This is a genomic window from Bradyrhizobium sp. CSS354 (assembly GCF_029051725.1).
GTDB lineage: Bacteria > Pseudomonadota > Alphaproteobacteria > Rhizobiales > Xanthobacteraceae > Bradyrhizobium.
In genome coordinates, this window is sequence record NZ_JAACFU010000004.1 from 169,026 (window position 1) to 281,576 (window position 112,551).

The 112,551-nt window shown below is 63.5% G+C and carries 112 protein-coding genes and 2 pseudogenes (2 of these 114 running past the window's edge); 29 read left to right on the top strand and 85 right to left on the bottom strand.

Features of this window, described 5'->3' with window-relative positions; all coding sequences use genetic code 11:
• On the top strand, positions 1-769 hold the 3' portion of the coding sequence (locus GWG67_RS10770; RefSeq protein WP_275169333.1) for a DUF6602 domain-containing protein. Its footprint begins 35 nt before the window's first position; 769 of the gene's 804 nt are visible here — the last part of the coding sequence; its start codon lies beyond the left edge, outside the window; its stop codon occupies positions 767-769.
• A 24-nt stretch (positions 770-793) separates the two neighbouring features.
• The gene (locus GWG67_RS10775) at positions 794-1,534 is read left to right on the top strand and encodes a hypothetical protein (RefSeq protein WP_275169334.1); all 741 of its coding nucleotides are present in this window, start codon (positions 794-796) and stop codon (positions 1,532-1,534) included.
• A 91-nt stretch (positions 1,535-1,625) separates the two neighbouring features.
• Here GWG67_RS10775 and GWG67_RS10780 read toward each other — a convergent pair whose 3' ends face one another.
• The 10 genes from GWG67_RS10780 to GWG67_RS10825 form a co-directional block, all read right to left on the bottom strand.
• On the bottom strand, positions 1,626-2,198 hold the full coding sequence (locus GWG67_RS10780) for a hypothetical protein (RefSeq protein ID WP_275169335.1): 573 nt from the start codon (positions 2,196-2,198) through the stop codon (positions 1,626-1,628).
• Between the two features lie 147 nt (positions 2,199-2,345).
• Positions 2,346-3,089: an aspartate/glutamate racemase family protein gene (locus GWG67_RS10785; RefSeq protein WP_275169336.1), complete on the bottom strand. Its 744-nt coding sequence runs from the start codon at positions 3,087-3,089 to the stop codon at positions 2,346-2,348.
• A 9-nt stretch (positions 3,090-3,098) separates the two neighbouring features.
• Entirely contained in the window at positions 3,099-4,364 is a 1,266-nt protein-coding gene (locus GWG67_RS10790) for an FAD-binding oxidoreductase (protein WP_275169337.1), read from the bottom strand.
• Between the two features lie 3 nt (positions 4,365-4,367).
• Positions 4,368-6,029: a thiamine pyrophosphate-binding protein gene (locus GWG67_RS10795; protein WP_275169338.1), complete on the bottom strand. Its 1,662-nt coding sequence runs from the start codon at positions 6,027-6,029 to the stop codon at positions 4,368-4,370.
• Positions 6,030-6,228: 199 nt separating this feature from the next.
• Positions 6,229-7,014 carry an ABC transporter permease gene (locus GWG67_RS10800; RefSeq protein WP_275169339.1) on the bottom strand — a complete coding sequence of 262 codons (786 nt, stop codon included), beginning with the start codon at positions 7,012-7,014 and terminating at the stop codon, positions 6,229-6,231.
• Complete coding sequence (locus tag GWG67_RS10805) at positions 7,011-7,823, bottom strand: ABC transporter permease (RefSeq protein WP_275169340.1); 813 nt, start codon at positions 7,821-7,823, stop codon at positions 7,011-7,013. The genes GWG67_RS10800 and GWG67_RS10805 overlap by 4 nt, the downstream gene beginning before the upstream one ends.
• 73 nt (positions 7,824-7,896) lie before the next feature.
• Positions 7,897-8,952, bottom strand: a complete 1,056-nt coding sequence (locus GWG67_RS10810; protein ID WP_275169341.1) for an ABC transporter substrate-binding protein — start codon at positions 8,950-8,952, stop codon at positions 7,897-7,899.
• A gap of 27 nt (positions 8,953-8,979) precedes the next feature.
• Positions 8,980-10,287: an FAD-binding oxidoreductase gene (locus GWG67_RS10815; protein WP_275169342.1), complete on the bottom strand. Its 1,308-nt coding sequence runs from the start codon at positions 10,285-10,287 to the stop codon at positions 8,980-8,982.
• A gap of 15 nt (positions 10,288-10,302) precedes the next feature.
• Positions 10,303-11,019 carry an HAD family hydrolase gene (locus GWG67_RS10820; RefSeq protein WP_018454007.1) on the bottom strand — a complete coding sequence of 239 codons (717 nt, stop codon included), beginning with the start codon at positions 11,017-11,019 and terminating at the stop codon, positions 10,303-10,305.
• A 36-nt stretch (positions 11,020-11,055) separates the two neighbouring features.
• Positions 11,056-12,138 carry an ABC transporter ATP-binding protein gene (locus GWG67_RS10825; RefSeq protein WP_275169343.1) on the bottom strand — a complete coding sequence of 361 codons (1,083 nt, stop codon included), beginning with the start codon at positions 12,136-12,138 and terminating at the stop codon, positions 11,056-11,058.
• Positions 12,139-12,349: 211 nt separating this feature from the next.
• Here GWG67_RS10825 and GWG67_RS10830 point away from each other — a divergent pair, with 211 nt between their 5' ends.
• Entirely contained in the window at positions 12,350-13,288 is a 939-nt protein-coding gene (locus GWG67_RS10830) for a LysR family transcriptional regulator (protein ID WP_275169344.1), read from the top strand.
• Here the strand turns inward: GWG67_RS10830 and uxuA are convergent.
• The 6 genes from uxuA to GWG67_RS10860 all read right to left on the bottom strand — a co-directional run bounded on the left by uxuA (position 13,282) and on the right by GWG67_RS10860 (position 19,496).
• The gene (uxuA, locus tag GWG67_RS10835; RefSeq protein ID WP_275169345.1) at positions 13,282-14,472 is read right to left on the bottom strand and encodes a mannonate dehydratase; all 1,191 of its coding nucleotides are present in this window, start codon (positions 14,470-14,472) and stop codon (positions 13,282-13,284) included. The two genes, GWG67_RS10830 and uxuA, sit on opposite strands and share 7 nt — an antisense overlap.
• 15 nt (positions 14,473-14,487) lie before the next feature.
• Positions 14,488-15,537 carry an L-idonate 5-dehydrogenase gene (locus GWG67_RS10840; protein WP_275169346.1) on the bottom strand — a complete coding sequence of 350 codons (1,050 nt, stop codon included), beginning with the start codon at positions 15,535-15,537 and terminating at the stop codon, positions 14,488-14,490.
• Positions 15,534-16,940 carry a TRAP transporter large permease gene (locus tag GWG67_RS10845; protein WP_275169347.1) on the bottom strand — a complete coding sequence of 469 codons (1,407 nt, stop codon included), beginning with the start codon at positions 16,938-16,940 and terminating at the stop codon, positions 15,534-15,536. The genes GWG67_RS10840 and GWG67_RS10845 overlap by 4 nt, the downstream gene beginning before the upstream one ends.
• 4 nt (positions 16,941-16,944) lie before the next feature.
• Complete coding sequence (locus GWG67_RS10850) at positions 16,945-17,523, bottom strand: TRAP transporter small permease (protein WP_275169348.1); 579 nt, start codon at positions 17,521-17,523, stop codon at positions 16,945-16,947.
• Positions 17,524-17,636: 113 nt separating this feature from the next.
• Positions 17,637-18,596, bottom strand: a complete 960-nt coding sequence (locus tag GWG67_RS10855; RefSeq protein ID WP_275169689.1) for a sialic acid TRAP transporter substrate-binding protein SiaP — start codon at positions 18,594-18,596, stop codon at positions 17,637-17,639.
• A gap of 87 nt (positions 18,597-18,683) precedes the next feature.
• Complete coding sequence (locus GWG67_RS10860) at positions 18,684-19,496, bottom strand: FadR/GntR family transcriptional regulator (RefSeq protein ID WP_275169690.1); 813 nt, start codon at positions 19,494-19,496, stop codon at positions 18,684-18,686.
• A gap of 146 nt (positions 19,497-19,642) precedes the next feature.
• On the opposite strand from GWG67_RS10860, the gene GWG67_RS10865 reads away from it, so the two are divergent.
• Together GWG67_RS10865 and GWG67_RS10870 are read left to right on the top strand one after the other, a co-directional pair.
• A complete protein-coding gene (locus GWG67_RS10865) occupies positions 19,643-21,127 on the top strand; it encodes a mannitol dehydrogenase family protein (RefSeq protein WP_275169349.1) in 1,485 nt (494 codons plus the stop codon).
• Between the two features lie 100 nt (positions 21,128-21,227).
• Positions 21,228-21,635, top strand: a complete 408-nt coding sequence (locus GWG67_RS10870) for a nuclear transport factor 2 family protein (protein ID WP_275169691.1) — start codon at positions 21,228-21,230, stop codon at positions 21,633-21,635.
• 67 nt (positions 21,636-21,702) lie between these two features.
• On the opposite strand, the gene GWG67_RS10875 is transcribed toward GWG67_RS10870, so the two are convergent.
• On the bottom strand, positions 21,703-22,419 hold the full coding sequence (locus GWG67_RS10875; RefSeq protein ID WP_275169350.1) for an HAD family hydrolase: 717 nt from the start codon (positions 22,417-22,419) through the stop codon (positions 21,703-21,705).
• Between the two features lie 145 nt (positions 22,420-22,564).
• Here GWG67_RS10875 and GWG67_RS10880 point away from each other — a divergent pair, with 145 nt between their 5' ends.
• Positions 22,565-23,416 carry an SDR family oxidoreductase gene (locus GWG67_RS10880; RefSeq protein WP_275169351.1) on the top strand — a complete coding sequence of 284 codons (852 nt, stop codon included), beginning with the start codon at positions 22,565-22,567 and terminating at the stop codon, positions 23,414-23,416.
• Positions 23,417-23,536: 120 nt separating this feature from the next.
• A complete protein-coding gene (locus GWG67_RS10885; RefSeq protein ID WP_275169352.1) occupies positions 23,537-24,799 on the top strand; it encodes a serine hydrolase in 1,263 nt (420 codons plus the stop codon).
• Positions 24,800-24,856: 57 nt separating this feature from the next.
• Here GWG67_RS10885 and GWG67_RS10890 read toward each other — a convergent pair whose 3' ends face one another.
• Both GWG67_RS10890 and GWG67_RS10895 read right to left on the bottom strand, forming a co-directional pair.
• A complete protein-coding gene (locus GWG67_RS10890; protein ID WP_275169353.1) occupies positions 24,857-25,744 on the bottom strand; it encodes a dienelactone hydrolase family protein in 888 nt (295 codons plus the stop codon).
• A 139-nt stretch (positions 25,745-25,883) separates the two neighbouring features.
• Positions 25,884-26,256, bottom strand: a pseudogene (locus GWG67_RS10895) (MFS transporter); the annotation flags it as partial.
• Positions 26,257-26,679: 423 nt separating this feature from the next.
• Between GWG67_RS10895 and GWG67_RS10900 the strand changes: the two are divergent.
• Positions 26,680-27,258, top strand: coding sequence for a MarR family winged helix-turn-helix transcriptional regulator (locus tag GWG67_RS10900; protein WP_275169354.1), 579 nt, complete (start codon positions 26,680-26,682; stop codon positions 27,256-27,258).
• A 14-nt stretch (positions 27,259-27,272) separates the two neighbouring features.
• On the opposite strand, the gene GWG67_RS10905 is transcribed toward GWG67_RS10900, so the two are convergent.
• Entirely contained in the window at positions 27,273-28,271 is a 999-nt protein-coding gene (locus GWG67_RS10905; RefSeq protein ID WP_275169355.1) for a hypothetical protein, read from the bottom strand.
• An 819-nt stretch (positions 28,272-29,090) separates the two neighbouring features.
• Here GWG67_RS10905 and GWG67_RS10910 point away from each other — a divergent pair.
• A complete protein-coding gene (locus GWG67_RS10910; RefSeq protein ID WP_275169356.1) occupies positions 29,091-29,861 on the top strand; it encodes a response regulator transcription factor in 771 nt (256 codons plus the stop codon).
• 175 nt (positions 29,862-30,036) lie between these two features.
• Here GWG67_RS10910 and GWG67_RS10915 read toward each other — a convergent pair whose 3' ends face one another.
• The 37 genes from GWG67_RS10915 to motA all read right to left on the bottom strand — a co-directional run bounded on the left by GWG67_RS10915 (position 30,037) and on the right by motA (position 60,809).
• Positions 30,037-30,495 carry a hypothetical protein gene (locus GWG67_RS10915; protein WP_007613914.1) on the bottom strand — a complete coding sequence of 153 codons (459 nt, stop codon included), beginning with the start codon at positions 30,493-30,495 and terminating at the stop codon, positions 30,037-30,039.
• The gene (locus tag GWG67_RS10920; protein WP_275169357.1) at positions 30,492-31,004 is read right to left on the bottom strand and encodes a flagellar biosynthesis protein FlgN; all 513 of its coding nucleotides are present in this window, start codon (positions 31,002-31,004) and stop codon (positions 30,492-30,494) included. The genes GWG67_RS10915 and GWG67_RS10920 overlap by 4 nt, the downstream gene beginning before the upstream one ends.
• A gap of 42 nt (positions 31,005-31,046) precedes the next feature.
• On the bottom strand, positions 31,047-31,532 hold the full coding sequence (locus GWG67_RS10925; protein ID WP_275169358.1) for a rod-binding protein: 486 nt from the start codon (positions 31,530-31,532) through the stop codon (positions 31,047-31,049).
• Positions 31,529-31,948: a hypothetical protein gene (locus tag GWG67_RS10930; protein WP_275169359.1), complete on the bottom strand. Its 420-nt coding sequence runs from the start codon at positions 31,946-31,948 to the stop codon at positions 31,529-31,531. The genes GWG67_RS10925 and GWG67_RS10930 overlap by 4 nt, the downstream gene beginning before the upstream one ends.
• A gap of 6 nt (positions 31,949-31,954) precedes the next feature.
• Positions 31,955-32,707 carry a flagellar biosynthesis protein FliR gene (gene fliR / locus GWG67_RS10935; protein WP_275169360.1) on the bottom strand — a complete coding sequence of 251 codons (753 nt, stop codon included), beginning with the start codon at positions 32,705-32,707 and terminating at the stop codon, positions 31,955-31,957.
• Positions 32,704-34,785 carry a flagellar biosynthesis protein FlhA gene (gene flhA / locus GWG67_RS10940; RefSeq protein ID WP_275169361.1) on the bottom strand — a complete coding sequence of 694 codons (2,082 nt, stop codon included), beginning with the start codon at positions 34,783-34,785 and terminating at the stop codon, positions 32,704-32,706. The genes fliR and flhA overlap by 4 nt, the downstream gene beginning before the upstream one ends.
• Before the next feature lie 92 nt (positions 34,786-34,877).
• Positions 34,878-35,144: a flagellar biosynthesis protein FliQ gene (gene fliQ, locus GWG67_RS10945; protein ID WP_018453982.1), complete on the bottom strand. Its 267-nt coding sequence runs from the start codon at positions 35,142-35,144 to the stop codon at positions 34,878-34,880.
• Entirely contained in the window at positions 35,141-35,554 is a 414-nt protein-coding gene (gene flgD / locus GWG67_RS10950) for a flagellar hook assembly protein FlgD (protein ID WP_275169362.1), read from the bottom strand. Before flgD ends, fliQ begins: the two co-directional genes overlap by 4 nt.
• Positions 35,555-35,568: 14 nt before the next feature.
• Complete coding sequence (gene flbT, locus GWG67_RS10955) at positions 35,569-35,979, bottom strand: flagellar biosynthesis repressor FlbT (protein WP_275169363.1); 411 nt, start codon at positions 35,977-35,979, stop codon at positions 35,569-35,571.
• On the bottom strand, positions 35,979-36,323 hold the full coding sequence (flaF, locus tag GWG67_RS10960; RefSeq protein WP_275169364.1) for a flagellar biosynthesis regulator FlaF: 345 nt from the start codon (positions 36,321-36,323) through the stop codon (positions 35,979-35,981). Before flaF ends, flbT begins: the two co-directional genes overlap by 1 nt.
• A gap of 67 nt (positions 36,324-36,390) precedes the next feature.
• Positions 36,391-37,437: a flagellar hook-associated family protein gene (locus GWG67_RS10965; protein ID WP_275169365.1), complete on the bottom strand. Its 1,047-nt coding sequence runs from the start codon at positions 37,435-37,437 to the stop codon at positions 36,391-36,393.
• Positions 37,438-37,440: 3 nt separating this feature from the next.
• Positions 37,441-38,916 carry a flagellar hook-associated protein FlgK gene (flgK, locus tag GWG67_RS10970; protein WP_275169366.1) on the bottom strand — a complete coding sequence of 492 codons (1,476 nt, stop codon included), beginning with the start codon at positions 38,914-38,916 and terminating at the stop codon, positions 37,441-37,443.
• 34 nt (positions 38,917-38,950) lie between these two features.
• Positions 38,951-40,177 carry a flagellar hook protein FlgE gene (locus tag GWG67_RS10975; RefSeq protein ID WP_275169367.1) on the bottom strand — a complete coding sequence of 409 codons (1,227 nt, stop codon included), beginning with the start codon at positions 40,175-40,177 and terminating at the stop codon, positions 38,951-38,953.
• A gap of 95 nt (positions 40,178-40,272) precedes the next feature.
• A complete protein-coding gene (locus GWG67_RS10980) occupies positions 40,273-40,854 on the bottom strand; it encodes a transglycosylase SLT domain-containing protein (protein ID WP_275169368.1) in 582 nt (193 codons plus the stop codon).
• Positions 40,805-42,169 carry a flagellar hook-length control protein FliK gene (locus GWG67_RS10985; protein WP_275169369.1) on the bottom strand — a complete coding sequence of 455 codons (1,365 nt, stop codon included), beginning with the start codon at positions 42,167-42,169 and terminating at the stop codon, positions 40,805-40,807. Before GWG67_RS10985 ends, GWG67_RS10980 begins: the two co-directional genes overlap by 50 nt.
• Positions 42,166-43,347: a chemotaxis protein gene (locus tag GWG67_RS10990; RefSeq protein ID WP_275169370.1), complete on the bottom strand. Its 1,182-nt coding sequence runs from the start codon at positions 43,345-43,347 to the stop codon at positions 42,166-42,168. Before GWG67_RS10990 ends, GWG67_RS10985 begins: the two co-directional genes overlap by 4 nt.
• Positions 43,344-44,678 (bottom strand): MotB family protein, encoded by a 1,335-nt coding sequence (locus tag GWG67_RS10995; protein ID WP_275169371.1) that lies wholly within the window; start codon positions 44,676-44,678, stop codon positions 43,344-43,346. Before GWG67_RS10995 ends, GWG67_RS10990 begins: the two co-directional genes overlap by 4 nt.
• A gap of 6 nt (positions 44,679-44,684) precedes the next feature.
• Complete coding sequence (locus tag GWG67_RS11000) at positions 44,685-45,404, bottom strand: hypothetical protein (RefSeq protein ID WP_275169372.1); 720 nt, start codon at positions 45,402-45,404, stop codon at positions 44,685-44,687.
• The gene (fliF, locus tag GWG67_RS11005) at positions 45,401-47,032 is read right to left on the bottom strand and encodes a flagellar basal-body MS-ring/collar protein FliF (protein WP_275169373.1); all 1,632 of its coding nucleotides are present in this window, start codon (positions 47,030-47,032) and stop codon (positions 45,401-45,403) included. The genes GWG67_RS11000 and fliF overlap by 4 nt, the downstream gene beginning before the upstream one ends.
• Positions 47,033-47,336: 304 nt before the next feature.
• Positions 47,337-48,248: a flagellin gene (locus GWG67_RS11010; protein ID WP_275169374.1), complete on the bottom strand. Its 912-nt coding sequence runs from the start codon at positions 48,246-48,248 to the stop codon at positions 47,337-47,339.
• Positions 48,249-48,517: 269 nt separating this feature from the next.
• Positions 48,518-49,426 (bottom strand): flagellin, encoded by a 909-nt coding sequence (locus GWG67_RS11015; protein ID WP_275169375.1) that lies wholly within the window; start codon positions 49,424-49,426, stop codon positions 48,518-48,520.
• 265 nt (positions 49,427-49,691) lie between these two features.
• Positions 49,692-50,432, bottom strand: a complete 741-nt coding sequence (gene fliP, locus GWG67_RS11020) for a flagellar type III secretion system pore protein FliP (RefSeq protein WP_007595877.1) — start codon at positions 50,430-50,432, stop codon at positions 49,692-49,694.
• On the bottom strand, positions 50,429-50,872 hold the full coding sequence (locus GWG67_RS11025; RefSeq protein WP_275169376.1) for a flagellar basal body-associated FliL family protein: 444 nt from the start codon (positions 50,870-50,872) through the stop codon (positions 50,429-50,431). Before GWG67_RS11025 ends, fliP begins: the two co-directional genes overlap by 4 nt.
• Positions 50,873-50,914: 42 nt before the next feature.
• The gene (gene flgH, locus GWG67_RS11030) at positions 50,915-51,610 is read right to left on the bottom strand and encodes a flagellar basal body L-ring protein FlgH (RefSeq protein WP_275169377.1); all 696 of its coding nucleotides are present in this window, start codon (positions 51,608-51,610) and stop codon (positions 50,915-50,917) included.
• Positions 51,611-52,369, bottom strand: coding sequence for a MotE family protein (locus GWG67_RS11035; protein ID WP_275169378.1), 759 nt, complete (start codon positions 52,367-52,369; stop codon positions 51,611-51,613).
• A 64-nt stretch (positions 52,370-52,433) separates the two neighbouring features.
• Positions 52,434-53,564, bottom strand: a complete 1,131-nt coding sequence (gene flgI, locus GWG67_RS11040) for a flagellar basal body P-ring protein FlgI (RefSeq protein WP_275169379.1) — start codon at positions 53,562-53,564, stop codon at positions 52,434-52,436.
• On the bottom strand, positions 53,561-54,037 hold the full coding sequence (gene flgA, locus GWG67_RS11045) for a flagellar basal body P-ring formation chaperone FlgA (protein ID WP_275169380.1): 477 nt from the start codon (positions 54,035-54,037) through the stop codon (positions 53,561-53,563). The genes flgI and flgA overlap by 4 nt, the downstream gene beginning before the upstream one ends.
• 13 nt (positions 54,038-54,050) lie before the next feature.
• A complete protein-coding gene (gene flgG, locus GWG67_RS11050) occupies positions 54,051-54,839 on the bottom strand; it encodes a flagellar basal-body rod protein FlgG (protein WP_007613959.1) in 789 nt (262 codons plus the stop codon).
• A gap of 15 nt (positions 54,840-54,854) precedes the next feature.
• Positions 54,855-55,184, bottom strand: a complete 330-nt coding sequence (locus tag GWG67_RS11055) for a flagellar hook-basal body complex protein FliE (RefSeq protein WP_219681287.1) — start codon at positions 55,182-55,184, stop codon at positions 54,855-54,857.
• A gap of 2 nt (positions 55,185-55,186) precedes the next feature.
• On the bottom strand, positions 55,187-55,603 hold the full coding sequence (flgC, locus tag GWG67_RS11060) for a flagellar basal body rod protein FlgC (protein ID WP_063995056.1): 417 nt from the start codon (positions 55,601-55,603) through the stop codon (positions 55,187-55,189).
• 11 nt (positions 55,604-55,614) lie between these two features.
• The gene (gene flgB, locus GWG67_RS11065) at positions 55,615-55,995 is read right to left on the bottom strand and encodes a flagellar basal body rod protein FlgB (protein ID WP_275169381.1); all 381 of its coding nucleotides are present in this window, start codon (positions 55,993-55,995) and stop codon (positions 55,615-55,617) included.
• A gap of 85 nt (positions 55,996-56,080) precedes the next feature.
• Positions 56,081-57,166, bottom strand: coding sequence for a flagellar biosynthesis protein FlhB (flhB, locus tag GWG67_RS11070; RefSeq protein ID WP_275169382.1), 1,086 nt, complete (start codon positions 57,164-57,166; stop codon positions 56,081-56,083).
• Positions 57,167-57,179: 13 nt separating this feature from the next.
• Positions 57,180-58,220 (bottom strand): flagellar motor switch protein FliG, encoded by a 1,041-nt coding sequence (locus GWG67_RS11075; protein ID WP_007595897.1) that lies wholly within the window; start codon positions 58,218-58,220, stop codon positions 57,180-57,182.
• A 2-nt stretch (positions 58,221-58,222) separates the two neighbouring features.
• Positions 58,223-58,603, bottom strand: a complete 381-nt coding sequence (gene fliN / locus GWG67_RS11080) for a flagellar motor switch protein FliN (RefSeq protein ID WP_007595899.1) — start codon at positions 58,601-58,603, stop codon at positions 58,223-58,225.
• Between the two features lie 76 nt (positions 58,604-58,679).
• Positions 58,680-58,994, bottom strand: a complete 315-nt coding sequence (locus GWG67_RS11085) for a hypothetical protein (RefSeq protein ID WP_275169383.1) — start codon at positions 58,992-58,994, stop codon at positions 58,680-58,682.
• Complete coding sequence (locus GWG67_RS11090) at positions 58,975-59,913, bottom strand: flagellar motor switch protein FliM (RefSeq protein ID WP_245446762.1); 939 nt, start codon at positions 59,911-59,913, stop codon at positions 58,975-58,977. Before GWG67_RS11090 ends, GWG67_RS11085 begins: the two co-directional genes overlap by 20 nt.
• Positions 59,910-60,809 (bottom strand): flagellar motor stator protein MotA, encoded by a 900-nt coding sequence (gene motA / locus GWG67_RS11095; RefSeq protein ID WP_007613972.1) that lies wholly within the window; start codon positions 60,807-60,809, stop codon positions 59,910-59,912. The genes GWG67_RS11090 and motA overlap by 4 nt, the downstream gene beginning before the upstream one ends.
• 142 nt (positions 60,810-60,951) lie before the next feature.
• Here motA and GWG67_RS11100 point away from each other — a divergent pair, with 142 nt between their 5' ends.
• From GWG67_RS11100 to GWG67_RS11115, 4 genes are all read left to right on the top strand, one after another.
• Entirely contained in the window at positions 60,952-61,740 is a 789-nt protein-coding gene (locus GWG67_RS11100) for a DUF1217 domain-containing protein (RefSeq protein ID WP_275169384.1), read from the top strand.
• Between the two features lie 3 nt (positions 61,741-61,743).
• On the top strand, positions 61,744-62,472 hold the full coding sequence (flgF, locus tag GWG67_RS11105; protein WP_275169385.1) for a flagellar basal-body rod protein FlgF: 729 nt from the start codon (positions 61,744-61,746) through the stop codon (positions 62,470-62,472).
• A gap of 36 nt (positions 62,473-62,508) precedes the next feature.
• On the top strand, positions 62,509-63,834 hold the full coding sequence (gene fliI / locus GWG67_RS11110) for a flagellar protein export ATPase FliI (protein WP_275169386.1): 1,326 nt from the start codon (positions 62,509-62,511) through the stop codon (positions 63,832-63,834).
• A gap of 851 nt (positions 63,835-64,685) precedes the next feature.
• A complete protein-coding gene (locus GWG67_RS11115) occupies positions 64,686-65,321 on the top strand; it encodes a MarR family winged helix-turn-helix transcriptional regulator (RefSeq protein WP_275169387.1) in 636 nt (211 codons plus the stop codon).
• Between the two features lie 1,216 nt (positions 65,322-66,537).
• On the opposite strand, the gene GWG67_RS11120 is transcribed toward GWG67_RS11115, so the two are convergent.
• Positions 66,538-68,130 carry a porin gene (locus tag GWG67_RS11120; RefSeq protein ID WP_275169388.1) on the bottom strand — a complete coding sequence of 531 codons (1,593 nt, stop codon included), beginning with the start codon at positions 68,128-68,130 and terminating at the stop codon, positions 66,538-66,540.
• 501 nt (positions 68,131-68,631) lie between these two features.
• Here GWG67_RS11120 and GWG67_RS11125 point away from each other — a divergent pair.
• The gene (locus GWG67_RS11125) at positions 68,632-69,111 is read left to right on the top strand and encodes a MarR family winged helix-turn-helix transcriptional regulator (RefSeq protein WP_275169389.1); all 480 of its coding nucleotides are present in this window, start codon (positions 68,632-68,634) and stop codon (positions 69,109-69,111) included.
• A gap of 38 nt (positions 69,112-69,149) precedes the next feature.
• Here the strand turns inward: GWG67_RS11125 and GWG67_RS11130 are convergent, their stop codons facing one another.
• Entirely contained in the window at positions 69,150-69,890 is a 741-nt protein-coding gene (locus GWG67_RS11130) for an alpha/beta hydrolase (protein ID WP_275169390.1), read from the bottom strand.
• Between the two features lie 1,330 nt (positions 69,891-71,220).
• On the opposite strand from GWG67_RS11130, the gene GWG67_RS11135 reads away from it, so the two are divergent.
• From GWG67_RS11135 to GWG67_RS11145, 3 genes are all read left to right on the top strand, one after another.
• Positions 71,221-72,285 (top strand): ketopantoate reductase family protein, encoded by a 1,065-nt coding sequence (locus tag GWG67_RS11135; RefSeq protein ID WP_275169391.1) that lies wholly within the window; start codon positions 71,221-71,223, stop codon positions 72,283-72,285.
• A 520-nt stretch (positions 72,286-72,805) separates the two neighbouring features.
• Positions 72,806-73,624 (top strand): YkgJ family cysteine cluster protein, encoded by an 819-nt coding sequence (locus GWG67_RS11140; protein WP_275169392.1) that lies wholly within the window; start codon positions 72,806-72,808, stop codon positions 73,622-73,624.
• A 102-nt stretch (positions 73,625-73,726) separates the two neighbouring features.
• The gene (locus GWG67_RS11145; RefSeq protein WP_275169393.1) at positions 73,727-75,238 is read left to right on the top strand and encodes an ATP-binding protein; all 1,512 of its coding nucleotides are present in this window, start codon (positions 73,727-73,729) and stop codon (positions 75,236-75,238) included.
• Positions 75,239-75,254: 16 nt separating this feature from the next.
• Here GWG67_RS11145 and GWG67_RS11150 read toward each other — a convergent pair whose 3' ends face one another.
• The 9 genes from GWG67_RS11150 to GWG67_RS11190 all read right to left on the bottom strand — a co-directional run bounded on the left by GWG67_RS11150 (position 75,255) and on the right by GWG67_RS11190 (position 84,359).
• Positions 75,255-76,331, bottom strand: coding sequence for a HoxN/HupN/NixA family nickel/cobalt transporter (locus tag GWG67_RS11150; protein WP_275169394.1), 1,077 nt, complete (start codon positions 76,329-76,331; stop codon positions 75,255-75,257).
• A gap of 166 nt (positions 76,332-76,497) precedes the next feature.
• A complete protein-coding gene (locus GWG67_RS11155; protein WP_275169395.1) occupies positions 76,498-77,238 on the bottom strand; it encodes an ABC transporter ATP-binding protein in 741 nt (246 codons plus the stop codon).
• Complete coding sequence (locus GWG67_RS11160) at positions 77,235-78,068, bottom strand: ABC transporter ATP-binding protein (protein ID WP_275169396.1); 834 nt, start codon at positions 78,066-78,068, stop codon at positions 77,235-77,237. The genes GWG67_RS11155 and GWG67_RS11160 overlap by 4 nt, the downstream gene beginning before the upstream one ends.
• Entirely contained in the window at positions 78,068-79,891 is a 1,824-nt protein-coding gene (locus GWG67_RS11165; protein WP_275169397.1) for an ABC transporter permease, read from the bottom strand. Before GWG67_RS11165 ends, GWG67_RS11160 begins: the two co-directional genes overlap by 1 nt.
• A 13-nt stretch (positions 79,892-79,904) precedes the next feature.
• The gene (locus tag GWG67_RS11170) at positions 79,905-81,062 is read right to left on the bottom strand and encodes an ABC transporter substrate-binding protein (RefSeq protein ID WP_275169398.1); all 1,158 of its coding nucleotides are present in this window, start codon (positions 81,060-81,062) and stop codon (positions 79,905-79,907) included.
• Positions 81,063-81,122: 60 nt separating this feature from the next.
• A complete protein-coding gene (locus GWG67_RS11175) occupies positions 81,123-81,707 on the bottom strand; it encodes an alkylhydroperoxidase domain protein (RefSeq protein ID WP_275169399.1) in 585 nt (194 codons plus the stop codon).
• Positions 81,708-81,719: 12 nt separating this feature from the next.
• Positions 81,720-82,346: a CMD domain protein gene (locus GWG67_RS11180; protein WP_275169692.1), complete on the bottom strand. Its 627-nt coding sequence runs from the start codon at positions 82,344-82,346 to the stop codon at positions 81,720-81,722.
• A gap of 47 nt (positions 82,347-82,393) precedes the next feature.
• The gene (locus GWG67_RS11185) at positions 82,394-83,428 is read right to left on the bottom strand and encodes a putative FMN-dependent luciferase-like monooxygenase (RefSeq protein WP_275169400.1); all 1,035 of its coding nucleotides are present in this window, start codon (positions 83,426-83,428) and stop codon (positions 82,394-82,396) included.
• A gap of 136 nt (positions 83,429-83,564) precedes the next feature.
• On the bottom strand, positions 83,565-84,359 hold the full coding sequence (locus GWG67_RS11190; RefSeq protein ID WP_275169401.1) for a MetQ/NlpA family ABC transporter substrate-binding protein: 795 nt from the start codon (positions 84,357-84,359) through the stop codon (positions 83,565-83,567).
• A 392-nt stretch (positions 84,360-84,751) separates the two neighbouring features.
• On the opposite strand from GWG67_RS11190, the gene GWG67_RS11195 reads away from it, so the two are divergent.
• The gene (locus GWG67_RS11195) at positions 84,752-86,539 is read left to right on the top strand and encodes a peptide ABC transporter substrate-binding protein (RefSeq protein WP_275169402.1); all 1,788 of its coding nucleotides are present in this window, start codon (positions 84,752-84,754) and stop codon (positions 86,537-86,539) included.
• Positions 86,540-86,586: 47 nt separating this feature from the next.
• On the opposite strand, the gene GWG67_RS11200 is transcribed toward GWG67_RS11195, so the two are convergent.
• The 3 genes from GWG67_RS11200 to GWG67_RS11210 form a co-directional block, all read right to left on the bottom strand.
• Positions 86,587-86,772, bottom strand: a complete 186-nt coding sequence (locus GWG67_RS11200) for a hypothetical protein (protein WP_275169403.1) — start codon at positions 86,770-86,772, stop codon at positions 86,587-86,589.
• Between the two features lie 336 nt (positions 86,773-87,108).
• Positions 87,109-87,366, bottom strand: a complete 258-nt coding sequence (locus GWG67_RS11205) for a hypothetical protein (protein ID WP_275169404.1) — start codon at positions 87,364-87,366, stop codon at positions 87,109-87,111.
• A 46-nt stretch (positions 87,367-87,412) separates the two neighbouring features.
• Positions 87,413-87,607, bottom strand: coding sequence for a hypothetical protein (locus GWG67_RS11210; protein ID WP_275169405.1), 195 nt, complete (start codon positions 87,605-87,607; stop codon positions 87,413-87,415).
• 85 nt (positions 87,608-87,692) lie between these two features.
• On the opposite strand from GWG67_RS11210, the gene GWG67_RS11215 reads away from it, so the two are divergent.
• The gene (locus GWG67_RS11215; RefSeq protein ID WP_275169406.1) at positions 87,693-88,208 is read left to right on the top strand and encodes a ferritin-like domain-containing protein; all 516 of its coding nucleotides are present in this window, start codon (positions 87,693-87,695) and stop codon (positions 88,206-88,208) included.
• A 63-nt stretch (positions 88,209-88,271) separates the two neighbouring features.
• On the opposite strand, the gene GWG67_RS11220 is transcribed toward GWG67_RS11215, so the two are convergent.
• Entirely contained in the window at positions 88,272-89,129 is an 858-nt protein-coding gene (locus GWG67_RS11220) for an SDR family oxidoreductase (RefSeq protein ID WP_275169407.1), read from the bottom strand.
• Positions 89,130-89,192: 63 nt separating this feature from the next.
• The gene (gene treZ / locus GWG67_RS11225) at positions 89,193-91,004 is read right to left on the bottom strand and encodes a malto-oligosyltrehalose trehalohydrolase (RefSeq protein WP_275169408.1); all 1,812 of its coding nucleotides are present in this window, start codon (positions 91,002-91,004) and stop codon (positions 89,193-89,195) included.
• A gap of 334 nt (positions 91,005-91,338) precedes the next feature.
• On the opposite strand from treZ, the pseudogene glgA reads away from it, so the two are divergent.
• From glgA to GWG67_RS11250, 5 genes and pseudogenes are all read left to right on the top strand, one after another.
• A pseudogene (gene glgA, locus GWG67_RS11230) lies at positions 91,339-92,748 on the top strand (glycogen synthase GlgA).
• Between the two features lie 74 nt (positions 92,749-92,822).
• Positions 92,823-93,080, top strand: a complete 258-nt coding sequence (locus GWG67_RS11235) for a DUF3606 domain-containing protein (RefSeq protein WP_275169409.1) — start codon at positions 92,823-92,825, stop codon at positions 93,078-93,080.
• 43 nt (positions 93,081-93,123) lie between these two features.
• Complete coding sequence (glgX, locus tag GWG67_RS11240; protein WP_275169410.1) at positions 93,124-95,361, top strand: glycogen debranching protein GlgX; 2,238 nt, start codon at positions 93,124-93,126, stop codon at positions 95,359-95,361.
• A gap of 103 nt (positions 95,362-95,464) precedes the next feature.
• Positions 95,465-95,758, top strand: coding sequence for a hypothetical protein (locus GWG67_RS11245; protein WP_275169411.1), 294 nt, complete (start codon positions 95,465-95,467; stop codon positions 95,756-95,758).
• Between the two features lie 147 nt (positions 95,759-95,905).
• Positions 95,906-97,177: a DUF892 family protein gene (locus GWG67_RS11250; RefSeq protein ID WP_275169412.1), complete on the top strand. Its 1,272-nt coding sequence runs from the start codon at positions 95,906-95,908 to the stop codon at positions 97,175-97,177.
• 3 nt (positions 97,178-97,180) lie between these two features.
• On the opposite strand, the gene GWG67_RS11255 is transcribed toward GWG67_RS11250, so the two are convergent.
• Positions 97,181-100,297: a DEAD/DEAH box helicase gene (locus GWG67_RS11255; RefSeq protein ID WP_342761029.1), complete on the bottom strand. Its 3,117-nt coding sequence runs from the start codon at positions 100,295-100,297 to the stop codon at positions 97,181-97,183.
• Between GWG67_RS11255 and GWG67_RS38935 the strand changes: the two genes are divergently transcribed.
• Entirely contained in the window at positions 100,296-100,526 is a 231-nt protein-coding gene (locus GWG67_RS38935; protein WP_342761030.1) for a hypothetical protein, read from the top strand. The two genes, GWG67_RS11255 and GWG67_RS38935, sit on opposite strands and share 2 nt — an antisense overlap.
• 163 nt (positions 100,527-100,689) lie before the next feature.
• Here the strand turns inward: GWG67_RS38935 and GWG67_RS11260 are convergent, their stop codons facing one another.
• Positions 100,690-100,950 (bottom strand): hypothetical protein, encoded by a 261-nt coding sequence (locus tag GWG67_RS11260; RefSeq protein WP_007614033.1) that lies wholly within the window; start codon positions 100,948-100,950, stop codon positions 100,690-100,692.
• A gap of 121 nt (positions 100,951-101,071) precedes the next feature.
• Here GWG67_RS11260 and GWG67_RS11265 point away from each other — a divergent pair, with 121 nt between their 5' ends.
• A complete protein-coding gene (locus GWG67_RS11265) occupies positions 101,072-101,803 on the top strand; it encodes a DUF3750 domain-containing protein (RefSeq protein ID WP_275169414.1) in 732 nt (243 codons plus the stop codon).
• A 247-nt stretch (positions 101,804-102,050) separates the two neighbouring features.
• On the opposite strand, the gene GWG67_RS11270 is transcribed toward GWG67_RS11265, so the two are convergent.
• From GWG67_RS11270 to GWG67_RS11310, 9 genes are all read right to left on the bottom strand, one after another.
• On the bottom strand, positions 102,051-102,359 hold the full coding sequence (locus GWG67_RS11270; protein ID WP_275169415.1) for a DUF2934 domain-containing protein: 309 nt from the start codon (positions 102,357-102,359) through the stop codon (positions 102,051-102,053).
• Between the two features lie 260 nt (positions 102,360-102,619).
• Positions 102,620-102,781, bottom strand: coding sequence for a DUF2934 domain-containing protein (locus GWG67_RS11275; RefSeq protein WP_081747976.1), 162 nt, complete (start codon positions 102,779-102,781; stop codon positions 102,620-102,622).
• 157 nt (positions 102,782-102,938) lie between these two features.
• Positions 102,939-104,660 carry an FAD-dependent oxidoreductase gene (locus tag GWG67_RS11280; protein WP_275169416.1) on the bottom strand — a complete coding sequence of 574 codons (1,722 nt, stop codon included), beginning with the start codon at positions 104,658-104,660 and terminating at the stop codon, positions 102,939-102,941.
• 27 nt (positions 104,661-104,687) lie between these two features.
• Positions 104,688-105,503, bottom strand: a complete 816-nt coding sequence (locus GWG67_RS11285; RefSeq protein WP_275169417.1) for a sugar phosphate isomerase/epimerase — start codon at positions 105,501-105,503, stop codon at positions 104,688-104,690.
• A complete protein-coding gene (locus tag GWG67_RS11290; RefSeq protein WP_275169418.1) occupies positions 105,503-106,159 on the bottom strand; it encodes a hypothetical protein in 657 nt (218 codons plus the stop codon). Before GWG67_RS11290 ends, GWG67_RS11285 begins: the two co-directional genes overlap by 1 nt.
• A gap of 14 nt (positions 106,160-106,173) precedes the next feature.
• On the bottom strand, positions 106,174-106,668 hold the full coding sequence (locus tag GWG67_RS11295) for a type II 3-dehydroquinate dehydratase (RefSeq protein WP_275169419.1): 495 nt from the start codon (positions 106,666-106,668) through the stop codon (positions 106,174-106,176).
• 32 nt (positions 106,669-106,700) lie between these two features.
• Positions 106,701-107,981, bottom strand: a complete 1,281-nt coding sequence (locus GWG67_RS11300; RefSeq protein WP_275169420.1) for a TRAP transporter large permease subunit — start codon at positions 107,979-107,981, stop codon at positions 106,701-106,703.
• Positions 107,982-108,042: 61 nt separating this feature from the next.
• Positions 108,043-108,552, bottom strand: coding sequence for a TRAP transporter small permease (locus GWG67_RS11305; protein WP_275169421.1), 510 nt, complete (start codon positions 108,550-108,552; stop codon positions 108,043-108,045).
• Positions 108,553-108,628: 76 nt separating this feature from the next.
• On the bottom strand, positions 108,629-109,645 hold the full coding sequence (locus GWG67_RS11310) for a TRAP transporter substrate-binding protein (RefSeq protein WP_275169422.1): 1,017 nt from the start codon (positions 109,643-109,645) through the stop codon (positions 108,629-108,631).
• 229 nt (positions 109,646-109,874) lie between these two features.
• Here GWG67_RS11310 and GWG67_RS11315 point away from each other — a divergent pair, with 229 nt between their 5' ends.
• Both GWG67_RS11315 and GWG67_RS11320 read left to right on the top strand, forming a co-directional pair.
• A complete protein-coding gene (locus GWG67_RS11315; protein WP_275169423.1) occupies positions 109,875-110,534 on the top strand; it encodes a GntR family transcriptional regulator in 660 nt (219 codons plus the stop codon).
• Between the two features lie 34 nt (positions 110,535-110,568).
• Positions 110,569-111,417, top strand: coding sequence for an SMP-30/gluconolactonase/LRE family protein (locus GWG67_RS11320; RefSeq protein WP_275169424.1), 849 nt, complete (start codon positions 110,569-110,571; stop codon positions 111,415-111,417).
• Positions 111,418-111,514: 97 nt separating this feature from the next.
• On the opposite strand, the gene GWG67_RS11325 is transcribed toward GWG67_RS11320, so the two are convergent.
• Positions 111,515-112,252: an SDR family oxidoreductase gene (locus tag GWG67_RS11325; protein ID WP_007614048.1), complete on the bottom strand. Its 738-nt coding sequence runs from the start codon at positions 112,250-112,252 to the stop codon at positions 111,515-111,517.
• Positions 112,253-112,475: 223 nt separating this feature from the next.
• On the opposite strand from GWG67_RS11325, the gene GWG67_RS11330 reads away from it, so the two are divergent.
• Positions 112,476-112,551: the start of a helix-turn-helix domain-containing protein gene (locus GWG67_RS11330; RefSeq protein WP_275169693.1), read on the top strand. 452 nt of this gene lie beyond the right edge of the window; 76 of the gene's 528 nt are visible here — the first part of the coding sequence; its start codon is at positions 112,476-112,478; its stop codon lies beyond the right edge, outside the window.

The window sequence follows — 112,551 nt, forward strand, 5'->3', positions numbered from 1 at the left end:
CGGGTCTCTGGTTGCGCAGTACAACACTGTATTCGAGCATCACGGAAACTCGGGCGACTCACGAGAAAGCGCCGTCCGCGAATATCTTCGCAAGGTCATGCCATCTAACTTTGGTTTTTCGAAAGGTGAAATGTTCGACTCCGCTGGCAACAATTCTGGCGAGGTCGATTTGATAATTTATGACTCAGTGTTTTCACCTATATTCAGCGATGGATCGGGTAAGATTCTAGCGCCATTCGCGTCGTGCTTCGGTGCCATCGAGTGTAAATCGACCTTGACGACTGCCGAACTGAGGGACTGTGCGCGAAAGATAGAAAAATATCGCTCGATGAAGCGTAGTTCTAAAATCACTAATGCAGCGCAGTTGCTCCCCTACGTGCGCATTGACGCGAGCCCACCGATGACAATCAGCGAGTCTTACAACGTCCCACTATTTGGCATTTTCGCATTCGATAACAAGATCGCGTTTGATACGCTCTTGAACACGTTAAGGCTCGATGTAGCCATTGACTACATCGTGGTGCCCGGAAAATTCTTTTATCTCGCTAGGACGACCCCGTGGCTCCAGCAGCTTGGTACCAGTCACGTAATTGCAGAAACGGAAAACGCTGTCGCCGTCTGGATCATGTATCTGCAGGCAATGCTTAGTCGGATCAAGCTGATTGGCATTGATACCACCAATTTGCTGGAGCGGCTGACCACCGGCATTCCCACGCATCGATTGCAGTTTGGACCAGCGGATCGCAATGGGCAGACGTCCTCAGACTAATTTTACTCCGATCTTTTGGATTCAATGAAGCCACGCAAAGCCATCTTAGTCTGCTACCTGTGCGGAGAGGCACTTCGCAGCCCGCGAGACGATGATCACGTCCCGCCGAAACAGTTTTACGCCCGATCCCTCAGAAAAAAATACAAGACCACTAATCTGCTAACGCTCCCAACGCACCGCGATTGCAACAACGCTTGGAAGCTAGATGAAGAGTATTTTGTCCAGAGCCTTCTGCCATTCGTGCGCGGATCGGAGGCGGGTGATGCGCTGTGGCGTTACTCATTTGACAAATTCCACAAAGGGCAAGGCGTCGCCTTGGTCATGCAGGTAAAACAGGAGTTCATGCGGAAGGTCGGTGGGGTGATACTTCCAGCCAACGTCATCGCCAAGCGGTTTGACGCGGACCGCCTGCACGACGTGCTGTGGAAGATCATTCGCGGCTTGCACTTCCACGACACCCAAGAGGTGTGGCCGGATCGCTGGACCCTCGCGGTAACTATCACGCTACCCGGACAGCAACCTCCCGACTCTTTTTTGGCACTGACCCACGACGGTCTTTTGAAAACGCGTGGCCCTTATCCGGGTGTGTTCGCCTATAGCGACCACGTATTCCCCGATGTGAACAATCTGCATTTTTGGGCGATGTTGCTTTGGGATAGGATAGTCGTTACCGCTGCATTTCATGATCCCCAGTGCGAGTGCGAACACTGCGCCTTTATCGGTCCGGTGTTTCCAGAACCGCTAAGCGGAACGCGGTTGCTGTGAGCAGTAGCTATCAGCCCCGCCTCTACCAGACAGCGGACGACCCAACGCGGATCAGAGGTGCGTCGGATGCGCGGCCAACATGCGCGAGATTTCAATCGCAACTTACGTCAAATACGAAGTCGGCGCGCTCTACAGGCCTCCACCGAGCGTGGTAATCGATCAGTTCGCCAGTCAGTCCCAAATCATCGTCGATAATGTTGCCGGGCTCATCGGTCGTGGAAAACGCTTTGCGGAGCGCCCGCTCATTCTCCTTCAGTTCGTCGGCGGGCCTCTGGGCCATGCATAGCTCTTCTTCGTGCCAAATCCCGGAGTTACGACTAAGACGGCGCACGTAGACGAGCACCTCCACGTCAAAGCCGCAGCGATGAGCGACCCCCAGCAGGCAGACTCCCTCAATTACCATCGGTGAGCGGGAGGCTGAAATTGCTGCTTTTAACTCGTCGCCGCGAATGTGCAGAATGTAGCCATTCTGTTTTCTGGTGAGATGATCATCCAGCGAAATCACGCTGCCTCCCAAGCGGTCTGCCAATTCGCGGGCCAGCGTGCTTTTGCCAACGCCGTCCATGCCATCTAGGCCGATGCAAAGGCTTCCGCCGTTCTGTGATCGGAGGTTTTCGAGTCTGGCGACCAGCTCTTCCCGTGACGTCAGCGGCTCGCTGCGCATCGATCCCCTCGCAGTGTCAGCAGAATTTCGGCTTTTTACACTAGCTATACACTCGAACGAATGTCGATTGATATTGCTAGGGTATTTCCGCTATTGACTTTCCCGCAAGGGGAGAAGGAAGAGGAGCCATCGGCAGCTTCTCGAGCTCTAGCCAAACCGACGCGGCCGCAGTCCGGCATGAAACCAGGTGATCATGGAATAGATGTCATAGACGGGCAGTCCAACTTCGGCCTGCAAAGCTGCCGCATAGGGCGGCATGTTGGTGCATTCCAGCACGATCGCGCCGACATCCGGGTTCCTGGCGACCAGCTCCTTGCCGGCCTCGACCACGTCACGTTCGGCTTGCGCGATGTCCATGTCGTCCTTCTCGGCTTTGATCAGGACGCGGAAGAATTCCTTGCCGCGCTCGGTGCCGACCAGCGGCGTATCGAGCGGCACGCCGGCACCTGCGAGATGGGCCGGCGTCAAGGTCGAACCGGATACCGTGACGAGGCCGACGCGCTTGCCCGGCGGCAAGGTCGCCTGCACCCACGGCACCTGCATCAGTGACGAGGTCGCGACGGGAACGCCGACCGCGGCTGCGATCTCTTTCTGGAACAGCGAGAGGAAGCCGCAATTGGTGGTGATGGCTTCGGCCCCGAGCCGCACCAGATCCTTTGCCGCATCGATGAAATCCGGGAGCAGACCGGCGGCGCCCTTCAACACCACCTTCTCCGGCGAGGCACCGCTCACCACGCGGTAGAGCACGGGAAATGGCCAGGTGGTGCCGTTGCCCATGTCGCCGGGAATGCGGGGAAAGCGCGCCTCCAGCATCAGGATGCCGAGCGGCGCTCCATAGATGGCCTTGCCGCCGCGGGCGATTCGGGAGGACGAGTTGGCTGGAGCGGTCATGATGCGGTCTCAGAGAAAACGATCGGGCGAAAACGGCGCGAGCGGAATTTCCGGCGACTTGCCGCTCAGAAGCTGGGCGACGAGACGACCAGTGCGCGCCGAGCCGACCAGGCCGATATGGCCGTGGCCGAAGGCATAGACGATGTCGCGCGAGGCCCGCGCGTAACCGATGCAGGGACGTCCGTCCGGCATGCTCGGCCGATGGCCGAACCAGGTCTTGATACGCGAAGCCGGAATGTCCGTCGGCAGTTTTGGGAACATGCTGAAGAGGTTGTTGCGCAAAATCTCGGCGCGCTTCCAGTTCGGCTCGGCCTCGAGGCCTGCGATCTCGACCGTGCCAGCGGCGCGCAAACCCTTGTCGGTCCAATTCACCACCATCTTCGCATCCGAGGCCATCATCGAGCTGCGCGGGCCCGTTTCCGGATTCTCGATCATGACGTGATAGCCGCGCTCGGTCTCCAGCGGCAGCGGATCGCCGACGGACGCCGTGAGCCGCTTTGAATGCGCACCGGCGGCAATCACCGCGGCATCGCACGCAATCTCGCCGGTCTCCGTGACGACGGCGACTAACTTGCCGTCGTTGAGTCTGAGGCCTGTCGCCTTGTTCCGCACGAGCTTGGCGCCGCTTGCCAGCGCATGTTGCGCGAGGGCCGCGACATAGGCTCCGGGGTCGCGGCAGCGCCCGGCCTCTTCCACCACCACGCCGAAAGTGTAGCGCGGATGCAAATCGGGCTCGCGCTGACGCATCTCGTCGGCCGAAAGCTCCAGCCATTCGACACCAACGCGTTTGCGCACGCGCCAGCCGAGATCATTGTCGAAATTGCCGCGCGACGGGAAGACATGCATCACGCCGTTACGCTCGATCAATTCAGGAACGCCCGCCTCCTCCGCGAGCTTCTTGTGCAGCAGTGGCGCGTCCTTCAGAAGGTCGCGTAGCGCAAATGCCGTCGTCTCGACCCGCGCCTCGGTCCAGCCCGAGAGCAGATATTTGATCAACCAGGGCAGCACCTTCGGCAGATAAGACCAGCGGATCGCGAGCGGTCCAAGCGGATCCAACAGATAGAAGGGCACCTTCTTCCAGACGCCGGGCTCGGCCGGCGGGATCACCGAATGCGAGGAGAGCCAGCCGGCATTACCGTAGCTCGCCGCCTGTTCGCCACCGGGCTCGCCCGGATCGATTAGCGTGACGCGATGGCCCTCGCGTAGCGCTTCGATGGCGCTGATCACGCCGACCGCGCCAGCACCGATGATGGCGACGTGGCGGCCCTCCGACATCGCTTAGGCCTTCACCGCAGGGGCAAAGTCCTTGCCGACCGACATCGCCCGCGGATCGATGATGCAGTGGAGGATCGACGGCTTGCCCGAGGCGAGCGCACGCTCGAACGCCGGCGCGAACTCTTCCGTGCGCTCGACGCGCTCGCCGTGGCCGCCGAACGCTTTCGCGTACATCGCGAAATCCGGGTTCTTGAGCTGGGTGCCGACCACGCGACCGGGATAGTCGCGCTCCTGGTGCATGCGAATGGTACCGTATTGCGCATTGTCGACGACGATAACGACGAGGGCTGCATCGTACTGCACGGCGGTCGCGAATTCCTGCCCGTTCATCAGGAAGCAGCCGTCGCCGGCGAACGCGATAACGGTGCGATCCGGATATTGCCGTTTCGCGAGCACCGCCGCCGGCACGCCATAGCCCATCGAGCCCGAGGTCGGCGCGAGCTGCGAGGCAAAGCTGTGGAAGCGATGATGGCGATGAATCCAGCCGGCGTAGTTGCCGGCACCGTTGCAGACGATGGCGTCCTTGGGCAGGCGATCGCGCAGCCAGGTCATGACTTGGCCATACTGGAACGTGCCCGGCAGCTCGCGCGCCTTGTCGGTCCAGGCGAGATAATCGGAATGCGCCTTGGCGGCCTCGCCCTTCCAGGCGACTGCGCCGGCGGACTTCAGCGTCTCGACCGCGGCCGCGAACGCGGCGGGCGTGGCTTGTATCGCGAGTGCCGGCTGATAGACGCGGCCGAGCTCTTCCGAACCCGGATGCACGTGGATCAGCTTCTGCTGCGGAGTCGGAATATCGAATAGCGTGTAGGACGAGGACGGCATCTCCGACATACGGCCGCCGATCAACAGAATGACGTCGGCGCCGTCGATGCGCGCCTTCAGGCCCGGGCTCGGGCCGATGCCGAGATCGCCGGCATAGTGCGAGTGATCGGCGTCGATCAGCGACGCGCGGCGGAACGAGGTCGCGACCGGCAGGTCGAACCGCTCGGCAAAGCGCGCGATGCTCCTGGTCGCCTCATCGGTCCAGCGCGAGCCGCCGAGAATGACGAGCGGCGCCTTGGCGCTGGCAAGCATGGCGCCAACGCGCTCGATATCGGCAGGCGCCGGCCAGCTCACCGCCGGCTCGATCCGCATGGCGTCCGCAACGGCAGCAGTCTCGGTCAGCATGTTCTCGGGCAACGAGATCACGACGGGACCGGGACGGCCCTGCATGGCGACGCGGAAGGCGCGCGCGACCAGTTCCGGAATCCGGTCGGGACGATCAATCTCGACCGCCCATTTCGCCATGGTGCCGAACACCGCCTTGTAGTCGAGCTCCTGGAACGCCTCGCGCTCGCGCATGCCGGTGTCGACCTGACCGACGAACAGGATCATCGGCGTGGAATCCTGCATCGCGATGTGGACGCCATGGCTGGCATTGGTGGCGCCGGGGCCGCGGGTGACGAAGCAGATTCCGGGGCGGCCGGTGAGCTTGCCATACGCCTCCGCCATCATTGCGGCCCCCCCTTCGGCGCGGCAGATCATGACGTCGATCGGGCTGTCGTGCAGCGCGTCGAGCGCCGCAAGGTAGCTCTCGCCCGGCACGCAGGTGACACGCTCGACGCCTTGCGCGACGAGCTGATCGATCAGGATCTGGCCCCCGGTGCGGGTGTTGCGAATGGTCATGACGGCTCCCTCAAGGCTTTGGCGATGCGTTTCGCAGCTTCGCGAAAAATTTTGTTCCGGGCTGGCGTAGGACAGCCGGAAACAAGGTGCAAGGCCGAAACCGCTGCCCGGCATTACGGCCTCGTCATGCCTCTCCGGCAAATAGCGGCGGCAGCCATGCCTCTCTCGGACGTCGACCGGGGAGCAGGCCCCCTTGCCATCATGCCCCTTTGCGCTGCCGCGCGCTCGCCAGCAGCACCAGCATGAACGAGGCCGCCGTCATCAGTGTCGAGATCGCGGCGATGGTCGGGTCGATCTCGTCGCGGAGCGCGGTGAACATGCGCTTGGTCAGCGGCTGATACTGGCCGCCGGAGATGAACAGCGCGACGATGGTCTCGTCCATCGCCGAGATGAAGGCGAAGATGCCGCCTGCGACCACGCTGGACTTGATCTGCGGCAAGGTCACCGCGAAGAAGCTGCGCAGGCGGTTCATGCCGAGGCTGCGTGCGACCATCTCCTGCGCTGGATCGAAGCTTTGCAGGCCCGCCAGCACCGAGATGATGACGTATGGCAGACCCAACATGACGTTTGCCAGTACCAGGCCCGGCAGCGTCGCGACCAAGCCGACTTTCGCATAGAGGAAGAAGATGCCCACCGCGGTGATGATGATCGGCACGACCAGCGGCAACAGCAGCATCATGTGGATCAGCCGCATGATGCGCAGCTTCGACTGGTTGATGGCGTAGGCGGCGGCGACGCCGAGCGGCGTTGCGATAACCACCGTCAGCAGCGCGACCGTCAGCGTCACCCGCGTCGCCTGCATCCAGGCCGAGTTGGAGAAATACTGCTGATACCAGCGCAGCGAGAACGACGGCGGCGGAAAGGTCAGAAAGCGGGCGCTGGAGAAGGAGATCGGCGCGATGATCAGCACCGGCAGGATCAGGTAGACCAGCACCAGCGCGCTGACCGCATAAAGGGCAATCCGGGCGGGGGACAATCGCGTCATTTCTGCCCCAAGATGCGGTCGAGCGAAATGAAGCGGCTGGCGACGGCGAAGATCGCGAGCACGCTGACGAGCAGCACGACGGCGACCGCGCTCGCAGCGCCGAACTGGTTGTAGAGCTCGACATTGCGGCTCACCAGCATCGACACCATCACCGTGCGGCCGCCGCCGAGCAGTTCCGGCGTGATGTAGAAGCCGAGACAGAGCACGAACACCATGGTGCAGCCCGCGAGCACGCCCGGCAACGACAGCGGCAGGAAGACGCGGGCGAAGGTCAGCGACGGGCTCGCCCCCAGGCTGGCGCCGGCCTGCATGAGATCGCTCGGGATCTTCTGCATGGTGGCGTAGAGCGGCAGCACCATGAACGGCAGCAGGATGTGTACCGTCGCAACCACCGTGCCGAAGGTGTTGTGCACCAGAGCAAGCGGTTCGCCTGTCACGTCGAGATAACGCAGCAACTGGTTGATCACGCCGGTGCGCTGGAGCAGCGCCAGCCAGGCATAGGCCCGCACCAGCACGCTCGTCCAGAATGGCAGCACGACCAGCGACAGGATGAGGATGCTCCACCCTTTCGGCATCGAATTGGCGAGATATGCCACGGGATAGCCAAGCAGCAGCGCGATTCCCGTGACCACGAGGCTGATCTCGAAGGTCAGCGCAAAACTGCGCCAGTAGATGTCTTCGGTGAAGACGCGGCGATAATTCTCCAGCGTGAAGCCGTCATGGTAGATTGACTGCCAGCCCAGCCAGCCGACCGGCAGCACGATCAGAGCCAAGATCACCAGCAGCGCCGGCGATACCAATGCCAGCATCAGCGCATGCTCGCGGCGCTGATGCTTTTGCGATGGATCTGGCACGGATATCGTCAACGCAGCCTCGCTTCGCTTACTTCTGCATGAACGACGCCCAACGCTTCTCGGCGGCTTCGCCGGCTGGCGACGACCACCAGGCGTAGGACATCAGCGCCTGCTTCGCCGCGTTCGCGGGCTCGCTCGGCAATTGCGCCGCGCGCTCGGGCTTGATCACATTGGTTTCGAACGCCTTCGGGTTGCCCGGGCCGTAGTCGATATGCAGCGGCAGATTGGCCTGGTGCACGGGATCGACGGCCTCGTTGAGAAACTTGACGGCCGTCTCGAGATTCGGCGCGCCCTTGAGGATGCAGAGCGAGGTGCTTTGCAAAACGCCCTGGTTGTAGGTGAAGGCGACCTTGGCGCCCTCCTTGGCGACCGCGCTGACGCGGCCGTTCCAGGCCATCTCCATGTCGACCTCGTCGTCATTGAGAAGCTGCGCCGACTGCGCGCCGGAGGTCCACCACACCGTGATATGCGGCTTGATCTCTTCCAGCTTCTTGAAGGCGCGGTCGACGTCGAGCGGATAGAGCTTATCGGGCGCGACGCCGTCGGCCATCAGCGCCGCCTCGAGCGTCGCGAAGGGGTGGTTGCGCAGTGCGCGACGGCCGGGAAATTTCTTCACGTCCCAGAAGTCGGCCCAGCTGTTCGGCGCCTCTTTCGGGAATGTCTTCTGGCTGTAGGACAGAACGCTGGAATAGAACTCGTAGGACACCGAGTACGGACTACGATAGCCCTCCGGCATCGCCGCGCCGTTCGGAATCTTCGAGAAGTCGAGCTTCTCGATCAGCCCCTGCTCGCCGCCACGCAGGCAGTTGCCGGTCGGAGTATCCACGACATCCCAGATCGGCTTGCCGCTGCCGACTTGCGTCTTGATCGCGGGCCAGGCGTCGGGAATGGAGTCCTGGTTGACGGTGATGCCGAGCTTCTTGGCGGAGGGATCGAGGATCGCCACCGTCTGCGCCTGCTGGTAGGCGCCGCCCTGCGAGACGAAGGTGATCTGTTCGGCGGCGGCGATGCCGGTTGTTGCAAACAATCCGAGCGATCCGCCCAACAAAGCGTAGCCAAATCGAAAATCTCGTTTCGTCGTCATCCTCGCCTCCTCTGTGACCAATTAAATTCACTGACCGATCGCATCGAGAAACTGGTACCAGCCGGCGACCATGCGCACGGCGGGCTCGCGCAACGGATAGAACGGGATAGCTTTCAATCGCCGCGCGTCGAGCAGTCCGACCTCTGGCGTCTCGCCGCGCACGAAGGCGGCGAGGTAGCGGCCCATCAGGCTCGACATCGCCACGCCCGCGCCGTTGTAGCCCATCGAGAACAGCGTGCGGTCGTCGATGCGGCCGATATGCGGCACCGAGTCCAGCGTCATCGCGACCAGGCCCGACCATTTGTAGGCAAGCGGGATATCGGCAAGGTCGGGGAAGATACCCACCATCGCCTTGCGCAGCGCATCGAACGCGGGTGCGGAGTCCTGCTTGCCGAAGGCACCGCGGCCACCGAAGATCACGCGATTGTCGACCATCCGGAACCAGCGCATCATGCGCTTGGTCTCGGTGTAGGTGCGGCCCGTCGGCATCAGCTTGCCCGCCAGATTGCGCGGCAGCTTTTCGGTCGCGATCATGGCGCTGCGGAACGGGATCAGCGTGCGCTGCATGTTCGCGGTCGCGCCGGTGAGGTCGGAGTAGCTGTTGGTGGCGATGATCGCCTGCTTTGCCCGCACCGCGCCTTGCGGCGTTTCGGCGACGATGCCGCCGTTTTCGTGCCGGAGGCTTACTACCGGCGATTCCTGGTAAATCGGCACGCCGCGGCGCGCCACGCCTCCGGCGAGGCCGCGCAGATAGTTCAGCGGATGGATGCCGCCGGAGCCGGGATTGAGCACGCCGCCGACGAAAATGTCGGAGCCGGTCTCGTCGCGCACCTGCCCCTTGTCGAGGATGCGGACCTCGGCACTCCCCATCTCGCGCGTCATCCAGTTGGCTTCGTCTATCGCGGCCCGGAGCGTCGTCTCGTTGTGCGCGGCCTTGACCTGGCCGGAGCGCGTCAGATTTGCGCTGGTGATGTCATATTCGGCGACGAGCTCCTCGACGATGTCGGTCGATTCATGCGCGATCTCGTACATGCGCTGCGCCACGGCGCGGCCGTGCACAGCGTCGATGTCGCGGAACGAGAGGCGGAATTTTGCGGTGATCACGCCGCCAGTGCGGCCACTCGCGCCCCAGCCCGGGCGGTTGGCCTCGAGCACGATCGGCGACAAACCGCTCTTGGCGATGTGGTGTGCCGCCGACAGGCCGGTATAGCCCGCCCCGATGATCACCACATCCGCCTGCTGCTCGCCCGACAGGACCGGAAACTCGCGCGCCGGCTCCGCCGTGGCGGCCCACAGCGAATTGGCCGATGGCAGCGCGGTCCAGTCCCGTGTCATGCCGCCGCTCATGCCCTACGCCGCCGGTCCGATGGCCGCATCGGCGAGCGCTTTCAATGTCGGGAAATGGAAATCTGGCTTGGTCAGCGTCTCCACGGCCGGTGTACCGCCAAAGCCGGCCATGCCCTGACGGCGCTCGATCCAGCACACCTTGTAGCCGAGTTTCCGCGCGATCCCGATGTCGTGATACTGGCTCTGCGCGACGTGCAGGATATCGGACTGCTTGTAGCCGAAAGCGGACTGGCGGCCCTTGTTGTAGGCGAAGAACTCCGGATCTGGTTTCGCAACGCCAGTCTCGTCGGCGCACACGGTATCGTCGAAGGGATTGCCGAGCGCATGCGCGTAACAGGAGAGCGCGACGCGGTCGGCGTTGGTCATGGCGACCAGCCGAAATTTGGTGCGCAGGCGCTTCAAGGCCTCGACCGAGTCCGGGAACGGTCCCCAGCGCAGCACCGCGAGTTGGAAAACGTCGCAGGAGGCGTCATCGGCCTGCAGCCCGAGCTCCTTGGCGAGATAGCGATAGACATGAAACATCACCTCGCTCGAACGCTCATGGTGCTTGTCGCGGCCACGCTTATAGGATTCGAAGATCTTGTCGTCGCTGAGCTCGGCCGGCGACTTGCCCGAGATCCTGCGCACCGCGGAGAGCACGCCGGTCTCGAAATCGATCAAGGTGCCGACGACGTCGAAGGTGAGAACCTTGAAATTGCTGAACGAGGCTGCTGACGACATTTTTGGCTTCTTCTCTCGGTTGGACAAGACTTAGGTTCAGTCCCTCACCCTGGGCACGACGATGGTGTCCTCGGGATGAAGGGTCACGGTGAGACTGCCGCCGAGCGGCGGGATGCGGCTGTAGGCTTCGTGGTGGCTCGCCTGGCGCAGGCTGAGCACGATGCCATCGGCGAGCGCGAGGAAGATGCGCAGGCTCTCGCCCTGATAGACGATATCGGTGACCGTTCCAGTGAGCCGATTGCAGGCGGTGTCCTGCGCGCCGTCGTCGATCAGCAGCTTTTCGCTGTGCACGGCGAGCATCAGCGAGTCTCCGTCAGGAATGGCGCGGGCGCTGCGCAGAAGGACATTGCCGAGTGCAACGCCGGAGGCATCGATGCGCCGCACCGGCAGCATCGTAGCTTCGCCAATGAAACTCGCGACGAAGGAATCGGCGGGATGATCGTGCAGCCGCTCGGGCGCGTCGATCTGGACCAGCCTGCCGTCCTTCATCACGGCGACGCGGTCGCTCATGGTCAGCGCTTCGCGCTGATCGTGGGTGACGTAGATGATGGTGGCGCCGATGCGCCTGTGCAGCGTGCGTAGCTCGATCTGCATGGATTCGCGCAGCTGCTTGTCGAGCGCGGACAGCGGTTCGTCCATCAGGATCAGCCGCGGCTCGAAGATCATGGCGCGTGCGAGCGCCACGCGCTGGCGCTGGCCGCCGGAGAGTTGCGCGATGCCGCGCTCTTCATAGCCGGCAAGGCCGACCATCGAAAGTGCCGCGCGTACCTTGTCCGGCCAGGCCGCCTTCGGCAGCCGTCGCGCGCGCAAGGGAAAGGCGACGTTCTCCCCGACGCTCATATGCGGGAACAGCGCGTAGTTCTGGAACACGACGCCGATGTCGCGCTTGTGCGGCGGCATCCAGGTGACGTCACGACCGCCGAACAGGATCGTTCCGCTCGATGGCAGGATGAAGCCGCCGAGGATGCCGAGCAACGTGGTCTTGCCGGAGCCGGAGGGGCCGAGCAGCGAGACGAATTCGCCGGCGGCGACATTGAGGGACACGTCGTCGAGAGCGCGAACGGCGCCATAGGCCTTGCTCGCGGATCTGATCTCGACGCTTTCCGCTCGTTTGTCCAACGATCGACCTCGCCATGTCCCTACAATGGCGTGCCTCACTGCGCGCCATAATCCTGCTTTATAGACAGGAAATTTGAGTACTTACGGTGGAAGCGTGCACCGCACCACCTCTTCGCTCGCAAGCCCTGTCTTTAGGCTGTGATGGCGATGACACCAGACTTGGCAAAACTCGGCAATTGCCAAATTCTCACCTGGCTCATAACATGGTGTTATGCCCGAGCTGCGCCGGATGCTGCCCTCAAGTAACGCCCTGTTCGTCTTCGACGCAGCGGCGCGCAATGGCAGCTTCACGGCGGCTGCCGCAGAACTGAACGTCACCCAGCCTGCGGTGAGCCGGATGCTGGGCCAGTTCGAGGACCATCTCGGCGTGCGCCTGTTCGACCGCAAGGCGGGACGCGCGGTGCTCACCGAGGAAGGCGAACTCTTGTATCGCCGCGTGCTCGAAGGCTTTCGCAGCATTGAGAGCGGGTTGGTCGAGATCGAGCGACGCCGCAAGGGCACCGAGACGGTGACGCTGTCGGTCTCCTCCGCCTTCACCACGCATTGGCTGATGCCGCGGATCGACAAGCTGCAGCGGCAATTCCCGCAGGTCGATTTGCGCTTTCAACTGATCTCCGGCGCGCTGCGCGGACCGGTGGAAAATGTCGATCTCGGCATGCGCTTCCGCGATCGCGAGGAGCCGTCATCCGGCGGCACGCTGGTAATGAAGGAGGTCATGCTGCCGATGTGCAGCCCAGCCTATCTCGGCGAAACCGATCCCGCCGAGGGCAACACCATAATTCGGCTCGCCGAGACGCCGGGCGACTGGGCCGCGGATTACGCATCGCTTCTCACCGGGCGCCGCGGCGCGGCCAAGGCGCTGAGCTTCACGGACTATGCCGTCGTGATGCAGGCCGCCCTGCTCGGCCAGGGCATCGCGCTCGGTTGGCTGACGGTCGCCTCGCACTGGCTGTTGACCGGCGCGCTGGTGCCGGCCTCCGACACGCTCACCACCACACGCCGCATCTGCGAATTCCTGCCACCGCGCAACCGGCCGATGCGCCCCATCGCCGCCGAGATCCGCGACTGGATCATCGCGCAGATGCAAGGCGAGATTGCCGCGATCGACCGGGTCTATCCGAAGCTCGGCGCGATGGCCGCGTGCTACTGATGCTCGATCGCGCGGATTGCGCCGCGCAGCTCGGCGAGACCGCGGAGGCGGCCAATCGCGGTGTAGCCGGGATTGGTGCGCTTGGTGGCGGCGAGATCGTCCAGCATGCGGTGGCCGTGGTCGGGACGAAAGACGATTTGCTTGTCGGGCGAACGTCGCGCGTTCTCCTTCAGCAGCGCCTTCAGCACCGCGACCATGTCGACGTCACCGTCGAGATGATCGGACTCGTAGAAGGATAGGCCATCCCCCTCGCGCTTGGTCGCGCGCAGATGCGCAAAGGCAATACGCGGACCGAAGCGTTCGGCCATCGCGGGAAGATCGTTCTCGGCGCGCACGCCGAGCGACCCCGTGCACAGGCAGATACCATTCGCCTTTGACGGCACGGCATCGAACAACGCCTGATAGTCATCGGCGCTGGACGCGACGCGCGGCAGGCCGAACAACGGGCGCGGCGGGTCGTCCGGATGCAGTGTCAATGAGACCCCGAGCCGCTCAGCGACGGGTGTGACGCGGCCCAAAAACTCGGCCAGATGCTGCCGCAGGATTTTTGGCGTGACGTCGCGATATGTTTCGAGCCGGTCGCGGAATTGCGGGATGGTCATCGGCTCGGTGGTCGAGCCCGGCAGCGCGCTGGCGATCACCATGACGAGGTAATCGATATCGGCTTGACTCATCTGGTCGAACAGCTTTTTCGCACGAACCTGCTGCTCCGGCGAATACTCGGCGGCGGCGGCCGGCCGCTTCAGGATCTGCAGCTCGAACGCAGCAAAGCGGTCCTGGTCGAAGCGCATGGCACGAGCGCCGTTCGGCAACTCCCATTCGAGATCGGTGCGGCACCAATCCACGACGGGCATGAAGTTGTAGCAGATGATCTTGATGCCGGAAGCGGCCACCGCCTCCATGCTGGCGATCCACGTCTCGATCGAGCGCGTCGCTTTAGCCCCGAGACGCTTGACATCGTCGGGGATCGGAATTGATTCCACCACCGACCAGGTCAGCTGCGAACGGCCGGGTTGGCCGTTCTCGATGAAATTCTTGCGCTCCTCGACCGCCTTGCGTGTCCAGGCTTCGCCGATCGGCACCTGATGCAGCGCCGAGACGATGTCGCTCGCCCCGGCCTGCCTGACATCGTCGAGCGAGACCGGATCATCCGGCCCGTACCAGCGCCATCCCTCCAGCATCATCGAAATTCTCCCGGATCAGTTCGCGGTCAGCACGACCTTGACGCTCTGCGAGCGGTCGAGCGCCAGCCGCAGCGCGTCCGGCGCGGTGGACAGCGGCCGCTCGGCGGTGACCAGCGACAGCACGTCGACGCTGCCGTCCGCAATCAGCTCCACCGCCGTCATGAACTCGAGCCCGAAACGGAACGAGCCGCGCAGGTCGATCTCCTTCGCCATCACCGCATTGGCCGGTACCGGAATCTGGCCACCCGGCAAATTGCCGATCTGCACCACCACGCCGCCGCGCCTGACGATGCCGATCGCACTGGCAAGGCCTGCAGCCGTGCCCGAGACTTCGAACGCGACATCGTAGGGGCGCGACGCGGCCTGCGCCTTCAGGCCTTCCTCGCCGGCTGCAACATTCTCGACGTGTGAGGCGCCGAGCCGGGTCGCAAAGGCCAGCGGCGCCGGCGCGATGTCGGCCACCGTGATGTCGGTCATGCCGGCGCGGCGCGCGGCGAGCATGGTCAGAAGCCCGATCGGACCGGCGCCGAAAATGATACCGCGCTTGCCTTCGATGGTGCCTGCACGCGCGACCGCATGCAGGCAGACCGCGAGCGGCTCGGCCAGCGCCGCGGCCTGATAGGACACATGATCGGGGATCTTCACGCACTGCGCCGGGATTGCGTCGAAGTAATTGGCAAAGCCTCCCTGCATGTGCGGCGTCTTCGAGGCCGAGCCCATGAAGTAGATATTTTCGCAGAGGTTTTGCCGGCCTTGGCGGCAGGCGACGCAGTGGCCGCACCAGCGCGACGGGTTGACGGCGACACGGTCGCCGACCTTCAGGTTCGCTGCGGAGCCCGCGATCTCCACGACCTCGCCGGAGATCTCGTGGCCGAGCACCAGCGGCGACTTCACCACGAAATCGCCGGTCCGGGCATGACGGAAATAATGCATGTCCGAGCCGCAGATGCCGCCGGCGCCGAAGCGGATGCGCACCATGCCTTCCGCGAGCTTGTCGAGCGGATGCTCGACCATGCGCAGATCTTCGGGGCCAAACAGGGTTGCGGCGAGAGCAGTTGAGGTCATTTGGAAAGTCCCATGTATTTCGGCAGCCAGAGGGTCAATTCGGGAATGTAGGTGATCGCGAGCAGCGCGAGCATCAGCGGCACCAGCCAGGGCAGGATCGCCACTGTCGTACGCTCGACCGAGAGCTTTGCCACGCGTGCGAGCACGAACAGCACCATCCCGAGCGGCGGATGGAGCAAGCCGATCATCAGGTTCAGCGTCATGATCAGACCGAAATGGATCGGGTCGATGCCGAGCTTGAGCACGATCGGCAGCAGGATCGGCACCAGAATGGTGATCGCCGCCGTGGTGTCGATGAAGCAGCCGACGAACAGGATCAGGACGTTGGCGAGCGCCAGGAACACCCATTTGTTGTGGGTGATGCTGAGCATCCAGTCCGACAGCATCTGGGCTGCCTGCGACACTGTGAGGAGCCAGGCGAAGATCGAGGCGGCCGTGACGATGAACAGAACCGACGCCGTGGTCTCGATGGTGTCGAAGGTCGCCTTCGCCACCGTCTTCATTGTCATGGTGCGGTAGCGCACGAGGCCGAGAAAGAGCGACCAGATCACGGCGGCGACCGCCGCTTCCGTCGGCGTGAACCAGCCGAGCGTCATGCCGCCGATCAGGATGACCGGCGCCATCAGCGCCATCACCGCGGAGAAGTCGAAGTACCAGTCCATCGCGAGCAGCACGACCAGACCAATCCCAACTGCCCAATTGGTGGAGAGACCGGCGACCGTCAGAAGCCAGACAGCCATCGGGAAGCTCAGTACGACGAGGATCTCAAGCCCCGCCGCCCCCAATTGCGGCCAGGAGAACGGCGTATCGTTGCCCCATTTGTTCTTGTGCGCGAAATAGGTGACGGTAGCCATCATGAGCAGCGTCAGCACGACGCCTGGAATGACACCCCCCAGAAACAGCGCGCCGATCGAGACGTTGGCCATCATGCCGTAGATCACGAAAGGCAGCGACGGCGGGATGATCGGCCCGAGCGTCGCCGACGCCGCGGTGACGCCGACGGAGAATTCCGTCGAGTAGCCGTGGTCCTTCATCGCCTTGATCTCGATGGTACCGAGACCCGCGGCATCCGCGATCGCGGTGCCGGACATTCCGGAGAAGATCACCGAGCCGATGATGTTGACGTGGCCGAGGCCGCCGCGCATCCAGCCGACCAGCGCGACGGCGAACTTGTAGATGCGCCCGGTGACGCCGGCGATGTTCATGAGATTGCCGGCCAGGATGAAGAACGGCACGGCGAGCAGCGGAAAGCTCTCGACGCCGGCGATCATGCGCTGCGCCAGCGTGACGTCGGGAGTCACGCCGCTGACCAGGATGTAGAGCAGCGACGACGCCGCCATGGCAATCGCCACGGGAACGCCGAGCAGCATCAGGACGAGAAAGCCTCCAAGCAACAGCAGCATGACCTTACCCTTCAAAACCGTCGTAGGCGCCGGGACGTTCGAGGATCGAGTAGCCCTGCCGCAAATGTTGCACGGCCACCTGCAGAGAGCGCACGAACATCAGCACGAAGCCCAGCAGCACCGCGTAGTAGACGTAGTCCTTTGGAAGATTGATCGTAGTCATGGACTCGTCGCCGATGATCTGGATGTAGACCCAGACCAGCTTGATGGCGTAACCGAAGAAGGCGATCCGGATCAGGTCGATCACCGTCGACAACGCCCGCGCCATGAGGTGCGGCAAATAGCGGTAGAGCAGATCGACCTGGATGTGCCGCGACAGCCGGACGCACATCGAGGAGCCGATGAAGACCACGCCGATCAGGCAGTAGGTCGCGATCTCCTCGGTCCAGGCGTAGCTGTCGTTGAGCACGTAGCGGGTGAAGAACTGGAGGAAGACGGCAAGCGCCATCACCCAGAAGATCGCCAGCGCCACCCAGTCCTCGAAAGCGTAGATGCCGAGATCGACCTTCGGTGCCGCCTCCTCCTCGAAAGTGTGGGCGATCTCGTCCGCGGTGATCTGCCGGTGCGTTTCGGCGGTGGACATGGGTTGCTCCTCAAACTGATCACGTCGTTCCGGGATGGTGCGCTAGCACCAGACCCGGAACCTCGAGATCCCGGGTTCGGTCCTGCGGACCGCCCCGGGATGACGATACGTCGTTACTTCACCGCCTGAATGCGTTCCCAGTCGGCCTTGCGATAGCCAAACGTCTCGAACGCGACGTTCTTCAGCACGGTGTCGCGGAACTCGTTCTTGTCGACCTCGGTCACGGTCAGGCCCTTCTCCTTGAAGAAGGCGACCAGCTTGGCCTCGTTCTGTTTGATCTCCGCGGTCGCTTTGGCGGCGGCTTCCTGCGCCACGTCGGTGAAGATCTTCTTGTCGTCGTCGCTGAGCTTCTTCCAGAGCGCGCCGGCCACCACCGTGTTGAGATGGTCGACGATGTGGCCGGTCAGCACGATGTGCTTCTGCACCTCGTAGAACTTCTTGGCCTCGATCGTGGTCAGCGGGTTCTCCTGAGCCTCGACGGTGCCGTTCTGGAGCGCGAGATAGACTTCGGCGAACGCGATCGGCGCGGTGTTGGCGCCGCAGGCGCGCGGCATCGCCAGATAGGCGGGAACGTCGGGCACGCGCATCTTCAGGCCCTTGAGGTCGGCACAGGTCTTGATCGGCTTGTTCGACGAAGTCTGGCGCACGCCGTAATAGGTCACCGCGACGATGTGGTGGCCGCTCTTGTCCTCATAACCCTTGGTAAGCTCCTTGAAGATGTCGCTCTTGGTGTATGCGAGCAGATGATCGGCATCGCGGAAGGTGTAGGGATAATAGGTAACGCCGATCGGCGGAAAGCTCTTCGCGGCAAAGCTCGATCCGGAGATAATGATGTCGACCGAACCAAGCGAAAGGCCCTGGTTGATGTCGGCCTCCTTGCCGAGCTGCGACGCCGGATAGACGTCGATCGCATAGCGCCCGTTGGTGCGCTTGCCGATCTCCTGCGCGGCCCAGACCGACGCGGTGTGGAAGGGCTCCGAGGTCTCGTAGACATGGGCCCATTTGAGCTTGGTCTGCGCCATGCCGGCGCCAGTCGTAGCAATCATCGCCGCGGCCGAGACCGCCACCACCATTGTTATCTTTTTCAACACTGACTTTTCCTCCATTTTTCAAGTCTACTTCTTGTTCACCCGCCTGAAGTGGACGCGGGCCGCCCTATCTCATCGCCGCCGCGCGCTGCCGCTTTTGGCCCGCTTCTTCAGCGCTCGCTCCGGTTTTGCCGGCGTTACCGGCGAGCCTGCCGATCGGCCGCGTGCCGAAGACGATCCTGCCGCGGTCTCGGCGCCAAAATTCTGCGCAAAGCGCTCCTGGGATCGTGCGAGATGATCGCGCATCGCATCGCGCGCGGCCCCGGGATCATGCGCCGTGATCGCGTCGCGCACCGCGCGATGCTCGTCGAGCGCAGTGCGCCACGTGCCCGGGCTCTCGAAATAGTGCGCAAGCTGCGCGAAATAGGGATTGAGGCGCTGGTCGAACAACTCGCCGACCACGCGCACCAGAACGGCATTGCCGAGGCTTCCGGCGATCGCGACGTGGAAGGCGCGGTCATGGACCATCGAGGCTTCGCCGGGGTGTTCTACATTCTCCATCGCGACAAGGGACGCATCGATGCGGGCAACGTCGTCCTTCGTCGCCACGCGCGCGGCTTCTTCGGCAATGGCGCTTTCCAGGAACTCGCGGGCGCGCAGCAGCTCGAACGGGCCCTCGATGACGGAAGCAGGCGCGATCGCGGCAACGGCCGCGGGCTCGATCACATAAATGCCGGAGCCGACGCGGATACGGAGGCGGCCCTCGACTTCAAGCGCGATCAGGGCTTCACGCACCGTCGGCCTGGAAATCTTGAGTTGCTCGGCGAGCTCGCGTTCGGTCGGCAAGCGGCTGCCGACCGCGTACTCGCCGCTGTCGATCAGGTTTCGCAATTGATCGGCGACCTGGCGATAAAGCCGTCTCGCCTCCACAGCTTCCAGCGGCACGCTGGTCCTCCCGAAAAGGGTCACGCCGGCAGCTCTCGCTGCAGGCAGCCCGCCAATTTTGGAAAATTGGTCTTACCAATTGACCGCAGCATTGACCGAGGACGGGCGCCATGTCAAGCAGCGGCCAAACAAGGGGAGAGACGACCATGCGCCTTGATCCAACGCGCCTTGGCCGCGCCAATCTCGACCGGCTGCCACCACGTATCCGCCGCCCGGCCTACGATCGTTCGCGCGTCACGCCCGGCATCGTGCATCTCGGCCTTGGCGCGTTTCATCGCGCCCACCAGGCCGTCGTCATCGACGATTGCCTTGCGGCCGGCGCCACCTCGTGGGGCATCGTCGGCGCCAGCCTGCGCAGCCCTGACACACGCGACGCCCTCGCCCCGCAGGATCATCTCTATACGGTCGCCGTCCGTGCCGCCGAAGGCACCGAGCACCGCATCATCGGTTCGCTGCTCGACAGCGTGGTCGCGCGCGAGAGCCCGGCACGATTGGTCGAGCGAATGGCCGATCCCGCCATTCGCATCGTCTCCCTCACCGTCACCGAGAAAGGCTATTGCCACACGCCGCAGACCGGCGATCTCGACGAGCGGCATCCTGATGTCGTGCACGACCTCAACAATTTCGACGCACCGCGCTCGGCACCCGGCTTCATCGTTGCAGCGCTGGCGCGCCGGCGGGCCCTGGGCGCCCCGCCCTTCACTGTGCTGAGCTGCGACAACCTCGCCGCCAATGGCCACACCGTGCAGCGGATCGTGACGCAATTCGCCGCGCTGCGCTCGAAGGATCTCGGCAAGTGGATCGCGGATACCGCGGCCTTCCCCTCGACCATGGTCGACCGCATCGTGCCGGAGACGACGGATGGTGACCGCGATGCGGTTTCATCGGCGCTCGGTTTGCGCGACGCATGGCCCGTCATGACCGAGCCGTTCACGCAATGGGTGGTCGAGGACCGTTTCACGGCAGGCCGGCCCGATCTTGCCGCTGCCGGCGTCGAGCTCGTCAACGACGTCAAGCCGTTCGAGCTGATGAAGCTGCGGCTGCTCAACGCCAGCCATTCGGCGCTGGCCTATCTCGGCTATCTCGCCGGCTACGAGACTATCGCCGACACCATGCAGGATCCGCATTTCGCACGCCTCGCCGCGCAGGTGATGGAAGAGGCCGCGGTGACGCTGACGATGCCCGGGGGCACCGATCTCGCCGCCTATCGCGCCTCGCTGCTCAAGCGCTTCGCCAATCCGGCACTGCGTCACCGCACCTGGCAGATCGCGATGGATGGCTCGCAAAAGCTACCGCAGCGCCTGCTCGGCGCGATCCAGGATCGTCTCGCCAGGAACCTGCCGATCGCGACGCATGCGCTCGCGGTGGCCGGCTGGATGCGCTACGTCACCGGCCGCGACGAGAAGGACCGCACCATCGACGTGCGTGATCCGCTCGCCGCCGAGTTCGCTGGCTTGGCGCGCGAGGCAGGTCCCGTCGCCGAACGATTGGCGCCCGCGCTGCTCGGCGTCGGAAAAGTGTTCGGGCCGCTGGGCGCGGAGCCGCGCCTGCGCGAGGCCGTGACCGTGGCGCTCGGCCGACTCTATAAGGATGGCGCGCGGCGTGCGGTGGAGACGCTTGTCTCAGCGTGACCACAAAACGGGCAGCAATGCTGCATTGCGGTCCAGATCGAACGGAAAGTCGACGGAAGTCGCGCTTGATTTTTCCCTGTCATTGCCCCACCCGAGAGGCATGGCAAAGGACAACAAGGTGATCGCCGCGAACGCAGCGTTCTACGCCGCCTTTTCGACCGGCGATTTCGACGAAATGGAGCGGATGTGGGCGGACGATGACACCATTTCCTGCATTCATCCCGGCTGGCCGGCCATCATCGGCCGGGCCACGGTGATCGGAAGCTGGCGCGACATCCTGCAGAGTCCGGAACGCCCGCAGATCGTCTGCGCGGAACCGCAGGCCATTGTCGATGGCGACAGCGCGCGCGTGCTCTGCATCGAGATCGTCGACGGCACGGCATTGGCCGCTGCCAACCATTTTCGGCGCGTCGGGGACGACTGGCGCCTGGTGCACCACCAGTCGAGTCCGATCGCGCAAATTGTCGAGCAAGCTGAGGACGATAGAGCGAGCCACCGCGTCCATTGAGGGCGCCCGGCCCGCAAGCACATTCTACTGTGCATGGGGTTGTTTTTCAGTTTTTTGTTCTGGCGCCTCACCCGAGCCCGGACAGATCATCCAGCACGACCCGCGCCTGGCTAAAATCGTCGTCCCGGAAGAACATGCTTCTGGTGATGAGCACGGGAATGTTCGCCCTTGAGGCTGCGATCAGGCCGTTGGCGGAATCCTCGATCGCGACGCAGTCGGACGCGTTGAGCTTCAGCCGCGCCAGGATTTCGAAATAGACGTCCGGCGCAGGCTTTTTATGCCGCACGTCATCCCCCGCGACGATCGCATCAAAATCCGCGGCCCAGCGCTTTCCGAAGGCTTGCGACAGCAGTGCATCGATATTGCCGTGCGACGTGGTCGTCGCGATCGCGAGCCGCTGGCCGCGCGCCTTGGCAGCAGCAAGCAGATCCGTCACCCCGGGCCGTAAGGGGCAGCAGCCGGTCTCGACCAGTTCGGCATAACGCGCAGTCTTAATGCGATGGAGTTCCGCGATGTCCACGTCCGACAATGGCGCCGCGATCGGCAGCCTTTCGTGGTGGGCGCGGATCCGTTCCTTGCCGCCGGTGACCCGCAGCAGGTCCTTGTAGACGGCCCGGTCCCACTGCCAGTCGAGACCGTGGCGGGCGAAGGCATGGTTGAAAGCCTGCCGATGCAGCTCTTCTGTCTCGGCCAAGGTGCCGTCGACATCGAAGATTAGCGCGGCGGCGCGGCGGACCAGCTCAACCGCGTCAGACAGCATGATGGCGGGCGCTTCTGCCTGCATGATCGATGCGTCCCTCCGATGGAGCGACCATCGCCTGCACAGGCGGGAAGGACAAATCGCAATATCTTTTGCCGGACCCAAAAATCTCTTATGAGCGGAGGAGCGCTGCGGCGCGAACGGGAACTTCGACCTGCAAGGAAGACGTATGCGGCTCTTTATCCTTGGCCTCGGCTACAGTGCCCGGCACTTCGTCCGCCTATTCGGTGGCCGCTTCTCGCATATCGCCGGCACGGTGCGCGATCCCGTGCAGCGGGGCGATCTCGCCGGCATCGAGGTGCACGCCTTCTCCGGCGGCAGTCCGGCACGCGAGACGGTCGAACGTATCAGCGACGCCGACGTCCTTCTCATCTCGATCCCGCCCGGCAGCGCCGGCGATCCTGCCATCGCGACCTTCTCGGACGTGCTGGCAGCGGACCGCCACCGCAGGATCATCTATCTCTCCACCATCGGCGTATACGGTGACCATGCCGGCGGCTGGGTCGACGAGAGCACGCCGCCGAAGGCCGACCTCGACCGCACGCGCATGCGGCTCGCGGCGGAACAGGCATGGACGGACACGACCGGTGGCGATGCCGCGATCCTGCGGCTTGCGGGTATCTATGGCCCCGGCCGTAACGCGCTGGTGACGCTGCGCGCTGGAACGGCCCGGCGCATCATCAAGCCGGGACAGGTGTTCAACCGCATCCACGTCGACGACATCGCGAACGCGATCATAGCCGCGGTTCGTCACCCGAGCGGCGGCATCTGGAACGTCTGCGACGACGAGCCCGCACCACCGCAGGATGTGATTGCGTACGCGGCGAAGCTGATGAATGTTGCACCGCCGCCCGAAGAGGCGTTCGAGACCGCCGAGATGTCGGCGATGGCCCGCAGCTTCTATGCCAGCAGCGCTCGTGTTTCCAACGCGAAAATGAAGCGCGAGCTCGGCGTCACGCTTGCGTATCCGACCTACCGCCACGCCCTGGATACGTTGTGGCACGCGGGAGAGCGACGATAGCGTTCCGGCATTCCCGGCGTCCCAGACATGCCCTGCTCGCGCTTGACTTCGCTCCGGTACGGTCGTGATCTAACCACCGAGCGGGCCACTGCAAAACGAGCCCGCGCTTGGGAGGATCCAATGAAGACGATCGCCATGGTCGCGGCGGCTGCCGTCATCACGCTCGGTGCAGCGCGCGCCGCGCCGCTGCCCGAAGCCAGTCCAGACGACGCCGGCTTCTCGAAACAAGGCCTTGCACGGCTCGACAATTTCTTCGCGCGTGAGATCGCCGCCAAGCGCGTGCCCGGCGTCGTCGTGGCGGTGGCGCGGGACGGCAAGCTCGTGCACTACAAGGCCTATGGCATGCTCGATCCGGACAAGGGCGCGCCGATGCCTGTTGACGCGATCTTCGCATTGGCCTCGATGACCAAGCCGATGGCGGCGGTCGCGGGCCTGACGTTGTTGGAACAGGGCAAGCTACCGCTTCAGGCCAAGCTGTCCGACTACTATCCCGGCTTTTCCGACATGAAAGTCGGCGTTCAGCAGGGCGACGGTTCATTGAAACTCGAACCGCAGGCGTCACCGATCTTCATTCACGACCTGTACCGCCATACGTCCGGATTGATGTATGGCGGCCGCCCGGACTCATCGAGCCCGGTGGCGCGGCAATATCCCGACGGTGTCGCACCGGCGATCGAGGGCGACACCCAGGCCTTCATCGATCGGATGACAAAGCTGCCGCTGGCGCATCAGCCCTCGACGGAGTTCGAATACGGCTTCTCGATCGACGTGCTCGGCGCCGTCGTCGAGAAGGTGAGCGAGCAGAAGCTCGGCGACTATCTCGCCGCCAATGTCTGGCAGCCACTCGGCATGAAGGACGCGACCTTCCATCCGACCGACGCACAGCGCCCTCGCCTCGCCCGCCCGTTCGCGAACGATCCGCTGACCGGAAAGCCGCAAGCCATCAAGCTTTTGGACACGCCGACAAAATTCGACTGTGGCGGCGCCTGCTCGTTCGCCACCGTCGGCGACTACATCCGCTTCGGACAGATGCTGCTCAACGGCGGCGAGCTCGATGGCCAGCGCATCCTCGGTCCCAAGACCGTGCATCACATGACGACCAATCATCTCGGCCCCGAGATCAAGAACAACGTGGCGAACATCGAGCCGCATCGCGCCGGCTTCGGCTTTGGCCTCGCAGTCGCGGTCCGCACCAGCGAAGGATTGTCGTCGGTCCCCGGCAATCCCGGCGAGTTCACCTGGAACGGCGCCTACGGGACGCAGTTCTTCTGCGATCCCAAGGAGCGTCTTGTCGTTGTGGTCGGAACGGCGGCGCCGGGCGAGCTACGCAAATATTATCGCGAACAGGTCCAGGACATCGTCTATGGCGCGATGGTGAAGTGAGGTCGACGCCTTGAAATAGAAAGGGCGGCCACTCGGGCCGCCCTTTTAAAATCAGCGTCAGCTCAACACGCCATACTTCTTGAACCAGGCCTGGGCCTGCTTCCAGGCATCTTCTGCGGCGTCCTTGCGGTAGCTGCCGCGGTAGTCGGCATGGAAGCCGTGCGGCGCTTCCGGATAGATCTTGAACCCGGCCGGCTTCTTGTTTTGCTCGAGCGCGGCTTTCATCTGCTCGACCTGAGTGACGGGAATGCCGGTATCGGCGCCGCCATAGAGGCCGAGCACCGGTGCCTTCATCTCGGGCGCGAGCTGCATCGGGCTCTTCGGCCACAGCGGATTGGCGGGATCGACGACGGTGCCGTAGAATGCAACACCAGCCTTGAGGCCGCCGCTTTGAGCGGCATACTCCCAGACGGTGCGTCCGCCGCGGCAGAAGCCGACGATGCCGAGCTTCGCGGTGTCGCCGCCTTGCGATCCCGCCCACGCCACCGTCGCATCGAGATCGGACAGCAGCTCCGCGTCCGGCTTGGCATTGACGATCGGCAGCAGGTCCTTGATCTCGGAGATCTTGGTCAAATCGACGCCCTTGCGAAAGTAATAGTCCGGCGCGATCGCGAAGGCGCCGAGCTTGGCGAGGCGCCGCGTCACGTCCTTGATGTATTCGTGCAGGCCGAAAATCTCCATCGCCACGATGATCACCGGCGCCTTGGTGTTGCCGGCGGGGCGGGCGAAATATGCAGGCATCTCCTCGGAGCCGACTTTGATCTTGACGTCGCTGATCTGGAGGCCGCCGGTATCAGTGGTGATCGCCTCGGCGCGCACGGGCCCTGCCGCAAGCGTGTAGCCGGCCGCGACCGCCGCGGTCGCGCTCATGAATCCGCGGCGCGAGACCGGGGCGACCTTGGTCAGCCCGACGACGTCGGATGTCATGGTGGTTTCGATACTCATCGGTTCGTCCTTCCTGATGCGCGCCTGATCCTTCAGGCGGCGCATTCGCCAATAATTGCCGGCGAAACGCAAATCACCAGCCTGCGAGCGCACCGCTTTCAGGCCTTGTTTTCAGGTCTTGATCTGATGCTGTTTCACTGGCGAAGCCTTGCGCCATACGCGCCGCGATCACGATGACGGGCGCTGCAAGGCCGATCGATTGATAGGACGGTGTGAGCGCGATGGTCAGGATCGATAGCCCCATGAGTGCGAAGCTCAGCAGCATGGCAGGCCAATCCGGTCGGAATAGATCCCGAGCACGATTCCGCCGATCGGCCGCGTCACGAAGCCGGCGCCGAAGGTCGCCAGCGACGGCATCGGGCTGCCGTACTCGCTTCCCGTCGGGAAGAGGTATGGCCGATCTGGATGGCGAAGATGCTGTAGGTGGTGAAGTCGTAGAATTCGAGCATGTTGCCGACGGTGGCGGCCAATGCTGCGCGCTTGACGCTGAACGGCTTCACTTGCTCGATCACGGACGACACACTGGCATTTCCGGCTCGATCCTATTTCGATTTAACCGCTTGGCCGCATTGCGGCGCAACATCCATTAACCGAAAATAGCGGTTCGCTCGTCCCCATTTGCGCTGCCACGAGTTGCGGCCCATCGGCCTGCTCGCGCAATCCAAAGCGGTTCACGCAACAAATGGGCTCCGCGATGGTCGCAGCGACACATTATGTTGCACGCACATCCCGCGCTAGCGGAATTTGCGCGTACACCGCGTCCATTTGACTGAAATTTTCAGAAGAGTTGAGCCGGGCGATTTACTCGAACTTTCTTCGCGACGCTCTAGTTCCACGGCCGAAGGTTCCGCCTCTCTCAGGGAGCTTCATTATCAGCCGCCCGGATTGCGCTACCAAAGCTCAATTGAATTAAGATTTACCGACCTGGAATTGAAATGAACTTGGCTCGCGAATCGATTGAACTGCTGGAACAGGTCGCCCGTATCCTGTGGTTCGAAGGCGCCAAGCACGGCTTGCGCGATCGCGAGTGGATGGCGCTGCGTTTCCTTTTTCGCGCCAACCGGTTTTCCCGGACGCCGTCGGCGCTCGCGAGTTACATCGGCACCACGCGTGGCACCGCCTCGTTCATCATCGGGGAGCTGGAGCGGCTCGGATATCTCGAGCGAAAGCGCTCGGCCCAGGACAAGCGGTCGGTGATGCTGAGCGTGACACAACAGGGCAGGAAGTTCCTGGTGCGCGACCCCGTCAATGTCCTCGTCGAGTCCATCGCCGTGCTCGAGGACGAGGCGAAAGTCAGCTTCCGCGACGCGCTCCGCCACGTGCTGGATCAGTCGGACGCAGCCGAACAGCGGCACCATACCGACGTCTGCAAGCGATGCATCTTCCTCCGCGAAGATCGCACCACCACGGACAGCAGGACGACGGCCGAGTTCAGCTGCCGCCTGTTTCGGGCGCCGATCGCGGAGGCGGAGGTCGATCTGCTATGTACCAGCTTCGAGCATCACCGCAAATAGAAGGCGGCCCTCGATCAGGGCGTTGCCTTGCGTGACGAATAGATGACGCCCCCGCTGGACTCGACCACCAGACGTCCGTTCTCGTTTCTGATCTCCTCGATGCGGCCAAGGCCGGGCACCTGCTGTCCCAGCACCGCCTCGATGACGCCGTTCGGGCCTTGCAGGATCGCAATCCCTTCGTAGGCCTGGCGGACCGACCAGCCCTTGACCGTCTTGCGCGGCGCCGAAATGCGCTCGGCCGGAGCTACCGATCCCGTGATCTCGGGCGTAGCGGCCGAGGCCATCATTGGCTGTGAAGCCACGGGCGCCGGAGCCTGGGCCTGCGCCTGGGCAAGCTTGTCGAGCTTCACCGTAGAGGACGAGCTCACCCGTTCGATGCGATCCAGATTTTCGCCAAAACGGCCAAAACGGTCATTGGTCGCCTTGCTCGATTGATCGACCGCGGTGCGCAGACCGTCGAGATTATCGGACACGCCCGACACCTGCCTGCGCAGTTGCGCCACCGTCTCGCGCAGATTCCTGATCTCAGTATTGGCGGCGACGTTGCTCTGGGCGGGCTGCGTGGTGAGATAGGCGATCACGCCGGTGCAGGCGCAGACGACCAGGACCGCAGCGACCGCCAATGTCGCGAGCGGCACGACCCATGTCGGACGCGGCGGCGGCGGCTTGGCCACGATCACGGCCGGCTTGATCACGGTGGGCGTAGGCTTGGGGATTGCCATCTTGTCGAGGCGCGCCTTGGCGCGAATACGCTTCAGGCCCTCGAGCGCCTCTTTCGCCAGAGTTTCATCGCTAGCTGCTGCCGACGCAGGCTTGGTATTCGCAGCAGGCTTGGTATTTGCAGTAGGCTTAGTATTTGCAAAAGGCTTGGTATTTGCAAAAGGCTGGGTATTTGCAAAAGGCTTGGCGGTCGGCGCCGCATTGTCCCTGGGATCGCGCGCATCTGTAGCCGGCTTCGCCGTTACGGAAGCATCGGCGGTTGCGTTGGGACGAGCTTGTCCATCGGACAACATGCGAGAATGCTCCGTTCGGTTCGATCTGTCGAACGGTGACGTTATTTGCCGAAGCTTGCCTGAAACGTGCGGATCGAAAACTTTTCATCACGCGCGATGCGACGTCACATGAGTCAAAAGCGTCATGCACGTGGCGAGAGTGCGACTCGAAAGACACACCCTTGCCAAGATTTCGCCAAGCTGGAGTCGCCTCGCCATACATGAGTCGAATTGTCGCACGTGGAAACACGATGACGAGAGTCAATCCGGGGTTGAAAATCCCTCAATATGCATGATGCGCAGCATTACCCAAAATAGCGGTAATCATACGGGGATGCGGAACTTTAGAACCGCCAGGGTGCAAAACTAGTTCGAATTCCAAATCAACTGATGCGATTGAATATACAAAGAAACAACTCGAACCGAATCAACAGCATCAAGCACGTGTAGCAAACGCTTAGTTGCGCACGCTTGATCGGAAATCGGCAATTGTTACGGTCCTACTCAAGTGATTCTCGCCAGTTGGCGAGGAGATCGACACAGTGCAGTAGCGTTCGGATGCAATGAGCAACTTGGCGCAACTGTTCTAGGTCGCTTTCTCAATCCGCTCCGCGAGGTGATCCGCAAGACACCCGCCGAGCCTCACGCAGTAAGCGTTCAGTATCGAGTCGAAGTAGCAGGCCTGCGAGACGCAGGCACTGAATGCGTAGGGCTGCCCGCGAATATCGAAACCATAATAACGGTTCGCGGGAAGGAATATCGTCAAACAGCACAGTTGCCGAGCCGGGCATCACAACAACCAACCGGCCGTAACAAGTGCGAAACAGGGGCGACAAACTGATGTATATTATCGTTGATGATCGCGAGAGCGTCACGAACAGCTATGTCGGAGGGCTCGTTCGCGAAGGTGTATCGTCGATCGGCTTCTCCTCCGGAGAATTCTGGGACTGGCTGCAATCTGCGAGTGAACCGGATTTGGCCGCGGTGGACGCCTTCCTCCTCGGGGATTGCGACACCCGCGGAAGCCTGCCGCGGGCGATGCGCAAGCGCTCCTCGGCGCCGATCATCGCCATGAGCGGCCAGAAGATGCTCAAGAACACGCTGGAGCTGTTCGAATCGGGCGTCGATGACGTCGTCCACGTGCCGATTCACCTCCGGGAGATCCTCGCCCGAACGGCCGCAATTGCGCGCCGCCGGGTCGGGGAACTGCCGAGGCCCTGCGAGACCAGGATCCAGGTCTTCTTCAACGGACGTGACCCCGAGGTCGCCGGCCACGCCCTCACCCTGCCCCGCCGCGAACTGCGCATTCTCGAATATATGGTCAGCAACCACGGCAAGTGGGTCACCAAGACGCAGATATTCAACGCGGTCTACGGCATCTTCGAAGCGACATTCGACGAGAGCGTAATCGAGAGCCACGTCAGCAAGCTGCGCAAGAAACTCCGCGATCGCCTCGGCTTCGATGCGATCGTGGCCCGGCGCTACGTCGGATACCGGCTCGACATCCCGGCCGGCGAAACCATCGACGTGCCGATGCAGGAGCTCGATGAGGTCGGCATCCTGCTGAACAGGACGCATGCCGCTCCGGCGGCGTATCCGGCCGGAAACTGATCGGCAGGGCGCTGCCACGAAACCGACAACGGCCCCTGCGAACTTCCTTCGCAGAGGCCGTTGTAGTTTCAGCGACGTCAATGGCGAACAGAGGCGCGGCAGTACCGACGCTGCGGCACGCGTCCAAACTAGGTTCTAGAGCTTCGCTTCTGATTCGATCAGAACCGATAATGCCCTAGGGCTTCTGCTGGAATTCTTCCTTCGACACGTAATTGAAGTCCTCGACAAGGACGTCCTGGACGACTTCGGCCTGCATTCGCTCGTTGACACGCTGCTTGATGGCCGTCGTGAGGATGGAGAGGTCGTAACGGGCGAGTTTTCTGAAATCGAGGCGATCGTCCGCATAGATCCTGCGGAAGGCTTCATCGACGACGAACGGCTCGGGCGGCACGTTGAGCTGGTGCATGGTCCGCGCCTCCACGGTGTAGACGAAGCGCGCGACGATGTAGCCCTGCACGTTGCCACTCTCGACCATCGGCACGCTCAGCGCCCGCGTCTTCTGGTACTGCAGCCCCTCGAGATATTCGTCCTTTGCAGGCAGCAGGCTGCCATTTTCCTTCCAATAGGCCACGGCATAGCTCGTTCCCGCGGTGAGGATGCATACCCAGAGCCCGGCCAGCACGAGTCTGATCATTTTCCGTCCTGCGCTGCGCGGCCGGTATAGGTGCCGTCCGACTCGGCGTCCTTGATAGCCTTGACAATGATGGTCGCGACCTCGCGCACCGCATCGTAATGCATTTCGAGGATGGAACGGTTACGCTCGAGCTTCTCGCGCAGCCGCTGGATCTCCTCAGTGATCTCGACCTCGCCGCCGAGATGCATTCGTGCCCGCATCAGGCGGACGAATTCCAGCATGCTCCGGCTCTTCCGGGCGCTGAACTCGTCGAAGTCGATCTTCTTGCCCGTCGCGAGCGCGGCCGTCTCCTCTTCGACGATGCTTGCGAGCCGGCGAATCGCAGCCAGCAGGCCGCGCACCTCGTCCGATCTCGCCGCGTCCGCGCCGTCGTTCGCGACCTCGCCGCCGACATTCGACAGCAGCACGGGCAGCAGCGCATCGCCCGACACGGCTGCCGTCGTCATCGCCTCGGTGTCCACGGCCGGCTGTTCCATTACCATGGCCGCCGCGCCTTCTTGTGCCTGCATAGGAAATTCATCCTTCAACTTCTGTCATCCATTGCCGGATCGTCATCCGGCCTTGCCCGTAGCGTCCGGTCCCGCCGGATGCGCGGCAGCGAGCTGCTTGGCAATGCCAATGCCCTTGCCCTTTGCCAGCTGAGCACCAAGTTGCTCCGCCAGCATCGACTTCCAGACACCGCCGGCCGTGCCCTTGCCAAAGACCTCCTCCGACTCCTTCGGCAGCATCGTCTCGACGAAGGTCTGGAGGATGAAGGCTTCGAACTTGCGGTACACCTCGCCGGATGCCGGCGCTTTGATCACCTGCACCGGCGCCCCGTTCACCGCACCCGACTGCGGTTCCGAAATCTTCGTCGCGGATTGATCGGCAGCAGCCGCCTTGGCCTTCGCCTTGCCGACCTCCGTGTCCATCGTGGCGGCGAAATCCGTGTCCGATGATTTCAGCGCATCGAGCTTCGCGGCGGCCGCGCGCTGCGTCACGGGATCGGCTGCGTCGAGGACGTCGAGAACGAGGTCGGGCGTCGCTGTCACGATCATGTCTTGTTCCGGTTGGCTAGCCGTGGCGTCCACTCGCGCACGGTGAGGCTTGTTCCCGTCATCTCCTCGAGCGATCGCTTCTCGGCGTCGCGAAGCTTGTCCGCGAGCGCCGCCTTCGCGACCTGCTCGAACTGCTTCACACGGCGGCTCTCCGCGCGAACCTGGTCGAGCTGCTGCGAGGCCTGCGCCTGAATCGCGCGCGCGCCGAGGCTGGTTCTGGTCAGGCGCCGCGCGATCGATTCGCTCGATGATCCCGCCGGCGGCTTCCCCTCGTTGAGAGTTCCGACCAGCCATTCCTGCTCGTCCTGCAAGCTGCGCTCCTGCTGCCGCAGATGCGCGAGCTGCCATTCTGACAGCCGGAGCTGGAGCTTCACGAGCGAAACCATCCGGCCGAGCTTGTCCGCGCGCGACGTCATGACCGATCACTCCGCCAGCCAGGACGAGACGCCAAGCATGAATTGCGTCAAGAGCTCGTCGCTGGTGAGGTAGAGCAGCAGGAATCCGCCGAACAGCACGAAGGGCACCGAGATGAAATAGACAGGAATCGCCGGCGTCAGTTTGTTGATCAGCCCGACCGCCAGGTTGACGACGACCGAATAGACGATGAAAGGACTGGCGATCCGCAGCGTCAGCACGAATGCCTCCGACAACCGGCCCACGAGCTGGTCGAGCGGCATGCTGCCGCCGAGCCGGTCGCCGGGATGCCAGACGTCGTAGGAGTTCATCAGCCCGCGCAGGACCTGCCAGTGCTGGTCGGTCATGAAGAACAGCGTGGTGACGGCCGTCATGATCAGCGGCACCAGGGCCGGCGCCGGATCGGTGTCGCCCACCGGCGTCCCCGGGATGTTGCTCAGCCCGATCGCACTGGCCATCATGGTGGCCATGGTCTGGAGTGCGAGGAAGAACACGCGACCGCCGAGCCCGATGACGCTGCCGACCACGAGCTCGGAGCAGATCAGCAGCACGAGCGTCAGCGGCGCCGCGTTGTCCGTGAGAGGCTTCAGGACAGCAATCAGGATCGGCGTCAGCGCAAACGTCGTGACGAGCGCGACGAACAATCGGACCTGGGCCGGAACGTTGACGCTGGAATAGCCGGGCACCAGCATCAGGCAGGCACCGATGCGGCAGAACACGATGAACGTCACCAGCACGCTGTCGGTGAGGCCGCTGATCACGATATGGCTCCAAGCGCCCTGATCTCGGTGCTGCGCGCGACTTCGACATGCGACAGGATCGGCAGTGTCGGAAAGACCCGCTCCAGGATCATCCGGACGTAGGGACGCGCTTCCGGGGTCACCGCCAGCACCACGCTGGTGCCGTTCTCGGTGAACTTGCGGATCGCGGCGCTGGCTTCGGTCGCAAACTGCTCGATCAGGCGCGGGTCGGCGTCGAATTCGACGACGTCGCCCTTGGCGTCGCGCTTCAGGCTCTGGTGGAACGCGAGATCCCAACGGTTGCCGAGACGGACGACGTTGAGCACGCCATTGTCGGAGAGATCGCCGCAAATCTGCTGGGCAAGACGTGTACGCACATGTTCTGCCACCTGCTCGGAGCGCCGCACATGGGGCGCGATTTCGGCGATGGCTTCGAGGATCAGATGGAGGTTGCGGATCGACACGCGCTCGGCCAGCAGGATCTTCAGGATCGCCAGCAGCCCCGAATACGATATCTGCGACGGGCAGAGATCCTCGACCAGGCGCTTGTATTCGGGATCGAGCTGGTCGAGCAGGCCGCGCATGTCCTTGTAGGACAGCAGCTGGGCGAGGTTGGCCCTGATCACTTCGCTCAGATGCGTGAGCAGCACCGACAGATTGTCGACCGGCTTGCAGCCCTGACGCTTGACCTCGTCGGTGAACGCGTCCGTCACCCACAACGCCTTCATGCCGAAGGCCGGCTCGATCACCTCTTCGCCTGGCACGTCGGGCTTGCCGTCCTTGTCGACCAGCACCAGCACTTCGCCGAGCCGGAGCTCGCCCTGCGCGACGCGGGTGTCGTGGATCCGGATCTGGTATCCTTTGGGATCGATCGACAAATTGTCGGTGAGCTTGATCTCGGGAACCACGAAGCCGTACTGCTTGGCGAACTTCTTGCGGATCTTCGCCACGCGGTGCGCCAGCTCGTGGCGCGAGCCCAGCAGGTGGACCGAGAGGTGGCCGCCGAGCGCCAGCTCGATCTCCGCCGTCTTGAGCGATTCCTTGACGGATTCCTTGGCATCGACCTGGGCGCGTTCGTCGGCCTTGCGCGCATCTTCCTTCTGCTTCAGGGCTGCCTGCCGCCTCGGCAGCGAGTATCCGACGAAAGCCATGACGCCGCCGAGCAGCAGGAAGGGCGCCGTCGGCAGCCCCGGCATCAAGGCGAGCACGAACATCATCAGCGCGGCGGCCGACACCGCGCGCGGATAGCCGCCGAGCTGCCGCAACACCGCCTGCTCGGCCGAACCCCTGGTGCCGCCCTTCGAGACGAGCAGGCCCGCCGACAGCGACACGATCAGCGCCGGCATCTGCGTTACCAGACCGTCGCCCACGGAGAGCTTGGTGTAGACGTCGGCGGCCCGTGCCAGCGTCAACCCGTGATGCGTCACGCCGATGATGATACCGCCGAAAATGTTGATCGCGGTGATGATCAAACCGGCGACGGCGTCGCCGCGGACGAATTTCGAGGCACCGTCCATGGCGCCGAAAAACGCGCTCTCCTCTTCCAGCTCGCGGCGCCGGCGCTGGGCTTCCTTGTCGTCGATCAGGCCCGCGGACAGATCCGCGTCGATCGCCATCTGCTTGCCGGGGATGGCATCCAGAGTGAAACGGGCGCCGACTTCGGCGATACGCGTTGCGCCCTTGGTGATCACGACGAAGTTCACCGTGACCAGAATGGCGAAGATGATCAGGCCGATGACGAAATCACCACCCATGACGAACTTCGAGAAACCGGCAACGACATGGCCCGCAGCGTTTTCCCCCTCCCCACCGCGCGACAGGATGAGACGGGTCGTTGCGACGTTGAGCGCAAGCCGCAGGATTGTCGCGATCAGGAGCACGGTCGGGAATGCCGAGAAATCGAGCGGCCGCTGGATCCACAGCGCGACCATCAGGATCAGCGCCGACAGCGCGATCGAGAATGCGAGACCGAGATCGATCAGGATTGGCGGTATCGGCAGGAACAGGATCGTGAGCATGGCCACGATGCCGCCTGCGAAAAAGGCATCGGCGCCCAATCGTCGCGGGGTCGGCAGGCTAGCAGCTAACGTATCGGCCATGGGTCACCGGCAGAGGATCCGGCCCGTAATCTGCCGTGCAAAGCTTACGCGGGGGTGGTGGCAGGGTGGCAGAGTGACCAGGACAGTCCGGATCAGAAGCCGCGCTCGATGTGCGAATAGACCATCTCGGTGAAGGTGGAGAGATGGGCTCCGATGAAGGAGCCGGAGACGGCGACGACCACGAGAATGACGATGATCTTCGGAACGAAGGTCAGCGTCACCTCCTGGATCTGGGTCAACGCCTGGATCAGCGCGATGATAGTGCCGACCAGCATCGCGGCACCGACGGCAGGCCCGGAGGCAACGATGATGGTCCAGATCGCCGCCTGGACGATGTCGAGAGCATCCCGTTCGTTCATGACTGGCTGATCGTGAGACCGGGACCGATCGCGACTTTCGTACCGTTCTCGAGTGTCGCGACGGAGCCGTCGCTGTTGATGGAAACCGAAGCGACCTTGCCGCTGAAGCTCGCGCCGGTCGAGTCCGTGAAGCTCACGGTCTTTCCGATCAACCCATTGGCCTGCGACAGCGACTGCGAAGACAGCAGAGCGTCGAGCTTGTTATTGGTCTGCATTGCCTGCTCGACCGACGAAAGCTGCGCAAACTGGCTCATGTATTGGGAGGTATCCATCGGATTGGTCGGATCCTGATTCTTCATCTCCGCAATGAGGAGCCGAAGAAACGTGTTGTAGTCGACGCCGGTGCTCGACGTCGACGTCGTCGAACTGGACGACTTGCTGGTGCTATCGGTCGCGCTGGTGACGTTCATGTATCTCTCCGCTGTCAGGCAGCCTCGAATGGGGAATCGATCTTGGCGCCGGCCAGGATGGCCTGCTCCACCGGAAACAGTGCCCGGATCCGCTTGAGCGCCTCGAAGTAACGGCTGGCCCCGACCAGGTCGTCGACCGCGCCAAGCCCGACCAGCATCTCCTGGCTCTCGCACACGGCGAGCAGGGCCGCGTGATGCTGCCCGTAAAGAGCTGCAGCGTCCCGGACGTCGGTCGGATTCATCAGCATGAGCTGGACGATGAAATAGAGCTGCCGCAGCGCCGTGGTGGCGTCGGAGGCCTGCATGATCTGCCCTTCGAGCAGGAACATCACGTCGTTGACGAGCTCGACGGAGACCTTGCGGTCCACGCGCAGCACCGCGCCGTTGATGTAGACCCGTTCGCCCGCGCGCAAGGATATTTTCATCAAAGAGCGTCTCGGATCAGGCGGTTGATTTCGATGAGCTGCATCACGTCATTCGACCTTTCTTCGCGAAGGCGGTCGGCTTCCTTGACGACCCACAGGCCGATCGAGATGATGTCCGCGCGCAGCTTTTCCGGAAGCCCGTTTTCCGGATGCGCGAGATCCTCGATGAAGATCGTCCACAGCCGCCGCACATAGAGTAGGCTCTCGACCAGATCCTCGAGGCTGAAGCGGTCCTTCTGGATCCGCTCGAGCCGGTCGATGCCGAGGCTGAGCGCCTGCCGCTCGCGGCCCCGCGCCTCATAGCCGCTCTCGTCGACGACCGCTTCATAGGCTTCAAACGTCATCAGGACAACTCTGCGCAGGAGACCGAACAACAAGACAAGGGTTACGAACCTTACGAAGGAGCTGGACTCAGAGATAGTTGATGAGGCTGATCTTCTGGAGCTGCGAGGTGAGCGCAAGCGCCGTCTGGATCTGCGTCTGCAAGGTGTTGACCCGGACCGATGCTTCCGTCGGATCGACCTTCTCTATACCGACGATCTGATTGTTCAGAATATCCTGCTGCGTCTTGAGCTTGTCGGTTGCGGAGGTGATCCGTTGCTGGACCGTACCGATGTTGCCGCCGAGGGTCGCAAGGTCACTGATGGCGTTTCCGACAAGGCCGATGGCCTTGTCCACGACGACCTGGAACGTCGCTTGATCCAGGCTGGCGTTTCCGAGATCCGCCATCATGGTGTAGGCCTCGGCGAGCTTGCGGAAGCCTGGCTGATTGGCGCTGACGGAGGTATCAGCGATCTCGGTCGTGGAGATACGGCTTTGCATGACCTGGTCGGTCGCCGACGACCAATTGGTGTTCCAGGCCGGGCTCGCGAACTCCGCATCGAAGGTGGTGTCCAGGAAGGTCTGCATCTGAGCCGGGGTGATGCTGCTCACGCTGGGCGATGATTGCGAGAAGCCGAAGGTCGCAAGGAAGTCGGCGTCGACCTGGTTCTTGCTCGCGGAGCCCGCGGTGTAGGCCGTGATCGGCGTGTTCTGCGTGTTGATGCCCGAGAACAGAGACGAGCCGTTATAGGATACGTTCAGCGCGCCAATCAAATCCTGGAGGTTGGAGGACGCAGGCGGCAGGATGATCCGCCCGCCGCCGTCGGTACTGCGAGCCGCGATAAGGTCCTTGAGGAAGTCCGTTGCGGTCGAACCAAGCTGGGTGATCCGGCTCTGCGTTATGTCCAGGCGTCCCGAGACCAGCCCGTTGGTATCGACGAGTTGATCGGCGAAGCTCAGGTCCGCCCGCAGGCTGACGTCGCTTCCCGTCGTGGCGCCAAGCTCGAGGCCGACATCGGCGAAGCGGCCGGTGGTGGCTTCCTTCGAGGCCTTGGCCAGCGCGGCCTGATTGTTCGTGATCGAGGACCTCAACGACGAAGACAGCATCAAGGTCGAGATGTAGTTCGCGCTCATCATCACTTAATTTCCCACGGCGGCCAGCAGGCTCTGCAGCATTTCGTCGACGGTCGAGATGATCTTCGACGAAGCCGAATAGGTGCGTTCGACCTGAAGCATCAACGACATCTCGTCGTCCATGTTGACGCCGCTGACGTTCGACAGCGCCGCGGTGCTGCGGTCGAGCAGCGTTTTCTGGTAGGTGACGTTGGAGTCGGCGGTCTTGCGCTGGTTTTCGATCCAGCTCGTCGAGGACGACGCGAAATCGATCAAGCTGCCGTTCGGCTTTCCTTGCGCGGTTGCATCGAACGGCTGCGACGCATCCATGCCGCCGATGAGCTGCTGCAGCCGGGCCGAGTACCCGCCGTTGCCGGCAGTATTGTATTGGTATGCGACGTTGCCGCTGATCGCACCGTCGCGCAGCAGGTTAGGATTGCCACCCTGGGCCGGATCGACCGATGCAGCAACCGAAATCGTGCCAGCGAGTCCCACCGAGACGGTGGCGCTCGCCGGCATCGCCGGCGAACCGGGATAAGTGAAGAGACCGGGAACGTCGGGCAGCGCCGCGCCGGACTGATCACTCTCCTTGAAGGTATCGATCAGGCCGCGCGCGATTTCGTCGAGCTGACTCTGATAGGTGACTGTGTCCTGGTCACGCAGCTGAGCGAGGCCTGCGAGCTTGCCTGATTTCAGCGGCATCACAGAATTGGCGCCGGTCACCGGCACGCCGTCGACATAGACCGCATTGCCGGTGGTACCGGCCGTATAAGCGTTGGTCGGCGCGAAACTCACCGTGCGCGCCAACTTGTCGAACAGGACGGCGCCGCTGTCGGTATAGAGCGCCGCGTCTCCGTTGGGACGGGTCGACATTGTGACGCCGAGCTCCTGCGACAGCTGCGAGACGATGCTGTCGCGCTGGTCGAGGTAGTCGGTGATGTCGTCGCCGGAGATCGTCCCCTTCACGATTGCGGTGTTCACGGTCTGGAATTGGGAGAGCAACCGATTGATGTTTTGAACCGACGTATTCATGTCGGCATCCGCGCCCTCCCGGACAGACTGCACGGTCTGGGTTGCCTGGTTGAGCGTGGTCGCCATGTCCTTGGCCGACGCCACCGCCGCCTGCGCCAGCGTGGTGTTGTCCGGGGCGTTGGCATATTGCTGGAGCGCCTTCTTCAGCGCATTGAGTTGCGCCGTCGGCGACTGGTCGAGCTCCGGATCGTCCACCGTGGCAGCTGCGATCTTCTGGAGACCGTCAAGGATCGCGCTCTGCTTGGCCGACGACGAGGTCGCGGTCAGCACGTTGGTGTAGAGACCCGAGCTGGCGGCGCGCTGGATCGCCGCCACGTAGACACCGGTTCCCGGGAGGTTGTCCAGCACGGCAATCTTGCGCGAATAGCCGGTGGAGCTGGCACCGGCGATGTTGCGCGAGATGACCGACGACTGGATGCCCGACGCCATCAGCGAGGAGCGGGCGGATTCGAGAGCGGCGGTAAGGTTCATGATCTGCTCTTGCCGGGAACGAGCGCTGAAGAAATCAGCGCTTCAGGTTGACGACCACGTCCAGCAGATCGGCGCCGGTCTGGAATGATTTCGAGTTCGCGGTGAAACCTCGCTGCGCCTCGATCATCGAGGTCAACTCGTCCGCGAGGTCGACGTTGGAATCTTCGAGCGCACCCGACTGGATCGTACCGAGCCCGCCCTGGCCGGCGAGGCCGACCTGCACGTTTCCGGAATCCAGGTTCGGCGAGTAGACGTTGCCGACTTCGGGCGTCAAATGGTCGGGGCTCGGAACGGTCGCGAGCGCGATCTGAAAGCTCGGCAGCTCGGTGCCATTCTTCAGGACAGCCGTGACCACGCCCTTGTCGTCAATGTTCACCTTCTCGACCGCCGATGGAGCGTTGCCATCGACCGTCGCCTTGAAGTCGAAGCTGGAGGCGACCTGGGTCATGGCCGACAGGTCCATGTTGAAGGACGAGCCGCCGGGGATGGTCACGGTCAGCGATGTCGGGCTTGCGGCGGCGAGCTTGCCCTTGCCCACTGCGGTGACGTCGAAGGTGAAGGTGTTGAGACCACCCGCGAGCGCGGTACCTGTCGAGGAATCGTAGAGCTGGATCTGCCAGGTATTCGCGGCGGTCTTCGCGGCATAGACGTCGACGGTCACGGCGTTGCCGATGTTGTCGTAGGTGACGACCGAAGTCTTCGAGGTATAGGCACCGGGACCGGGCGGGCCCGCGATGATCGCAGCGCTCGGATCCAGATTGGCGGCGACACTTGCCTTGGTCGATGGCGCGGCCTGCAGCGCCAATTGGTTGACGTTGATGACCTGGAGACCACCGAAGCCATTGGCGGCGACGGTGGGCGTGGCGCCGTTCGCGATGTTGTAGCCCATCAGCTGGAAGCCGGCGGAGTTGACGAGATTGCCCGTGCTGTCGGGCACGAACGCGCCGGCGCGCGTCAGGAAATTGTTGCCGTTCGGATCCTGCACGACGAAGAAGCCGTTGCCCTGGACCGCGAGGTCCGTCGCCGAGGTCGTGAACTGGTAATTGCCCGCATCGCTGATGGCGTAGCGGACCGTGGTCTCGACCGCGCCGGAATCGTAATTGCCCGAACCGCTCTTCAGGATCAGCGAGGAGAACTCGGTCGAAGCCCGCTTGTAGCCGGTGGTGTTGACGTTCGCGATGTTGTCCGAAACTGTCGACAGCTTGTTGGACTGCGCGTTCATCCCGGAAACGCCGGTGCGCATAACACCATACAGGCTCATGAATTGGGCTCCTTTGGTAGGTTGCAGTTACAATGGAGGCTGTTGCTTGCGCGAGGCTGATGATGGGGACCGATGCACAACTTGATGTCGGCCCTTCAGCTCGTTTTGGGCTGACAGAACGAGCGCGCCTTGTCGGTCCACGCGCCGAAGCCGCTGGAGACAAGATGCGCGACGATGTGACAGACGTAGCGTTTCTGCGCCGGCTGGTTGTTGGGGCCTGCATTGTAACGGGCGACTGCCATGGTCCAGCTGCCCTCGCGCTGCTTCAGCTCCTTCAGGAAGCGCGCGGCGTAGTCGACATTCCCGGCGGGATCGAACATCGCCCGGACCGAGGCGAATTTGTCGCCGTGATAGTAGTGGTTGATCTGCATGCAGCCGAGGTCGATCAGCTTGATCCCCTTGGCTCGCATGGCTTCGAAGTTGGCGATCGCGTCGTTCATGTCCTTGGCGAACACGGTCTGTCCTTCGGCGCCGAGCGCATAAGGATGAAGCGCGCCGCGCCGCCCGGTCTCGGTCAGGCCGACCGCGTAGAGGATGCCGAGCGGAATTCCGTGCTGCTGGGACGCACGCGCCATCTCGCGCTCGCACGGGCGCGCGTTATCGGTCGCCGCGGCCGCGGTGCCGGCGTTACAGATAAACAGGGCCGCGACGAATTTGCGGCGCCACGTCCTGATCATGACGCGTCTCCTGGTTGGACTGGCGCTCCTGTCGAGCCTGCTTCGCGCCGCCGTCCGACTGTCCCGACGAATTGCTGGTGCCGTCGAACGTGCCCTGCGACTGCGACGAGGACTGTTGCTGGCCCGAGAGCTGCGGCTGCGACTGGCCGGAGCCGCTCTGGAATCCATCCAGCGAGCCGTGCTGGACGGGCGCAATTTCGGCGACGTAGCCCGCCGACTGCATCAGGTCGCGGATCGAATCGCGCTGCTGGTCCAGCATCTGGCTCGTGTCCTTTCGTTCGGCGGCGAGGTGGACGGACACCTCGTTGCCGACGAGACGAAGGCGCACGGTGACATTGCCGAGCGCGGGAGGCTCGAGATTGATGGTCAGAATCTTGAGCGGCTGATCCGGCGCATTGGCTTGGGACGCTGCAAGATCTGGAGCTGCGGACGCCGTCGGTGCCGGAGCTTCCTTCAGCTCGGCGACGACAACGTTGGCAACCTGCTGCGGCGCGTTGAACTGCGCCGGGGGCAGATGGGTCTCCTGCTGGACCACGGTGACCTTGGTCGTCTCGGGCAATGCGTCCCGCGTCGAGGCCTTGGCGGCACGCTCGACATTGGCCGCGATGGCCTCGAAGCCGGGTGCCGTTTGCGTCGGCGATGGCTCACTGCCGTCCGCCGATGTCGCCTGGTCGGTAGCCGTCGCGTGCGAAGCCGCGGCCTGCGAGTGCGCGGCGGTCGGAGCCGCGGGAGATGGGGGCTCGGCTGTCGTCGCCTTCGCCGTGCCCATGCCCTGAACGTCGCGCTTCGTCGTGGAAGACCGCTCCTCACGCCCGGACGCATCCTTCTTGTCGCCGGCCGGTGCTTGCATCTGCGGCATCACGACCGGCTGCCCGGCGACGATCTCCTGTCCGATGATCCCGGCGATGCTCGATCGGCTCTGGACGTCGGCCTGCTCCATATCATCGAGGGGACCATGTTTGCCGGACGATTTGTCGATCTTTTTGTCGGAAGATTTCTCGGTGGGCTTCTCGCTGGATCCGGGCTCTTCGACCGACGCGGTCCGTTCGTGCACCGTCTCGTCCGTCGCCTTGTCCTTCCCGCTCTGATGCGCCAGGCGCGTCCGCAGCGTTCCGGCTTTCACGGCCGTGTCGCTGCCCTCGTCGTTGAGCGCGCGCTTCGCGAGGTTCGAGACGGTGTGCAGCAGATCGTTGAAGGACGACTCCGCCTGCGCTTTCGTCCCGGCGCCCTTCCCAGAGCGCGATGTGCCCCGCATGTTGAGGCTTTCGGCGAGACCCGAAAAGACCGGTCCGGAGGTTCCACTGAGCTTCGTCATGGACGGCGATCCCTGGTGAGGAGTGCGAGCTCACCGAGCTGCTTCTGTGCACGCGCGAGCGTTGCGGTGGACGACGCGAGATCGACACGCGCCGGCGTGACCGGGGGCTTGTCGGCTGCGGCGGCGGATCCGCCGGCGAACGGCTTGCGAACGTCGAGTGCGAGCTGCATCGTTGCATTGAGAAAGGGAATGTCGCGCTCCGGCAGCTTCGACCGCTCGAGCGCCTTCAACTCGGCGAGACCGCCGTCATATTCGTCGGTGAGCGCCCGCGCCACGCCGCGGAACAAATGCGCCCGCTCGCGCTCCGCCGAGGCATCGGCGCTGAGAGTCAGCGCGCGTTCGCCGGCGAGCCGGGTCACGACCAGCCCCCCGCGCACCATCGCGGTGCGCGCGATCACGAGATACAGCTTGAGGCGGCTCGCGCGGTCGATCTGCTCCAGGAGGGTGGAGATCCGCGCAAACCGACGCTCGTCGAGCGCGAGGCTCGATTGCGTCAGACCCGTGGAAAACCGCTGCCAGAAGTCCCCGGCATAGACTGACTTGTGATAGTGCCGGATGTAGGCCAGCGCCAGGAACTCGAACTTGTCGAAATCCTCTGCTTGCCCGACCAGCAGGATCTCGCGCCGCAGAGCGGCCTCCTCCACCAATGTGCCCGGCAGGAGCAGGCGCGCGTCATCCAGACGCTCGATGGCAAACGATGCTTCGGCGCGTGCGAACAGGGCGCCCTGGACCAGCGCGAGCTGCCCGCCCAGACCCGACGGAATCGTCCGCGGCTTGACATCCTTGAGCAGTTCGCGCGCTTCGTCCTGACGACCCTCGACATAGGCAAGCGCGCCGTCGAACAGCCGTCCGTCGACATTCAGCTTGTCGCGCGGCAGCTTGCGGATGATTTGCGGCGCGCCGCCGCTGAGCAGGTAGATGACGGCGGCCTGGCCGTTCTGCGGATTACTCCACACGGCCGGATCGGCCGCGAGAAGTTTTTCGCCGATCTGCCGGATCAATGCACCGTGGCTGCCGTGCGCCGCATTATCGCCGTTGGCGATGCCGTCTTGCACGGCCTGCAACGCCCGAACGAGCTCATACGGCTCGCTCGATGTCGGTGCCGCCTCGGCGAATGCGCCTGCCGCCGTGAACGACAGCAGCATCAGCAGCGCAGCGCGGAGAAGAGGCCTGATCAAGGACGCTTCTCCCGGACCATGATCTCGATCCGTCTGTTCTGCGCGGCCGCCGGATCGTTTTGAAGTTTCGGCCGCCGATCGGCATAGCCCTCGACATGCTCGATGCGCTGCGCATCGACGCCGGAGCGGACCAGCATGTAATAGGCCATCTGCGCACGCGCCGTCGACAGCCGCCAGTTGTCGTAGGTCTCCGAACGGTATGGCCGATTGTCGGTGTGGCCGCGGACGATGATCACGCCGGGACGCTTCGTCAGCAGCGGGCCGATCTTGTCGATCACACGGATGAGTTCGGGTCGCGGCTCAGCCGAGCCGACCGCGAACATGCCGAAGTTTGCATCGTCGGTCAGGCTGATCAGCAGGCCGTCCTCGACCTGGCGCACCTCGGCCACCGGTCCCGCGCCGGCCTTGACGTCCGACAGCGCATCCGCGATCGCCGACTGAAGCTGTCTGATCGCTAGCTGCTGGGCCTGAATCGCGTCGCGCTCGGATTCCTTGGTCGTGTCGTTGGGACGCGGCTGCGCGACGGCATTGGCTTGATTACCGGCCTGGGCACCCGGCTGCGCGCTCCCTTCGCGTGAAGACTGCGACGGCGCGGGCCCCGGCGGCAGTAAGGCCGACAGGCTTGCGGACGACGCATCGGCGTTCGGAGCCACGCTTCCGCCAGCATCGTCCTGCCTGGCTCGGCGTGCCTGCGTCTCGCCTTGGCCCGTGCCAGGCGCAGTGTCGCGCGCGGCCGCATTCGGCTTGGACTCGGGCTTGGGTTCGCCCTCGATGATGCGATCGGCGTCCTTCGCTGCCTGCGGCGCAAGCTTCCAATAGCCGGGATCGAACGGATCGCGGTAGGCGTCGCCTCCCTTGAGGCCGTCCTCCTCGGCGGACGTCAGAGCGCCGGCGCGCCGCTGGCCCGAGGCTTGGTTCGCGCTGCTGGCGATCTCGGCGAGCGTCGTATAGGGATCGCGGAACAGGACCTTCTCCTCGTAGAAGGGCGGCTTCTCGGCGGTCGGAGAGTCACCGCGACGTTCCTCGCTCGGTCCTCCCGGCTGACGCCTGCCGTCCTGGCCGTCGAACGACGACGGCTCCTTCTTGGAGAGATCCTTGAGCCCCTTCGGGGCAGGTGCGTTCTCCGCGAGCTTGATCGGATTGAAATAGCTCGCAACCACCTGCTTCTGGTCCTGGTTGAGTGCATTGATCAGCCACATCACCAGGAAGAACGCCATCATCGCGGTCATGAAGTCCGCATAGGCGATCTTCCAGACGCCGCCGTGCGGCTTCTCATCGTCGAAGGCGCTCCGCCGGCGGATGATGACGAGTTCTGACTTGACCTCATTCATGACGGACTACCGGCGCGCCTCTTTCAGGCGCTCGCTCCAGGCCGTGATCTGCGTCTCGATCACTGTCTGGTCGGCCACGACGCGAACCTCGAAAGTATCGGCGGCCTCATACTCGAAGCCCGTTCGCCGGGCCGTCCCGAGCTGCGTCTTCACCAGGTCGAGCAGTTCGCTCGGGCCCGTGACCTTGAACACCGGCACCGGCGAATTTCCGGTCAGCGCCGCAATCTGCTCGACCAGCGACCCGATCGCCTTGTCGCGGACCGCATCGGCCAGGAACGGCAGCAATATCCGCGCAACGGAGCTCGCGATGTTGGTCTCGATTTCGCGACACGCCGTCTCGAAACCGGTGACGACCGCCACCGCCTGCTGGTCGGACCACTTGGCCCGCTCTTCGCCGAGCCGGATTGCGCTGCGCACTCGTTCCTCGGCGATCCTGGACTCGCCCTCCGCGACGCCGGCCGCATGGCCGCGCCGAAAGGCATCGTCCAGGAGATTGACCGCCGGGGCTTCCGCCTTCGGCGCCGGAGGCGGCGACTGAAGCTGCGGGTGCGACTGCGGTTGCGAATGGGTCTGGGGCTGCGGCTGAGGCTGAGGCTGAGGCTCGCGCCGGGCTTCCTTCGGCCTCGTCAGCACGTCCTGGATTTTGGGTGGCGGTGGAGGTGGAGGCGATTTGACCCGCCCGTTCGCGTCGAACTGCGTCAGGAGCTTTCCGATTGCCGCGTTCATGCCGCCTCCTCGCGTCGCATCCAGTCTTTAAGGATCGCTGCCGCCTGCATCTGATCGAGACGGACGATCTGCTCCAACCGCTTCTGCGGCGTTCGCTGCATCTTGCCTTCGAGGTCTTCGACCAGGTTGAGCTCGGCCTCCTCGTTGTCCGCCAATGCAAGGGCGCCAGCGGCCGACTCGAGCTCGGCAGCTTCCGCCGCCTCGGTCTGCTCCTGCGCCGCACGATGGGTCAAAATGCCGTTGACCGCAGGACGAAGTCCGAACCACACCAGCATCGAAGCGACGGCCAGGATCGTCACTGCGTTGATGACGCTGCCGAGCTGCTTGTTGATCATCTCGACGAAGCTGATCGGCGGCACCGGTGCCAGTTCGCGAGAGCCTTCGATGAAATCGACGGCTGTCACCTGGATCTGGTCGCCGCGCGCCTTGTCCAGCCCGCCGGCCGTGGCTGCGAGTTGGCTGATCTCGGCGAGCTTGCTGTCGACGATGGCCTGGTTGCTCTTGTCCCCGAGGTCGGCAATGAGCCGCCCGCGGTTCACCAGCACGGCAATGAACAGCTTCTTCACCGAATAGCCGTCGCTCACCGTCGTCGTGGTCTTGGAAGAGACCTCGAAATTCGTGACGTCCTCGCGGCGGGTCTTGTCCTCGCTGGAATTCTTGGTGCCGCCGGCGTTCACCTGCTGGTCGGGAAGGTTCTGCTGCACCGTGGTCGGCTGCGAACGGTCCGCATTCTGCGACTTCTCGTTCTCGCGGACGTTCCTCACCGAACGTTCTGCGCGGCTCTCCGGATCGTAGACGGTCTCGTTGATCTGCCGCTTGTCGGTGGAGAGCTGCGATGCAACGCTCACTTCGAAATTGTCGAGGCCCAGATACGGCGTCAGCGCCTTGCGGATGTTCTCTTGCACCATCCCGCCGACCGTCTTCTGCAGGCTCGCCATCTTGGTCGGAGCAGCCGTCGCCTCATCCTCTTCGGCAAGCAGCATCGAACCGTCGGCGTCCAGCACCGTGACCTTGTCGCGACTCATGCCCGGAATGGCCGCCGCGACGAGATGACGGATCGACTGCGCCGTGCGTGCCTCGATTGCGCCGTCGGTGCGCAGCACGACCGATGCCGAAGGCGGCTGCTGCGTCGCGCGGAACGACCCCCGCACCGGCATCACGATATGCACCCGCGCCGCCTTCACGCCCTTCATCAACTGCACCGTGCGGGCGATTTCGCCTTCCAGCGCCCGGAGCTTGGTGACCTCCTGCATGAACGAGGTCAAACCGAGCGAGCCGATCTTGTCGAAGAGCTCGTAGCCGGAATTGGCGCTGGTCGGCAGCCCCTTCTCGGCGAGCAGCATCCGCGCTTGCATCGTCTGGCTCGGACGCACCGAGACCGCGTCGCCGGCTGTGTTGACGTCGAAGGTGATGTTCTGCTCGCGCAGCGCGGCACCCATACGCGTCACGTCTTCGCGGGAAAGGCCGGTATAGAGCGTTTCGAATTCAGGCCGGCTCAGATAATAGGCGCCGCCCACGACGGTGACGAGAACGGCGAAACCGATCAATCCCAAGGCCATCAGGCGTCGCGGCCCAAGCTCGAGCAGATTGTTGAGCAGTTGCTGTACCTGCGCACGACTGAGCAGCATGTGACCTCGTACCAATGCGAACGTAGAGGACACTCTGCTGCCAACCTTGTCTGAAGGTTGCGCGAGATCACGAATGTGTCGGTTCGCCGGCGAGGCGTTGCAATTTTACAAGAGACTGAGTGACGCGATCGCGCGCGTCGGCAACAAGCGGACGGCCGGTCGCATCGCGGTGCGATCGGCGACGGCGTGTTGCCTGGAAGGTGGCGTCAGGAGACCGATGTGGGCACTTCGTGTGCCGTCAGATCCGCCGTTCATGGCGGAGACCGTGCTCCCTGAGGAGCACGGTCGTTTTCGAAGCCGCCGCTTAGCGGAACAGCGACAGGATGCTCTGGCTGTTCTGGTTGGCGATCGAGAGCGCCTGAACGCCGAGCTGCTGCTGGGTCTGGAGCGCCTGAAGGCGGGTCGATTCCGCGTTCATGTCGGCGTCGACGAGCTGGCCGATACCGCGGTCCACCGAGTCCATCAGGGTCTTGACGAACTCCGTGTTGGTCGCGAGTCGGTTCTTGACGGCACCGAGATTGGCGGCGGCCGAGGCCACCGAGTTGATGCCGGCGGTGACCTGCGCGATGTAGCCATCGAGCGTGGTCTGGTCAGCTGCCGAGTCGGTCAACGCGGAGATGCTCATCGTGTTGATCGACGGAGAGGTCGAACCGGCCGTGTCCAGAATGCCGGTCTGCGTCGAGGTGTAGAGCGAGTAGTTCGCGGTGGTCACGGTGATGGAGCCGATGGTGGGCGTACCGCCGACACGCGAGTACGACGACACCAGGTTGAAGGTGGTCGGCGTGGTGGCGGTCGTGCTCAGCCAGTTGATGCCGTTGAAGGTCGCCGAGTTGGCCTTGAGCTTCATATCCTGCTGAATCTGGGTGATGTCAGCCTGGATCTTGGTGCGGTCGATACCGGCGGTCTTGGCTTCGACCAGCAGCGCCTGGAGCTTGGTCAGGCCGGAGTCCTTGTCACCGATAACCGAGGTCAGAGCGGTATATTCGGTGTCGACGGTCGCAGCCGACAGACCGAGCGAGTCGGAGACGGCGGAGAGCGCGGCATTGTCGGAGCGCATCGACGTTGCGATCGACCAGTAGGCAGCGTTGTCCGAAGCGGTGGAGACGCGCATACCGGTCGAGATGCGGTTCTGCGTGGTCGCGAGCTGCGAGCTAACGTTGCGAAGGGTCTGCAGCGCGGTCATTGCAGACGAGTTGGTGAGGAGGCTAGAACCCATTTTGATGTCCCTTTGGAGATTGAATTAGATTTGGGGACATACCGGACTTACACCGGTACGGCAGGGCGGCGTCATGCCTTTGGGCTGCGCAAAAGCGTCAAGGCCCAACCTGTCGTAACGGCGACGATAGCCCGCGAAGCTTGTGCGGGGCTTGTGGCTCTGTGTCTTTGCCGCAACAAGGCGGCCGAAATTGCGGCGCGCGACGTCACGCCAAAATGAAAGGGCCGCGCCTCGTGAGAAGCGCGGCCCTCCCCAAAATCGTTTGAGGCTTAGCGGAACAGCGACAGGATGCTCTGGCTGCTGTTGTTGGCGATCGAGAGCGCCTGCACGCCGAGCTGCTGCTGGACCTGGAGGGCCGACAGGCGGGTGGACTCCTGATTCATGTCGGCGTCGACGAGCTGACCGATACCGCGGTCCACGGAGTCCATCAGCGACTTCACGAAGTCCGTGTTGGTGGAGAGGCGGTTCTTGACGGCACCGAGATTGGCGGCGGCCGAGGCCACCGAATTGATGCCAGCGGTGACCTGCGCGATGTAGCCATCGAGCGTGGTCTGGTCAGCTGCCGAGTCGGTCAACGCGGAGATGCTCATCGTGTTGATCGACGGAGCGGTCGAACCGGCCGTATCCAGAATGCCGGTCTGCGTCGAGGTGTAGAGCGAATAGTTCGCGGTGGTCACGGTGATGGAGCCGATGGTGGGCGTACCGCCGACACGCGAGTACGACGAGACGAGGCTGAAGGTGGTCGGCGTGGTGGCGGTCGTGCTCAGCCAATTGATGCCGTTGAAGGTCGCCGCAGTGGCTGTCGCCTTCATCTGCTGCTGGATCTGGGTGACGTCGGCCTGGATCTTGCTGCGGTCGATACCGGCGGTCTTGGCTTCGACCAGCAGGGACTGGAGCTTGGTCAGGCCGGAGTCCTTGTCGCCGATGACCGTGGTCAGAGCGGTATATTCGGTGTCGACGGTCGCAGCCGACAGACCAAGCGAGTCGGAGACGGCGGAGAGCGCGGCGTTATCAGCGCGCATCGAGGTCGCGATCGACCAGTACGCAGCGTTGTCCGAAGCGGTCGAGACGCGCTGGCCGGTGGAGATGCGGGTCTGCGTGGTGGAGAGCTGCGAGCTCACAGACCGCAGGGTCTGGAGAGCGGTCATGGCAGTCGAGTTCGTAAGCAGGCTTGACATTGCGAATGTCCCTTTATGTACGCGTTACATTTTCACGAGGGGACATACCGGGCTTTCACCGGTACGGAGGGGCGGCATCATGCCTTTGGACTGATGTGGGTGGGGTCCAACCCGCCGTGACGCATTGCTAACATGCCGAATCTTGCGCGCAGATTAAGATCGACTTGAATTGTGCGGTAAAATCAGATGGTTAACGTTACCTATTGCTAACCATAGGCCGGTACTTCTCGCTAACCATAACCATCCGGCCTGGCGCTCGTTGCCGTCAAGAGAACGACCGCACCAGCCCGGAGGCGAGCAGGTTCCAGCCGTCGATCAGCACGAAGAACAGCATCTTGAACGGCAGTGCGAGGATCGTCGGCGGCATCATCATCATGCCCATCGACATGGTCAGCGTCGCCACGATCATGTCGATGACGAGGAACGGCAGGATGATGAGAAAGCCGATCTCGAACGAACGCCTGAGCTCGGAAATCATGAAGGCCGGAATGATGACGCGCATGTCGACGCGCTTGTCATCGAACTTCCTGCGGAAGCTCTCCGCGGCCAGCGATTCGAACGTCTGCAGATCCTTGTCGCGAACATGGGCCAGCATGAATTCGCGGAACGGATCGGTGATCTTCAGATAGGCCTCTTCCTCCGAGATCTCGTTCTTCATTAGCGGCTGGATGCCGGTCTCCCAGGCGCGGTCGAAGGTCGGCGCCATCACGTAGAAGGTCATGAACAGCGCGAGGCTGATCAGCACCAGGTTGGCCGGCGTGGTCTGCAGGCCGAGTCCGGCGCGCAGGAACGACAGCGCCACCGCAAATCGCGTGAAGCTCGTCACCATGATGAGCAGTCCCGGCGCCACCGATAGCACCGTGATCACCGCCATCAGCTGGATGATGCGCCCGCTGGTCGAGCCGTTGCCCGGCGGCAGCAGCGAATTGAGGTCCGGAATCTGGGCCAGCGCCACTTCGGGCAGCACGACCAGGAGCAACGCAAGCAGCAGGACTCTCAGTTTCACTGAATCACCAACGTCTCAATGATCAATTCGCGGATCTTGCCCGAGGAGCGGATATTGGCGCGTTCGGTCAGGTCGTCGCGCAGATGCTGAAGCCCGCGAGATCCCTCGAACTGCGCAACCGTCGCCGAGCGCAGATAGGTGACGATGTCCTCGCTGATATGGGCCGCCAGGATGCCGGCATCCTCGTCGCTCATGCTGTCGGTCACCATGGAGGCTTCGATGCGGGCCCAGTTGTTGGCCGGCGCGCCGAGATTGGTCACGATCGGGGACAGCTTCCTGAGCCGCGCGCTGCCGGCGTAGCTGGAGGCAAGAGGTGGCGGCGTGGCGGTTTTCTTCGCATCCGCGACGCGCTCGGCGGCCGCAAACAGATGCAGGCCGGCAAGCGCGCCCGCGCCGATCGCGATCAGGGTCAGCACCAGGATGGCTGCAATCAGGCGCATGCCGTCCCCTGCCCCCGCGACGCGGCCCGACGGTCGCGCATCTCAGAACGGTGCCACGGCGTCATAGATCCGATGTCCCCATCCAGGCTGCTGCACGTCAGAGAGATTTCCGCGACCGCCATAGGCCACGCGCGCCTCGGCGATCTTGTCGTATGAGATCGTGTTGGTTCGCGAGATATCGCGTGGACGCACGATGCCGCCGACGTTGAGCACGCGCATCTCCGTGTTGACCTTGAATTCCTGCGAGCCGCTGATCATCATATTGCCGTTCGGCAACACGTCGGTGACGATGGCCGCGATCGACAGCTTGATATCCTCTGTGCGGTCGATCTGGCCGTTGCCCTTGATCTGGGTGTTGGTGTTGAGGTTGGCGCTCGTCGAGCCCTTGTCCTGCCATCCCGCAACGTCCATCAGCCAGTCGAGCCCGAACTTGATCTGCGAATCGCGCGAGCGGTCGGTCTTGTTGTCAAGCTTGGCCTTGTCTTGCATCGAGATGATGACTGTCACGACGTCGCCGGTCCGCCGGGCACGGGGATCGCGGTAGAGGTCGGTGCCGTCGTCCCAGGTCGAGCGATAGCTGACGGGCGAGCGCATGCGGGGCGTCACGGGAATCGGATCGGCCTGCGTCCTCAGGCCGCTCCCGACCGGCGACAATCGCGGGCCCGTCAGAACCTCGGCCGGATCAGTGACGCATCCGGCAAGCGATAACAGCGACAGGATGAGGATCAGATTCTTCATCTATTTGGTCTTTCCGTCATCCACGCGACGCATTCCGCCGAGCAGATCGGCGAGGTGCGCCGCGCGCCCCGTCTCCATCTCGTTGAAGATTGCGCTCGAGCTCCTCGGGCTGAGCTTTGCGAGCACGGCCGCAGCCGTCTCGTCCGCCATCCCGGCGATCTGGGTTGCGGCGGCATCCGGCTTCATGCGCGAGTAGATCTCGACGACGCTCGCTTCGGCCTTCTTCAGGAAGTCGTCGCGCAACGCCATCCACTTCTCATATTCGGCGCGCTTGGCCTCGACCTCGGCGATCCGCTCGCGGAGCTGGTTCTCGGCCTTCTCCAGCTCCTTGAGCTGCCAGGCCAGCCTTGCATCGACTGCGGGGTCGGCGACATTGCTGCAGAACAGGGCGACTTCGTTGTCCGCGGTTGCAGCGGCCGGGGGCGGCACCGGCTTCGGCGGCGCCGTGACGCTGCCGGGCTTGGCCGGTCGCGGCGCGGCTGTGGGTGCGGGCGCGGGCTTCTCGGAGGCCGGCACGGCACCCGTGGTCGCCGGTCCCGAATCTTCGGCTGCCCACGCCGTCGCCCGCATCGACGCATTGTCGCTCGGGATCGATGAGATCGGCTTCTGCGGGCCAGGCGCGCGGGCGCGCGCGAAGGACAGCAGGTTGAGCGGCTTCGACGGCTTGGCCTCATCCAGCGCCAGAACGGGCGAAGCGCTCGCGAGCGCGGAGGCCGCGACCAGGAGGAGGAGTTTGGCTTTATGATCCAGCTTCAACATCGGCCCGCGCGAGATTCTCGGTCGAGAGAGCATTGAGCGAGCAAGCTTGCACGGCGCTTACGCGTCATTGCACGATGACATCCGCCTGGAGGGCGCCGGCCGTCTTGATCGCCTGGAGGATCGCGATGATGCCGGATGGTTTCAGGCCGATCTGGTTCAGCCCGCGCACTAGGCGCTGCAGATCGACGCCGCTCAGGATCGCCACCTGCGATCCGGCTTCGTTGGCCTCGACCACTGTCTGGGGCACCACCACCGTTTGCCCCCGCGAGAACGGCGCCGGCTGCGACACCACGGGAAGCTCGGTGACGCGGACCGTCAGATTGCCATGCGTTACGGCAACGGTCGATATCCGTACGTCGCGTCCGATCACCACTGTGCCGGTACGCTCGTTGATCACCACCCGCGCCGGCGTGTCCGGCTCGACCGTCAGCTCGCCGATCTCGGCAAGGAAGCGGACAGGTCCGATGTGGCGCGGCTTCGACAGCACGATGGTGCGGTAGTCGCGCTCGAAGGCGATCTGGGCGCGGTAGCGTCCGCCCGCGTAGCGGTTGATGGCGTCGAGGATTCGCGTTGCGGTGACGAAGTCGGGATTCTTGAGCTCCAGCACGAGGTACTCCATTTCATGGAGACTACCCTGCACCTCGCGCTCAACCAGCGCGCCGTTCGGGATGCGGCCCGCGGTTGGCGTGCCCTGGCTGACGTTCTGGGCCTGGCCCCCGACGCTGTAACCGGCGACCGTGACCGCGCCTTGCGCCACTGCATAGACCGCACCGTCCGCCGCACGCAGCGACGTCATCACCAGGGTGCCGCCGAGCAGCGAGGTCGCATCGCCAAGCGACGACACGGTCACGTCCATGCGCTCGCCCGCACCGATCGAGGGCTGCAGGTCCGCGGTCACCATCACGGCCGCGACGTTGCGCGTGCGCAGCGTCGTCGGACGCGGCGGATTGTTGGTGCTGGTGGTCTCGTTCCGGACATTGATGCCCATGTTCTCGAGCATCGATTGCAGGGACTGCTCCGTGAACGGCGCATTGCGGAGCGTGTCGCCGGTGCCGTTCAGGCCGATGACGAGGCCGTAGCCGACGATCTGGTTTTCGCGCAATCCCTTGATGTCCGCGATGTCCTTGATGCGGACGGCGGCCTGGGCGCTGACGGCGGAAACGAGCAGGACGAGCGCAAGCAGGACTCTGGTCATGACCCGTCCACGACCTTGACCGTGCCGTCCGGCTGGACGACGCCCCTGATGATCACGCCCGTATCGGTGTTTCTTATCGGGATGAGCGCGCCGGGCGCGCCCGATTGCATCGCCGCGCCGTAGGTCACGATCGACAGGCCGCTGTCTTCGACCACGACCTTGACCATCGCGCCGCGGGCGACCGTCCAGGGATCCTCCACCGAGTTGGTCGGGATCGGCTGGCCGGGCAGCAGCAGGCGGCGCGCCATGCGACCGACCAGGACTTGGCGTCCTTCGATGAACATGGCGACGCCGAGCACGTTCCGCGCAAAGGCGCGCTCGGTGATCATGTCGTCCCGGATCAGCTCGCCGGCGCGGATCGAGACGGCTGGCACGGGGAGCCGCTTCTCCTCGGCCGCGGCGAGACGCGCCGAGACGAGAACCAGCAGCACGGCGGCCAACCCGCGCACCATCAAGCCCATCCTGTTCAACATGGATACACCGGAACTAGCGCATGCCCTTCGAGACCGTCTGGGCCATTTCATCCGAGGCCTGGATGACCTTGGCATTCATTTCGTAGGCGCGCTGGGCAGAGATCAACTCGGTGATTTCCTTGACCGGGTCGACGTTCGAGGCTTCGAGATATTGCTGGTTAATCTTGCCGTAGCCAGAATCGCCGGGCAGCCCGACGACCGGCGTGCCGGACGCCGTGGTCTCGCGATAGAGATTGCTGCCCAGCGGTTCGAGGCCAGCCTCGTTGGCGAAATTGGCGAGGTTGAGCTGGCCAATCTGCCGCGGGTTCACTTCGGTGTCCAGCTTGGCGAACATCTGTCCAGTCTGGTTGACCGTGACCTGAACCGTCCCCTGCGGCACCGTGATGGCCGGATCCAGCAGGTAGCCGTCGATCGTGACGAGCTGGCCGTTGGCATTGGTATTGAACGAACCCGCGCGGGTGTATTGCACCTCGTTGTTCGGGCCGAGCACCTGAAACCAGCCGCGGCCGTTGATCGCCATGTCGTAGGGATTGCCGGTCTGGGTGAGAGCACCCTGGATGTGCAGCTTGCGGATCGCCGCCGACTTGACGCCGAGGCCGAGATTGGCACCTTCCGGGATCGGCGAGGAGCCGCTGGTGTTCGCAACGCCTTGCATGCGGTCCATCTGGTAGAACAGATCGGTGAACTCGGCGCGTGCCCGCTTGTACGACGTCGAGTTGATGTTGGCGATGTTGTTCGCGATGACTTCGATGTTGGTCTGTTGGGCGTTCATGCCCGTGGCCGCGATGGCAAGCGATTTCACAGCGTCACTCCTTGATCAGATCGACATCCGAACGACTTCCTGGTAGGCCTGCACGACCTTGTCGCGAACTGCGACGGCCGTCTGCAAGGCCTGCTCGGCCGACATCAGCGCCTCCACGACGCGCCGCGTCGATTCCTTGCCCTGCATCGCCGAGATCGAGGCCGCCTCGCCCGCCTTCAGCGTCCCGATCGCGTCGGTCGTCACCTGCTTCATGACCGATTCGAATCCGACGTCGCCGCCGGACTGGATCGCGGGCGTCGCCGCCGGCGAGATGGCCTGCGTCTCGGTCGCGCGGCTCGCCGCCTGCGCAGTTGAGATCGCGGTGGATGATATTGCCTCAAGCATTGTCAGCTCCTCAGCAGGTCGATGGTCATGCCCAGCATCGACCTCACCTGTTTCACGACCTGGAGATTGGCTTCATAGGACCGGTTGACTTCCCGCATGTCGGCCATCTCGATCATCATGTTGACGTTCGGCAGCTTGACGTAGCCGGCCTTGTCGGCGGCGGGATGCCCCGGATCGTACTCCACGCGGTACGGCGTGGTGTCGACCCCGATTTCCTTGACCTTCGCCAGCTGCGCGCCCGAGGCGCGGTCCATCGCGGCATCGAAGGTGATCGTCTTGCGTTGATAAGGATCGGCGCCGGCGACGCGCCCCGTCGACGTCGCGTTGGCGAGGTTCTCCGAGACGATGCGCATGCGCGTCGACTGCGCTTCGAGCCCGGAGCTCGCGACCGTCAACGAGGATTGCAGTGAGTCCAGCATGTCAGTTCACCTCAGGTCTTCGCGCTCGACAGCAGCATGCGGTGAAACGACCGCACGACCGCCGAGTTCATCGAGTAATCGCGACTGACGTCGCTGCCCTTGATCATTTCCTGCTCGAGACTGACGGAGTTGCCGGAGTGAACCACATCCCAGCTGTCCTTCTTCGCGGTCGCGCGCGTGTCGCTCTCGGCAGCGGAGAGCTGCATGTGCGACGGCGCCGTCGTCGCGAGCCTCACCGGCGTGCCATCGAGCACCTTGTTGAAGGGCTCGACGTCGCGCGCCTTGAAGCCCGGCGTGTTGGCGTTGGCCACGTTGGTGGCGATCGTCGATTGGCGGAGCTCGAGGTATCGCGCCTGCGAGGATGCTAGTTCGAAGAGATAGAGCGGTCCCACGGCAGCACCATTCTGGTTCAGACGGTGTAACCTTAGGGTCGCAAGCTTTCGTCAGGCTGATGGAAGGGACGCCGTCCTCGGAATTCTACTGAACCTTCTCGGACCGCGGCGTCTGCTTGGACTGCAGGAAGTAGATGATCTCGGCGACCGGCCGGAAGAACTCCGCCGGAATCACCTGGTCGACCTGAACCGCCTCGTAGAGCGCGCGCGCGAGCGCCTTGTTCTCGATCACCGGAATCCGGTTCTGCTCGGCGACTTCGCGGATCTTCAGCGCAATTACGTCCATACCCTTCGCCACGACGATCGGCGCCGGATTTTCCTCACGATTGTAGCGCAGCGCAATCGCGAAGTGGGTCGGGTTCGCGATCACCAGCGTCGCGCGCGATGCGGAAGCGATCATGCGCTGGCGCGAGCGGTCGCGCGCCAGCGAGCGCAGACGCGCCTTGATCAGCGGATCGCCTTCGGCCTGCTTATGCTCGTCCTTGATCTCCTGCCGCGTCATGCGCAGCTCGCGCCGCCAGTGGAAGCGCGCCCAGGCGAGATCGACCGCGACCAGGACGATGGTCGCAATGCAGATCGCCGAGACGATTCGCATGGCGATGTTGAGAATCATCTCCGGCAGTGCGACCGGATCGGTGTACATCGCCTCGAACGCCTTCGCTTCCGACGAGCGCAGCACGAACACGACGACGATAGTAACCGCAGCGAGCTTGAACAGCGACTTCGCGAACTCGACGAGACCCTGCGATCCAAACAGCCGGCTCCAGCCGCTGAGCGGAGAGATTCGCGACAGATCCGGCGTGATACGCTGGAGCACCAGGCTGGGAGCATTTTGCAACAGCGAGGCTGCGAGCCCGAACGCCGCCAGGGTGACGACCAGCGGCGTCAGGAACCGCAGTGCCTGAAGGCCCACTACGGTGAGGAGATTGAGTGCGTCAGCCCCGGTGCTGAGAGGGAAGCCGTCGGGATCGTCGAGAAAGCCCGTCAGCATCGGCGTCAATTGCTGCACGCCCTGGCCGATCAGAAACATCTGGATCACCATCAGAGCCGCCATCGATGCGAAGATGGAAGCCTCCCGAGAGACCGGGATTTTGCCCTGTTCGAGCGCATCGCGGACTTTCTTCTCGGTCGGCTCTTCTGTCTTGCTCTCCTGATCGGTTGTTTCTGCCATGCCCGTTCAGCGGTCAGCGGAAGACCAGCTCATCCTCCTGCTCGGGGTTGAGCTCGATTTCGCCCTTTTCCGCGAGGTCGAGCGCGAGGTCGGTGATCACGCGCCGCGCCTCCAGCACGTCGCGCTGGTTCGACGGTTCGCCAATGGCGAGTTCGTGCTCGACGACCCGGCGGACGCGCGAGGCGACCGAGGACAGGATCATCTCGCGGAAGTGCTTGTCGGTGCCCTTCAGCGCGATGACGATGCGATCGGTCGGCACCTGGTCGAAGATCATGGTGCGCGCCTTCGGCGTCAGGTTAGTCACGTCGTCGAAGGTGAACAGCAGCTCCTTCAGTACTTCGGCCGACTTCGGCCGCTTCTCCGACAGGCTCTTGAGCATGTCCTCGATGTGTCCACGCTCCATCTTGTTGATGATGTCGGCGACGCGGGCATAGGTGTCCGCGCCGAGATTGCGGGCGAAGTTCAGCGTCAAATCCTCATGCAGCGTTTTCTCGAGGACCCTCAGGGCGTCGTCGACGATCGGCTTGAGGCTGAGAACGCGCCGCATCAGCTCGTTGCGCAGGCTCGACGGCAGCTGGCTCATGACCTTGGCGGCGCAGGACGGCTTGACCTTGGACAGGATGAGCGCCGCGGTCTGCGGATGCTCCTTGGACAGGTAGCTTGCCAGCGAGTTTTCCGACACCGACGAGACGCGGTCCCACACGGACCGGCTCGAATTGCCGAGCAGGTCCGACATGATGGCCGAGACCTGGTCGGCCGGAAGCACGTCGCCGAGCACGGCTTCCAGGCCACCGAGGGTGCCGAGAATGTTGGCACCCATCGAGAATTGCTGGGCGAACTCCTCGACGATCGCTTCGAGTTCCTGCGCCGTGATCGGCCGCAGCTCGGCCGCGGCCTTTGTAACGGTGCGGATATCCTGCGGCTCGAACTGCGCGAGCACGCTCGCGGCCGCCTGCCGGCCCATGGCGAGCAGGAGTGCCGCGACCTTCTCTGTCCCGCCCAGCGTGGCAACGCCTCGCTGCTTGATGGGAGCCATGCCGACCTGTGCCGCCATGGTCAGGTATCACCCTGCCCCAACGGCCCGACAATCTCGGTGAGCGAGACGCCGAAGCGGGAATTGTCTTCTTCAACCACGACCACCTCGCCGCGGGCGACGACGCGGCCGTTGACGACGACGTCGACGGGTTCGCCGACCCGATGATCGAGCGGAACCACCGCGCCGCGGCCGAGCTTCATCAGGTTCGCCACCGGAATGGTGGCCGATCCCAGCACCACCTGCATCGTCACGGGAATGCGCAGGATGGCATCGACATTGGCGAACTTGCCGGTCTCTTCCGCCGTGCGCGCGGCGATCTCCGCCAGCCGCTCCAGCGGAGATGTCTCGGTATGTCCCTCGTCGGACGCCGATGCTGACTCATAGTCGAAGGATTGCGCCATCTGGTATCGCCTCTTGGTATTTCCGCTCCCGGAGCGCCGCGACGTTCCGATCGTATCTATTCCGCCGGCTTCGGCTTCAATGCTTGTTCACGTCGGCGCCGCCCGCGGTCGCCGGGGATGCGAGCCCGCTCCTCGCATCGAGCGCCGCGATCGCCTCGTGGGCCTGATCGATCTTCGTGCTCAGCACGTTGGCGAGCCGTCCGAGATTTGCGGTGGAATCATGCGCCGCGGTGATGACCGTGTCGAAGGCGCCCGCCGTCTCCTGGACGATGGTCGAGAACTCGCCCTGGTAGCTGCGCAACCGCGCCAGCTCGCGATGCATCCTGGTCACCCGCATGCTGGTGAAGGCGAGCGCAATCAGCAGCACGGCATCAACGAGATAGGATATCATCGACGAACTCCCGTTTCTGATCGACGGGATCTGCCACCTGCATGGCGTAATAGCCATCAAGCTGGCCGATCTGACACCAGAACAGCACCTGGTTGTTGCTCTCGAGCCGAGCCAGCGTGCGCGGCGTGGCTTCGAGCTCGAGCACCTGCCCGACCTGGAACTTCACGACGTCGCCGAGCGAAATCATCTTTTCGTCCAGCACGGCGCTCAGCGTCACCTCGGTGCGGTGAACCTCGGTCTCCATCTGCTCGCGCCAGCGCGGATCGGCCGCGCGGCCGTCGCTGACGACCACGGTCGCGAGCTTCTGCCTGAGCGGGTTGAGCGCGGAATGGGGAATGATGAGGAACATCTGGCCGCCGCGGTAGAGTGCCTGCAGCATGATGTTCGCGCAGATCGACATGTTGCCGCTCCGCCCGATCGCCAGCGACGCCATCGCGGTCTCGACCCGCTCCACGCGGAAGGTGACGTTGGAGGTGCCGGCGAAAGCGGATTGCAGCGCCTTGGCGAACCGCTCGAATAGCGCTTGGACCAGGCGGATCTCGATGTTCGAGAAGCTGCGCTCGACGTCGAGCGGCGGTTCGGCGCCGTCGGAACCGAACATCGCCTCGACCATGGTGAACACGAAGTCGCGGTCGAGCATGATGATGATGCGGGAATCCCACTGCTCGGCATAGAGCACAGCCGCAACCGCATTAGCCTCGTAGTCCTTGATGATGTCGCCGACACGGTCGTTGGTAATGCCGTTGACCGAAAAATAGCACGGCGTTCCCGCTATCGGCTGCAGGCTGTCCGTGCACGACGCCGCCATGCGATCGAAGATCACATTGAGCATCGGCATGCGCTCGATCGAGATGCCGGCGGCGTCCAGCAGATAGTTCGGCAGCGGCTTGCGCTGATCGACGTCGAGGGCTTCCATCATGATGCGCGCGCAGCCTTCGGTTCAACCTCGGTCACGACAGCCTTGGGACCCGCGATCGTCTCGTTCTCGACGACGTCAATCGAGGGCCGCTCGGGGCTCGCGATCATCTTGCGGCCGTGCTCGACGGCAATCTGCGGCATGGCGCCGTTCATGAACGCCAGCAGCGTCTGCTTGACGATGATGTAGGGCCGGCAACGCTTCTCGCGCGTCATCTTCACCTTCATCGCGAAGGGCGAAATGATGCCGTAGGACAGGAAAATACCAGCGAAAGTGCCGACGAGGGCGGCGCCGATGAAGCCGCCCAGCAGCTTCGGCGACTGGTCGAGCGCGCCCATGGCCTTGATGACGCCGAGCACCGCGGCGACGATGCCGAGCGCAGGCAGCGCTTCCGAGACCACCACCAGCGCGTGGTAGGGCGCCAGCTTGCTCTTCACGATGGTGTGGATCTCCTCGTCCATCAGCGCTTCGATCTCGTGCGTTCGCGCGTTACCCATGATGATGAGGCGGACGTAATCGCAGATGAACTGGAGCAGCGACGGATCTCCGAGCACGCTCGGGAACGCCTTGAAGATCTCGGAGGACGCGGGATCGTCGATATGCGCCTCGACCTCGTTGCGGCCCTTGCCCCGCAGCTCCCGCATCAGCGCGTGCAGTGCACCGAGCAGATCGAGATAGTAGCGCTGACCGGGCACCGCCCCCGTCACAGCCTGCACGCAGGCAAGCCCGGTATCCGCGACCGTCTTCCAGGGATTGGCCATGATGAAGGTGCCGGCCGCGGTGCCCATGATGATCACGAACTCCCACGGCTGCATCAGCACGCCCAGATGCCCGCCCATGGCGGCAAATCCGCCCAGCAGTGCCGCTACCGTGATGACGATCCCCACGAAACTGCCCAACGCGCCGCTCCATCACCGATCCCATCGGGAATATCTAGTCGGCGAGCCTTGCGCGAGGCTGGCTTCCCCCTCGCCAGCCTCGCGCAAGCGATTCACGGCAGCTTGGGACGACGTCGCGAGAGCGGCCAGAGGGGCGCGTGTCATGCTATCCACCATCGCGGACTACACCAGACTGACCAAGGACATGGGCAAGTCGCTGACGCAGGTCGCGACGCAACCGGACGTAAGCCGCGACACCGATTATTTCCTCAGCCACATCGGCAACGTGAAGACCATCGACGACTTCCTGAAGGACTATCGCCTCTATTCCTACGCGATGAAGGCATATGGCCTCAGCGACATGACCTACGCCAAGGCGTTCATGCGCAAGGTGCTGACCGAGGGTATCGCCGACAACAAGACCTTCGCCAACAAGCTGACCGACACCCGCTACCGGCAATTCGCCGCCGCATTCAATTTCGCCGCCCTCGGCGACAAGGCGACCCAAACCGCCGCGGCCACGACTGGCACGGCGACCCAGTTCGTCACGCAGACGATGGAGGAGAAGGCCGGCGACCAGAACGAGGGCCTCCGGCTGGCGCTCTATTTCACGCGCAAGGCCTCCACGATCACCAATTCCTACCAGATCCTCGCTGACAAGGCGATGACGCAAGTGGTCCAGACGGCGCTCGGCCTGCCCTCGACGATCAGCTCGGCTGATATCGATGCCCAGGCCAAGATGATCACGAGCAAGATCGAGCTGACCGATTTCCAAGACCCGGCCAAGGTCACCAAATTCGTGCAGCGCTTCGCGGCGATGTGGGATGCGACCCAGGCCCAGAGCGACAATTCGACCAACCCGGCGCTGGTCCTAATCGGCGGCGCCACAACGTCGATCGGCATGGATACCAACGTGCTCACGACACTTCAGAACATCAAGTTCAACAGGTAGGTCATGCAATCGGCCCTCTATGTAGGATTGTCGGCGCAGGTCGCCCTCGAAAAGCGCCTCCAGACGATCGCCAACAACGTCGCCAACGTCAACACGGCGGCGTTCCGCACCGACGTGGTGAAGTTCGAGACGGTGCTGTCCAAGGCGGGCGCGAACCCGGTCGCCTTCTCCTCGCCCGGGGACAACATCATCTCGCGCGAGATGGGCAGCATCACGGAGAGCGGCAACCCGCTCGACGTCGCCGTGGTCGGACAGGGCTGGATCGCTTTCGCCGGTCCGAACGGCACGGTCTATACGCGCGACGGCCGTCTCCAGATCGCCGCCAACGGCGACCTTCAGACCGTGTCCGGCTTCCCCGTCATCGATTCCGGCGGCGCGCAGATCACCCTCGATCCGAACGGCGGACCGGTCTCGATTGCGCGGAGCGGCGCGATCACCCAGGACAACAACGAGATCGGCACTATCGGCCTGTTCAACATTCCCGCCGACGCCAATCTCGACCGCTACGGCAATTCGGGCGTCACGCCCGACCGGCCTGCGACCGCCATCGCCGACTTCTCCCGCGACGGCTTCAAGCAGGGCTATGTCGAGGGCTCCGGCGCCAATCCGATGATGGAATTGACGAAGCTGATCGCGGCCTCGCGCGCCTTCGACGGCACCAATTCGATGATCGAGGGCACCGAGAGCTCGCTCCAGAACGCAATCCGGACGCTGGGCGAACCCGGCAAATAGACTGCGCCCCGCGCGCAATGAGGTTGGACGGTTTCCTTGAACGCTCTTCGGCAACTTGAGTGGGCGCTGCTGGAGCTTCAGCAGAGCACTCCCCTGGCAAACGTCAGCGGCGCGATCTCCGAGATCGCGTCGACGCATTTCCGTGTCTCCGGCCTGTCGCGCTTCGTCAGGCTGGGCGAACTGATCGGCGTCAACTCCGGCGGCAAGCCCCAGATCGGCGAGGTGGTGCGGATCGACAGCGAGGGCATCATCGCCAAGCCGTTCGACCGGCAGTTCGCCGGCGGCCTCGGCTCGGTCGCCTACCGGATGCCCCCCATGTCCTTTGCGCCGGATCCGAGCTGGAAGGGCCGCGTCATCAACGCGCTCGGGGCGCCGCTGGACGGACAGGGCGCTCTCACCCCCGGGTCGCGTCCGGTCTCGGCCGAGGCGGAGGCGCCTTCGGCCATGAAGCGCGCGCGGGTCCACAAGCCGCTGCGCACCGGCGTACGCGTCATCGACCTGTTCGCCCCGATCTGCGCCGGGCAGCGCGTCGGCATCTTTGCCGGCTCCGGCGTCGGCAAATCGACGCTGCTTGCGATGCTCGCCCGCAGTCAGGGTTTTGACACCGTCGTGCTGGCCCTGGTCGGCGAGCGCGGCCGCGAGGTGCGCGAGTTCATCGAGGACGTGCTGGGCGCCGACCGTCACCGCGCCGTCACGATCGTGTCGACGGGAGACGAGAGCCCGATGATGCGGCGACTGGCGCCGAAGACGGCCATGGCGGTCGCCGAATATTTCCGAGACCGGGGCGAATCCGTCCTGCTCATGGTCGATTCGATCACCCGCTTCGCCCACGCAGCCCGTGAAGTCGCGCTCGCCGCGGGTGAGCCCGCGGTCGCGCGCGGTTACGCACCCTCCGTCTTCACCGATCTGCCGCGCCTTCTGGAGCGCGCCGGACCCGGCGAGGAGGGATCCGGGACGATCACCGGGATTTTCTCGGTGCTGGTGGACGGAGACGATCACAACGAGCCGATCGCCGATACCATCCGCAGCACACTCGATGGGCACATCGTGCTCTCCAGGCACATCGCCGACCAGGCGCGTTACCCGGCCGTGGACGTTCTGGGTTCGGTCTCCCGCCTCGCCCATAACGTCTGGGACCCCGAAGAGCGTGAATTGGTGAGCAAGCTGCGGGCCATGATCGCCAAATACGAGGACACCCGCGACCTTCGCCTGATGGGCGGATACCAGGCGGGACGTGATTCGGGGCTCGACCAGGCGGTCGACATGGTCCCAAGAATCTACGGCGCGATGCGGCAGGACGCTTCGGCTCCGCCAAGCGCCGATCCGTTCCGCGAGCTGCGGGACATGCTCAAGGGCGACTAGCAAGTCTCAGCTTGAGTCGGCGAGGCGCCCCGCGATCGCCCCTTGCTCGTGGTCTTCGACGGGTGATTGCGAATGCCGCCACGCTTCCCGCGCATGCACGGTTGTCTGCGGTCTCCGCCGTGAACGCCTCCACCGTTCGGGTGAGGGAATCGCGCAGCCGCGCCGAATGCGACTGAACGACGATTCCGTGATTCGGTCCGGACAACCGCCGCGTGTAATTCCTGTGAGTTCCCTCGGACAATCCTTGGCAGAACGCACAAGTTGTGGATGACATGCCGACGCACATCGTCGTCATGCACAAGCTTCGACCAACTTGCATCAACGACAGCCAACAACGTGCCGTGCAATGAAACCGTCGCATAGTCGCGTGCATGTTGCTCGTGGGACAGGGTATTGCGTTCACCATCATGTGTCCCCGAAATGCGAGATTGTCTTGAACGTTACATTCGCCTGCGACGACATCCTGTCTCAGAGAGGGTCTCTACTTGATTTTGTTGAGAAGCTCATTCATCGTTTCGTCGAAGATAAGAAACGTCTGCGTGTGACTTGAACCTTAGGGGCTTCGGTTGAACTACTCCGATCCATCGTCTGCTGGCGACGGCTATTCGGGCTCCCGTGCGACGACGCCGCGAATGGCATACCAACAGCAACACCGCTTCCCGCGTCATAACCTGCACTGCCCATCCGTCCATGTCGGGCGCCAGGCAGGCCGTGCCTTCACGCGAGAGAAGAGCACGGTGCATGTGTCGGATATCGCGGTCGGTACGGCTTCTCGCAAACGGCTCGTGCGCAACTACGGAAGGCGGCTCCGGGGCGCCGCAAACGTGACTCCCGGGGCAAGGTAGGAATTCATGCCATTGGCAAGAGAAGCCGTCGAGCTGCTGGTTCAGGCGGCGAGGGCTTGGTATTTCGAAGGCAATCAGCATGGGTTGCGCGACCGGGAATGGATGGCGCTGCGCTTTCTCGGCCGCGCCAACAGGTTTTCGCGTACGCCGTCCGCGCTTGCCGGCTTCATCGGCGCCACCAGGGCGACCGCATCGCAGATCGTGAAGACGCTGGAGGGCAAGTCCTTCCTGGTGCGAAAGCCGTCGCACGAAGACAAGCGTTCTGTCGTGCTGCACGTCACTGCGCAGGGCGAAAAGTGCCTGAGCCAGCACGATCCGATCAATCACGTTCTGAACGCGGTCACGGCGCTCGGACCCGACGAGTGCGTCAGGCTTCGCGATTCGCTGCGCGAGATCCTCAATCACCTCGACGCGGCACATCAGCGGCTCGATGCCAGCATCTGCCGGGACTGCATGTTTCTCGCCGAACGCGGGCCGGGTACGGGCAAGGGACGCGCAACGGCCGAATTCATGTGCCGCCTGTATCGCGCCCCGGTTTCGCTGGATGAGACCGAACTGCTCTGCACCAGTTTCGAGCGCACCCGCGACCGTCCCAAGATCGAGGAGCATCTCGACCGCGCGCGCGTGGCGAACCAGGGGTGAGGCACGCGTGATTTCCGCGCGCGGAGCTTGCGCTGCGGACAATTTCGTCTCTCATATCCCGGACAAGCTGCAGCGCGAAGCCTTGCAGCGCAGAGCCGGGATCCAGATGGCGACACGGTCCCATGTCGCGACATGGGCCCCGGCTCTCCAGCGTACCGCAAGAGCGCTGCGCTGCGTCCGGGGCACGGGAGCGGAGTGTGGCACACACTCTCTCCACATCGTCATTGCGAGCGCAGCGAAGCAATCCAGAATCCCTCCGCGGCGGCAGACTGGATTGCTTCGCTGCGCTCGCAATGACGGAGTATGAGGCGATAGCGCCACTGTTCCTCGCATTTTGAATTGCGGACACACCTTCGCATCCTCGCGGCTGATTTCGCCCGAGCTTTGCTTCGTCATTCCACCCTCTTATCCAAGAGGGCGCAGGGAAGGCCGGGTGCCGGCTGGCACCCGCGGTCCGCTGCGCGAAAAGCACACGCAGGAAAACCGCACAGCAGCATACAGGTGTAGCCAATCACTCGGCCTTCCCTGCGCGATGGTTGGACGGCTTATGCCGTGCTCTCCCGGGAGCCGAGTTCCTTTTGGCCTCCCTCGCCCTCGCGAAAGTCACCGACACCGCGCCGGTTGACGCAGATGCCGCATCCGCAAGAGCTTGACCGTAGCAACGACGGCCAGGACCACACGGTTTTGCCGTACGCACGGCCCGCCATTTCGCCGCAGTTTTCCCAGCCCTGTCGACGGAGCCGGAAACTTACAGACGAGACGAAGCCTAGCAGCGCCGCTCGTCGGAACGAAGCCTTGGGCTCACGGAGAGCAATCCGCCCTGCCCTTAGCCTCTCGCACCCGAACGCTGCCGCGTCCACCGCAAGCCCGGCTCGCGAACGTGACGACCACAAGATCGCCCCTCAAGGATGAGCCGGGATGACCGACACATACGCCGTTTCCGAATTTCGGTAAAGTAGAATGTTTTTGCGGCGGCCGATTGACAGCCTTTCAGGTGTTTTGCCCGACGGGTGATGAGCGGCCGTCGCCCGAAGCGAGCGCGCCGCAATTCGAGCAAGGTCTCGCGCCGGAAGAGTGGCCGCGGATCACGCTTGCGCTCGGGCACCGGCTTCCGGCTTCCGGCTTCCGGCTTCGCCGCTTTACATCATCGGCCGTGCCCAACAAAAAACACCCGGCGGTTTCCCGCCGGGTGTTCGTTGATGTGTTTCGACAGATCTTACCAGTTGCGCTGAGCGCGGAGGATCATGGCGATCGAGTCCTGATCCTTCAGCTCGTAGACCGCGGCCGGCTTGGCGGTCGTGGCCGACGGGGAGATGCCAACCGTGCCAGAGTACTTCTGGTCGAGATGGGTCCAGGAGACATCCGCCGAGAAGGTCAGGTTCTTGACCGGGGTCCATCGGGTGACGACACCCAGCTGGCCGATCGCGAAGTCCGGGTTGCAACCCGTCACACCCGCCAGGCCGCCGAACACGCCGCCGCCGCCGCCAGCACCGCACAGGGTGGTCTTGGCCAGCGTGCCGAACTGGGCCTGAGCGTAGGCACCGTAGAGCGCGGAGTTCCAGTTGGGATCCCAGTTGTGGGTGTAGGCGCCGCGGAAGCCCCAGGTCTTCACAGTTTCCTGCTGGCTCGGCGTTGCGCCACCAACAAACACCGTGTCGGGAGCATTGGCGAAGCCGATGCTGCCGTAAGAGCCAGCAATGCCCGAGTTGCCGTACAGCGCATAGGAGCTGCCCGACAGATTCTGGAAGTTGTAGCGGGTCGCACCATCGGTGTAGACGCCCTGGATGTTGATCGTGTCACCCGCGCCGGTCGGGATGTTCTTGATCGACAGAGCGAGCTGAACCGCCCAACCCCATTTGTCGTCGGGGTGGCCAGTCGGCTCGGTCGCGCCGTAGTAACCAACGTGGTTGTCATGCGCAGCCACCGACGCCTGGAAGAGACCCCAAGCCTGGTCGACACGCACCATAGCAACGAGGTTCGGCGAACGGGTGCCGCCGATGGCGTTGGTGCCGTACGAACCGCCGATCATGCCGCCCGCGGTCGCGCCGCTCATGTTGAGGTTGCCGGCCTGATAGTAGGCCGAGACGTCTTCAGCCGAGAACGCTGCCGTGATGCCCTGACCGAAGTCGGCGGTGTAGGTGAACTGGTTGACACCAGTGACCGTGCCGCTGCCGCCGACGAGGTTATCGGTGATGTTGCCGGGATAGTTGGTCCAGGGCGCGTCGAACTGCGACACGGCCTTACCCATCGTGAAGCCGGCGAACTGGATGAAGGCATAGTACACGCCGAGCGCACCGGCCGAGGTGTTGCCGTCGGTGCCGTTGACGCTGCCGCTACCATTCGAACCGACGAGGGCGGTGCCCGCGGCGTTGAGACCGAGCGCGCCGCTGTACTGGGTGCCACCCGTTGCCGAACCGGTCGGGGTGTAATTGCCGCTCGTCCAGGTGAAGACGCCGTCGAAGAAGGTGCGGACCACGCCGTACTCGGTCGCAGTGCGGGTGTCGATGTTGAGGTCTTCACGAGAACGGAAGGTGTAGTAGTTCATCATGCGGTTGCGAGCACCGGCAGTACCGCCCTGGTTCGGATTGAAGTCCGAGTTGGAGCCCAGCACGGCGTCAGCGCGCATGTAACCGCCGAGCTTGATGCAGGTGTCGGTGCCCGGGATGTAATAGAAGCCGGCGCCGTACAGCGAGCAGATCTTTACGTATTCGACCGCTTTGGCCTTCACGGGGAGATCGGCAGCGAACGCTCCGGATGCGGCCATCAGGCCGGCAGCCGAGCCGAGAAAGAGTGTCTTCGTCAACTTCATTAGTAAACCTCCAGGTCGGTTCAGGGGGCTCGGCTCCCGGAGGAAGCCGCTTTACCCTCTCAATTTCGCTCAATTCAGATCCGCACGAAGGTCCGGACTGAAACGACAGTGAGGTGCCCCCCCCTCCGTCGTGGCTTCACATATAGTTTATAAAAACAACTGTCTCAATTTATTGATTTGATGAATCGACAGTTCGAGCCGCGATGTGTCCTAAGAGCAACAGCGGCGATATCCCCCAGAAGAGCCGTTGCCTGAAACAAGAAAAGCCCTCAGGGGCATCCCGAGGGCTTCTTGGAGGTCTCGCATCGCTGTCCATCGAGTGGGTCAAGAAAGCGAAATAGAGCACGATAGTCGATAATAAAATTAATTGTTCTTTGCAAGTAATAATTTGGTCTACGATTTCTTCCGCGCGGTACCTCCGTTTGGCCGGCGCGCGATTTTCGAGACGCTTCCAAGATATCCCATTAAAGATAGGCAAGGGATAAACGGGGAGGGAGCCACATGATCGAGAAGAAACTCGACAGGGCGATTACGGACTTCATCTGGAACGTCGTCGAAATTCATTCCCAGCTGGAGGACATCCACACCAGCTGGGCTGGACTGCTGGGCATTACCGAGCCGCAGTGGCTGATCCTGATGGCCATCACCGAATTGGACGAAGGGCGAGGTGTCGCCGGAATCGACATCGCGAACAAGCTGCGCGTCCACCCGGCCTTCGTGACCAACCAGACCAAGAGTCTCGAAAAGGGGGGCTTCCTGTCGCGGCGGCCTGCAGAGGACGACGCGCGCTTCGTCCTGATGTCGCTCACCGCAAAGGCGACCACGGAGATCGAAAAGCTCTCCAAGAGAAAGCTTGCCTTGAACTCGACCATGTTCAACGAGCTCGACGAGAAGACCCTGACAGATCTGAATGATGCGCTCACGACGATTGCCAAGAATGCCCGGCTGGCTGCACGATTGCTGGCGATCGACGTGTCCTGATCTTCCGATGTCCTGAGTGGAATGTGCGTCTGTCATGCCTAGAGGTAGGTTACGGGATCGATCCGACCGGCCGTTCCGAGTTTGCTGTCCAGCCACTGGAAGATGAAATCGTCCACGGAGATGAAATTCTCGATCTCGCCCAAAGGGTACGGGATCCGGTTTGGCACGACGACCGAGCAATCGGCTCCGGCGTGCCGATAACCGGCCTGCAGCTCGAGAGCCTCCGCTTCACGGACCATCGAGCGGCTCCCGACGACCATGAGCAGCGGGCAAGCGATTTGACGCGACGGCAGCAGCGAGCCTGTCGAGGCCCAGTCACGGACCGTCCGCTCGACGCCGGTCATCCAGTGAACCGACGCACGACGCTTGACCGACGCCAAAAGGCCGCCATCGCACACCGCGGCAGCTATCCTGCGATCATATAAGGCGAGGCGGGAGACATCACTGGCGCACATCCCTTCGCCGTAGACCGAAATCCGCTGTCCATCGACCTCCGGCCGAGCCTCCAGATAGTCCAGCCAGCACTGCAGGACGTGCTCCGGCTTGAAGGAGCGACGAGCAGCTGAAGCGCGGGCATCGACAAGCAGGAGTGACACATTCCGGCAGAGTGCGGCCGGCCACAATCGGCTCATCATCGAGGCCAAAGAATCCTCATCGTCACCGACGCAGATGAGTGCGGGTGCCCCAGGCTCGCGACGACAAGCGGGCAAAAAGAGGCCCGTCAACGCCTCTTGATCGAAGCCATCGATCTTCACGCGCTCGAACCTGACCGGCATCATCCTCGAAGCCTCTCAGGCCGATCCCGGCCTTGTCTGCGAGGTCGAGGCGCGTGGAATCTTCCGGACAAGATAGACTTCGTGCGATTTCGAGGGCTGTCAGCGAGCACAGCCACGCCTCGCGTGAAATCCAGACGGAGCCATCGTCCCGCGCGGATTCGGCGAAGATCCGGTAGTCGTCGGCAATCCTCGACCACTCTGAAACCCACAGATGCCTGTGCGCCTCACGCGCAAGTTCCGTGACGGACAGGTTCTCGAAAAACTCCGACGCGCGACTGCGCAAGCGTGCCAGATTGCCACCCGCGCCGTCGCGCGAGCAGCGAGACGAATGAGCACCATCCATGTCAGTCCCCTAACGGCGCCGTGAACGCTTGCCCGGACAGGGACTGCCAAAGACTTAAATTGCAAAGATTTGCCGGCTTCGCTTTCAGCGCAGCGCCATGCACAAGGAACGATCGTGGGCGGGCATGATCGCGGCCGTCATGCTCGTGTCCGCCGATGGTGCAACGTGCCTTGATCTCTTTCCCGGCCCTTTGGGCGCGCAGCGAAAGGTCACAATAGCCAGTGTCCGGTTCAGTCCGCGCGGCGGCGCCCCGAGGCTGACGATCATTCGGTGTTGGCTCCGCACGAAAACCGGCCGAAACGATATTTAGTTCAAACGAGCCGGTCTCGATACAAAGTCCACGCGGGCTCCCCTCAATCGTCATACCTCAGCTCCGTTGCTGATACACAGTTTAGGCCCCGCACCACTCTGCCATTTTTTGCAGTCCCGCGTTTGTCGTTTTTTGTTGCGGTGGACGACTAAAATTGGAGCTCATTCGGTGACGGAAAACCCATCGCCTGTGTCGGCTTCCATCATGAATTCCTGATGACGCCGATCCGGCGTGCCACCCATCACGATAGCGATAAAATATGCGGCGGGTTGCCGCCTGATCGATGCCGACGGCCTTCACCAAGGGACTTTCCGGCTGTTAGTGCCGCAGGAAAACCGGCGCGACAAATCCTCGAAGTCGCTCATCCGCGCCCGGCGCGCGAGACGTGACGAGGTATAATCGCGTTCTGGGCGAGCCCCAGCGATCGAGAACGTACAACATTCCTTACTTCGGTAAGCCAGTTATTTGAGCAGATCAGGCACCTGCAGAACCCGTCGCCGGTCAGGCGTCGTCTCGCTTTTGGCATCAAGCACCACGCCGCCCCGCCTGCCGCGCCTTCTGAGCCTTGTATCCATTATCCCAGTTGCCATCCCCACGCACTTTGCCTTACATGCCCGCCAAACTCGCCGCGGATGACGGCCGGGGCTCAAAAATCGCACAAATTGTCAAAGGGACGAGACATGGCGCGTAACATCCTGATTCTCGGGGCTTCCTACGGCTCCCTGCTGGGCACCAAGCTGCTGATGGCGGGGCACAACGTGACCCTGGTCTGCCGCACCAAGACCGCAGAGCTGATCAACCGCGAGGGGACCGAGGTGCGCATCAAGTTGCGTGACGAGGCGGTTCACCGCGCCATCTTCTCGCGCGACCTGCCCGGCAAGCTCGCCGCCGTGACGCCGGCCAATGTGGACTTGTCCCGTTACGACATGGTCGGCCTTGCGATGCAGGAGCCGCAATACACCAACCACACGGTGCGCGTTCTCATGGTCAGGATCGCCGCGGCGAAGCTGCCGTGCCTGTCGATCATGAACATGCCGCCGCTGCCCTATCTGAAGCGGATCCCCTCGCTCGCCGACATGGATCTCGAGGAGGCCTACACCAATGCGCAGGTGTGGGAGCGCTTCGAGCCCGGGCTGGTGACCCTGTGCTCGCCCGACCCGCAGGCGTTCCGTCCGCCTGAAGAGGCTGCGAACGTGCTTCACGTCGGTCTGCCCACGAATTTCAAGGCATCCGTGTTCGCCGACGAGAAGCACAACAAGGTGCTGCGCGAGCTCGAAGCCGACATCGACGCGGTGACGCTCGACGGCCACGACGTGCCGGTGAAGCTGAAGGTGTTCGATTCTCTGTTCGTGCCGCTGGCGAAATGGTCGATGCTGCTGACCGGCAACTATCGCTGCATCACCCCGCACGAGCCGCAGTCGATCCGCGATGCCGTGCACGGTGATCTCGCGCGCTCGCAGACCATCTACGAGCATGTCGACGCCATCGCCCGGCGTCTCGGCGCCGATCCGCAAGACCAGGTACCGTTCGCGAAATACGCCAAGGCTGCCGAGAGCCTGCTGAAGCCGTCGTCGGCCGCACGCGCGGTGGCGGGCGGCGCGCCCTTCATCGAGCGCGTCGACCTCTTGGTGAAGCTGATCTCGCATCAGCTCGGCGCGCCCAATGCAGAGATCGACCGCACGGTCGAGACCGTGGACCTGAAGCTCAACGAGAAGATCGTGCAGGGCGGATCGGGCGCGCTGTAACGGGCGCTTCCATCGCCATCGAACACGTCAGCGCTTGCGCTCCCAGGACACCGGGGCTGAGCGTCACCATGCCCTACCCGCAAATCATCTCGCGCGGCACTGTTCCCGGTCTGATTCAAACTCAACAGGCGTGATCGCAACTCGTCGATCACGCGATCGTGTCGCTTTCAGTTCCCTCCTGCTTTCACCCGCAAATATCACGTCTGAATGACAGAGAGCCATGTTGCCGGTCATGTCTCGACGTGGCGCAGCGTGAAAATGCGGCATTTCCGCTCGAACTGAACCAAAGCGCACAAATCCTTGTCCGCCGCGCGCTCAACCGAGGTCGCGCGCTTCGGGCGAGATCCTTCATTTGCGCAAACGCCGCATGCGCGCGCGGCAGGCTCGTTGTCTTGTCTCGCGGCCAGGGCTGAGCAAGATAGCTTTGTAAGTAAGCTGTCTTTCAAGGGTTTTTCAGACAGGGTTTGCAGTCTCCCCTGCGATCGGAGTCCAGACCAGAACAATTGCAGAAAAAGAAGTCATGGACCAGGCGATGCTGAGCGTCGTCCGCGCAGTAGAGGCAGGCGCGACGACGATGAAGGGCGTGATCGACGCCACCGGACTGTCTCGTCTCAAAATCGAACGTGCGTTGAACGCGCTGGAGAAGCAGAAGCTGCTGGTCCGCGACGGTCAGGGTTTTCGCGGAACCGGCCCGACGAGGACAACCCAGCCTGCCCGGGAATGCGGCTCGTGCAATGCCTGCTGCGACATCCTCGAAGTGGCCGCCGTTGACAAGCCGGTGAACCAGCTGTGCGGGCATTGGCAGGCCGACACGGGTTGCACCATCTACGAGCGCCGTCCCCAGATGTGCCGTTCATTCGTCTGCGCCTGGCTGCAAGGCCATCTCGACGACGACTGGTTTCCGGCGAAGTCGGGCATCGTCGTGCATTTCAGCCAGGACGCCGTGAACGTGACCGTCGATGATCATTGCCGCGATCGCTGGCGCGAGGAGCCCTATTTGAGCAAGCTCGCCGAATGGTCGCTGAACGGGATCAGCCGAATCGGAAACCGCGGCTACGCGACCCTCGTCGTCTCCGGCGCCGACCGGTTCCTGCTGCTCGGGCGCACCGTCGTTCCCGAGCCGACGCTGTTCGGCACCGCGTTCCTGCCGCTCACGGCCGAGACATTTCGATTCTGGCGGGCGAAATCCCCGGAGCATTTGCAGCGGCTGCACGAGCGCATCGCCGAGATCGAGCGGATCAGGCAGGAGTTCGGCTCCTGCGCCATCCCGGAGAACGAAGACGACGATCCGCAAGCCCCCTATCGGCCCGCACTTCTACGGCAATCGAATCACGCCTGAACTCCGCCGTGGGCAACGACGCATGATTCTCGCCGTGGCGCTCGACGCGCGCCGGCCGGGTTGATAAGCCCCTCTCCGCGAATGATGGGACTTGAGTCGGGCATGACGGTTGCGATCGAGATGGGGCAGACCACGGCGGGCGCCGCGGCGGCCATGGACCTCGAGGAACTGCTGGCGACCCGCCTCCTGGTGCAGGGCAATTCGGGCTCCGGCAAATCACATCTGCTGCGGCGGCTGCTGGAGCAGAGCGCGCCCTGGGTGCAACAGGCCATCATCGATCCCGAAGGCGATTTCGTCTCGCTGGCGGAGCATTTCGGCCATCTCGTGATCGAGGCCGAGGATCACACCGAACGCGGCCTTCAGGTTGCCGGCGAGCGCGCCCGGCTGCATCGCGTCTCCACCGTGCTCAACCTCGAAGGGCTCGACGCCGAGAACCAGATGCGCCGCGCCGCGGCCTTCCTCGGCGGGCTCTTCGACGTGGACCGCGACCATTGGTATCCGATGCTGGTGGTCGTCGACGAGGCGCAGCTGTTTGCGCCTGCGGTCGCGGGCGAAGTCTCGGATGAAGCGCGAAAATTGTCGCTCGGCGCGATGACCAATCTGATGTGCCGCGGCCGCAAGCGCGGGCTTGCCGGGATCATCGCGACCCAGCGGCTGGCAAAGCTCGCCAAGAACGTCGCGGCCGAAGCGTCCAACTTCCTGATGGGCCGCACCTTTCTCGACATCGACATGGCGCGCGCCGCCGACCTGCTCGGCATGGAGCGGCGGCAGGCCGAATCCTTTCGCGATCTCGAACGCGGACAATTCATGGCGCTCGGCCCCGCGCTGTCGCGACGCCCCCTGCGTTTGAATATCGGCGCGACCGAAACCCAGCCGCGCAATTCCACGCCGCGGCTGATGCCGATGCCCGAGGCCACGCTCGAAAATATGCGCGCCGTGATCCTGGCAGCGCCGCCGCCCGATGCCAGCCGGCCGCAGCGCCGGCCCGCGCCCGATCTGCTCGAGCAGCTCCGCGCCGCAAAGGCTGCGGCACCGGAGATCGGCCCCGAAATGATCGAGGTCCCGGTCAGTGCCGAGGAACTCGCAGAGCGGCGCGAGCGCGTGGATCGGACCCTTCGTGCCGTCCTCGCCGCGCCCGATGCCGGTTTCCGCGCGGTCGGCGTGCTCTACCAGGAGTTCGTGGTCCGCTGCCGCATCGAGGGCCTCGGCTCGGCGGTGCCCGACCTCACCGAATTTCGGCGCATGCTGACACGCGCACGCGCCGGGCTCGGCGCCGAGCACGCCGAGGACGACGCCTGGCAGGACGTATCGCTCCGCGCCTCGATCCTGCCCGACGACATGCAGGGCGTGTTCATGATGATCGCGCGTGCCGCGAAGGAAGGCTGGCCCTGCCCCGGCGACGCCGCGATCGCCCGCGCCTACGGCTCGCATTCGCTGCGCCGGGCACAACGCCTGCTCGGCTACATGGAGGAGCAGGGCCTGATCGTCTGTCAGCTCGACGGCGCCGGCCGCCGGATCGTGACGCTGGTGGAGCTCGCCTGGGCCACCGCGCCGGGCGATCCCAATGCCGACGATCTGCCGGCAGAGCAGGTCGCGAGCGCGGCGTCGGCTTGAGCCAGCGGATTGTCGTTCAGGCCGCTTCGGTAGCATCGGCGCCGACAAGCGCATCCGCCGCGCGCCGCCGCTCAACCCCAAACATGCGCCGATAGAGCACGACCGAGACGAGCCATGCAATCGCGAACAGCGCGACCACGGCGAAACCGACATTGGCGAGCGAGTCGTTGAGTGCGTCGACCAGGGCCCACACGCCGCCGGACAGGTCGAGCCGATCCGCGACCAGCCCGAGCGCCTCGATGCCGCCGATCAACAGCGCCACCGCCACGGAAGCCCCTGTTATCGTGAGGTTGTACCAGAGCTTTCGCAGCGGATCGACGAAGGCCCAGCGATAGGCACTCACCATCAGTGCCGAGTCGGCGGTATCGACCAGCGCCATACCCGACGCGAACAGCGCGGGGAAAACCAGGACATCGGCAAACGAAGCGCCGCGCGCGGCTTCGCCGGCGGAGATGCTGAGCAGGCCGATTTCGGTTGCGGTGTCGAAGCCGAGCCCAAACAAAAAGCCGAGCGGGTACATGTGCCAGGGCTTTGTCACCAGGCGGAACATCGGGCCGAGCAGCCGCGCCAAGAGGCCACGATTGGCAAGCAGGGCGTCGAGGCCCTCCGCATCGTGAATCCCCCGCTCCCGCGCCGCGCGAAACGTTCGCCACAGACCGGCGAAGATAACGAGATTGATGGCCGCGATCACCAGCAGGAACAGCGCCGACACCGACGTGCCGATGAAGCCGCCGATCTCCTTGAGCAGGCTGTCGCCGCCGAGGCTGACGACGCCGAGCGCGAGCAGCATGGTCGCGACCACGACGATTGTGGAATGGCCGAGCGCGAAATAGAGACCGACGCTGCGCGGCGCGCCGCCTGCCTGCATCTGCTTGCGCACGACATTGTCGATGGCAGCGATGTGGTCGGCATCGACGGCGTGGCGCAGGCCGAACACCCAGGCGAGCAGCGCGGTCGCCATCACCGTCGGCCTGTCACCGAACGCCGCGAAGGCCCAGGCCCACGCCGCGATGTTGGCCGCGATCAGCCCGCCGAACAGCAGCACCGTTCCGGGCTCGACCGCCCGCAGAGATAATTTCGTCACGACCATCATTCCGTCCGCTGCACGCACCAACGCACGCGCGGTATGATCTTTTCACAGGATGGTCATACTGACCAGACCCGGCGGCCGCCTGATGATCGCATATGCGGATTTGCGGGAGGTCGTCATGCCCGGGCTTGTCCCGGCCATGACGATGAGGAGACGTCGGCGCACTGCATCACGCCGCCTCCGAGCCGCCGAGATAGGCGTCGCGGATGCGGGGATCGTCCTTCAGCGCGCGGGCGGAGCCGAAGAGAACGATCTTGCCGGTCTGGAGCACATAGGCCTCGTGCGCGATCTCGAGCGCGAGGCTGGCGTTCTGCTCGACCATGAAGACCGAGACGCCCTCCTGGTTGATGGTGCGGATAAGCTCCAGCACGCGGTCGACATAGAGCGGCGACAGGCCCATGGTCGGCTCGTCCATCACGATCATCCTGGGACGGCTCATCAGCGCGCGCGCCATCGCGACCATCTGCTGCTCGCCGCCGGAGAGCGAACCGGCGCGCTGCGATAGCCGCTGGCCGAGCTTCGGGAACAGCGTGAGCATCTTGTCGAGATCCTGCGCGATCGCCTCGCGGTCGTCGCGCACGAAGGCGCCCATCAGGATGTTTTCGCGCACGCTCATGTCCGCGAACAGGCGCCGTGCCTCCGGCACCGAGGCGATGCCGCGGCGGACGATCTGGGGCGTGGTCAGCCCGAGCAGCGAGGCACCGTCGAAAGTCACATCGCCCGAGCGCGGCTTCACCAGGCCCAAAATGATCTTCATCGTCGTCGATTTGCCGCTGGCGTTGCCGCCGAGCAGGCAGACGATGTGGCCGCGCGGAACTGATATCGACAGATCGAAATGCACCTGGGCCTGACCGTAGAAGGTGTTGACGTCGGTAAGCGCCAGCAGCGCATCGGGCGGCGTGTTCGTCATGCCGCGCTCTCCTGCTTCGTTGTCAGGCCGTGGCCGAGATAGGCCTCGATCACCTTGGGATCGCCGCGCACCTGTTCACCCGGGCCTTCCGCGATTTTCTTGCCTTCATCCATGACGATGACGCGATCGGAGAGGCGCATCACCATTTCGAGCTTGTGCTCGATCAGCAAGATCGTCAGTCCTTCGGCCTTCAGCTCGGCGACAAGGCCCTGCATCTCAGTGGTTTCGGTCGGGTTCATGCCGGCGGTCGGCTCGTCGAGCAGCAGCAGGCGCGGCTTCAAGGCGAGCGCACGCGCAATCTCGACGCGGCGGCGGTTGGCGTAAGAGAGGCTGTAGGCCGGCTGGTCGATGCGCGGCAGCAGCCGCTCGCCGAAGCGCGCGAGAATGACCTTCACATCCTCGCGCAACCGCTCCTCTTCCGCCTTGACGCTGGCGGGGCGCAGCAGCGCCAGACCCAGTTCCAGCAGCGGGCCGATCACCGGCACTGCCGGCCTGACCGCACGCAGCCGCGTGTGGGCACCGATCAACACGTTGTCCATCACGCTGAGATTGCCGAAGACACGGCCGAGCTGGAACGTGCGCGCGATGCCTTCGGCGGCGAGCCGTTCCGGCGAGAAACCCGTGATGTCCTGATCTTCGAAGCGAACCGTCCCGGCGTCCGGCCGGTCAAGCCCGGTCACGAGATTGAACAGCGTCGTCTTGCCGGCCCCGTTCGGGCCGATGATGCTGATCAGCTCGCCTTTGGCGAGATCGAGATCGATGGCGTCGACCGCGGTGAGGCCGCCGAAGCGCCGCGTCAGCCCGCGCAGGGACAGCATGGTCGTGCCCATCACATCGTCCCCAACAGGCCCTGCGGCCTGAACCGCACCAGCAGCAGCAGCACGATGCCGTAGATCAGGATGCGGTACTCCGCCGCGATCCGGAACACTTCCGGCAGGCCGACCAGCGCGACCGCTCCGACGATGGCCCCGACGACATTGCCGAGTCCGCCGAGGATCACGACCGTCAGCGCCAGGATGGATTGCTGCGTATTGAAGGTCTCGTGGTTGATGTAGGAATAGAGATGCGCGGCGATGCCGCCGCTGACGCCGGCCGCGAACCCGCCGAAGATGAAGGCCAGCGATTTGTAGCGATTCAGGCTGAGCCCATAGGCGCGCGCGGCGATGTCGTCATCGCGAATGGCGCGAAAGCTGCGGCCGAGATGCGAGCCGAGCAGGCGTCCCTGCAGCAGCGCCAGCACGACCATCGCGATGAAGCTGAACCAGTAGATCGAAATCGGGCTGACCAGCTCATAGCCAAACAGCGACAGCGGCGGGATGCCGGAGATGCCGATCGGCCCGCGCGTGACGCTCTCCCAGTTCAGGATCACCAGCGAGACGATCTCGCCGATCGCGAGCGTCGCGATCGAGACATAATGCCCGCGCAGCCGGAACGACGGCGAGATCAGCGCTGTGCCGAGCGCCGCGCTCATCAGGCCGCCGCCGATGATGGCGAGGCCGACGGGAACGGAGAAGGTGAGCGACAGCAGCGCGGAGGTGTAGGCGCCGATCGCGAGCAGCGCGGCGTGTCCGAGCGACACCTGGCCGATCGTGCCCGCCACCAGCGTAAGGCTCAGCGCGAGCATGCCGAGCAGCGAGGCGTTGATCAGAGTCTGGAGCACGTAGAACGACACCGGCAACAGCGGCAGGATCGCGAAGACCGCGGTAGCGATCAGCAGAGCCCAGCGCGGAATGCGCACCGGGCGGCTCGGCGCGATGAAAGTGCCGGTGAGCGGCTCGGGCGGCGCCTGCCGTGCGCTGGCGAACAGGCCGTTCGGGCGCAGCACAAGCACCACGACCAGCAGCAGGAACGCGAACAGATTGCGGTAGCTGGTGCCGAACACGGCGACGCCGTAGCTCTCCACCAATCCCAGCAGCAGGCTGCCGATCACCGCACCCGGCACGTTGCCGGCGCCGCCGACGACTTCGGCGACGACGCCCTTGAGCGTCGCCTGCAGGCTCATCGCGGTGTCGATCTGGTTGTAGTACATGCCGACCAGCAGACCGGAAATGCCGCCGAGCGCAGCCGCAATGCCGAACACGGCTTGATTGACGCGGTTGACGTCGACACCCATCTGCATCGCGGCGTCGCGATCCTGGGCCGTGGCGCGGATGGCCCAGCCAAGCTTGCTGTAGCGCAGGAACACGAACAGCAGCAGCGCGCTGGTGATGCCGACGCCGGCGATCAAGAGATCGAGCGGTCCGATCGTGCCGCCGCCGATCTGGAAGCGGACGTCTGGCAGCTGGCTCGGCAGCGCGCGCGGATTGGGGGAGAACGTCAGCATCACGAGCTGATCGAGCACGAAGCTGATGCCGATGGTCGCCAACAGCGGGGCGATGCGCACCGAGTTCTGCAGCGGACGCAGGCCGAACCGTTCGATGATCAGGCCAACCAGCGCCGCCGCCACCGCGACCACGATGATGGTAAGCGGCAGCGGCGTATGCAGCTGCACCACCGCGACCCAGCCGATATAGGCGCCGACGAGGTAGATCGAGCCTTGCGCAAAGTTGATCAGCCGGCTGACGCCGAAGATCAGCGCGAGCCCGACCGCAACGAGGGCGTAGACGTTACCGACGATCAGCCCGTTGATCGTGTAGTCGAGCCAGGAAGACACGCAGGAGATCCCCTCAGGTCGGCTTGCCGTCCCAGAGCGCGAACTGGCCCTTGCGCACGACGAGCTCGGCGTTCATGGCGCCCTTGACGCGCCGGCTCTCGACGTCGAACGTCGCCTTGCCGAAGATCACGCTCGAGACATCCTTCACTTTCGTAAAAGCGTCGCGGATCGCGCGCCGGTCGGTGCCGCCGATCTTGACGACGGCGGCCGCCATGTTCATCGCGTCATAGGCGTAGGCGTTGAACGCGTCGGGCTCCACCCCGTTGTATTTCTTCTTGAAGCCCGCGATGAACGTCTGCACTTCGGGGCGCGGGTCTTCGGGGAAGTAGCGCGTGCCGACATGGACGTCCTCGACGGCCTCCCCGCCGAGCTCCAGGAATTTCGGCGAGTAGACCGAGCTCGCGGCGCAAATCACCTGCTTCAGCCCGACCTGGCGTGCCTGACGCGCGATCAGCGCACCGTCAGAATAATAGGAGATCAGGATCAGCCCGTCCGGATTGGCGTCGCGGACACGCACCAGCGTGGAGCGGAAGTCGCGCTCCTCCGCGATGTAGCCTTCGGTGACCGCGATTTCGGCGCCGTGCTCCTTCGCGGCCTTGACGAAATAGTCGCGGCTGGTGCGGCCCCAATCGGTGTTGAGGTGCAGCACGGCGAGCTTCTTCAGGCCGAGACGTTTCACGGCATAGGCCGCCAGCAGCGGCTGCTCGTCGGCCTGGCTAACCGAGGTGCTCCACATGAAGTCGCCGCCCTTGGTGAAATCGGGATGCGAATTGGTAAATCCAAACTGCACCAGGCCGCCGCGCTGATAGATCGGCGAGGCCGCCATCGAGGCGGGGCTGGAGAAGTCGCCGAGCTCCATGACGATCCTGGGATCGGAGACGAATTTCTGGGCGATCGCCACCGACTGGCGCGGGTCGCTCTGGCTGTCCTCGAAACTATAGGCGAGCTTGCGGCCGTTGATGCCGCCCGCGGCCTGGATCTCGTCGAGCGCGAGATCGAAGCCCTGCTTCCATTGCGTGCCATATTGTGCGTTCGGCCCGGTCAACGGACCGCTGACGCCCAGCAAGATCGGTTCGGACGATTGCGCGAAGGCGGCGCGCGAGAAGGCTGCTCCCGCCATCATGGCGGCAAGCGAGCCCTTGACCAGGGTACGACGATCGATGTTGCTCATGGACGGCTCCATCCTGTCAGGTGTTGAAACAACCAGCAATTTCTATGCCGGTGAGATTGCCTATTTCGAGGGCTCGCCGAGCGACAGCATCAGCCGGTTCGCCCAGTTGAAGAACGACGCGCCGTTGATGACGTCGACGATCTCCGCATCGTCGAGACCGGCACGGCGCAGCTCATCGACATTGTCCGGGCCAAACGCGATCGGCGTCGCAGCCAGCGCCACGGAGGCCTTGACGACCGCATTCCAGCGCTCGCCGAGATCGGCGCCAACGCCTTCGTCGAGCAGGCGCTGCACATCATCGCGGCGCTTGGAATAGGTGCTGGCGAAACGCGCGTGCACGGAGGCGCAGTAGATGCAGCCGTTGTGGCGCGAGGTCGCAGCTGCCGCGAGCTCGCGCTCGGCGCGCGGCAGGCCGTCGGCAACATTGTAGAAGATGTCCTTGTCGGTCTTGGTGCGGGCCTCCAGCACCTCGGGATCGCGCACCAGCAGGCGGAAATATTCGGACTTGGAACGGGAGCGATCGACGAGGCCGGCGAAATGCCGCTCGGTCAGCTCGGCTTCGGGCAGCGGATCGATCCACGACACCCAGCCCAGTTCATCCTGGGTGAAGACCACGGGCGAATTGACATTGCTTGCAGCGCTCATGATGCAGCCTCCTTACGCGCCGACCGCGGCGTTCGCGGTGCGCCCGAGCGAGGCACCGAGCACGCGCAGTCCGGTGACGACGCGCACCTGGAACGACAGGAACGCAACAAGCTGAGAGAACGTGACGATGCCGGTGTTCGACCAGCCGGCGGCGAGCAGCGCCTTCATGTCGGCCGCAGCCGCATCGCGCGGGCGGAACACCAGCAGATGCGCATGCTCGAACGCCGCAACGAGCCGGCCCCCGAGATCGGCCTTGCGCTCCGCGCTGACGCGGTAGATCAGGCCCGCCTTGTTCTCGACCGACAGCGGGCCGGCCGGAAAGGCACCGTAGGGGCCAGAGGTCTCGCCCCGCACGATTTCAAACTCGATCGCCTCGACCAAGCGCGCGCCGTCGGCGATCGCAGCTAACTTCGCGCGATAGAAGGCAGCTACAGTCGGCTCGCGGTGAAGGCCGAGCACGAAGAGCGCGACTGCGGCGCGCTCGACGAGCGAGAAGTCACTGGCGTCGATCGGCTCGAACAGAGAGAGATAGCTCTGCTGCGCGTTGTCGCGCGCCTGCAGGCGTCGCGCGCGAATAGTATCGAGCGCCGAACCCGGTTCGATCCCCGCGAGGGTGTCGATGATATCCTTCGTAGCCATCATTGAGCCTCTTGCAGCCTGGTGCAACGCGATTCCGTTCATTCCGACTATCCCGCCAGCGCCACGCCGGGCGCCGTCCGCGCCCAGCCCAGCGCCGGCGCGACCTTCTCCGCGACCAGCTCGATCGAGCGCAGGATATTGGGATGCGGGGCATCGACCGAATGCGCCTGGAAGACGAGATCGGTCACCCGCTCCAGCGTGGCGTCGGCGCGGAGCGAAGCGATGACGTCGTCGGCCGCGCCGACATGGGTGTCGAACGCCGCGATCATCTCCTCCAGCGTTTCGCCCGGCTTGGCGTGGCCGCCCTTGAGGAATTGGGGCAGCGCGCGCCGCAGCCCGATATCGGCAAGGCGCAACGCCTCAGTGCGGTCGTCGGCGACGAAGATGGTGCGCGAAGCCATGATGCGGGGCTCGCGTCCCGGCGGCAGTGCTTCGAGATAGGCATCGATCACCGGGTTCTGAATCTCGGCCAGCGTTGCCTTCGGCGCTTCCTTAGTCCGGGGCTGGGTGCGCGACAGCAACAGGCCATCGCCCGCCTTGCCGGCACGCGCGCCGCCCGCCACAGAGAACGTCGCCTGCCAGATCCTGTCGTCCAGTTGCGGCCGCTGCGGATAGAGCGTGTCGCCACCGTCGAGCGGCCTGCCCACCAGCGCCGTGCGGACGACCTCCAGATTGCGCGCAAAGATCTCGTTGCGCTGGGCGCTGTCGAGGCCGAACGCGGCAAACGCCGAGGGATTGCCGCCGGTGCCGACACCGAGCTCGAAGCGACCGTTGCAGAGCAGATCGAGCACCGCGGCGTCCTCGGCCACGCGCACCGCATTCTCAAGCGGCAAGGTGACGATGCCGGTGCCGAGCCGGATGCGCGAGGTTTGGGCTGCGACGTAACCGAGGAAGGTGAAGGGCGACGGCAGGCCGCCCTCGCGCTCGTGGAAATGGTGCTGCGCGATCCACGCGGAATCGAGGCCCGCCTTCTCGGCGCGCACGATCTGCTCGGCCGCGAAGCGATATCGGTCGGCCGGCGGGGCCTCGTCGAGAAGCCGCGTGAAAAACCCCAGGCGTTTCAGGTTTGCTAAGCGTTTCATACGACCCCTGTCGGACGAGGATGGGCCCCGATGATGTCGGTTGCCGCAGCTCCAGACAAGCGGGCATTGCGCAGGGCTAATACGCAAGGCTGGCCGCCGGGATCGCCCTGAGCTGGACTTTGACTAGGCAGACTGCCTACCAGCTCGGCAGCACCGCGCCCTTGAACTTGGTCAGGACAAACTCCTTGACCTCCGCCGTGTGGTAGCTGTCCACCAGGATCTTGACCCAGGGCTTGTCCTTGTCGACTGTGCGAATAGCGATGAGATTGACGTAGGGACCCTTTGGGTCCTCGCGCAGGATCGGATCCTTGACGGGATCGAGGCCCGCCTGGGTTGCATAATTGGTGTTGATCGCGGCAGCGTCGACATCGTCGAGCGCGCGCGGCGCCTGCGCCGCATCGACCTCGATGAACTTCAGCTTCTTGGGATTCTCGGTGATATCAAGCACCGTCGGCTTGAAGCCGGTGCCGTCCTTCAGCTTGATCGCACCCTTGTCGCGCAGGAGCAGCAGCACGCGGCCGCCATTGGTCGGATCGTTCGGGATCGAGACCTTGCCGCCCTCGGGGATATCGGCGAAGGCCTTGTGCTTCTTGGAATAGACACCGATCGGGAAATTCACGGTCAGGCCGACGGCTTCGATCTTGTAGCCACGGTCGGCCTTCTGGTTGTCGAGATAAGGCTGGTTCTGGAACGAATTGGCGTGGATTTCGCCCGCATCGAGCGCGGCGTTCGGCACGACGTAGTCGGAGAATTCGATGAGCTTGATGTCGAGACCCTGCTTGGCCGCGATCGGCTTCACGGCCTCAAAGATCTGGGCGTGCGGCCCCGGCGTCACGCCGATCTTGATGGTCTCGCCCGAAGCGGCGGCCGACCAGGCGGCGAGCACGATCGCGAGGATCAGGGTGGAACGGAACGACATCTTGGTCTCCATGACTCGGGCAATAATTGGAACCGTATTCGCTTCTCCGCGAGGCGAAATCAATGAAATGGAAATCCATATTGGCCGGCTGACGCGGACGACACTTCTCCGTTCGATCGCATGTGGGGAACGAATGCACCCGCGCAAGCGTGAGGCGCATCACGGCAAAACGGCACGGATCGTTGCCCGTAGTCCGATGGAGCGAAGCCCGACTCGGGACGCCGCCTGCGCGGCAGGACTTATCCTGGTTTGCGCTCGGCTCCATCCGGGCTTCAAACCTCCCCCCACACGTTCGTCATTTCGCCGCAGGGTTTTCTGACCCTGTCGGCATTGCCGCCTCGCCCATGATGAAACATGATGGGCCCTGGCCGGTGACGACTTGTCTGTGAAGTGGGGATCATCCGATGAACGAGAACGAAATCCGCAAGTCCATCGCTGAGGTGAAGCAGGGCAAGCTGTCGCGACGCTCCTTCATGCAGACCATGGCTGCGATCGGGATCGCAGCGCCGGTCGCGAGCCAGATCCTGGTCTGGAACGACGTGGCGATGGCGGACGCCACGCTGCCCTACAAGCCGACCAAGGCCGGGGGCGGCGGCCCGCTCAAGATCCTGCTCTGGCAGGCTCCGACGCTGCTCAATCCGCATTTCGCGCTCGGCACCAAGGATCAGATCGCCTCGCGCGTCTTCTTCGAGCCGCTCGCCGGCTGGGACAAGGAGGGCAATCTCGTCCCCTGCCTCGCGGCCGAGGCCCCATCCAAGCAGAACGGCGGCCTTTCCCCGGACGGCCTGAGCGTGACCTGGAAACTGAAGCAGGGCGTGAGGTGGCACGACGGCAAGCCCTTCACCGCCGATGACGTCGTCTTCACCTGGCAATACGCCTCTGATCTCGCCACAGCGGCGTACACCACCGGTTCCTACAAGGACATCACGGTCGAGAAGATCGACGACCACACCGTCAAGGTGCTCTTCAAGGCCCCGACCCCGTTCTGGGCCGACCCGTTCGTCGGTTCGGTCGGTCCGATCCTGCCGAAACATCATTTCGGCGACTATGTCGGCGCGAAGTCGCGCGAAGCGCCCGGCAATCTGAAGCCGGTCGGCACCGGTCCCTACAAATTCGTCGAGTTCAAACCAGGTGACCTGATCCGGGCCGAACGCAATCCCGACTATCACGTCAAGAACCAGCCGCATTTCGACACGCTCGAAATCAAGGGCGGCGGCGATGCGGTGTCCGCGGCGCGCGCCGTACTGCAGACCGGCGAATACGACTATGCCTGGAACATGCAGGTGGAGGAGGAGGTCCTCAAGCGCATGGAGGCCAGCGGCAAGGGCAAGCTCGACGTCACGCCGTCCGGCAATGTCGAGTTCATCATCCTCAACACGACCGACCCGTGGACCGAGGTGGACGGCGAGCGCTCCAGCCCCAAGACCAAGCACCCGGCGCTGTCCGATCCCGCCGTTCGCCGCGCGATGAACCTATTGATCGACCGCGAGTCGATCCAGAAGTTCATCTACGGGCGCGGCGGCATCGCCACGGCGAGCTTCGTCAACGCACCCAAACAGTTCAAGTCGACCAAGCTGAAATACGAGTTCGACATCGACAAGGCCAACAAGGTCCTCGATGAAGCCGGCTGGGCAAAGGGCGCGGACGGCATCCGCGAGAAGGACGGCAAGAAGCTCAAATTCGTCTTCCAGACCTCGACCAATGCGCCGCGTCAGAAGACGCAGGCGATCATCAAGCAGGCTTGCCAGAAGGCCGGCATCGAGATCGAAATCAAGGCGGTCACGGCATCGGTGTTCTTCTCGTCCGACGTCGGCAACCCCGACACCTACTCGAAATTCTATGCCGATATGGAGATGTACAACACCACGCAGCCGCAGCCCGACCCGGAGCGCTTCCTGAACCAGTGCGTCTCCTGGGAGATCTCCAACAAGGACAACAAATGGCTCGGCCGCAACGTCTCGCGCTGGTCCGATCCCGAGGCCGACAAGGCCTACAAGGCCGCACAGAACGAGCTTGATCCGGTCAAGCGCGCCGCGCTGCTGATCAAGGTCGACGAAACCTTTTGCGAGGCTAACGTGTTCCTCCCGCTTCTATCCCGCAACATCGTCAACGCAGGGGTCAACAACCTCATGGTGGACATGTCGGGATGGGACGTTACGACCTGGAATCTGGCGGGTTGGTACCGCAGCTGACGCCGGAGAGGCTGAACGCTCGATCTCCGTCTCGGCAGACCACCAGCTCAATCCCTGCCGGCGAATTGACGGTCGAGGTTTGACGCCGTGTCGGCACTTCTCAGCCGTTTCATCAGCTCATCCCTCTCCTTGCCGTCGGGCAACGACTCGGCCTTCTCACGGATGGTCCTGGTGAACTCCGCAAGCCGCTCTTGAAGCGTGGTGGTTTGCTGAACGCGATGCCGCCTGAGCACGATCGGGTCTCCATGTCATGGCACCATGCGGTGCCTTTCTGGATGGCCAATGATAAGAGCGAGCGCAGCCAGATCTATATCAAATGATATAGTTCACGCCATTTGGTACCGACGTCCTCTGTTCACATGTGAACAGTTGGAGCTGCTTCAGCAGAGCCGTTCAGGAACGAAAATGACGACTGTTGCATTGACGCGGCGAGACAGCACGGACGCGCCATGGGCAAGATGTTGATCGGCACCGCCGTCGTAAGCCTGGCACTCATCATTGCCTTCGCGGTCTATGTCATCACTCTTTGATTTGCCGACAGCAGAGCGAATGATGGTGCGGCTCGGACATCACCCGCGCGCGCAGCAATCGACTAACAGGTCCCAGATCCGCTCCGCATCGCCCGATGCGCGGGTTTCTGGCCCTTTCTCCGGGTTCGACTGCGAATAGGCCGCCACCGGGCGCGCCTCGCGCGGCACGATCCATCTCTGGGAGATCGGGTCATACCATTTTCCGATCATCATTTCAGTCACGCCGATCGACCCACCGATTTGATCCTGGGCGGAGCTACGGCTCGCGGGCTTCGTCGAATCCCGTTCGCCGCGCATGCACATTTTACAAATCGGCTTCTTGCCCGATCGTTCCTGCCGCGACTCAGCCCGGCCGCGCCGGATGAAGCGTACGGGGATGCCTCTCGTGCAGCAGCCGCGCAAGCTCTTCCCGTTCCGCGGCGCGTCCCTTCATGGCAGTCTCGAACAGCGCTTCCTGGATGTCGCGCGGCATGTCGCCCCACACGTCCATCGCCGCTCGTCCGAGCAGGCCCGCAAGATGATCCACTCCATCGCTCATTGGGCTCTCCTGATCTGGTCCGGGGATGGAACAGCTGCGGCTTTGCGGCGTTCCAGTTCCATCATTGTGAAAGGAGACATCATTTATGGGATTCTTCACCAAGGACATCAAATCGATGGAAGACCTGCTGCTGCACGGCCTGCAAGATATCTATTACGCGGAACAGCAGATCCTCAAGGCGTTGCCGAAGATGATCGACAAGGCGACGAACAAAGACCTCGTCGCCGGGCTGAAAGCTCATCTGGAAGAGACCAACAAGCAGGTCGACAGGCTCGGCAAGGTGTTCGCGAAGCTCGGCAACGAGCCCAGCGGAACGCATTGTCCCGCCATCGACGGTATCATCAAGGAGGCCGACGAGACCGCCGGCGAGATCGAGGACAAGGCCGTGCTCGACGCCGCGATCGTGGCCAACGCACAGGCCGTCGAACATTATGAGATGTGCCGCTACGGCACGCTGATCGCATGGGCGGAGGAACTCGGGCACGACGACATCGTGCGCTTCCTCACGACGAACCTGAACGAAGAGAAGGCCGCCAATACCAAGCTGAACACCGTGGCACTTCGCAAGGGCGTCAATGCCAAGGCGTCCAGCGCCGCTTGATCGAGACGTACTGAACGTGGCGGCCCTGCTCGCGGGGCTGCCACGTTCTCGTTGCGCATTCGGTCAGATGAACGGCTTCCCGCCGGTGACCGCCAGGGTTGCTCCCGATGTGTAGCTCGAGAGCGGATCGGCCAGCATGACATAGGCGGTCGCGAGCTCGGCCGGCTGGCCGGCCCGCTGCATCGGCACCTGCTTGCCAAAATTCTTGACCTTGTCCTCCGGCATGGTCGACGGAATCAGCGGCGTCCAGATCGGACCCGGGGCGACCGCGTTGACCCGAATGCCCTTCGCGGCCAGCATCTGGGCGAGCCCGCCGGTGAAATTCTGAATGGCGCCCTTGGTCGTGGCATAGGCGAGCAGGGTCGGATTCGGCATGTCGGAGTTCACCGACGCGGTGTTGATGATCGCCGCTCCCGGGCGCATGTGGGGCACCGCAGCCTTGGTGAGATAAAACATGGCGTGGATGTTGGTCTCGAACGTCCGCTGCCATTCCTCGTCGCTGATATCAGCGATCTCCTTGAACGTGTCCTGGTGGGCCGCGTTATTGACGAGGACGTCTATTGCGCCGAACGCTTCGACGGTGCGGGCGACGATCGCGCGGCAATGATCGGGATTGCGGATGTCACCGGGAATCAGGACGACCTTGCGTCCCTCGCGCTCCACCAGCGCCTTGACCTCGGCGGCATCCTCGTCCTCGTTCAAATAGGCGACGACAATGTCCGCGCCTTCCCGGGCGTAGGCGATCGCGACCGCGCGGCCGATGCCGCTGTCGCCTCCGGTGATAATCGCCTTCTTTCCGGCCAGGCGCCCGGCGCCTTTATAACTCTCCTCGCCGTGATCCGGTCGCGGATTCATCGCGCGCGTTGAACCGGGCATCGGTTGCTGTTGCGGAGGATAAGGCGGCTTTGGATATTCGGTCATGAAGCGGCTCCAGAGATTTGCTCCGCTAACGGAAAGCTTTCGGAAGCGTTCCTCGCCGTTCCATCACGCCTCCTGTCCAAGCCGCACGACGATGTCGTTCGGCAATAGGGCTGGCGCGTCGCCGGCGCCCAACCGCCATAGGCTCTCTCCCGCAACCAGCGGCGGCATCGGCAGTTCGCGGTCGGCGAAATTGGTAACAATCTGCAAGATGTCTCCCTTCTCCGTCCGCCAACGGGCATCCAGGCCACCCTTGCGCTGGTCCTCCCCCAGCAACTTGCAATCAGCCGACACGAAACCCCGTTTGATCAGCGGCACGATCTTCTCGCGCCGTATCGTCAGCAATTGGGCTGTCAGGCCGCGAAACCTGGCGCTGGCGGGAGAACGGTCGATGCCGTTCCAGTCGAGCTTCGATGCTGCGAAGGTCTTTTCATCGCACGGATCCGGAATCCTGGCGCGCATGTCAGGCGTCGAGAACGCCTTGAAGTGAGAAAACTCCTTGCGCCGCCCTTCCCGCGTCAGCTCGGCCGCTTCGCCCAACCAATCCGCGAAGAACAGGAACGGCGTCTCGGCCGCGGCTTCCTCACCCATGAACAACATCGGAATATGCGGATTCAAGAGAACCAGTGCCATGGCCCGATCCAGTTTCTCCGGACTGACCAGCGCGGAAAGCCGCTCCCCCAAAGCGCGGTTGCCGATCTGGTCGTGGTTCTGGGCGAAGAAGATGGTGGCCTCGGGCGGCAGATGGGCGCTCGGCTCTCCGCGCGGTGCGTCATGCAGCGGAAAGACTTCGCCCTGATAGGCAAAGCCCTCAGTGAGCGCTCGCGCGAGATGTTCGAGCGGCCTGTCGGCGAAGGCGCGATAATAGCCTTCGTCCTCGCCCGTCAGCAGGGCGTGGAGCGCGTTGTGAAAATCATCGCCCCATTGCGCGTCATAGAGCCGGGTTCGCCCTTGCGCTCGGTCGAGCAGGCGGGCCTGATTGGCCTCGTTCTCCAGCATCAGATGCACGCGCCGGCCCGGCAGCTGACTGCGAACCGTCTCGGCAAGCTCGATCAGGAAATGGCGTTCGGAATCGTCCTTCAGCGCGTGAACGGCGTCGAGCCGCAAGCCGTCGAAGCCGTAGTCGCGCAGCCACATCAACGCGTTCTCGATCAGGAACTCGCGCACAAACGCGCCGTCGTGTCCTTCGAGGTTGACGGCAGGGCCCCAGCCGGTGCTGTGGCGCGCGGTGAAGAAGCTCTCTGCATAGAGGTGCAGATAGTTCAGCTGCGGCCCGAAATGGTTATAGACGACGTCGAGATAGACCATGATGTCGAGGGCATGCGCCGCGCGTAACAGCCGCTTGAGGTCTTCCGGCCTGCCGTAGCGTGCATTTGGCGCATTCAGCAGCACGCCGTCATAGCCCCAATTGTGCCGGCCGGGGACGTCATTGAGCGGCATCAGCTCGATCGCGGTGATGCCGAGATCGCGCAGATAGGGCAGCTTTTTCTCGACGCCGGCATAGCTGCCTTGCTCGCTGAAGGTGCCGACATGCAGCTCGTAGATCACGGCCTCCGCCCAGGGGCGGCCGGGATAGAGCACCGGATCCCGAAATGCCGCGGTGTCGACCACCTCGCTCGGCGCCCCGACATCGTCGGGCTGGAAGAACGAGGCGGGGTCGGGAGCGACCAGATCTTCGTTGATCCTGAACTGATAGCGCGTGCCGACACGCGCGGTGGGGCTCAACCATTGGTACCAGCCGTCGTCGTCTCGCGTCATTGGGTGGGGCGGCTGGCCGGCTTCGAGCAATTCGACCGAGTGCGCCGTCGGCGCCCAGAGATTGAAGCAGACCCCGTGATCGAGGCATCGAGGACCGTGGTGTCGCGCCTGCCCGGCCATTCCCAATCTGTGACTCAAACCTGGCCGCCTTTACGTGCATGGCTGGAAGTGACGACACGCTTCGCGAGGCTCAATTTCACGATCGCTTAAGCATGCTCAGGACGAAAGAAGCCGCGATGCAGGCATTCGTTCCTCAGGCGAGCGCCGCACCCGGCGCACACGCTCTATGTGCACTTTTAGACCGAGGACGAAAAAGTCTGATCGGTGGCGAAAGTTAGGAACTTGTGTTGCGGTGCGGAATTCAGGATTTGCGCTCCGTTGGGGAAGCGCAATTGGAATTTCGAAGATGGTTGGCAGAGGCCGGTGTTGTCCCTTGGGCCGGGGGGCCTAGCGCATGCGGATCCTTTTCGCGGCGCCTGAAGTATCAGACTTCATTCAAGTGGGTGGACTCGCCGCCGTCTCGGCGGCTCTCCCGCGCGCCTTGCGCGATTTTGCCGACGTCCGCGTCATCATCCCCGGCTATCCGGCTGTCCTGCGCGGGTTACAAGACCTTACGACCGTCGGATGGTGCCAGCCATTCGCGGCCCTTCCGGCCTTCGCGATCGATCTCGGGCATACCGCCGACGGCATGACCTATTACGTCGTCCGGTGCCCGGCGCTGTACGAACGAGACGGCACCCCCTATGCCGATGGCCGCGGGGCCGATTGGGGCGACAACAATGTCCGGTTCGCGACCTTCTCTTATGCCGCAGCGCAGGTCGCGAGAGGATTGGTCGACAAGGATTGGGCCGCCGATCTCGTCCATGCCAATGACTGGCAATGCGCGCTGATCCCCGGTTATCTGGAATGGCACTACGCGCACATTCCAACTGTGTTCACGATCCACAATGTGGCCTATCAAGGCGTCTTCGACCGCAGCTCGCTCGCGCCGCTGGGCATTCCCGAGGCGAGCTTCAACATCGACGGCGTGGAATTCTACAATCGTCTGTCCTTCATCAAGGCCGGCCTGGTCTACGCTTCCCACCTGACGACCGTCAGCCAGACCTATGCCCGCGAAATCACCACCGCCGAGTTCGGCTGCGGTCTCGAAGGGCTGTTGCGGCAACGGGCCGATCGCAACCAGCTTTCCGGCATCTTGAACGGAATCGACGAGAGCTGGGATCCGCGCACCTGCCCCTCGCTGTTCCAGTCGTTCGGCGCCGGGGACTGGACCGAACGGTCGCTGAACGCCGACGATGTCAGGGAACAGTTCGGACTGGCGGTCTCAAGAGGTCCCCTGTTCGCGCTCGTGGCGCGCCTGGTGCACCAGAAGGGCGTCGACCTCGTGATCGAGAGTGCGCAAGCGATCGTCGATGCGGGCGGCCAGATTGTCGTGACAGGCAAGGGCGAAACGCGGTTCGAGGAGGCGCTGCTGCAGGCACAGGTGCGCGCGCCGCGCTCGATCGCCGTGAAGATCGGCTTCGACGACGCCGAGGCATGAAAGATCTTCGCCGGCAGCGACTTTACCCTGATGCCGTCGCGCTTCGAACCCTGCGGGCTGAGCCAGATGTACGCCCAGCGCTTCGGCTCGCTGCCTATCGGCCATCGTACCGGCGGCCTCGCGGAGACGATCGTGGACGGCGAGACCGGATTCCTGTTCGACCGCGCATCGGCCCCCGGCTTCCTTGGAAGCCTTTGCCGGGCCTTTTCCACCTTCGGCATGAAGGACCGCCTCGATCACATGCGCCGCGCGGCCATGGCACAGGCCTTCAGTTGGACCCACTCGGCCAAATCGTACGCGGCGATCTACAAATCTTCGATCTAGACGCGCAACTGCAAGGCAAGCAGGGAACGGAATCACTTGGGGGGCGGTTGCAACTCTACACAGGAGTTTTCGCCATGCGCCGCTCGAAGCCGCAACCGATCCGCAACAAGCTCGACCTGGCCGACCGTACCCAGGTGCGCCTCGTTAGAAAACGTCTCGGACTGTCCGACGCGGAGCTGACCAGCATCGTCGAGCGGACCGGCAACTCGATTGCGGCCATCAGCAAGGAGGCGGCGCTGCAAAGGGCAACCACGCTGCCCAAGCCGGACGATGTGCCTCCTGTCGCCGTGATCGCTTCGGCGACCGTCGGCGAGCAGGCGACGCGGAAGTGACGGCAACTGCACCAAATTCTTGAGGGGCTGTTCGGGGGGAACGATGGATCAACAAGCACATTCGGATGACGCCCTGACGCGAGCGGCCTCCAGCCTGCGCCGCTCCCGGATCAGCGAGGGCAAGCCGTTTCCGCTCGGCGCCACTTGGGACGGGCTCGGGGTCAATTTCGCGCTGTTTTCGGCCCATGCCACCAAGGTCGAGCTCTGCCTGTTCGACGACGACGGCGAGACCGAATCAGAGCGGATCGAGCTCCCCGAATATACCGACGAAGTCTGGCACGGCTATTTGCCCGCGGCCCGTCCCGGCACCGTCTATGGCTACCGCGTCCATGGCCCCTACGAACCCGACGCGGGACACCGCTTCAATCCCAACAAGCTCGTTCTCGATCCCTACGCCAAGCAGCTGGTCGGCCGGTTGCGCTGGGGACCGGAGCTGTTCGGCTATCAGCTCGATCATGCCGACAAGGATCTCTCCTACGACGAACGCGACAGCGCGCCCTTGATGCAGAAATGCCGCGTCATCGACCCCGCCTTCACCTGGGGCGCCGCGCGCAAACCGGAAGTGCCGTGGGAGCGGACGATCGTCTACGAGATGCACGTCAAGGGCTTTACCCAGCTGCATCCGCTGGTGCCGGATGCGGACCGCGGCACGTTCTCCGGTCTTGCGCATTCCGAGGTCCCGGCCTATTTGCGATCGCTCGGTATCACCAGTGCAGAACTGTTGCCGATCCATGCCTTCGTCGACGACAGCTACCTGGTCGAGAAAGGCCTGCGCAATTACTGGGGCTACAACTCCCTTGCCTTCTTTGCGCCGGAGCCGCGTTACCTCAAGACGCCGTTCGCGAACGAATTCAAAGCCATGGTTAACCAGTTCCACGCCCATGGCATCGAGGTCATCCTCGACGTCGTCTACAATCACACCGCGGAAGGAAACGAACTCGGCCCGACCCTGTCGCTCAAGGGCATCGACAACGCCAGCTATTACCGCCTGCTGCCAGACAAGCAGCGCTACTACATCAACGATACCGGTACCGGGAATACTGTGAACCTGTCGCACCCGCGCGTGCTGCAACTGGTCGCCGATTCCCTGCGCTACTGGGCGACCGAGATGAGGGTCGACGGTTTCCGCTTCGACCTCGCCACCATCCTGGCACGGGAGCCCTACGGGTTCGACGAAGGCGGCGGCTTCCTCGATGCCTGCCGCCAGGACCCCGTGCTCTCCAGCGTCAAGCTGATCGCCGAGCCTTGGGACATCGGTCCGGGCGGCTATCAAGTCGGTCAGTTTCCGCCGGGATGGGCGGAATGGAACGACAAGTTCAGGGACACCGTGCGCGCCTTCTGGAAGGGCGACGAAGGCACGATCGCGGACTTTGCCAAGCGCGTGTCGGGATCCGGCGATCTCTTCAACAAGCGCGGCCGCCGGCCGTGGGCCAGCGTCAACTTCGTCACCGCCCATGACGGTTTCAATCTCAATGATCTCGTTTCGTACAACGACAAGCACAACGAAGCCAATGGCGAGGACAATCGCGACGGCCACAGCAACAATCATTCCTGGAACTGCGGCGCCGAGGGACCGACGGACGATCCGGACATTATTGCGCTGCGCGAGCGCCAGAAGCGCAATTTGCTGGCAACCATGCTGTTGTCTCACGGCACGCCCATGCTGCTTGCCGGCGACGAATTTGGACACACCCAGCACGGCAACAACAACGCGTACGCCCAGGACAACGAGACCACATGGCTCGACTGGATGGGCATCACCGCGAACGGCCGCAGCCTTCGCGAATTCACGCGCAAGCTGATCGCCACGCGCAAGGCATTTCCGATTCTCTACCGCAGCCGCTTTCTGGTCGGCTCCCACAACGAAGAGCTGGACGTCAAGGACGTGACGTGGCTCGCGCCGTCCGGAGAGGAAATGACAACCGAGCAGTGGCAGGACGGCAACGCCAAATGTTTTGCTTTGCTGCTCGACGGCCGCGCCCAGGAGACCGGGATCAAGCGCCGCGGCTCGGACGCAACCATGCTGCTGATCTACAACGCCCATCACGACGTCGTCAATTTCACCTTGCCTGCCGTCGCCGAGGGACGCAGCTGGGTCGGGTTGATCGACACCAATCAACCGGAAGGGCAGATGCCCGCGTTCGACTTCGGGCACGTTTATGCGATGACCGGGCGATCCCTCGTGGTGTTCGGTCTCGCCACCGAGAGCATCGCCACGCGCCGTTTGCGACAGGGCCTCGGCGCGCTGCTGGACGTCGTGGAGGCGCCGTTGCCGGGATAGTTCGGCGTGACACGGTGCCGACGCTGTCGAGTTGATGACGACAGGGAACGCACGCAGGTTACCGGCGTTCGAGTAGATGGGGCATCAGTCGGAGAACACCGAGATGAAGTTCACAGGTGCCGTTATCCTCGCCGCTCTCGCGCTGCCTGGAGCAGCCTGGGCGCAGGCCAGCAAGCCTGACGTTTCGTCCGCGCCGAGTGCGCAGAATTCGGGTGCCGGCATTGCCGGACAGCCCGGCAACAAGAACGGTCCGGCCGCCAAGCCCGGTGAAACCGTCGGATCGAGTTCGACAAGCTCCACTGGCAACACCGCCGTGCAATCGCAGGACCCGTCGAATATCAAGGGCGCACCAGGCAACAAGAGTGGGCCGCCCGCCAAGCGTCCGGACCAGCGCTAAACGAATACGTCCACAATCCTGCCGATCGACTTCGAACGACCTGCGCCTGATATCATCGGCGCAGGTCGTTTCGCGAGGAACGAACGCTGAAGCCGCCCGTTCGGAAGACACCTTCTTTTCCTGTCCTTCCAATCCGAGAGTCCCTCCATGTATCACCACGTCAAGAAGCTGATGTTCACCGTTCGCGTCGACGAGCCGGATCCCCGCTTCGGCAACATGCTGCTGGAGCAGTTCGGCGGCGCCAATGGCGAGCTCGCGGCCGCGATGCAGTACTCGATCCAGGGGTTGAACTGCGAGGATCCCGATCGCAAGGACCTGCTGATGGACATCGGCACCGAAGAGCTCAGCCACCTCGAAGTTGTGGGCACGCTGGCGCGGATGCATCTCAAGCCCTCGAAGTTCGACCGCCAGGCGGCCGAAGCCGATCCCCTCATCGCCATCGCCGGCGGCGGCGGGGTCAATCTGTTCAACTCGCAGGGAAATGCCTGGACCGCCGACTATCTGAAGATCACCGGCGAGCTCGACGTCGATCTGCGCAGCAACATCGCCGCAGAAGCACGGGCCAAGATTGTCTATGAGCGGCTGATCAATTTTTGCGACGACGCCGGCAGCAAGGACGCGCTGCAGTTCCTGATGACGCGCGAGATCACGCACATGAAAGCGTTCGCGCTGGCGCTCGAGAGCATGGAAAAGCCTGCGTTCAGCATCGGCCGCATCGCGCCGACGCCCGGCCTCGTCGACCAGTTCTTCAACGATTCCACCGGCGCCGGCGATCATGGCGAGATCGACACGCGCGGCCCCTGGAACGAGGGCGGCGACTGGGTCTTCACGGAGTCGCCGGCGATCCAGGCGGGCGAACCCGGTCCGGCCTCAGCCATCGTCACCGAGAGCTCGCCGCCCGCGGACGAAGCGGGTCTCGGCGATCTGCTCATCAATGAGCTGCGCGATATCCTGCATGCCGAGAAGCAGTTAACCAAGGCGCTTCCCAAGATGGCGGAGGCCGCCCGCTTCGACCAGTTGCGCGAGCTGTTCGAGCAGCACCTCGCCGAGACCGAAGCGCAGGTCGAACGCATCAACGAGTGCTTCGAAATGCTCGGCAAATCCGCCCGCGCCAAGCCCTGCAAGGGCATGATGGGCCTCGTCGAGGAGGGCCAGGAGATCATGGCCGAGGGCGAGGACAAGGAGGACGCGGCGGCCGACCTTGCTCTGATCGGCGCGGCGCAGCGCGTCGAGCATTACGAGATCGCCGGCTACACCACGGCGCGCAACCTCGCCCAGCAGCTTCGCCACAGTGCCGTCGTCGCCCTGCTGTCGAAATCGCTCGCCGAGGAGGAGAACGCCGATCAGCTCCTCAACCAGGTGGCCCGCTCGCTGATGTCGGTGGCGAAAATGCCGGCGGCAGTCGAGCAGACCGAATAATCCTCAGGTGTCGAGGAGTTCGAGGAATTCCTCGACGCGCCTGAACGGGTCCTGATCACGGCGACCAGCGTAGACGACGCGGTCGCCGTCGCGCTGCAGCGATCGGCCTTCCGACTTTCCCCTGGATTTCCGCAGTCGCCCCGGCAGGAACGTCGCGGCGACGGCCTCGGGCCCGACATCGAGCCTGACGATGCCGCGCCGCTTGCAATCGATCCGGAGCCTGGCGGATGCGAAGAAGTCGCGGGCCTCCGGCGGCAGCCTGCCGAAACGACGCGAGATCTCCTCCTCCAGATCTTCCAGATCGTCGTCGCTCCGGCACCTGGCAGCGCGGCCATAGATCTCGAGCCGGACCGCTTCCGATTGCACGTAGCCTTCAGGCAGCATGTCGGCCAACGGCATATTGAGATCGGGCACCCACAGATCGGCGCCGGTATCGCTGCCTCGCTCGGACGCCCGCTTCAGCAGATGACTGTAGAGCACCGGTCCGAACACCTGGACGTGCCCGGACTGCTGTTCCGAGAACAGATCGCCGGCGCCCCTGAGGTCGAGGTCGCGCTCGCTGATCGCAAAGCCGGCACCCGGCTTGCTGAACTCCTCCAGTACCGCCAGCCGCTTCTCGGACTGCTCCGAGGTCGATTCCGTCAGCAGATGAGCAAACGCGCGCGTGCCGCCGCGTCCCACCCGCCCCCTGAGCTGATGCAGCTGTGCAAGTCCGAATTTTTCGGGCCAGCACACCACGATGGTGTTTGCGCGCGGAATATCGAGACCGCTTTCCACGATATTGGTCGCCAGCAGCACATCCGCTTCGCCATCGACGAAACTCATCATGCGGTCGTCGATCTCGTCCACGGGCAATCTGCCGTGAAGACAGACGATGCGCAGCTCCGGCGCCACCGATTGCACCCGCGCCAGCATCGGCTCCAGATCCTGGATGCGCGGGCAGATCAGGAAGCTCTGACCGTGCCGCCTGCGCTCGCGGAGCAGCGCCGCGGCGATGGCAGCGTCGGACAGCGGCGCGATCCTGGTCACGATGGGAAGGCGATGAACCGGCGGCGAGGCGATCACGCTGAGATCCCTGAAGCCGGCAAGTCCCGCCGCGAGCGTGCGCGGAATCGGCGTGGCGCTCATCCACAGTGAATGGGCGCCCTTGGCGAGGCCTGAAAGCTTCACCTTCTCCGCCGCCCCGAAATGCTGCTCTTCGTCGATGATGACGAGGCCGAGGTCGGCGAACTTCACGTCCTTTGCCGCAAGCGCCTGCGTGCCGACCACGACTTTCAGCGTGCCGCGCCGCAGCCCCTCCTTGGTCTCTCGCGTCTCCGGGCCTGAACTGGCCCGCGACAGGCTTCCCACCTCGATCCCGAGAGGGCCGAACCGCTTGCGGAAGGTTTCGACATGCTGTCGTGCCAGCACAGTCGTCGGCGCCGCGATTGCCACCTGCTTGCCCGACAGCGCCACCGCGGCCGCCGCCCGCAGCGCGACCTCGGTCTTGCCGAAGCCGACGTCACCGCAGATCACCCTGTCCATGGGATGGCCGGCCGCAAGATCGTCGAGGACGTCTTGAATCGCCTGGCCCTGGTCCACGGTCGTGAAATAGGGGAACCGCGCGACGAATTTTTCGTAAGCCGGTCCCGGCGGCACCAGTTTGGGTGCACGACGGCGGAGGCGCTGGCTGATGTGTTTGGCGAGCGCCTTGGCGGCGACCTGGATTTCCGCTTCCGCCTCGGTGCGCCGCGCCCACCAGCTGCTGCCGTCCGCCTTGTCCAGCGTCAGCTTGCCGGGTTCGCCGGCATAGGGCCAGATCACGGCAAGATCGGACGGCGGTACGAGCACGGCATTGTCGCCCGCGAATTTGAGCCTGATCATCTCGCGTCGCGATCCCTTGCCCATGTCGAGGGTCTGCAAGCCATCGAGCACGGCTAGCCCGCGTTGCAGATGGACAATGGCGGCGCCCTTTTCGGGCACATCAGGATGATCGAACGCCGGGTTCCAGGCTCGCGCCATCGGCTGGGGATGATGGGCCCGGCTGCCGAGCACGTCGGACGCGGTCACGACGACAAGCGGCTTGCGGCCGGCGCCAATGAACCCCGCGTCGAAATCCGCCAGCAGCGCGCCTTCGCGGCTCCGTGCCTTCGTCACCTCGCTCCAATCGGCCAGGCGCTCCGCCTTGATGCCGCTCATGCGCTCCATCGCGCGAAGGTCGTCCTCGACGGCCGCGACGAACAGCAGCCGCGATCCGCCGCGCTGCATGTCGTCGACGAAGGCGCGAAGCGCCTTGCGCGGCGATGCCAGCTTCGAGAACTCAGGCGTCGAGATGAAGGCGGCCTTGCGCGGCAGCACGCTGATGCGCCTCTTCAGCTGCTTCCAGTCCGCCTGCCCCAGATACTCGCGCTCCGCATCCCTGCGGCCGGCGGCGTCCTCGATCGTGCCCAGCCAACTCTCGGCGTGTGTCGACACCCCGGCATCCGCGATCCATCGCGCGCGGCTGCAATAATCAGGCAGCGTCGCCCGCTGTCCGCGCGTAGCCCCCAGCGCGATCCGCTCGGACATGGGATCGATGATCAATTCGGCGGTCTCGTAGACGACCTCGTGCTCGATCGGATCGACCGCGACGATCTTGCGGATCGTGTCTCCGGAATGCTCGATCCGGAAGGGAGCGAGCGCGCCGGCGGGAAACACTTCGAACGTCTTGCCGTGGAACAGGACGCCGCCCGGATACTCCGCCTCTTCGTCGAGATCGTAGCCGAGAGCTTCCAGCCGCGTCTCCAGCTCGGTCTCGGAATAGGGCGCGCCCACCTTCAAAGTGAGGCTGGACCGCGACCAGCTCGCCGGCAGCGGCAGCCGTTCCATGATGGCTTCCGCGGTGGAGACCAGGAAGACGGGCTTCTTTGCCTTGGCGAGACGCCGGAGCACCGAGCTGCGCCGGCCCGCGATCTCGCGGGATGGCTCGAGGCCGTCGAAGGGCAACGTGTTCAGGCGCGGAAATACCAGCACATCGACCGCGGGATCGAGGGCGTGGATCACACCGCCCAGTCGCTCCGCCCTGCTCTCGTCGTCGCAGAGGAAGACGAGGCCGTCGCGGCCGGACTTCTCCCACTGCTCGAGCAGATGCAGCGCCAGCATGCCGAGCGGCGATGAGGAGGCGACCGCGGAGCGCGAGGCGCTCTTGTCCGCGCGCTTGCTTGTCGAGCTGGTACTTTTCGAACTCTTGCTTTTCGCGCTCTTGCTTATCGCGCTCTTGCTTATCGAGCCTTTGCTTTTGGAGCTCTTGCTTTTTGTCTTTATCGCGCCGGTCGTGGCCCGGGCTTTCCTGGTGGGCGCCAATGTGTATCCAACTTTGTTTCGCAAATAGAGGCGAGCGACGACGAGCCCTCCCGTCGAGCTCCGTCGATAACGCGCCTCGGGCCTGAGCGCCCAATGACGTCATTACAATTTTGCAATTGCGTTGAAAAGCAGAGACAGAGGGCGAAGGCAAGCGGCCTTAACGGGCAGAAGGCTGCCGGGCAGCAAGCTGTTTATTGCAGGACCTTCGGCAGCACCACGACCACGTCCACGCTCTGCGCGAGGATCTGCGTTGCGACCACGGCGAGCTGGTGCGAGAACTCGTCCTCGATCTCGGCCGCGCAGTCTTCGTCGCTGGCAATGGCAAACAGCAGATTGCCGTCGATTTCGTCGAACCGGATGCCGGCGAACAGGCGATCGAAAATCTCGGCGCCCGCGATGTACGCGATTCGCGCCTGGATGGCCTGGTCCTCGACGAGCGACAACTTCCTCATGGACGCAACATATGGCCGCACCACCCGAATGCAAGAGCAGGAGAGCGCTGGCGCGGCGTGCCTTGCGAACTATATTGGTGGCATCGTCCCGCCTGACCGCCGTTTGCCCTTGAGGAAATCCTTGATTCTGTTCCTGCTGCTGATCTTCCTGCCGATCGCCATGTCGGCCGGCCGCTATTATTTGCGCGGCGACGGCCGCGGCAATTGGCAGACAGCGGATCGCTCCAGCGCCGGCCTGCTGCCGCCCGCATCCGCCAATCCGGACGCGCTGATCCGCGTATTCGCCGCGCGCACGGTTCGCTGGCGCAGTATTTTTGCCGTCCACACCTGGATCGTCGTCAAGGAGAAGGGTGCCGCGACCTACAGCCGATACGACTATACGGCCTGGGGCGACCCTGTTCGCAGCAACGGCTTTGCGCCGGACGGCCGCTGGTTCGGCGCCCTCCCGGAAACCGTCGTCGCGGTCGACGGCGCGCGGGCCGAAGCGTTGATTCCGAAGATCCGCGCCGTCATCGAGAACTACAAGTTCCGCGCCTATGGCGACTACAGCGCCTGGCCGGGACCGAATTCCAACACCTTCGTGCAGGCGGCGCTGGACGCCGTTCCCGAGCTGCGCGCCGTGCTGCCGCCGACCGCCATCGGCAAGGACTTTCCCTACAGTGGACGCTGGGCCGGCATCACGGCGTCCGGCACCGGGCTCTACGCCTCGCTGTCGGGCTATCTCGGCATGACCATCGGCTGGGTCGAAGGAGTCGAGATCAATTTCCTCGGCGCGGTGCTCGGCCTCGACATCCGCCGCCCCGCGCTGAAGCTTCCAGGCATAGGCCGCCTGGGCGTCGCGGCCGGCGCGTAGGGCAGTGACGGGACAGGTCCATCAAAGTCGCTGCCCTCCCAAGCTTCCCGACATCGTCCTTCATATGTGTGCTTCAGGTCACAGCAGAATCGAGCGCCTTGGCCTAGAATGAACTTGCATGGCCGCAAACAAGGTAACGGCGGTACGCACGAGGCTGGCGACCAACAGCTACGGACTTTTGAAACCGCCCGGGGAAGAACTCGGCGGTTTTTTCTTTGTGTATCGTTTCGTCCTATCGCTTCGCTTTCTATCGTTTGTCTGAGGGATCCGAGAGCCTCCGCTGGTCCCGCTCTTCTTCGATCTGCCGTTCCGCTTCGACCCAGAACTCCACGTCCCGGTCGGCCGGACGACCGGCCTGCTCCCAGAGCTCGTAAGCGCGCGCTCGCACCTTGCCGCGCCCCATCATGCGAAGCAGCTTTTGCTTCAGCTCCTCGGCAAAGTTCCTGAATCGCTGGACAGTGGTTTCGTCTTTGACGAGCGCAGCCGCTCGCGTTGCGAGTTCGATCTGGTGCTCTATCTTTTGCCGCTCGTCCACCGCAAACCCCGCCGTAGCCATGGGCTGCGTCGCAGCCCGTGCTGCTCACAACCTCAATTCCTGTTGGAAGGCTCTGTTCCGCCTTGAATGCCAGGACCTTCAATGCCACGTCGTGTCAGCTTCGACGATCACCGCCCTTGTTTCGGGATCTTCCGTCGCGTTGCAGGTGCAGGGCATGCCCTCACCACACCGGCAGCCACCCAATTCCTCGCTCCAGGCCCGGAGCGGATGGTTTTCGCAGACCCATCCCAGACCATAGCAGAATGGGCAGCTCTTGTTGGTCACAGCGTATCCGGCGTCCGCATGGGGTTCGACTTGTCCTCGTTGCGTAGCTCCTGCTCGGCCGCGTGCCAGAATTCTTCCTCGCGACCTTCCGGCTTGCCAGCTCGTTCCCATAGCCGGTGCGCGCGTTCTCTGATGTCGTGATCGGTCGGCTCAGGCATTGCATCTCCTGCGAAGAGACACGGCCCCACCCTGGGGGGTATGGGGGCTTGGAGGCGGGGCCGTGCAGGCCAGCAAATCGGCGGCGACGCTGGCCCGCTGAGTCAAGCCTCGATGGTGCGCAAGAGTTCCTAGCTCGGCGCAGCGAAGGACCGGCTTTCAGTTGCCTTCTTCCTGAGCTGAAGCCCCCGCGGCGTGCATTGCCGCGCACCATCCGAATACCATCGCAGGCCCGATCATCGTGCCCGGACCCGGATAAGTGCCTCGAAAGATGGAGGATGAATCAGTACCGACGGCGTAGAGTCCGGGTATGGCCATCCCACGGCTAGACAAGACGCGGGCGGTTGAATCCGTGCACAAGCCGGCGCTGCTAGCGAGATCCGTCGGCCATACTGCGACGGCATAGTATGGCCCAGGACCGACCCGCCGCAGGCACGGGTTTGGCGTGCTCCGGGGATCACCATTGAACCGGTTCAACTCGCTTGAACCGCGGCCGAACTCTTCGTCCACACCGCTCTCGGCATAGCGATTGTATCGCTCAATCGTTTGAGCAAGCTCGCCGCCATCGACGCCGATGTTTTCGGCCAGTGCTTCAATCGTTTCGCCTGCCAGCAGATATTTAGCCTTCAGAAATTTATCCAAATCCCTCGTCCCGGGATGAACGAGACCAATGCCATAGTCGCTGACAAAGGCGCGATCGCAAATCAGGAAAGCCGGCGTAGCCAATACGGAAGACGAGTCCGATCGCAACATCGCTTCCACGAAGTCGTGATAGGAGTCGGCTTCATTCACGAAACGGCGGCCGGATTTGTTCACCGCAAGCAGTCCCGGCTTGGCACGATCCAGCATAATGTGCGGGAATACCGAGACGTGGCCGTCCGCTTGCGTCATGACCGAGCTCGGCATCCACAAGGCGGGGCTGTCGAAATCGCGCTCGATCACCGCGTCGACGCGTTCGGCCGCGAGCAGGCCGTCCCCGGTATTGCACGAAGGCGCGAGTGAAAATCGGTGCGCGGCCTCGGGGAAAAACCTTTCGCGAAGTTCGCGGCTCCAGCCGATGCCTCCCGTTGCCAGCACCACGCCTTTGCGGGCACGTATTGCCCATGCTCTTGAGGGCGATGACAAAACGGCCCCGACGACTGCGTCGCCGCTCCGGATGAGCTCGCTGAGCTCAGTCTCATATCGCAGATCCACGCCGGAATGACGGAGGCTGTCAAACAGCCTCGCGACGAGAGCGTTGCCCATGATCAGACGCGTTCCGCGGTTGTAGCGAAGTCGATCGAGCAAATGCCGACCGAGAAGACCAACGACATGCCTAAAGTTGGTCCAGTTGCGGAATGGCGCCAGCAACGCCGGAATGTCCGCCTTCCCGACCATCATGCCGCCGAGGACCATGAACTCTCGCCGCGGGGGCCTAATGCGCTCGAAGTCCTTGCCAAGCTTGCGGCCGTCGAACGGAACGGCGCCGAGAGCACGACCACCGATCGCTGCCCCAGGAAGATTCTTGTAGTCAGGATGTACCGGCGGCGCCGCAAAACGTACGCTCGTCCTCTGCTCGAGATAATCAAGCATGAGAGGACCCACCTCGAGAAATGCATCCACACGCGGGTCCGCGGCGTGTTCGCCGAGCAATATTTTAAGATAGACCCGCGCCGCCTCGATGGAGTCTGAGATCCCTGCAAGCAGTCCCTGCCGATTGCCCGGAATCCAGATGGTGCCGGCGGAGGTCGCAGTCGTACCGCCGACCGTGTCCGACTTCTCGCAAAGGATCACGTCGAGCCCTTCGAGGGCAGCCACCAGCGATGTCGTCATGCCTGCGGCACCCGCCCCGACGACCAGGAGATCGGTCTCGACGTCCCAGGAGCGATCGGCTTGCGGCATCCCGAACTACCCTTTCGTCCCGAATTCTCACCTCTGGCTGCGCGCCCGCTCCACGACGGCTTTGCCCGCCGCCAACGCCCGGCGTGCTCGCGACGCGGCGTCGACGCTCTTTGCCAGTTGAACGGTCGGAACCTCGATGCTGATGGTCAGGTCATGCGGCATCGCGCTTGCAAGCCCCATCAAGTCTATTCCGCCCTCGCCCGGAAACATCCGCTCCTCGCGAGCGGCATGGATGAGCTGCTCAGTGGTCGATGGGCGTTCGGCGGGGCCATCGCATAATTGCCAATAGTGAAAGCGTTGCGCCGGGATGGCGCGGAGGTCCGCAAGCGAGCTCTGCGACCGATCGAAATGCAGCGCATCGACCAGAATGCCGGCTCCGGGACGATCGACGTCGCCGACGATCCGGATCGCGGTCTTCAGGTCTGGAACGCTCGTCCAGGGCATGAATTCGAGGTCGGAGGTGAGGCCGTAGCTTGCTGCCGCCTCACAAAATTGCTGGTAGCGATCCGAAAACCGCGCCAGATCCGGATCATAGGCCGCGACGAGGATGTGTTTGGCGCCGAGGCGCGCACCTACCTCGAAGAAGGGCGTAAACGAGGCCATCTCGGTTTCCGGTCTGAACGCCACGACCTCGAGATCGGCGACAGTCACCCCCGTCAACTCCAATCGCCGGAGCGTCTCCCGCAGGAGCGGCGCATCGTCCATCAGGCGATAGGCAACACCGCCAGGCGTGGCAGGCAACAGCCTGAGCCCGACTTTTTCGTAGCCGCAATGCGCCGCCAATTCGATCATCTCGGGCGGCGCAAGCTCGAGCACGGTCAACGCGGCGAGCGAGAACGTCATCAGCCGAAATCCGCGATACGGGCGTCGAGCGCAAACATGCTTTGATAAACTTCCGGCTCGCTCGCCCCGGCCATGGCGTCGGGCGCAAGCTCGCTCGCCCGCTGCAAGGCAGCCCGCAACGACGCGACGTCGAGCGCCTCGATCAGCAACAGCCCGGCGAAAAAGCCCTCGTTCTTCCGCATGCCCTTCTCGGTCGTCCGCACCGACGTCCGCGCCTCGTCGGTCGCGCCGATCTGCACGGCGGCAACCCCGTCGCACCCAACAAGCGCCTGAGCCAGACCCCGAGGATCTTTCGGCAATGTCTCGATCCGGAGCGCCACGACCGAGGCGCCCTCGCCTCGCCCTCCCCGCGCGATCATGACGCCGCCGCCGCGCATGAAATTGCCGAGCTTCGGCATGATGCGCTGTGACCACGGCGTCGGTGCGTTGAGGCGCGCCAGATAGGCCTCGCCGTCGAGGACCTCCGGCGTCTCCAGCTCATACAGAATGAAGAAGCGGTTGATGTCGTCCCTTGCCACGCGGAAGACACGCGATGCCAGGAAGCCCCTCGTCGTCACGCGCTCGGTCGTGTGCTCACGCGTCAGCCAGTGCCGGTAGTCGGTCAGGTCGTGAGCCTCGACGTCGCTCCAGATGGCCAGAAATCCCGTGCCGCGCATCCCGCCCTCCATGCCTACGCCTTGCCGCCGGCCGCAAGCCCGTGCAGAGCCGGTGCAATGGTCTCAGGCAATTGCCCCAGCCGTTGGACGGCCGCGAGCATCGCGGCGAGATAGCCATACGAACCTAGTCCGCAAATGACCGCCGTGCAGGCGCTCGACGTGATCGAGTGGCGGTGCAGCTCATCCCGCGCGTGAATGTTGGAGATATGCACCTCGATCTTCACACCCTCGAAAATCTTCAGCGCATCGATCAGCGCGATCGAGGTGAATGAATAGGCCGCGGGGTTCATGATGAGGGCGTCCGCGTTGCCCTGAGCGGACTGGATCAGGGTGACGAGTTCGCCCTCCATGTTCGATTGATGGAACGACATCGAAACTCCGAGCTGATCAGCCAGCGCCTGGCAGCTCGCCTCGATCTCCCTAAGCGTCGTCGAGCCGTAGATGTGGGGCTCGCGGATGCCGAGGAAATTGAGATTGGGTCCGTTGAGGATCATGATCCTTGCGGCCATTTTCGTTCTTCCTTCGTTTGCTGCCGACGCATCTAGCCGGCAAACCATTTGGCCGGGATCGTCACCAGTCCCGGGAATAGCACCATCGCGAACAGGACGATCAATTGTGCAATCAAGAAGGGCCAGACGCCCTTGACGATGTCCTCCATGCTGATCCTGGAGACACCGCAAACCACATTGAGCACGATGCCGACCGGCGGCGTGATCAGGCCGATCGCATTGTTGATGATGAAGAGGACGCCGAAATAAACGGGATCGATTCCCGCCGCCTTGACGATCGGCATCAGGATCGGCGTGAGGATGAGGATGGTCGGTGTCATGTCGAGGGCCGTTCCCACGATCACCACCACGACCATGATCGCCAGCATCAGGAGCGTGTTGTTGCCCATGAAAGGCTTCAGCAGGGCGACGATCTGTGTCGAAATCTCGGACACGGTGATCAGCCAGGACGACACCAGCGCCGCTGCCACGAGAAACATCACGATGCTCGTCGTCAGGGCCGAGGAGACGAAGACCTGATAAAGCTGCGACAGCTTCAATTCCCGATAGATGCAGGTCGCGACGAACAGCGAATAGACGGCGACGACCACTGCGGCTTCCGTGGGCGTGAAGATGCCGAAGCGCAGGCCGACGACGATGATCACCGGCAGCATCAGCGCCCAGAAGCCGTCGACCACTGCTTTCACCATTTCCGAGAGCGATGCTCTTGGCGGGGGCGTCAGGTTCTCCCGGCGCACCACCCACCACCAGGCCAGGCAGAGCCCTGCCCCGAGCAACATCCCCGGGACGATCCCGGCCAGAAACAGTTTTGAGATCGACACGCCCGCGGCGACACCGAAGATGACGAATCCGATGCTGGGCGGAATCACGGGCGCGATGATGCCGCCGGCCGCCACCAGGCCCGCCGCATAGGACTTCTTGTGGCCCGCCGCCACCATCATCGGCACCAGCAGGGCGGCGAGCGCCGCGGCATCGGCCGCCGCAGAGCCCGAGAGCGACGCGAGGATGCAGGACGCGAGGATCGTGACGTAACCGAGTCCGCCCCGAAAGTGTCCGACGGCGACGAGCGCAACGTTGACGATTCGCTTGGCCAGACCGCCCTTGTTCATGACCTCGCCGGCCAGCATGAAGAAGGGAATGGCCATCAGCGGAAAGCTGTCCGCGCCGTTGATGACGTTCTGCGCCACGATCTGGGCGTCGAACATGTCGATCGTGCTCATCAAGGCCACGCCGCAGACGATCAGCGCAAAGGCGATCGGCATGCCCAGCGCCATGGCGCCGAGCAGCGAGAAGGTGAAGACGGCAATCGTCATGGCGTGATCCCGGTGATTTTCAGGATGTGAGCGCCGGGCGGCACGATACGGGGAGACAGCATCAGTGCTCCTCCGATTCCCTGACGGCAACCATGTCGGCTTCGCTGGCCTGTCCGGAGATGACACGGAACAGGTCGTAGAGAAGGATCACTCCGGCCGAAACGCCGAAGATCACGCCGACGCCATAGAAGATGCCAAGCGACAGGCCGGTCGCCGGCGCGCGGTCGTCGATATTGATGATCGTCTGCCGCCAACTTCCCGAGAGCAGAAGCCAATCGGCGAACAGCATCAGGCAGTAATTGATGATGAAGCAGAAGCGCTTGCCGACGGCCGGCAGCATCCGCACGATGGCGTCGACTCCCAGATGGGCGTGCTCACGCATTGCCACGACCGCACCGAGGAAAGTCAGCCAGACCAGGAGCCAGCGTGACAGCTCCTCGGAAATCGCGATACCGGAGTTGAAGCCGTAGCGCAGAACTACGTTGCCGAACACCAGCACCACCATCACCGCAAGAAATGCGGCGATGGTGCCCTTCAGCAGGGCGCAATAGAGGTCGAGCAATCGTGCCATACGGGCCGTCCAGGCAAAGTCAATTCGAGAGCCGGCCGACCGGTCGGCTCCGCCTCTTGCATACTGACGAGATCGACTACTTCACGTCCTTGCGGATGCGCTCGAGTTCGTCGTTGAACAGCTTGACCGCCTCCGGCTTGAGATTGGCGGCAATCTTGTCGACCACCGGCTGCGCCGTCTTGCGCATCCGATCGAGCTCTTCCGGCGCGACGGTGTTGTACTGCATGCCCTTCGCCTGCAGTTCCGACAGGGCCTTTTCGGTCTGAAGGCGCGTCTGCTCCTTCTGATAGCCTCGACTTTCCTCGTACGCCTCGCGCATCAGGCGCTGCTCGGTCGGCGAAAGCTTGTCCCAGAAGGCCTTGCTCACCAGGATGATGTTCAGGGTGAAGGTGTGATTCGTGGCGGAAACGTATTTTTGCACTTCGTAGAACTTGTTGGAGAGAATGACCGTGAAGGGGTTCTCCTCGCCATCGACGGTGCGCGTCTCCAGCGCCGAATAAAGTTCGCCGAAGGCCATCGGAACGGGATTGGCCTTGAAGGATCCGAAGGTCTCGAGGTAGACCGGATTCGGAATGACGCGAAGCTTGAGGCCGTTGAAATCCTCGACCTTGGTGATCGGCCGCGTGCTGTTGGTGACGTTGCGGAAGCCGAGGCCCCAATATCCCAGACCGATCAGCCCCTTCGACGGCAACGTATCAAGCATTGACGTGCCGAATTTGCCGGTCCCGAGCGCGTCGGCCTGCTCGATGGTCTTCACGATGAATGGAAAGTCGATGAGGCCGAACTCCGGCACTACGGTTGCGAGCGACGTCGTCGAGGCCGACAGCATTTCCTGGGTACCGCCGCGCAGTGCCGATTGCTGCTGCAGCTCGTTGCCGAGCTGCGAGGCCGCGAACTCACGGACCTTCATCTTGCCCCCGCTCTTCGCCAGCAGGATCTCCGCAAATTTCTGCACCCCCGCGCTGACGGGGTGATCGGTGTTGTTCAGGTGTCCCCACCTGATCGTCCGCTCCTGAATCTCCTGAGCGGATGCACCGACCGTCAGCGCCACGCAGATCGCCGTCGCAGACAGCGCCCGTACCAACAAGCTCATCGTTTCCTCCCTGTTCGGACGGGCACGAACGACGGCTTAAGCCATTATTTTTCGTACCCTCAGCCTATTTAGACACCACACATATATTTCCATGTCAAATGATGATACCTATTTCATATGATGATTTGCAGTACGTCATACACCGAAAATCTGCTATAGTGCTGGCAACATTGATGGTTCGGCCGCCCTCCGAAGTGGCCGGCGATCGGGACAGGCGGGATCAGAAGGCATGACGTCACTCGAGGAACGGCCCCTGTCGGCAGGCGACAGCGGCTATCAGCGCATCCGGGCCGACATCATTTTCGGAGTGCTCACGCCATCCGGACGCCTCAAGCTCGATGCCATGAAGGAAGATTACGGCCTCAGCGTCAGCACACTGCGCGAGATCCTCAATCGTCTGACGTCCGAGGGATTCGTGGTTGCCGAGGGCCAGCGGGGCTTCGAGGTGGCGCCGATATCCATCCAGAACCTGCGTGAGCTCGCTGGTCTCCGCATCCTGCTGGAGCATCATGCAATGGCCGAGTCGTTCCGCGCCGGCGACGTGGAGTGGGAAGGCCGCGTGGTGTCGGCGCATCACAAGCTGGCGGCGACCGAACGCACCGTGCTGAGCGAAGGCGACGATCCCGAGCTGCGCAAACGCTATGACGGCGAATTCCACCAGGCGCTGATCTCGAGTTGCGGTTCGCGCGAGCTGATGCAGACGCACGCGGTCGTGTTCGACAAATATTTCCGCTATGCGCTGCGCTACCGCGGCGCGGAGACGATCAATCAGCACAAGGCGCTGCTGGACTGCGCCCTCAAGCGCGACATCAAAAGCGCCAAGGCCGTGCTCACCGAGCACATCAACGGCTGCGTCGCGCACGCCCTCGCCTCCTGGAACGAGGGCTGATCGCCAGCGCTCGTGGCTGCAATCGGATAGCGGAATGACTCCCCACATGGTCCCCGCGCATCGCGTCGAAACGGCGGTCGCCGCAGGCGATACCCTCGGCGAGACGCCATTGTGGTGCGATCGATCCCGCAAGCTGTGGTGGGTCGACATCGACCGGCGGCTACATCAATCGTTCGATCCGGCAACAGGCGCGCATCAGGTTGTTCCGTACGCATGCAACTTCCTCGGCAGCCAGGCTCTGACGGCGGATGGCTCCCACCTGCTCGCGCAGGATCTGGGCCTTTATCGCCGCGCGTCCGGTGACGGTGCTCCAGGTCAGCTCTGCGAAATCGAAAGCGGCCTCGACAACCGCCTGAACGACGGACGCGTCGACGCCCGGGGCCGGCTATGGATCGGCACCATGGACAACCAGCTGCATCGGCCGAACGGGGCGCTGTATCGCGTGGACGCCGACGGCCGGACGCGTATGTTCGGCGATGTCGTCGTGACGAACGGCATCGCGTTCTCACCTGACAATCGCACGCTCTATTTCACGGATACGAGGTGTTACCGCACCTGGCAGTTCGACTTCGATCTCGATGACGGCGCGATCCGCAACAGACGGTTGTTCGCGGATTACAGCGCCTCCGGTGAGCGGCCCGACGGCGCGTGTATCGACGTTGCCGGCGGACTGTGGACCGCCTTCTTCTCCGGCGGCCGGGTGATACGCTATCGGCCGGACGGCCGGATCGACACCGTCATTCCAGTGCCCGCGACCAATCCGACCTGCGTGTGCTTCGGCGGAACCGATCTGGAAGACACTGTTCGTGACGACCGCCAGAAAATTTCTGGATCGCGAGCAATTGAGCCGCGAACCCCGAGCGGGTCATGTTCTGGCCATTGATGGCATCGCACAGGGACTTCCAGAGCACCGCTTCGGCAATTCATTCTGAACCCTTTTCAGTCTGAACCCTTGCACGGGCCATCGTGAACCGGCTTCGCTACCATTTCTCGCCGAAGGGACGAATCTCCAGCTCGAAGGTCCAGGCACTCTTGGGTTGCTGATAGAGCATCCAATAGGATTCGGCGACCGACGATGGCGGCATCAGGAGGTCGGGATTATCCAGCGCGTTCGGACCAAGCGCCTCGATCCGCCGTTGCCGGACCCATTCGGTGTCGACGCCGGAATCGATGATCAGATGCGCCACGTGAATGTTCTTCGGGCCCAATTCACGCGCCGCGGCTTGCGCGACCGCCCGCAGGCCGAACTTGGCGCTGGCAAAGGCCGCATAGCCGCTGCCGCCGCGCAAGCTCGCCGTCGCACCGGTGAAGAAGATGTTGCCCTGGCCACGGGGCAGCATCAGGCGCGCGGCCTCGCGGCCGGCGAGGAAGCCGGAATAGCAAGCCATTTCCCAGACCTTGCGGAACACCCGTTCGGTCGTGTCCAGAAGCGGAAAGTTGACGTTGGCGCCGACGTTGAAGATGCAAACCTCGAGCGGGGCGTGCTTGTCGGCATCGCCGAGAAACGAGATGATCTGGTCTTCCTTGCGCGCATCGAGCGCGCGCGCGTGAATTTCGCCGCCGGCCTGCTCGATCTCCTTGACGAGTGGTTCGAGCTTGGCGCCGTCGCGGCGCCCCGCGAACACCGTAAAGCCCTCGGAGGCGAACTTCTTTGCAATCTCGCTGCCGATAAAATCACCGGCGCCGATCACGGCCACGGTCGCATTTCTCTTTTGCAAGGGTCTTCTCCCGGTCAGGTCTGAATCCGGTCATCGGACCATCATCCAAGCCGCAGACTATTTCTACAGTTCTAAAACAGAACTGTCAATCTTGGTCGATTTACTGCTGAATTCGGTATCAGAGAAACATTGTCTCGCAGTAAGTGCCGATTTAGAATGGTCCTCGGACCAAAGGACTCCTGGACGATTTGCGCAGAAGCCGCGGGCAGAGTGGAGATCTGGAATGAAATGGGGTGAGCTGGAGGACGAGCCGTGTTCGATGGCCCGAACCATCGGCGTGATCGGCGACCGCTGGACCC

Coding starts and splice junctions, on each gene's coding strand:
- GWG67_RS11125 (WP_275169389.1), top strand. CDS start 68,632: ATGATCGAGAAGAAACTCGACAGGGCGATTACGGACTTCATCTGGAAC.
- GWG67_RS11320 (WP_275169424.1), top strand. CDS start 110,569: ATGACTCCCCACATGGTCCCCGCGCATCGCGTCGAAACGGCGGTCGCC.
- GWG67_RS11160 (WP_275169396.1), bottom strand. CDS start 78,068: ATGGGCACGACCATGCTGTCCCTGCGCGGGCTGACGCGGCGCTTCGGC.
- flgA (WP_275169380.1), bottom strand. CDS start 54,037: ATGTTGAACAGGATGGGCTTGATGGTGCGCGGGTTGGCCGCCGTGCTG.
- GWG67_RS10980 (WP_275169368.1), bottom strand. CDS start 40,854: ATGATCAGGACGTGGCGCCGCAAATTCGTCGCGGCCCTGTTTATCTGT.
- GWG67_RS10820 (WP_018454007.1), bottom strand. CDS start 11,019: ATGTCGTCAGCAGCCTCGTTCAGCAATTTCAAGGTTCTCACCTTCGAC.
- GWG67_RS11210 (WP_275169405.1), bottom strand. CDS start 87,607: ATGAGCGATGGAGTGGATCATCTTGCGGGCCTGCTCGGACGAGCGGCG.
- GWG67_RS11085 (WP_275169383.1), bottom strand. CDS start 58,994: ATGATATCCTATCTCGTTGATGCCGTGCTGCTGATTGCGCTCGCCTTC.
- GWG67_RS11075 (WP_007595897.1), bottom strand. CDS start 58,220: ATGGCGGCACAGGTCGGCATGGCTCCCATCAAGCAGCGAGGCGTTGCC.
- GWG67_RS11250 (WP_275169412.1), top strand. CDS start 95,906: ATGTATCACCACGTCAAGAAGCTGATGTTCACCGTTCGCGTCGACGAG.
- GWG67_RS11185 (WP_275169400.1), bottom strand. CDS start 83,428: ATGAAACGCTTAGCAAACCTGAAACGCCTGGGGTTTTTCACGCGGCTT.
- flgK (WP_275169366.1), bottom strand. CDS start 38,916: ATGAACCTTACCGCCGCTCTCGAATCCGCCCGCTCCTCGCTGATGGCG.
- flgI (WP_275169379.1), bottom strand. CDS start 53,564: ATGACCAGAGTCCTGCTTGCGCTCGTCCTGCTCGTTTCCGCCGTCAGC.
- GWG67_RS10775 (WP_275169334.1), top strand. CDS start 794: ATGAAGCCACGCAAAGCCATCTTAGTCTGCTACCTGTGCGGAGAGGCA.
- GWG67_RS11290 (WP_275169418.1), bottom strand. CDS start 106,159: ATGCGCGGCACGGGATTTCTGGCCATCTGGAGCGACGTCGAGGCTCAC.
- GWG67_RS11275 (WP_081747976.1), bottom strand. CDS start 102,781: ATGCCTGAGCCGACCGATCACGACATCAGAGAACGCGCGCACCGGCTA.
- GWG67_RS11025 (WP_275169376.1), bottom strand. CDS start 50,872: ATGCGCCTGATTGCAGCCATCCTGGTGCTGACCCTGATCGCGATCGGC.
- GWG67_RS11215 (WP_275169406.1), top strand. CDS start 87,693: ATGGGATTCTTCACCAAGGACATCAAATCGATGGAAGACCTGCTGCTG.
- treZ (WP_275169408.1), bottom strand. CDS start 91,004: ATGGCCGGGCAGGCGCGACACCACGGTCCTCGATGCCTCGATCACGGG.
- GWG67_RS10830 (WP_275169344.1), top strand. CDS start 12,350: ATGCCCGAGCTGCGCCGGATGCTGCCCTCAAGTAACGCCCTGTTCGTC.
- GWG67_RS11055 (WP_219681287.1), bottom strand. CDS start 55,184: ATGCTTGAGGCAATATCATCCACCGCGATCTCAACTGCGCAGGCGGCG.
- flhB (WP_275169382.1), bottom strand. CDS start 57,166: ATGGCAGAAACAACCGATCAGGAGAGCAAGACAGAAGAGCCGACCGAG.
- GWG67_RS10780 (WP_275169335.1), bottom strand. CDS start 2,198: ATGCGCAGCGAGCCGCTGACGTCACGGGAAGAGCTGGTCGCCAGACTC.
- GWG67_RS10985 (WP_275169369.1), bottom strand. CDS start 42,169: ATGACGAAGCTCAGTGGAACCTCCGGACCGGTCTTTTCGGGTCTCGCC.
- GWG67_RS11255 (WP_342761029.1), bottom strand. CDS start 100,297: ATGCTGGCGCTGCATCTGCTCGAGCAGTGGGAGAAGTCCGGCCGCGAC.
- GWG67_RS11100 (WP_275169384.1), top strand. CDS start 60,952: ATGCTATCCACCATCGCGGACTACACCAGACTGACCAAGGACATGGGC.
- GWG67_RS10920 (WP_275169357.1), bottom strand. CDS start 31,004: ATGCAGGCACAAGAAGGCGCGGCGGCCATGGTAATGGAACAGCCGGCC.
- GWG67_RS10930 (WP_275169359.1), bottom strand. CDS start 31,948: ATGACGTCGCGCGCGGACAAGCTCGGCCGGATGGTTTCGCTCGTGAAG.
- GWG67_RS11280 (WP_275169416.1), bottom strand. CDS start 104,660: ATGCCGCAAGCCGATCGCTCCTGGGACGTCGAGACCGATCTCCTGGTC.
- GWG67_RS10800 (WP_275169339.1), bottom strand. CDS start 7,014: ATGACGCGATTGTCCCCCGCCCGGATTGCCCTTTATGCGGTCAGCGCG.
- GWG67_RS11180 (WP_275169692.1), bottom strand. CDS start 82,346: ATGGCTACGAAGGATATCATCGACACCCTCGCGGGGATCGAACCGGGT.
- GWG67_RS10905 (WP_275169355.1), bottom strand. CDS start 28,271: ATGTTGTCCGATGGACAAGCTCGTCCCAACGCAACCGCCGATGCTTCC.
- fliF (WP_275169373.1), bottom strand. CDS start 47,032: ATGCTGCTCAGTCGTGCGCAGGTACAGCAACTGCTCAACAATCTGCTC.
- GWG67_RS10810 (WP_275169341.1), bottom strand. CDS start 8,952: ATGACGACGAAACGAGATTTTCGATTTGGCTACGCTTTGTTGGGCGGA.
- GWG67_RS10910 (WP_275169356.1), top strand. CDS start 29,091: ATGTATATTATCGTTGATGATCGCGAGAGCGTCACGAACAGCTATGTC.
- GWG67_RS10865 (WP_275169349.1), top strand. CDS start 19,643: ATGCGCCTTGATCCAACGCGCCTTGGCCGCGCCAATCTCGACCGGCTG.
- GWG67_RS11285 (WP_275169417.1), bottom strand. CDS start 105,503: ATGACGTTCTCGCTCGCCGCGTTGACCGTGCTCGAGCTTGCGCCGCCC.
- GWG67_RS11195 (WP_275169402.1), top strand. CDS start 84,752: ATGAACGAGAACGAAATCCGCAAGTCCATCGCTGAGGTGAAGCAGGGC.
- GWG67_RS11145 (WP_275169393.1), top strand. CDS start 73,727: ATGACGGTTGCGATCGAGATGGGGCAGACCACGGCGGGCGCCGCGGCG.
- GWG67_RS10915 (WP_007613914.1), bottom strand. CDS start 30,495: ATGATCAGACTCGTGCTGGCCGGGCTCTGGGTATGCATCCTCACCGCG.
- GWG67_RS11170 (WP_275169398.1), bottom strand. CDS start 81,062: ATGAGCAACATCGATCGTCGTACCCTGGTCAAGGGCTCGCTTGCCGCC.
- GWG67_RS11010 (WP_275169374.1), bottom strand. CDS start 48,248: ATGGGTTCTAGCCTCCTCACCAACTCGTCTGCAATGACCGCGCTGCAG.
- GWG67_RS38935 (WP_342761030.1), top strand. CDS start 100,296: ATGCCGAGCGGCGATGAGGAGGCGACCGCGGAGCGCGAGGCGCTCTTG.
- GWG67_RS11135 (WP_275169391.1), top strand. CDS start 71,221: ATGGCGCGTAACATCCTGATTCTCGGGGCTTCCTACGGCTCCCTGCTG.
- GWG67_RS11295 (WP_275169419.1), bottom strand. CDS start 106,668: ATGGCCGCAAGGATCATGATCCTCAACGGACCCAATCTCAATTTCCTC.
- GWG67_RS10995 (WP_275169371.1), bottom strand. CDS start 44,678: ATGAATGAGGTCAAGTCAGAACTCGTCATCATCCGCCGGCGGAGCGCC.
- fliQ (WP_018453982.1), bottom strand. CDS start 35,144: ATGAACGAACGGGATGCTCTCGACATCGTCCAGGCGGCGATCTGGACC.
- GWG67_RS10975 (WP_275169367.1), bottom strand. CDS start 40,177: ATGAGCCTGTATGGTGTTATGCGCACCGGCGTTTCCGGGATGAACGCG.
- GWG67_RS11260 (WP_007614033.1), bottom strand. CDS start 100,950: ATGAGGAAGTTGTCGCTCGTCGAGGACCAGGCCATCCAGGCGCGAATC.
- glgX (WP_275169410.1), top strand. CDS start 93,124: ATGGATCAACAAGCACATTCGGATGACGCCCTGACGCGAGCGGCCTCC.
- GWG67_RS10850 (WP_275169348.1), bottom strand. CDS start 17,523: ATGTCCACCGCCGAAACGCACCGGCAGATCACCGCGGACGAGATCGCC.
- GWG67_RS11175 (WP_275169399.1), bottom strand. CDS start 81,707: ATGAGCGCTGCAAGCAATGTCAATTCGCCCGTGGTCTTCACCCAGGAT.
- GWG67_RS11190 (WP_275169401.1), bottom strand. CDS start 84,359: ATGGAGACCAAGATGTCGTTCCGTTCCACCCTGATCCTCGCGATCGTG.
- GWG67_RS11015 (WP_275169375.1), bottom strand. CDS start 49,426: ATGTCAAGCCTGCTTACGAACTCGACTGCCATGACCGCTCTCCAGACC.
- GWG67_RS10880 (WP_275169351.1), top strand. CDS start 22,565: ATGCGGCTCTTTATCCTTGGCCTCGGCTACAGTGCCCGGCACTTCGTC.
- flgD (WP_275169362.1), bottom strand. CDS start 35,554: ATGAACGTCACCAGCGCGACCGATAGCACCAGCAAGTCGTCCAGTTCG.
- GWG67_RS11235 (WP_275169409.1), top strand. CDS start 92,823: ATGCGCCGCTCGAAGCCGCAACCGATCCGCAACAAGCTCGACCTGGCC.
- GWG67_RS10875 (WP_275169350.1), bottom strand. CDS start 22,419: ATGCAGGCAGAAGCGCCCGCCATCATGCTGTCTGACGCGGTTGAGCTG.
- flgF (WP_275169385.1), top strand. CDS start 61,744: ATGCAATCGGCCCTCTATGTAGGATTGTCGGCGCAGGTCGCCCTCGAA.
- GWG67_RS11315 (WP_275169423.1), top strand. CDS start 109,875: ATGACGTCACTCGAGGAACGGCCCCTGTCGGCAGGCGACAGCGGCTAT.
- flgC (WP_063995056.1), bottom strand. CDS start 55,603: ATGCTGGACTCACTGCAATCCTCGTTGACGGTCGCGAGCTCCGGGCTC.
- GWG67_RS10795 (WP_275169338.1), bottom strand. CDS start 6,029: ATGACCATTCGCAACACCCGCACCGGGGGCCAGATCCTGATCGATCAG.
- GWG67_RS10925 (WP_275169358.1), bottom strand. CDS start 31,532: ATGATCGTGACAGCGACGCCCGACCTCGTTCTCGACGTCCTCGACGCA.
- GWG67_RS10790 (WP_275169337.1), bottom strand. CDS start 4,364: ATGTCGGAGGGCCGCCACGTCGCCATCATCGGTGCTGGCGCGGTCGGC.
- GWG67_RS11140 (WP_275169392.1), top strand. CDS start 72,806: ATGGACCAGGCGATGCTGAGCGTCGTCCGCGCAGTAGAGGCAGGCGCG.
- GWG67_RS10805 (WP_275169340.1), bottom strand. CDS start 7,823: ATGCTGGCATTGGTATCGCCGGCGCTGCTGGTGATCTTGGCTCTGATC.
- GWG67_RS11310 (WP_275169422.1), bottom strand. CDS start 109,645: ATGAGCTTGTTGGTACGGGCGCTGTCTGCGACGGCGATCTGCGTGGCG.
- GWG67_RS11120 (WP_275169388.1), bottom strand. CDS start 68,130: ATGAAGTTGACGAAGACACTCTTTCTCGGCTCGGCTGCCGGCCTGATG.
- GWG67_RS10900 (WP_275169354.1), top strand. CDS start 26,680: ATGAACTTGGCTCGCGAATCGATTGAACTGCTGGAACAGGTCGCCCGT.
- GWG67_RS11270 (WP_275169415.1), bottom strand. CDS start 102,359: ATGGCTACGGCGGGGTTTGCGGTGGACGAGCGGCAAAAGATAGAGCAC.
- GWG67_RS10885 (WP_275169352.1), top strand. CDS start 23,537: ATGAAGACGATCGCCATGGTCGCGGCGGCTGCCGTCATCACGCTCGGT.
- flhA (WP_275169361.1), bottom strand. CDS start 34,785: ATGGCCGATACGTTAGCTGCTAGCCTGCCGACCCCGCGACGATTGGGC.
- GWG67_RS11300 (WP_275169420.1), bottom strand. CDS start 107,981: ATGACGATTGCCGTCTTCACCTTCTCGCTGCTCGGCGCCATGGCGCTG.
- flbT (WP_275169363.1), bottom strand. CDS start 35,979: ATGAAAATATCCTTGCGCGCGGGCGAACGGGTCTACATCAACGGCGCG.
- GWG67_RS11000 (WP_275169372.1), bottom strand. CDS start 45,404: ATGAACGCGGCAATCGGAAAGCTCCTGACGCAGTTCGACGCGAACGGG.
- GWG67_RS10785 (WP_275169336.1), bottom strand. CDS start 3,089: ATGACCGCTCCAGCCAACTCGTCCTCCCGAATCGCCCGCGGCGGCAAG.
- GWG67_RS10845 (WP_275169347.1), bottom strand. CDS start 16,940: ATGCTGCTGTTGCTTGGAGGCTTTCTCGTCCTGATGCTGCTCGGCGTT.
- uxuA (WP_275169345.1), bottom strand. CDS start 14,472: ATGATGCTGGAGGGATGGCGCTGGTACGGGCCGGATGATCCGGTCTCG.
- GWG67_RS10965 (WP_275169365.1), bottom strand. CDS start 37,437: ATGATGAGCGCGAACTACATCTCGACCTTGATGCTGTCTTCGTCGTTG.
- GWG67_RS11035 (WP_275169378.1), bottom strand. CDS start 52,369: ATGTTGAAGCTGGATCATAAAGCCAAACTCCTCCTCCTGGTCGCGGCC.
- flgH (WP_275169377.1), bottom strand. CDS start 51,610: ATGAAGAATCTGATCCTCATCCTGTCGCTGTTATCGCTTGCCGGATGC.
- GWG67_RS11090 (WP_245446762.1), bottom strand. CDS start 59,913: ATGATGGAAGCCCTCGACGTCGATCAGCGCAAGCCGCTGCCGAACTAT.
- GWG67_RS10870 (WP_275169691.1), top strand. CDS start 21,228: ATGGCAAAGGACAACAAGGTGATCGCCGCGAACGCAGCGTTCTACGCC.
- GWG67_RS11150 (WP_275169394.1), bottom strand. CDS start 76,331: ATGATGGTCGTGACGAAATTATCTCTGCGGGCGGTCGAGCCCGGAACG.
- GWG67_RS10815 (WP_275169342.1), bottom strand. CDS start 10,287: ATGACACGGGACTGGACCGCGCTGCCATCGGCCAATTCGCTGTGGGCC.
- GWG67_RS10840 (WP_275169346.1), bottom strand. CDS start 15,537: ATGACCTCAACTGCTCTCGCCGCAACCCTGTTTGGCCCCGAAGATCTG.
- GWG67_RS11305 (WP_275169421.1), bottom strand. CDS start 108,552: ATGGCACGATTGCTCGACCTCTATTGCGCCCTGCTGAAGGGCACCATC.
- GWG67_RS10890 (WP_275169353.1), bottom strand. CDS start 25,744: ATGAGTATCGAAACCACCATGACATCCGACGTCGTCGGGCTGACCAAG.
- GWG67_RS11245 (WP_275169411.1), top strand. CDS start 95,465: ATGAAGTTCACAGGTGCCGTTATCCTCGCCGCTCTCGCGCTGCCTGGA.
- GWG67_RS10855 (WP_275169689.1), bottom strand. CDS start 18,596: ATGGTGGTGGCGGTCTCGGCCGCGGCGATGATTGCTACGACTGGCGCC.
- GWG67_RS11205 (WP_275169404.1), bottom strand. CDS start 87,366: ATGCGCGGCGAACGGGATTCGACGAAGCCCGCGAGCCGTAGCTCCGCC.
- GWG67_RS11115 (WP_275169387.1), top strand. CDS start 64,686: ATGCCATTGGCAAGAGAAGCCGTCGAGCTGCTGGTTCAGGCGGCGAGG.
- fliN (WP_007595899.1), bottom strand. CDS start 58,603: ATGGCGCAATCCTTCGACTATGAGTCAGCATCGGCGTCCGACGAGGGA.
- GWG67_RS11220 (WP_275169407.1), bottom strand. CDS start 89,129: ATGACCGAATATCCAAAGCCGCCTTATCCTCCGCAACAGCAACCGATG.
- flaF (WP_275169364.1), bottom strand. CDS start 36,323: ATGACGTTTGAAGCCTATGAAGCGGTCGTCGACGAGAGCGGCTATGAG.
- GWG67_RS11155 (WP_275169395.1), bottom strand. CDS start 77,238: ATGACGAACACGCCGCCCGATGCGCTGCTGGCGCTTACCGACGTCAAC.
- GWG67_RS11130 (WP_275169390.1), bottom strand. CDS start 69,890: ATGATGCCGGTCAGGTTCGAGCGCGTGAAGATCGATGGCTTCGATCAA.